The 115,343-nt window shown below is 40.0% G+C and carries 75 protein-coding genes and 2 pseudogenes (2 of these 77 running past the window's edge); 34 read left to right on the forward strand and 43 right to left on the reverse strand.

Translation table 11 applies throughout. The features are described 5' to 3' along the window. Positions 1-807, reverse strand: the 5' portion of a protein-coding gene (gene dnaB / locus HW279_RS00845; protein WP_178957603.1) for a replicative DNA helicase. 771 nt of this gene lie to the left of the window's left edge; the window shows 807 of its 1,578 coding nt (coding positions 1-807); it begins with the start codon at positions 805-807; its stop codon lies beyond the left edge, outside the window. Positions 808-991: 184 nt separating this feature from the next. Then, positions 992-1,948, reverse strand: coding sequence for an acetyl-CoA carboxylase carboxyltransferase subunit alpha (locus tag HW279_RS00850; RefSeq protein WP_002673067.1), 957 nt, complete (start codon positions 1,946-1,948; stop codon positions 992-994). A gap of 1,037 nt (positions 1,949-2,985) precedes the next feature. Here HW279_RS00850 and aspA point away from each other — a divergent pair. The 10 genes from aspA to HW279_RS00895 all read left to right on the forward strand — a co-directional run bounded on the left by aspA (position 2,986) and on the right by HW279_RS00895 (position 23,039). Continuing rightward, the gene (aspA, locus tag HW279_RS00855) at positions 2,986-4,377 is read left to right on the forward strand and encodes an aspartate ammonia-lyase (protein ID WP_178957604.1); all 1,392 of its coding nucleotides are present in this window, start codon (positions 2,986-2,988) and stop codon (positions 4,375-4,377) included. 100 nt (positions 4,378-4,477) lie between these two features. After that, on the forward strand, positions 4,478-5,158 hold the full coding sequence (locus HW279_RS00860) for a DUF4328 domain-containing protein (protein ID WP_178957605.1): 681 nt from the start codon (positions 4,478-4,480) through the stop codon (positions 5,156-5,158). After that, complete coding sequence (locus HW279_RS00865; protein WP_178957606.1) at positions 5,155-9,144, forward strand: glycoside hydrolase family 2 TIM barrel-domain containing protein; 3,990 nt, start codon at positions 5,155-5,157, stop codon at positions 9,142-9,144. The genes HW279_RS00860 and HW279_RS00865 overlap by 4 nt, the downstream gene beginning before the upstream one ends. 598 nt (positions 9,145-9,742) lie before the next feature. Continuing rightward, on the forward strand, positions 9,743-10,018 hold the full coding sequence (locus HW279_RS10930; protein WP_002673073.1) for a carboxypeptidase-like regulatory domain-containing protein: 276 nt from the start codon (positions 9,743-9,745) through the stop codon (positions 10,016-10,018). Further along, positions 10,015-12,846, forward strand: a complete 2,832-nt coding sequence (locus tag HW279_RS00870) for a SusC/RagA family TonB-linked outer membrane protein (protein WP_255495748.1) — start codon at positions 10,015-10,017, stop codon at positions 12,844-12,846. The genes HW279_RS10930 and HW279_RS00870 overlap by 4 nt, the downstream gene beginning before the upstream one ends. 29 nt (positions 12,847-12,875) lie before the next feature. Further along, entirely contained in the window at positions 12,876-14,663 is a 1,788-nt protein-coding gene (locus HW279_RS00875) for a RagB/SusD family nutrient uptake outer membrane protein (RefSeq protein ID WP_178957607.1), read from the forward strand. Positions 14,664-14,845: 182 nt separating this feature from the next. Beyond that, positions 14,846-18,010, forward strand: a complete 3,165-nt coding sequence (locus HW279_RS00880) for a SusC/RagA family TonB-linked outer membrane protein (RefSeq protein WP_178957608.1) — start codon at positions 14,846-14,848, stop codon at positions 18,008-18,010. 23 nt (positions 18,011-18,033) lie between these two features. Next, the gene (locus tag HW279_RS00885; RefSeq protein ID WP_178957609.1) at positions 18,034-19,728 is read left to right on the forward strand and encodes a RagB/SusD family nutrient uptake outer membrane protein; all 1,695 of its coding nucleotides are present in this window, start codon (positions 18,034-18,036) and stop codon (positions 19,726-19,728) included. Between the two features lie 115 nt (positions 19,729-19,843). Next, entirely contained in the window at positions 19,844-21,538 is a 1,695-nt protein-coding gene (locus tag HW279_RS00890; RefSeq protein ID WP_178957610.1) for a right-handed parallel beta-helix repeat-containing protein, read from the forward strand. Positions 21,539-21,593: 55 nt separating this feature from the next. Continuing rightward, complete coding sequence (locus HW279_RS00895) at positions 21,594-23,039, forward strand: beta-N-acetylhexosaminidase (protein ID WP_178957611.1); 1,446 nt, start codon at positions 21,594-21,596, stop codon at positions 23,037-23,039. Between the two features lie 653 nt (positions 23,040-23,692). Here the strand turns inward: HW279_RS00895 and HW279_RS10935 are convergent. Further along, a complete protein-coding gene (locus HW279_RS10935) occupies positions 23,693-23,872 on the reverse strand; it encodes a hypothetical protein (protein ID WP_255495749.1) in 180 nt (59 codons plus the stop codon). Between the two features lie 207 nt (positions 23,873-24,079). Here HW279_RS10935 and HW279_RS00900 point away from each other — a divergent pair, with 207 nt between their 5' ends. Next, positions 24,080-24,841 (forward strand): acyl-[acyl-carrier-protein] thioesterase, encoded by a 762-nt coding sequence (locus HW279_RS00900; protein ID WP_009410646.1) that lies wholly within the window; start codon positions 24,080-24,082, stop codon positions 24,839-24,841. 76 nt (positions 24,842-24,917) lie between these two features. On the opposite strand, the gene HW279_RS00905 is transcribed toward HW279_RS00900, so the two are convergent. Further along, positions 24,918-40,811 carry a T9SS type B sorting domain-containing protein gene (locus tag HW279_RS00905; RefSeq protein ID WP_178957612.1) on the reverse strand — a complete coding sequence of 5,298 codons (15,894 nt, stop codon included), beginning with the start codon at positions 40,809-40,811 and terminating at the stop codon, positions 24,918-24,920. Positions 40,812-41,443: 632 nt separating this feature from the next. On the opposite strand from HW279_RS00905, the gene def reads away from it, so the two are divergent. Next, positions 41,444-42,034 carry a peptide deformylase gene (gene def / locus HW279_RS00910; protein WP_009417946.1) on the forward strand — a complete coding sequence of 197 codons (591 nt, stop codon included), beginning with the start codon at positions 41,444-41,446 and terminating at the stop codon, positions 42,032-42,034. Positions 42,035-42,109: 75 nt separating this feature from the next. Beyond that, positions 42,110-42,523 carry a DUF5606 domain-containing protein gene (locus HW279_RS00915; protein ID WP_178957613.1) on the forward strand — a complete coding sequence of 138 codons (414 nt, stop codon included), beginning with the start codon at positions 42,110-42,112 and terminating at the stop codon, positions 42,521-42,523. Positions 42,524-42,739: 216 nt separating this feature from the next. Here HW279_RS00915 and rpmF read toward each other — a convergent pair whose 3' ends face one another. From rpmF to HW279_RS00930, 4 genes are all read right to left on the reverse strand, one after another. Then, positions 42,740-42,934: a 50S ribosomal protein L32 gene (rpmF, locus tag HW279_RS00920; protein WP_002673108.1), complete on the reverse strand. Its 195-nt coding sequence runs from the start codon at positions 42,932-42,934 to the stop codon at positions 42,740-42,742. Positions 42,935-42,950: 16 nt separating this feature from the next. Beyond that, positions 42,951-43,481, reverse strand: a complete 531-nt coding sequence (locus HW279_RS00925; protein WP_178957614.1) for a YceD family protein — start codon at positions 43,479-43,481, stop codon at positions 42,951-42,953. Positions 43,482-43,727: 246 nt separating this feature from the next. Further along, positions 43,728-43,859 (reverse strand): hypothetical protein, encoded by a 132-nt coding sequence (locus HW279_RS10940; protein ID WP_255495750.1) that lies wholly within the window; start codon positions 43,857-43,859, stop codon positions 43,728-43,730. Positions 43,860-44,116: 257 nt separating this feature from the next. Beyond that, positions 44,117-44,293: a glycine cleavage system protein T gene (locus HW279_RS00930; protein ID WP_410493742.1), complete on the reverse strand. Its 177-nt coding sequence runs from the start codon at positions 44,291-44,293 to the stop codon at positions 44,117-44,119. 208 nt (positions 44,294-44,501) lie between these two features. Between HW279_RS00930 and HW279_RS00935 the strand changes: the two genes are divergently transcribed. The 7 genes from HW279_RS00935 (at position 44,502) to HW279_RS00965 (ending at position 50,961) form a co-directional block, all read left to right on the forward strand. Beyond that, positions 44,502-46,100: a sensor histidine kinase gene (locus HW279_RS00935; RefSeq protein ID WP_178957615.1), complete on the forward strand. Its 1,599-nt coding sequence runs from the start codon at positions 44,502-44,504 to the stop codon at positions 46,098-46,100. Between the two features lie 48 nt (positions 46,101-46,148). After that, on the forward strand, positions 46,149-46,904 hold the full coding sequence (locus HW279_RS00940; protein WP_178957616.1) for a response regulator transcription factor: 756 nt from the start codon (positions 46,149-46,151) through the stop codon (positions 46,902-46,904). Positions 46,905-47,486: 582 nt separating this feature from the next. Continuing rightward, entirely contained in the window at positions 47,487-47,924 is a 438-nt protein-coding gene (locus tag HW279_RS00945) for a DUF6452 family protein (protein WP_016479154.1), read from the forward strand. Beyond that, the gene (locus tag HW279_RS00950; RefSeq protein WP_178957617.1) at positions 47,890-48,720 is read left to right on the forward strand and encodes a DUF6048 family protein; all 831 of its coding nucleotides are present in this window, start codon (positions 47,890-47,892) and stop codon (positions 48,718-48,720) included. Before HW279_RS00945 ends, HW279_RS00950 begins: the two co-directional genes overlap by 35 nt. Positions 48,721-48,737: 17 nt before the next feature. Beyond that, complete coding sequence (locus tag HW279_RS00955; RefSeq protein ID WP_178957618.1) at positions 48,738-49,358, forward strand: hypothetical protein; 621 nt, start codon at positions 48,738-48,740, stop codon at positions 49,356-49,358. 10 nt (positions 49,359-49,368) lie between these two features. Then, on the forward strand, positions 49,369-50,250 hold the full coding sequence (era, locus tag HW279_RS00960) for a GTPase Era (protein ID WP_178957619.1): 882 nt from the start codon (positions 49,369-49,371) through the stop codon (positions 50,248-50,250). A 6-nt stretch (positions 50,251-50,256) separates the two neighbouring features. Then, positions 50,257-50,961 (forward strand): cell division protein FtsQ/DivIB, encoded by a 705-nt coding sequence (locus HW279_RS00965; RefSeq protein ID WP_178957620.1) that lies wholly within the window; start codon positions 50,257-50,259, stop codon positions 50,959-50,961. Positions 50,962-51,056: 95 nt separating this feature from the next. On the opposite strand, the gene rfbB is transcribed toward HW279_RS00965, so the two are convergent. The 12 genes and pseudogenes from rfbB to HW279_RS01025 all read right to left on the reverse strand — a co-directional run bounded on the left by rfbB (position 51,057) and on the right by HW279_RS01025 (position 72,102). Beyond that, on the reverse strand, positions 51,057-52,049 hold the full coding sequence (rfbB, locus tag HW279_RS00970) for a dTDP-glucose 4,6-dehydratase (protein ID WP_178957621.1): 993 nt from the start codon (positions 52,047-52,049) through the stop codon (positions 51,057-51,059). Then, positions 52,046-54,310: a GH92 family glycosyl hydrolase gene (locus HW279_RS00975; RefSeq protein WP_178959013.1), complete on the reverse strand. Its 2,265-nt coding sequence runs from the start codon at positions 54,308-54,310 to the stop codon at positions 52,046-52,048. The genes rfbB and HW279_RS00975 overlap by 4 nt, the downstream gene beginning before the upstream one ends. 90 nt (positions 54,311-54,400) lie before the next feature. After that, positions 54,401-54,863 (reverse strand): annotated as a pseudogene (locus HW279_RS11225) (YetF domain-containing protein); the annotation flags it as partial. 40 nt (positions 54,864-54,903) lie between these two features. After that, positions 54,904-55,686, reverse strand: a complete 783-nt coding sequence (locus tag HW279_RS00985; protein ID WP_178957622.1) for a DUF481 domain-containing protein — start codon at positions 55,684-55,686, stop codon at positions 54,904-54,906. Positions 55,687-56,654: 968 nt separating this feature from the next. Further along, positions 56,655-59,459: an ABC transporter substrate binding protein gene (locus HW279_RS00990; protein WP_178957623.1), complete on the reverse strand. Its 2,805-nt coding sequence runs from the start codon at positions 59,457-59,459 to the stop codon at positions 56,655-56,657. Continuing rightward, complete coding sequence (locus HW279_RS00995) at positions 59,434-60,312, reverse strand: carbohydrate kinase family protein (protein WP_002673142.1); 879 nt, start codon at positions 60,310-60,312, stop codon at positions 59,434-59,436. Before HW279_RS00995 ends, HW279_RS00990 begins: the two co-directional genes overlap by 26 nt. A 191-nt stretch (positions 60,313-60,503) precedes the next feature. Beyond that, the gene (locus HW279_RS01000; RefSeq protein WP_178957624.1) at positions 60,504-61,670 is read right to left on the reverse strand and encodes an MFS transporter; all 1,167 of its coding nucleotides are present in this window, start codon (positions 61,668-61,670) and stop codon (positions 60,504-60,506) included. A 67-nt stretch (positions 61,671-61,737) separates the two neighbouring features. Beyond that, positions 61,738-63,954, reverse strand: a complete 2,217-nt coding sequence (locus HW279_RS01005) for a GH32 C-terminal domain-containing protein (RefSeq protein WP_178957625.1) — start codon at positions 63,952-63,954, stop codon at positions 61,738-61,740. Between the two features lie 350 nt (positions 63,955-64,304). After that, positions 64,305-65,762 (reverse strand): glycoside hydrolase family 32 protein, encoded by a 1,458-nt coding sequence (locus tag HW279_RS01010; RefSeq protein WP_178957626.1) that lies wholly within the window; start codon positions 65,760-65,762, stop codon positions 64,305-64,307. A gap of 125 nt (positions 65,763-65,887) precedes the next feature. Further along, positions 65,888-67,264, reverse strand: a complete 1,377-nt coding sequence (locus HW279_RS01015) for a DUF4960 domain-containing protein (RefSeq protein ID WP_178957627.1) — start codon at positions 67,262-67,264, stop codon at positions 65,888-65,890. Beyond that, entirely contained in the window at positions 67,251-68,921 is a 1,671-nt protein-coding gene (locus tag HW279_RS01020; protein WP_178957628.1) for a RagB/SusD family nutrient uptake outer membrane protein, read from the reverse strand. The genes HW279_RS01015 and HW279_RS01020 overlap by 14 nt, the downstream gene beginning before the upstream one ends. 37 nt (positions 68,922-68,958) lie before the next feature. Next, positions 68,959-72,102 carry a SusC/RagA family TonB-linked outer membrane protein gene (locus HW279_RS01025; RefSeq protein ID WP_178957629.1) on the reverse strand — a complete coding sequence of 1,048 codons (3,144 nt, stop codon included), beginning with the start codon at positions 72,100-72,102 and terminating at the stop codon, positions 68,959-68,961. 1,009 nt (positions 72,103-73,111) lie between these two features. On the opposite strand from HW279_RS01025, the gene HW279_RS01030 reads away from it, so the two are divergent. Beyond that, positions 73,112-74,200: a bifunctional 3-deoxy-7-phosphoheptulonate synthase/chorismate mutase type II gene (locus HW279_RS01030; RefSeq protein WP_178957630.1), complete on the forward strand. Its 1,089-nt coding sequence runs from the start codon at positions 73,112-73,114 to the stop codon at positions 74,198-74,200. Positions 74,201-74,428: 228 nt separating this feature from the next. Continuing rightward, the gene (locus HW279_RS01035; protein WP_178959014.1) at positions 74,429-75,787 is read left to right on the forward strand and encodes a suppressor of fused domain protein; all 1,359 of its coding nucleotides are present in this window, start codon (positions 74,429-74,431) and stop codon (positions 75,785-75,787) included. A 35-nt stretch (positions 75,788-75,822) separates the two neighbouring features. Here the strand turns inward: HW279_RS01035 and HW279_RS01040 are convergent, their stop codons facing one another. Genes HW279_RS01040 through HW279_RS01080 form a run of 9 tightly spaced genes read right to left on the reverse strand, consistent with a single transcriptional unit; the run spans position 75,823 to position 82,047 of the window. Beyond that, a complete protein-coding gene (locus HW279_RS01040) occupies positions 75,823-76,374 on the reverse strand; it encodes an RNA polymerase sigma factor (RefSeq protein WP_002673201.1) in 552 nt (183 codons plus the stop codon). Beyond that, complete coding sequence (locus HW279_RS01045) at positions 76,374-76,565, reverse strand: hypothetical protein (RefSeq protein ID WP_002673203.1); 192 nt, start codon at positions 76,563-76,565, stop codon at positions 76,374-76,376. Before HW279_RS01045 ends, HW279_RS01040 begins: the two co-directional genes overlap by 1 nt. A gap of 7 nt (positions 76,566-76,572) precedes the next feature. Next, the gene (gene bshB1 / locus HW279_RS01050; RefSeq protein ID WP_178957631.1) at positions 76,573-77,289 is read right to left on the reverse strand and encodes a bacillithiol biosynthesis deacetylase BshB1; all 717 of its coding nucleotides are present in this window, start codon (positions 77,287-77,289) and stop codon (positions 76,573-76,575) included. Between the two features lie 4 nt (positions 77,290-77,293). Continuing rightward, the gene (locus tag HW279_RS01055) at positions 77,294-78,214 is read right to left on the reverse strand and encodes a VirK/YbjX family protein (protein ID WP_178957632.1); all 921 of its coding nucleotides are present in this window, start codon (positions 78,212-78,214) and stop codon (positions 77,294-77,296) included. Continuing rightward, positions 78,214-78,981 carry a polysaccharide deacetylase family protein gene (locus tag HW279_RS01060; protein ID WP_178957633.1) on the reverse strand — a complete coding sequence of 256 codons (768 nt, stop codon included), beginning with the start codon at positions 78,979-78,981 and terminating at the stop codon, positions 78,214-78,216. Before HW279_RS01060 ends, HW279_RS01055 begins: the two co-directional genes overlap by 1 nt. An 11-nt stretch (positions 78,982-78,992) precedes the next feature. Further along, on the reverse strand, positions 78,993-79,397 hold the full coding sequence (uraH, locus tag HW279_RS01065; protein WP_002677529.1) for a hydroxyisourate hydrolase: 405 nt from the start codon (positions 79,395-79,397) through the stop codon (positions 78,993-78,995). Positions 79,398-79,413: 16 nt separating this feature from the next. Then, on the reverse strand, positions 79,414-80,340 hold the full coding sequence (locus tag HW279_RS01070; protein WP_178957634.1) for a glycosyltransferase family 2 protein: 927 nt from the start codon (positions 80,338-80,340) through the stop codon (positions 79,414-79,416). Next, on the reverse strand, positions 80,306-81,481 hold the full coding sequence (locus HW279_RS01075; RefSeq protein WP_178957635.1) for a glycosyltransferase family 87 protein: 1,176 nt from the start codon (positions 81,479-81,481) through the stop codon (positions 80,306-80,308). The genes HW279_RS01070 and HW279_RS01075 overlap by 35 nt, the downstream gene beginning before the upstream one ends. A gap of 11 nt (positions 81,482-81,492) precedes the next feature. Next, positions 81,493-82,047 (reverse strand): glutathione peroxidase, encoded by a 555-nt coding sequence (locus HW279_RS01080; RefSeq protein WP_178957636.1) that lies wholly within the window; start codon positions 82,045-82,047, stop codon positions 81,493-81,495. A gap of 85 nt (positions 82,048-82,132) precedes the next feature. Here HW279_RS01080 and HW279_RS01085 point away from each other — a divergent pair, with 85 nt between their 5' ends. Next, positions 82,133-82,735 (forward strand): DUF4254 domain-containing protein, encoded by a 603-nt coding sequence (locus HW279_RS01085; RefSeq protein ID WP_178957637.1) that lies wholly within the window; start codon positions 82,133-82,135, stop codon positions 82,733-82,735. 278 nt (positions 82,736-83,013) lie between these two features. Beyond that, complete coding sequence (locus HW279_RS01090; RefSeq protein WP_317165726.1) at positions 83,014-83,265, forward strand: transposase; 252 nt, start codon at positions 83,014-83,016, stop codon at positions 83,263-83,265. A 120-nt stretch (positions 83,266-83,385) separates the two neighbouring features. Here HW279_RS01090 and HW279_RS01095 read toward each other — a convergent pair whose 3' ends face one another. The 8 genes from HW279_RS01095 to HW279_RS01130 all read right to left on the reverse strand — a co-directional run bounded on the left by HW279_RS01095 (position 83,386) and on the right by HW279_RS01130 (position 96,475). Then, positions 83,386-87,441 carry an ATP-binding protein gene (locus tag HW279_RS01095; protein ID WP_178957639.1) on the reverse strand — a complete coding sequence of 1,352 codons (4,056 nt, stop codon included), beginning with the start codon at positions 87,439-87,441 and terminating at the stop codon, positions 83,386-83,388. Positions 87,442-87,766: 325 nt separating this feature from the next. Beyond that, positions 87,767-88,519 (reverse strand): succinate dehydrogenase/fumarate reductase iron-sulfur subunit, encoded by a 753-nt coding sequence (locus HW279_RS01100; protein ID WP_002673219.1) that lies wholly within the window; start codon positions 88,517-88,519, stop codon positions 87,767-87,769. A gap of 6 nt (positions 88,520-88,525) precedes the next feature. Next, positions 88,526-90,553, reverse strand: a complete 2,028-nt coding sequence (locus HW279_RS01105) for a fumarate reductase/succinate dehydrogenase flavoprotein subunit (RefSeq protein ID WP_178957640.1) — start codon at positions 90,551-90,553, stop codon at positions 88,526-88,528. Positions 90,554-90,557: 4 nt separating this feature from the next. Then, the gene (locus HW279_RS01110; RefSeq protein ID WP_178957641.1) at positions 90,558-91,232 is read right to left on the reverse strand and encodes a succinate dehydrogenase cytochrome b subunit; all 675 of its coding nucleotides are present in this window, start codon (positions 91,230-91,232) and stop codon (positions 90,558-90,560) included. A 195-nt stretch (positions 91,233-91,427) separates the two neighbouring features. After that, positions 91,428-93,929, reverse strand: a complete 2,502-nt coding sequence (locus HW279_RS01115; protein ID WP_178957642.1) for a heavy metal translocating P-type ATPase — start codon at positions 93,927-93,929, stop codon at positions 91,428-91,430. A 98-nt stretch (positions 93,930-94,027) separates the two neighbouring features. Continuing rightward, positions 94,028-94,591, reverse strand: a complete 564-nt coding sequence (locus tag HW279_RS01120; RefSeq protein WP_009418824.1) for a helix-turn-helix domain-containing protein — start codon at positions 94,589-94,591, stop codon at positions 94,028-94,030. Positions 94,592-94,626: 35 nt separating this feature from the next. After that, complete coding sequence (locus HW279_RS01125) at positions 94,627-95,409, reverse strand: porin family protein (RefSeq protein WP_178957643.1); 783 nt, start codon at positions 95,407-95,409, stop codon at positions 94,627-94,629. Next, complete coding sequence (locus HW279_RS01130) at positions 95,402-96,475, reverse strand: PCMD domain-containing protein (RefSeq protein WP_178957644.1); 1,074 nt, start codon at positions 96,473-96,475, stop codon at positions 95,402-95,404. Before HW279_RS01130 ends, HW279_RS01125 begins: the two co-directional genes overlap by 8 nt. A 616-nt stretch (positions 96,476-97,091) precedes the next feature. Here HW279_RS01130 and HW279_RS01135 point away from each other — a divergent pair. The 7 genes from HW279_RS01135 (at position 97,092) to HW279_RS01165 (ending at position 105,904) form a co-directional block, all read left to right on the forward strand. Beyond that, a complete protein-coding gene (locus tag HW279_RS01135; RefSeq protein ID WP_002673241.1) occupies positions 97,092-97,589 on the forward strand; it encodes a Fur family transcriptional regulator in 498 nt (165 codons plus the stop codon). A gap of 11 nt (positions 97,590-97,600) precedes the next feature. Next, on the forward strand, positions 97,601-98,872 hold the full coding sequence (locus HW279_RS01140; RefSeq protein WP_178957645.1) for an adenylosuccinate synthase: 1,272 nt from the start codon (positions 97,601-97,603) through the stop codon (positions 98,870-98,872). 271 nt (positions 98,873-99,143) lie between these two features. After that, the gene (locus HW279_RS01145) at positions 99,144-100,070 is read left to right on the forward strand and encodes a Dyp-type peroxidase (RefSeq protein ID WP_178957646.1); all 927 of its coding nucleotides are present in this window, start codon (positions 99,144-99,146) and stop codon (positions 100,068-100,070) included. Positions 100,071-100,116: 46 nt separating this feature from the next. After that, positions 100,117-100,332, forward strand: coding sequence for a hypothetical protein (locus HW279_RS01150; RefSeq protein WP_016479107.1), 216 nt, complete (start codon positions 100,117-100,119; stop codon positions 100,330-100,332). Then, entirely contained in the window at positions 100,320-100,631 is a 312-nt protein-coding gene (locus tag HW279_RS01155) for a type II toxin-antitoxin system RelE/ParE family toxin (protein WP_009418832.1), read from the forward strand. The genes HW279_RS01150 and HW279_RS01155 overlap by 13 nt, the downstream gene beginning before the upstream one ends. Further along, positions 100,628-102,706 carry an outer membrane beta-barrel protein gene (locus tag HW279_RS01160; RefSeq protein ID WP_178957647.1) on the forward strand — a complete coding sequence of 693 codons (2,079 nt, stop codon included), beginning with the start codon at positions 100,628-100,630 and terminating at the stop codon, positions 102,704-102,706. The genes HW279_RS01155 and HW279_RS01160 overlap by 4 nt, the downstream gene beginning before the upstream one ends. A gap of 15 nt (positions 102,707-102,721) precedes the next feature. Further along, positions 102,722-105,904, forward strand: coding sequence for a UvrD-helicase domain-containing protein (locus HW279_RS01165; RefSeq protein WP_178957648.1), 3,183 nt, complete (start codon positions 102,722-102,724; stop codon positions 105,902-105,904). Here the strand turns inward: HW279_RS01165 and HW279_RS01170 are convergent. Continuing rightward, positions 105,901-106,623: an AAA family ATPase gene (locus HW279_RS01170; protein ID WP_178957649.1), complete on the reverse strand. Its 723-nt coding sequence runs from the start codon at positions 106,621-106,623 to the stop codon at positions 105,901-105,903. The genes HW279_RS01165 and HW279_RS01170 overlap by 4 nt on opposite strands. A 131-nt stretch (positions 106,624-106,754) precedes the next feature. Here HW279_RS01170 and HW279_RS01175 point away from each other — a divergent pair, with 131 nt between their 5' ends. Both HW279_RS01175 and HW279_RS01180 read left to right on the forward strand, forming a co-directional pair. Next, positions 106,755-107,801: a WD40/YVTN/BNR-like repeat-containing protein gene (locus HW279_RS01175; protein WP_178957650.1), complete on the forward strand. Its 1,047-nt coding sequence runs from the start codon at positions 106,755-106,757 to the stop codon at positions 107,799-107,801. Further along, entirely contained in the window at positions 107,798-108,466 is a 669-nt protein-coding gene (locus tag HW279_RS01180) for a hypothetical protein (protein ID WP_178957651.1), read from the forward strand. The genes HW279_RS01175 and HW279_RS01180 overlap by 4 nt, the downstream gene beginning before the upstream one ends. A gap of 6 nt (positions 108,467-108,472) precedes the next feature. Here the strand turns inward: HW279_RS01180 and HW279_RS01185 are convergent, their stop codons facing one another. After that, positions 108,473-109,558, reverse strand: a complete 1,086-nt coding sequence (locus HW279_RS01185) for an ATP-binding protein (RefSeq protein ID WP_178957652.1) — start codon at positions 109,556-109,558, stop codon at positions 108,473-108,475. A gap of 114 nt (positions 109,559-109,672) precedes the next feature. Then, positions 109,673-111,097, reverse strand: coding sequence for a Gfo/Idh/MocA family protein (locus HW279_RS01190; RefSeq protein ID WP_178957653.1), 1,425 nt, complete (start codon positions 111,095-111,097; stop codon positions 109,673-109,675). Positions 111,098-111,448: 351 nt separating this feature from the next. Between HW279_RS01190 and HW279_RS01195 the strand changes: the two are divergent. Then, positions 111,449-113,695 (forward strand): annotated as a pseudogene (locus HW279_RS01195) (helix-turn-helix domain-containing protein); the annotation flags it as partial. A gap of 47 nt (positions 113,696-113,742) precedes the next feature. On the opposite strand, the gene HW279_RS01200 reads toward HW279_RS01195, so the two are convergent. From HW279_RS01200 to HW279_RS01210, 3 genes are all read right to left on the reverse strand, one after another. Beyond that, positions 113,743-114,249, reverse strand: coding sequence for an outer membrane beta-barrel protein (locus HW279_RS01200; RefSeq protein ID WP_009418842.1), 507 nt, complete (start codon positions 114,247-114,249; stop codon positions 113,743-113,745). A gap of 118 nt (positions 114,250-114,367) precedes the next feature. After that, positions 114,368-114,847 (reverse strand): ExbD/TolR family protein, encoded by a 480-nt coding sequence (locus HW279_RS01205; RefSeq protein ID WP_002673265.1) that lies wholly within the window; start codon positions 114,845-114,847, stop codon positions 114,368-114,370. 12 nt (positions 114,848-114,859) lie between these two features. Beyond that, positions 114,860-115,343, reverse strand: the 3' portion of a protein-coding gene (locus HW279_RS01210) for an ExbD/TolR family protein (RefSeq protein WP_002673266.1). It continues 131 nt past the right edge of the window; only the last 484 of its 615 coding nucleotides appear in the window; its start codon lies off the right edge, out of view — the gene reads right to left on this strand; its stop codon occupies positions 114,860-114,862.

A 115,343-nucleotide genomic window follows, 5' to 3' on the forward strand; every position in this document is an offset into this window, starting at 1 on the left:
AAGCTGTACCGACGACATTTCCAACGAGAAAAACGCTACAGGTATCCCCTGCCCTACTGCTATATTTCTTGCCATAGAAAGCGTGAGGGCTGTTTTCCCCATACCTGGGCGTGCCGCTACGATAATAAGGTCGCTCGCTTGCCAACCTGAGGTGAGTTGGTCGAGTTTGGTAAAGCCCGAAGGTACTCCACTAAACCCATCAGTTTTATTAGAGAGGTCTTGTATTTTCTTGAGTGCTTTTATCACCAAATCTCCCGCTACTTCACTGGAACGCTTTAAGTTACCTTGTGTTACTTCATAGAGTTTCTGCTCAGCACTGTCCAACGAATCAAACACATCGCGAGTATCGTCGTAAGCGTCTTCTATAATTTCCGAAGAAATTTCAATGAGCTTGCGCTTGATGAACTTCTGTAAAATAATACGCGCGTGAAATTCCACGTTAGCAGATGATGATACTCGTTGGGTGAGATTAATAAGGTAAAACTCTCCTCCCACCGCCTCCAAATTACCATTTTTGCGAAGTTGTTCTGCCACCGTAAGCAGGTCGATAGCTTCCGATTCGTTGAAAAGTTCAAAGATAGCTTGATAGATAAGTTGATGTTGCTTTTTATAAAAAACTTCAGGGTTGAGTATGTCTATCACATCATCAACGCCTTTCTTGTCAATGAGCATAGCTCCCAAGATAGCTTCTTCAAGATTGAGGTCTTGTGGAGGGAGCTTTCCTCGCTCTAAACTCACTTGTGTTCGAGAGAATGGTTGTATTGCAGGAACAATTTCTGGTACTGATGTGTTTTCTGTTTCGTTCATACGGCAAAGATACGAAATAGTTTAATTTGGGGAAGATGATTTTACCCACAAACACTGTTAATAGTCTGTTGATAACTTCTGAAAAGTTTTCTTTACTCTTCTATTTAGCAACCGTTTACTATCTTCACTTTATAAAAAAGGCGCTTAAATAGCGCCTTTATAAGTTGTTGATATTATCATTTTCTTACTTCTCACTGAACACTCCCATCGCGAGGTACTTGTTCATTCGTTTTTCAACCAATTTATCGGTGGGAAGCTTCTTCAAATCCTTATAAGTGTCCAATATCACTTTGCGAACAGTAGCAAACATCATTTCGCGATCGCGATGTGCCCCCCCGAGTGGTTCTTTAATAATCTCATCTATCAGTTTTAACTTCTTCATATCAGGAGCGGTGAGTTTTAGTGCTTCAGCAGCTTCTTTTTTGTACTCCCAGCTACGCCATAATATAGAGGAACAAGACTCTGGCGATATTACCGAATACCAAGTATTTTCAAGCATATACACTTTATCACCTACACCGATACCTAGCGCTCCTCCCGAAGCTCCTTCGCCTATGATAAACACTATTACAGGCACTTTCAAACGTGACATCTCCAAGATATTGCGAGCAATAGCTTCTCCTTGTCCGCGTTCTTCAGCTTCAATACCAGGGAAAGCTCCTGGCGTATCTACAAAACTCACTATAGGAATGTTAAACTTTTCAGCTTGTTTCATCAATCGCAAGGCTTTGCGATACCCTTCGGGGTTTGCCATACCAAAATTGCGATATTGTCGCATCTTAGTATTTACTCCTTTTTGCTGACCAATGAACAAAAAACTCTGGTCATCTATCTTTCCAAAACCTCCTATCATCGCCTTATCGTCTTTCACTGTACGGTCGCCGTGAAGTTCCAAAAAAGTGTTTCCTGCAAGTGAGTTGATATAGTCAAGAGTATAAGGTCTCTCCAAGTGACGAGAGATTTGCACTCGTTGCCACGCCGTAAGATTACCATAAACTTCCTTCTTTACTTGGTTGAGTTTCTTTTCTATCTTCTTGCAAGCATCAGTCATATCCACATCACTTTCATTACCGATGACCTGACACTTTTCCATCTGTTCTTCAAGCTCTTTAATAGGTTGTTCAAAATCTAAATATTCCATAAACTAAGCGTTATTTGATTTTTTAGAATGCAAAGATATAAAATAATTTTGAATTACGAACTAATATTTTTTGTTTATAAGCTTATCTCCCTTTTTTTGTCCGGCAATTCTCCCAAGCAATTAAATGATTATCAACGTTTGTTCAATATAACTCCAACCCATTTGCTAATTTAATCTCCCGTCTCTTCTATCCCACCCATCTTACCTCGTCCCTATCGTCCTCATTTGCTAATTTCCAAATTTGCTAATTCTCTAATTTCTCAATCTGCCTATCCACTTTCCGTCATAACCCTATTGCCTATGCCCTAAGACCTCACACCTCCCCATTTTACTAATTTTCTAATTTGCTAATTCTCTAATTTTTCTTCCCTTTTTCCGTCGCTACATTCCCTCTTTTCCGTCGCTACATTCCCCCTCTCCTTGGGAGAGGGCAGGGGGTGAGGATTCCTTTTCTTTCGTCTCGAAACCCCGTTTTTAGCATTTTTAGCACTGTTGTATTGTGTTATGAATCAACCACTTATATACCCTTTCTATACCAATCGTCCAAGATTCGTATAAGCTTCCTATAAGCTCTCTATAAGCTACCCCCACCCTTCTCACAGCCTTTTTACACCAATTTTTCTCTCAACCCTCTTCCGATTTCCTTCATTTTCTTCCGATACCTCCTTAGTGTCTCTGTTTCCTCTTCAACCCTCCCCGAAAACTGAGAGTTTTTCGGAGTTTTTTCGACAATTCCCAAATGTCTGACTCGTCCGGTCTGTCCTACAAGTTCGACCTGCCAAATAACTATTTTCATCTCTTTCATTTACTAATTTGCTAATTTCTAAATTTACTAATCTACCAATTTTTGTTTAATTTCTAAGACATAACCTCACTCCTTTAAATCGAAGTTACGTTGTCTTAAAAAATATTTTTCTTTTTTCTTTTCTATTAAAAAAAACTTCCGTACTTTTACCGAAATTTTTTAAACCAATACAATCTCATTATATAACGTAAGTATCATATATAAAGTTACTAAAAATATAAAATTTAAAATTATGACAAAATTTAGAATAGAATCCGACCTTATCGGCGACTTGCAAGTGCCCGCCGATGCTTACTATGGCGTACAAACACAACGCGCCATCGAAAACTTCCGCATTACAGGAACTAAAATGGGTGATTACCCTGAATTTGTGAAAGCTATTGGTTATGTAAAACTCGCCGCAGCTCAAACAAACCACGCTTTGGGATTACTCCCCGACGAACTGCTCAAACCTATTTCTGAGGCTTGCAAAGAAGTAATCGAAGGGAAGTTTAACCATCAGTTCCTCGTAGATATGATTCAAGGAGGGGCTGGTACTTCGGTGAATATGAACGCTAATGAAGTAATAGCCAATCGCGCCTTGGAAATTATGGGGTATCCTCGCGGTGATTACCAACACTGCTCTCCTAACGACCACGTGAATCAATCACAATCTACAAACGACGCTTACCCTACTACTGTAAAGTTAGCTGTTATCAAGATGAACGAAACGCTCATCAAGCGCCTATCATTGCTCATTGAGGCTTTTCGTAAGAAAGGTAAAGAGTTCGCTGATGTAATAAAAATGGGTCGTACCCAGTTGCAAGATGCTGTACCTATGACGCTTGGTCAAGAATTTGAAGCTTTTGCAGCCAACCTCGAAGAAGAAATCGCTCGCTTGCAAAGCAACGCCAAGCTCTTCTTAGAAATCAATATGGGAGGTACCGCCATTGGTACAGGACTCAACGCTCCTAAGGGATATGCAAAACTATGTGCCGAAAACTTAGCTAAACTCACAGGCGAAGCCTTCGTTACTGCTTCTAACTTGGTGGAAGCTACTCCTGATACCGGTTCATATGTAATTTATTCCTCTGCGCTAAAACGTATGGCAGTAAAACTCTCTAAGATTTGTAACGACTTGCGTTTGCTCTCCTCAGGACCTCGTGCAGGACTCAACGAAATCAACCTTCCTGCTATGCAACCTGGTTCGTCTATTATGCCCGGGAAAGTAAACCCTGTTATCCCCGAAGTAGTGAACCAAGTATGCTTCAAAGTAATTGGTAATGACCTTACTGTTACCTTCGCCGCTGAGGCAGGTCAGTTGCAACTCAACGTAATGGAACCCGTGCTCTGCCAGTGCATTATCGAGTCTATCGTATTCTTAGAACGCGCTATCGACACCTTGCGCACCAAGTGTATCGAAGGTATTACCGCCAATCGCGAAGTATGCCTCAATATGGTAAAACACAGTATCGGTATCGTTACAGCGCTCAACCCACATATAGGGTATAAGAACAGCACCAAGATAGCCAAAGAAGCCCTTGAAACAGGTAAGTCAGTGTACAATTTAGTATTAGAACACGGCTTGCTTTCTAAGGATAAGCTCGATGAGATTTTAGACCCCAAAAATATGTTGGGCGTTTAATAATTTATAAATTTAGAGATTTCAATATTCAACAAGAAAAGGCGTAACCTTTTTTAATATCAACTTCCAGTTACGCCTTTTCTTATAAAAACCAACAAAAATGTTAAGAGATAATACTACCCGTGCTAAGAATGCCATAATAATGTTGTGGATATCCTTTGCTTTTTTATTCATATTTCTGATTTCAGATATTTTTGAACTATATGTTATTAGAGAGTTCCTTGTAGGTGAAATAGATGACGAATTGTTTGCAAGAGCTGAACTGAGTGATGTTTTCTCAGGTATAGTAGGTATTTTGTGGCTTGTGATATTCATTATAATGAGTATTCTTTTTTTGATGTGGTTCAGGCGCGCTTATTACAACTTGCACCAACTGAAAAATAACCTCTCATATACCGATGGTTGGGCAGTAGGGAGTTGGTTCATTCCTTTTGCTAACTGGGTACTCCCATATCGCATAATGAAAGAAATATACGATAGTACTCGCAATCTTTTCATACAAAGAGGAGACATACAACCCAAACTACCTACTAATTTTGTAACCATTTGGTGGACGTTTTCAATTATTTCTTCTGTAGTAAATTACTTTGTTTTTAGAGCCTCTATGCTTGATGACCCTACTATCGAGATGTCATATACAACTTCAATTATAAATGTGATTGGTACCCTTTTGTTAATCATTTCCTTTTTTTTATGTATCAAAGTCGTAAAAGATTACGCCAAGGTAGAGCCCTTATTATCCAATCTTCAAAAAGTCGAAACTAATACTAATAATTTATGAAACACTATTTTAGAACAGTAAGTACCCTGCTAAGTTTACTACTCTCTCCTTATTTATTAGCCCAACACAAGCCTTTGGGTGGTTTTGCTTATGGCACTCTCTCAGCCCCTACAGGTAAAGAATGGGAGTCAGTAGAGGAACTCTCGCTTAACAAAGAGTACCCTCGTGCTTATTTCTTCTCGTTTAAAGATGAAAAGACGGCTACCCAAGTATTGCCTGAACATTCTCCCTATTGGAAATCTCTCAATGGACAATGGCAATTCCACTGGTGCAAAACTCCCGAAGAGCGTCCCAAAGATTTCTATAAACCCGATTTCGACGCTTCTGCTTGGGAGACGATTCCTGTGCCTTCCAATTGGAATATCTACGGTATACAGAAAAACGGTACGCTCAAATATGGAGTGCCTATCTATGTAAACCAACCTGTGATTTTCTATCACGAGCGCAAGGTAGACGATTGGCGTAAAGGAGTTATGCGCACCCCTCCTAAAACGTGGACAACCTATGAGTACCGCAATGAGGTGGGCTCTTATATCCGCGATTTTGAAGTACCTACCGATTGGGACAGTCGCGAAATCTTCATCGATTTCGATGGAGTAGACTCTTTCTTCTACCTCTGGATTAATGGGCAATATGTAGGCTTTTCTAAAAACTCACGCAATGTGGCTTCTTTTGATATTACCAAATATCTACACAAAGGCAAGAATAAAGTAGCCGTAGAAGTATACCGCAATTCCGATGGTTCTTTTCTCGAATCACAAGATATGTTCCGCCTACCTGGTATATTCAGAACAGTAGCCTTGCGCAGTACTCCTAAGGTGCAAATCTTTAACCTCAACATTCTTACAGATACCCAAAACCTTACCGATTGGCAGTTAAAAGTCAATGCCGAAGTGCGCAACCTCAGCCCAAAAGCAGTCAAAGATTATCAAGTGCGCTATAACGTATACGAAGTCTCATTGTATAAAGACGACGTTACCTCCACTGCTACCAAAGGAAGCATTCCTCTAAAAACAGTAGCCTCTAACGCTATCGATAAGGTGAGCGGTACAATAGTCGTAAAGAATCCTAAACTATGGTCGGCTGAGGAGCCTCATCGTTATGTGCTCGTAGCTCAACTTTTGGATAAAAAAGGTAAGGTGGTAGAAACAGTATCGTCTTACTTTGGTTTTAGAAAAGTAGAAATCAAAGATACTAAGGCTGAAGACGATGCTTTTGGAAAGGCAGGAAGGTATTATTATCTCAATGGTAAGACTATCAAATTTAAAGGCGTAAACCGTCACGAAAGTCACCCCGCACAAGGGCACGTGCTCACACATCAACAAATGGAAGAAGAGGTGATGATGATGAAGCGAGCCAATATCAACCACGTGCGCAACTCTCACTATCCACCCGACCCTTATTTCTTCTACCTCTGCGATAAGTATGGTATTTATTTAGAAAACGAAGCTAATATAGAGTCTCACGAGTATTACTACGGCAAAGAATCTCTTTCTCACCCTAAAGAATGGGAAAAGGCTCACACAGCCCGCGTAACCGAAATGGTAGAGGCTACCTATAATTCGCCTGCCATTGTGATATGGTCACTTGGTAATGAAGCAGGCCCTGGTCAAAACTTTGTAACGGCTTATAATCACCTCAAAACACTCGATACTTCTCGCCCTGTACAATACGAGCGCAATAACGACATCGTAGATATGGGATCTAACCAGTACCCTTCCGTAGCGTGGGTACAGGGTGCTGCTACAGGTAAGTACGACATCAAATATCCGTTTCACATCTCGGAATACGCGCATTCTATGGGCAATGCAGTAGGGAATCTCGCCGATTATTGGGAGGCTATCGAAAGTTCCAACTTTCTATGCGGAGGTGCTATCTGGGATTGGGTAGACCAAGCGATGTACAACTATACCAAAGACGGCATTCGCTATCAAGCCTATGGAGGTGATTTTGGAGACTTCCCTAACGATGGTCAGTTTGTGATGAACGGCATTATCTTTGCCGATAGAACAGTGAAACCACAGTACTACGAAGTGCAGAAAGTGTATCAGAATATAGGCGTGAAAAAACTCAATAGTTTTACTTTTGAAATTTTCAATAAAGGCTATTTTACTGATCTTTCAAACTATGAGGGTATATGGAAACTCTATAAGAACGGTGTGCTTGTAGAAGAGCGTCCTTTTGAAGTGCCTTCTATGATGCCACAGCAAAAATCAAGTGTGACCATTACCCCTGTAACCTTAGATAGCAATGAAGAATATTACAGTATTGTAGAATTCCGCCTTAAAGCAGATACCCCTTGGGCTAAAAAAGGATTTGTGCAAGCTCGCGAACAATTCTTAATGCAACCTGCTACCCAAAAGCCTTCTCTTTCCTCTGTAGCCAAAGGAGAAAAGCTCACCCTTAGCAAAGACAAAAAGACCATTACCGGAAAAGACTTTTCAGTAACTTTTGATTTCGATAAAGGTACGATAGGCACACTCCGCTATGGTGAGCATACTATTATTGCCAACAGCGACCTAAGTCTCAACGCTTTTCGCGCCTTCACCAATAACGACAACTGGATATACGAACAATGGTTTGAAAAAGGATTGCATAACCTGCATCATAAAGTCATTGCTTCCTCAGTGAAACCTAATAAAGAAGGTGGTTATACCTTCTATTTCACGGTGGAATCACAAGCTCCTAATGCAGCTAAAATAACAGGGGGTGCGAGCTCAGGGCGCAATAAGATAGAGGAACTTACCCACCAGAAGTTTGGTGCAAACGACTTTAAGTTCACTACCAACCAAATTTTCACCGTCTATCCCGATGGCTCTATCGAACTACAAGCCAGCGTTGTGTCTAACGATGCCTCTTTGGTATTGCCAGAATTGGGCTATTTACTCAAACTGCCTAAACAATACGAGAATTTCACCTATTACGGTCGCGGTAAACAAGATAATTATCCCGACCGCAAATCGGGGGCTTTTGTAGGTCTCTACAGCGGTAAGGTAGCCGATGAATTTGTGCCTTTCCCTAAACCACAAGATATGGGACAACACCAAGAAACCCGCTGGGCAGCTCTTACCAACGCTCAGGGCGCCGGCGCAGTGTTTGTAGGCGCAGAGCCGCTATCAGTAGCAGCTTTGCCTTATAAAGCTATCGATATGACTTTGGCAGGACACCCCTACCAATTACCAGAACCTGATGGCGTGTACTTGCAACTGAACATAGGCAACACAGGTTTGGGCGGACATAGTTGCGGTCCTCGTCCGTTGTTGCGTGACCGTTTGTTAGCAACCCCTCATAATTTCGGTTTCATCATTCGTCCAGCCAAAGAAGATTTGCAAACAATAACCAATGTAAGTGCAAGCGGTGAGCAACCTCTTTCTATTACTCGTAGCAAAGTAGGGAAAGTATCTATCAGTACAGCCAATGCCCTTGCAACTATCTATTACAGTATCAATAATAGCAAAGCACAGAAATACACCCTTCCTTTCGATTTGCCTAACGGAGGTACTGTAAAAGCGTGGTTTGCAGGTAATGAAACTCAAAAGTACACCCTTACTTTCGGTAAAGCCGAAAGCACGGCAATGGAAGTAATTTTTGCCAGCAGTGAAGAAGCAGGCGTAGGTGACGCCAAACATTTAGTAGATGGCGACCCCAATACCATTTGGCACTCCGCCTATTCAGTTACTGTAGCTAAACACCCACATTGGGTAGATTTTGATATGGGCAAGGTAGTTAATGTAAAAGGCTTTAGCTTTACCCAGCGCACTGATAGCTGGAGCGGAAAGGTAAAAGATTACCAAATACAACTGAGCAACGACGGTAAGAACTGGGGCGAACCGGTGAAAGTAGGAGCTTTTAAAGATGTGAGTAGCGCCCAACAAGTGTTACTCGACAAAGTTACAAAAGCACGCTATGTGCGTTTCACCGCCCTAAGTGATTTCTATGGCGAAGATTTCGCCACAGGTGCCGAGTTTATGGTGATATTAGAATAGAAATTTAATTTGTTGTCATTGTAAGTTAAATTAAATTTAATTGAGGGGAGGCTGGCTCTTAAAGAGCCAGCCTCTTCTGTTATTCGTTATTCACCATTCATTAATACTTCCCTTTTCTTTCGCCTCGAAACCCCGTTTTTAACATTTTTAGCGTTGTTGTATTATATTATGAGTCAATCACTTATATACCTCTTCTATACCAATCGTCCATCATTCGTTCATCATTCCTATATCCTTTCTATATCCTAACCCCACCCATCTCATAGCCTTTTTTCATCAAAAACCCTCTCTCCCCTCTTCCGAACTCCTCCGTTTCCTTCCGAATTCTCCAACCTATCCGATTTGTCCGACAAGTCTCACCTATCAATAAACAATTTTTATCACTACTCATTTACTAATTTTCTAATTCTCTCATTTTCTCATTTCTGGTATTATCGGCATTTTTGGTATTTCTGGTATTATTATTATTTTCTTATTTTTCCTTATATATTTTACATCGTAATAAAAAATAATTAAAAAGTTACGAAAATATTTGCTTTATATTCCTTTTTATTAATATATTTGCACCATTAAATAACCAATAAAAAGTTTTGGAAGTATGAAACGAAAAATCTTCTTATTGCTAATAGCTCTATGGAGTACTACCTCTCTGCTATGGGCACAAAACAAACAAATTTCCGGTACTGTTACCGATGAGAAAGGCACTCCTCTTCCCGGAGTGAGTGTGCAAATCAAATCAACTACCCGTGGGGTAGCTACTGATTTTGATGGTAAATATAGCATTGAAGCCTCTCAAGGCAACGTGCTATTGTTCAGTTCTATGGGCTATGCCTCCCAAGAAAAAACCATTGGCAAGGGGGGGGTAATAGCTTGATTATCAACGTTCAACTGAAAGAAGACACCCAAGAACTGGGTGAAGTAGTAGTCGTAGGCTATGGTACCCAAAAGAAAGAAAACCTTACGGGAGCCGTAGCTACAGTAGACACTAAGAAATTAGCAACTCGCCCTTCCTCAAACATTGCTAAAGCATTACAAGGAACGGTAGCAGGGGTAACCATTATCTCTCGTCCTGGAGGTACCACTCTTAACATTCGTGGGCGCGGTAACTTAGGTAATTCCGATCCTCTTTATATTGTAGATGGGATAGAGGTAACCACTAATTTTTTCAATTCTATAGACCCTAATAGTATTGAAAGTATCTCTTTCTTAAAAGATGCTTCATCAGCAGCTATCTATGGCGCAAAAGCTGCTTATGGGGTTGTATTGGTTACTACCAAATCAGCAAGATCAGGAGTGATGCAAATTAGCTACGATGGGTCTACAAGTATGCAAATGCCTACTTACTTGCCTGATATGGTAAATTCAGCTGAATATGCTGAGATGTTTACCAAAGCAGAACGCAATTCAGGAATAGCCGAAGCAAACCTCACTTTCACCCCTGAAATGATACAAAAGTATCGTGATGGCTCCGACCCCGACCGTTATCCCAATACCAATTGGTTCAACTTAATTCTAAGAAAAAGAGCTTTCTTAAACAAACATAATGTACAGTTTTCAGGAGGTTCTGATAAGTTTAAGTACATATTAGGTACAGGTTTTCTTCGAGAAGAAGGTATTACAAGAGGAGAATCAACTAATCGGTATAACATCAACTCCAAAACTTCTTCTGAAATTAAAAAATGGCTCACAATCACCTCTAATTTAAATCTTATTTACACCAAATACGATCTCCCTAACGGGGGTGCAACAATGATTGAGTCTCTTCGTACTCCTCCTACTCAAGTAGCCAAACATTCTAATGGTGAATGGGGGTCTGTACGCAATGGTCGTACAACAACAGGGGAAGAAGCTTCCTTAAACCCTTTGCGTATGTGGGCTGAAAACGGACGAAAAAACTCTACTACTCGTCGTATATTAGGCTCTGTCTCTGCTGAAATATGCCCTATAAACGATTTAAAAATAACCAATCTCTTCAGTTATAATTATTTCGATTACCAATATTTCAATTTTACAAATAAGCGTAAAGGAGTCCCTAATTTTCTAAATCCTGCCGCAGGCATTATTCCTGCTTCTGGTTCTGATGTAAACCAAATGGAATTAGATTGGCAATATTCCGATAAATTTACCTATAATGGTTGGTTAAACTACGATACTGTGTTCAATGAAAAGCATTCAGTAAGTATAATGCTTGGAACACAAGCTGACATATATAATTATCGCCGTTTAACTGTAGGTCGAAAAAACTTTGCAAGTAACAGTATGAACGATTTTACAGGAGGTTCATCAAAAGAGTCTGACCAACTTAAAACCAACGGACAAGAAAATACTAATTTTTATGAAGAAGAAAGTATCAATTCTTATTTTGGTAGGATAGGTTACACTTACGACCAAAGATACCTTTTCGAAGCCAATTTCCGTGCCGATGCCTCTTCTCGTTTCGCTAAAGGCGGTCGTTGGGGTTACTTCCCTTCTTTCTCCGTAGGTTGGCGTATAGACCAAGAAAAATTTATGGAAAACATCTCTTGGATTAATGGGCTTAAACTGCGTGCCAATTGGGGGAAGAATGGTAATATAAAAAATGTAGGTCTGTACGATACTTATTCTACATACGAAAATACAGGTACTGTAGTAATAGGAGGTGAAAGTAAAACAGTGCTTACCGAAGGGCGTATTGGTAACCCAAATCTTACTTGGGAAACTACAACCACTACTGACTTAGGTCTTGATGTAAATATTGCCAAAGGACTTTTCGGTCTCACCTTTGATTACTACAACCGTTTGACTGATGGTATTTTAGTTCGTGCTAATGACATAATGGAAGAAACAGGATTGTCAAAAAATCAAATCCCTGCACGTAATGTAGGAAAAGTACGCAACAAAGGTGTAGAATTTGTAGTTTCACACCGAAAAGAGTTTGGAGATTTCTCTTATAATATTGCTGTCAATGCCACTTATAACAAAAATATCATTGAAGACTTAGGAGATAAAGTAGATGAATTACCCCCTGATAGTTACTGGATATTCCGCAGAGGTGGCTCAGTAGGTGATTTCTATATGTATCAAGTAAATGGTATCTATACTCCTGAAGATATTAAAAAAGGAAGATTTATACCTCTTGGTGACCAAAAACCTGAAGAAGGTATGTTGCGTTATGTAGATATCAATGGTGATGGTGTTATTAATGATAAAGACCGTACAGTAGTAGCTAATGATGTCCCAAAATGTACTTATGGTATTAACTTAGATTTGAATTATAAAAACTTTTCTCTTTCCATAATGGGACAAGGAGTAACTGATGTGAAGGTATATATGGATAATGAAGCTTCACAGGCTTTCTTTAATTACTCAGTACCAAGAAAATGGCAAACTAATAACTGGAGCCCCGATAATCAAGACACTTCTTATGTTAAGCTGTTTTCTCCCTCCGACAAACGCTATGAATATAACAACAAAATGTCATCTTATTGGTTATTTGATGCTTCTTATTTTAGAATCAAAAATATAACTCTTAGTTATACTTTACCTGATGAGGTACAAAAGCTATTAGGGGTAACCAATGCTCGTGTATATCTTTCGGGAGATAACCTATTTACTTTTAGAGGCGATAAACGTATGAAAGATTTCGACCCCGAAGTAGCCAGCGGTCGCGGTTATTCAATAGGTATGAAATCTTATACTGCAGGTTTATCTTTTTCTTTCTAACCTTATCATAACTATTAAATTTAAAAACAATGAAAAATATCATACAAAAATCATTCATTGTACTTGCATTATTAGGTGCAATGGGTTGTGGTGACGATTTTTTCGATAAATCACCTCAAGGCTCTATAGACTCTTCTAAGATAAATGCTGAGCTTTTTGTACAATTACGTAACAATATCTATCGTCAGATACCCGATGGATATGGCGAAATATTTTTAGATGGATATGCTGATAATGGATATTCACGTAATGCTTGGGACAGCAATGGGTCTGCTGTACAAAACAATACCTTAGATGGAGGATTAAATTTTGGATATGCAGGTTACTTCCAAAGTATACGTGCGTGTAACCAAGTAATAAAAAAAGCTGACGATTATCCAGAGATTCCCGTTAATGATAGAGAAAAATACAAAGCTGAAGCTCGCGTAATGCGTGCTTGGCTATATGGAATAGCATCTCTCTATTTTGGTGATATAGCCCTTTCAACAGACGTTAGTAATGATTTTCCCGATGGGCTTCCTCGTAATCCTGCCTCTGAAGTTAGGACTTGGGTACTCAAAGAGTTAGACGAAGCCATTGCTATATTGCCACAAACCAATGATAAGGGCTATTTTAACAAGGCTATGGCAACCGCTATTAAAGCACGTATGGCTTATTACTTTGGTAAATATGACCAAGCCGAAGTGGCTGCCCGCTATGTAATTGACAACGGTGGATATCGCTTGCATCAAGTAGCCTCTCTTTCTGCTGATATGATAAAAGACGGTGAATACTTTAAAAAGTTTGTTGACTTCTCTGCTTATGGTATTAATGAAGATACTTTTATCAAAGGACTTTTTAATTACCAAGATATTTGGAAAGCTGATAATAGTCCGGAAACTATAATAGCCAAAGAATACATCGCCAATCCACAAAATAATAGTTGGGTACGTGTAACTTGCTTGCTCACTCCTAATCTCGTAGAAAAACAAGCGTGGGCTACTATTGTACCTACTCAAGAATTAGTAGATGCTTATTGGACAACCGATGGTAAAACCAAGCCCACTCTCTCTACTATGGATCAACGCATTAAAGACTATAAAGCATTGGCTGATGAGATTAAAGGAATTGAAAATACCAATAAGAAAACTTTTAATGAAGCAGTAAACAGTATAGAAAATTCTTTACCTAATAAAGCCTATCTAAGTCAGTTTAAGAATAGGGATAGTCGTTTATATGCTTCTATTATTTTTCCATATTCAGCGGTAAACAAATATCGTCCTAATGAATATCAACACTATGTACCCGAAGTAAATAATTATGGTGAAAGTGGCTACGCTTTCAGAAAAATGAGTGGTGCTGATGATGTTATTCCTATATCAGGGGGTGCTTATTATGGAACAGGAGTTGATTTCCCTGTAATTCGCTTAGCCGAAATGTTACTTATTTACGCCGAAGCTCATACCCAAAATACGGGTTATGATGGTACAGTAGTTACTGAGCTCAACAAATTGCGCACTCGTGCAGGTATGCCCGAAGTACCTACCGGTCTTTCTAAAAATGATGCTCTCGACTTTATTCGTAAAGAACGCCGTATAGAGTTGGCTGGTGAGGGCTTGCGCTTTTTCGACATTCGTTTGTATGAAGACGATACTCGCAACGGAGGCTTTAAAGGCACTGAAGCGGCAAGTGTAGTAATGAGAGGACAAATAAAAGATGTTGTAGGGAAATTAGGTGCTGAGAAAATATGGGCACCTCGCTTAATGTATATGCCCCTCCCCACTACTGCTTTAGACAAAAACAAAAACGCTGGTATGAAACAAAACCCAGGATATTAATCAGATTCTAATAACACAAAAAGGCTATCTTGAAAAATTATTTTCTTAGGATAGCCTTTTATTATTGAATTGTTAAACTTTTAACAAAATATTTTAATAAAAAGTTACGAAAATATTTGCTTTATATTCTTTTTTATTAGTATATTTGCACCATTAAATAACCAATAAAAAGTTTTGGAAGTATGAAACGAAAAATCTTCTTATTGCTAATAGCTCTATGGAGTACTACCTCTCTGCTATGGGCACAAAACAAACAAATTTCCGGTACTGTTACCGATGAGAAAGGCACTCCTCTTCCCGGAGTGAGTGTGCAAATCAAATCAACTACCCGTGGGGTAGCTACTGATTTCGATGGTAAATATAGCATTGAAGCCTCTCCAGGCAACGTGCTATTGTTCAGTTTTATGGGCTATGCCTCCCAAGAAAAAACCGTTGGTAAGGGGGGGGGTAATAGCTTGATTATCAATGTAAAACTAAAAGAAGACACCCAAGAATTGGGTGAAGTAGTAGTCGTAGGTTATGGTTCTCAAAAGAAAGAAAACCTTACGGGAGCTATCGCTACTGTCGATGCTAAGGTATTAGAAAGTCGCCCTCTTACTACTATCGGACAAGGGTTGCAAGGTGTTATCCCTAACCTCAACATCACTACTAGCAACGGTCGTCCTGGTTCTGGTTCTTCTTTCAATATCCGCGGGTATACTTCTCTCAACGGTGGTTCTCCATTAGTACTTGTCGATGGCGTTCAGATGGACCCTAACCAAATCAATCCTAACGATGTAGAGAACGTTACTGTGTTAAAAGATGCCGCTTCAGCAGCTATATATGGAGGTCGTGCTGCATTTGGGGTAGTTTTGATTACCACCAAAAAAGGTAAGAAAGAAACCCCTATGCAAATAAACATCTCCTCCGACTACTCTATTACACGTCCTACTCGTTTGCCTGACTTGGTAAATTCAGTAGAATACTTGCAAATGTATATGGAAGCTGACCGTACTGGTCGTGCTACCGGCAGTGGAGTTGGTTCACAAAACTTCACTGATACTGACCTTCAAAAAGCGAAAGAGTACTTAGCCAATCCTACGCCTGCCAATTCAGTATATATCGACCCTAACGATGCTCGAAAATACCGATATGTAGGTAATACCAACTGGATAAAAGAAATGTATCCTGGTTGGGCTTCTCAAACTCAGAATAATATATCACTTTCAGGAGGTACAAATAAAACTACTTATTTGGCTTCAGTGGGTATGTTTTCTGAAGATGGCTTGTTCAAAAAAGCCAAACAAAAATTTGAACGCTATAACATTACGCTAAACATCAATACCGATATTACAAAGTGGTTATCTCTCCATTTGAAATCAACAGTCAATCACAAAGATAACGACCAGCCTGCTAATGTAGGTCGTGGATTTTCAGCTGAGCGTTTCGCTACCGATGTGAAACCGTTAATGCCTGTATATCACCCTGACGGACACTTCTCTGGACAAGGTAACTTTACGAATCCTCTTGCTGTAATTGCTACTGGCGCACGTGATACTTATAAATCAGATGATATATGGATAACCTCTGGTTTCACTCTCACCCCTATAAAAAACATTAAAATAGTTGGTGATTACACTTGGAATCCTTATCATATGAATAGCAAAAATAACGTAAAGATGTTCAAAGAATACGGTGCCCCCACTGATGGTACTAGTATTTATGACCCCGATAAGGCTACTGATTTGGGTTATTACCCTCATAACAACCCTGCTACTGTGTATGAAGCTAATAGCCACGACCTCTATAAGGCTGCTAATATTTATGCACAATACGAAAATACTTTTGCTGAAAAACACTACTTTAAAGCAATGGTAGGTTATAACCAAGAGTCTAAACATAATGAATCTTTCAGTGTACAAGTGAAAAACTTAGTGAATCAAGACTATCCTTTCCTCAAACTTAATAATGATGATAAACCGAGTGTAGGTAGTGGTATTTCTGATTGGGCACTGATAGGATCTTTCTTTCGCTTAAACTATGTATACAATCAAAAATACTTAGTAGAAGTAAATGGTAGATATGATGGTTCTTCACGTTTCAGTCGTGAAAATCGCTATGTATTTAGTCCATCAGCTTCTTTAGGTTGGCGTATCGCCAAAGAGAAGTTCTTTGAGCCTATTAACAGTGTAGTGAGTGATTTGAAATTCCGTGTCTCATACGGTAAATTGCCTAACCAACAAGTGAATGCTCTTTATCCTTATTTACCTACTATGCCTTATGGTAACCAAACAGGTTATATCTTCGGTACCCAACAGTTGCCTTATGTATCAGCTCCTGGTTTAGTAAGCAATAATTTTACTTGGGAAGAAGTAGCTACTCGTAACTTTGGTGTTGACTTTGGCTTCTTGAACAATCGCTTAACTGGTTCTTTTGATTACTACATCCGCAACACTACGGGTATGCTTGTAAATGGATTAGCACTACCTGCTGTTTTAGGCGTAGGGGCTCCACAACGCAATGCTGCGGACCTTGAAACCAAAGGATTTGAACTCACTCTCGGATGGCGTGATGCTATAGGTGAAGATTTTAAATACGGTGTATCGTTTAATTTAGCGGATAGTCGATCTTTCATTACTAAATACGATTTGAACCCTACAGGTAGCTTAGGAGATTACTACGTAGGTAGAGAAATAGGTGAAATTTGGGGATATACTACAGAAGGTCTCTATCAAACTGATGAAGATGCTGCTAAACTTGACAAAACCAAATTAGCAGGCTATAAGTGGTTGGCAGGAGATGTGAAGTATAAAGACCTAAACGGCGATGGAAAAATCGACTACGGTAAAAACACTTTAGATGACCACGGCGACTTATCAGTTATTGGTAATAACCAAGCGCGCTATACCTTTGGTTTGAACTTAAATACCGAATATAAAGGCTTTGATTTTACTGTTTTCTTCCAGGGAGTTGGCAAACGCGATTATATGTTAAACGATGTGTATTTCTGGGGATTTAGTAATGCCGACGAATGGTCTGTACCTGCAACTAACCAATTAGACCACTGGACACCCGAAAACCCTAACGCTTACTACCCACGTTTGCGCTTCGGTGGTTGGGGAAATACACGAACTCAAACTCGCTATATGCAAGATGCTTCTTACATACGTCTAAAACAAATAACCTTAGGTTACACCTTGCCTAAAGAAGTTTTAACTAATATAGGTTTGCAAAACTTGCGTTTGTTCATCACAGGGCAAAACCTCTGCGAATGGACAAAACTCATCAAATCATACGACCCTGAGCTACTTAGTCAAAATTATCCTATCAACCGTGTAATTACGATTGGAGTTCAAGCTCGTTTCTAATTGATAATTTAAATAGTAATACAATGAAAAGAATATATAAACATATCACATTTATAGGCCTTTTAGGTGCTTTGCTAAGTCAAATAAGCTGTAAAAATGATGACTTCTTAGATAAATATCCTCCTGATGCTTTTAATGAAAAAGGATATTTTAATAGCGATGAAGACTTAAAGATCTTTGCTAACCGTTTTTATGGTGGTTTGCCTGTACAGTTCTTCTATAATGATAACGACTCTGATAATATGGCTCCTAAGAATATGAACAGTTTCTTGGCAGGAACTTACACCATACCTGCTACAGGAGGTGGCTGGAGTATTAACGATTGGAACGGTATTTACAATTGCAATTTCTTCTTGGATAATTACAACCGCTCTACTGGTTCAAAAAAAGAACAATATGCTGCCGAGGTACGCTTTTTCCGCGCTTTGTACTATTGGAATAAGGTAAAGACTTTTGGCGATGTTCCTTTGATTCTTACCAAAGTAAACGATGCCTCTCCTATTATTTTCGGACCTCGTGTAGCTCACAAACAAGTGATGGACAAAGTTATGGAAGATATGAATTTTGCTATCCAAAACTTACCTGAGAAAGCCCAAGCCGAAGCAGGACGCTTACACAAAGATGCTGCTTTAGCTTTAAAATCACGTGTTGCCTTATGGGAAGGTACTTATCGCAAATACCATACATTGGGTGATGAAAGTTCTTGGTTGCAAGCAGCTGTCGAAGCCTCAGAAAGCCTTATTAATTCAGGTAGATATAGTGTTTATACTACAGGTAACCCTGATAAAGATTACCGTAATTTGTTTATTCAGCAAGATTTATCTCGCAACTCCGAAGCTATTTTCTACCGTACCTATATCAAAGGAACAGGCACTCACGGTTATACCCGTACAGCAGGTGAAAATAGCACTGGTTGTAGTAAGGATTTTATGGAATCTTACCTCTTTACTGATGGATTGCCTATTGGCACTACTACCTTCACTTATGACGATAGTACCCCAGCAGGCGAAGCTGCCAACCGAGATCCTCGCTATGCTCAAACAGTCGCTACTCCAGGTTTTGTATGGACTGAAAACTCTGACCCTGCTAAACGCCAAGTAGTAACATTACCGGCTGTAGGTACAGGGCAAACAAGTACTGGTTATTGGCTTATAAAAGGACGTTCTAGTGACCCTGAACAGTGGATTGCTAATCAAAGTGATTTAGACCTTTTTATATTCCGCTATGCCGAAATATTACTTAATTTTGCCGAAGCTAAATATGAATTAGGTTCTCTCTCTCAAGCTGACTTAGATAAAACTATCAACAAACTGCGCGATCGTGTAGCAATGCCACATCTTACCACTGCTGTAACCGCTGATACTCACGCTATAAACTACGGTTATACCGTCACCCCTTTGTTGTACGAAATACGTCGTGAACGCCGTGTTGAACTCATTGGTGAAGGTTTTCGTATCGATGATATCAAACGCTGGAAAGCTGGAAAGCTGATTGAAAATCCTAAAATCATACGTGGAATGAAGCTCAATGCTACCTTAAAAGCACAATATCCTGCGAACTCAGGTGTTAGTAATTTACCTGTAGACAGTAATAATTACCTCATTATCTACCCTTCCATTACGGCAGGACACCACACTTGGAACGATAAACTATATCTATATCCATTGCCTATCGACCAGATACAATTAGTAAAATACACACAAAACCCTGGTTGGTAATTTGTACATTTTTTATAATACAAGAGGGCATTTAAAAACTCTCTTTTACATCAAAAACTTTGTCAAAGCCTTAGGGCTTTGACAAAGTTTGTTATAAATTTACTTACCAAAAACAATGAAAAATTTCAACTTTATATTACTCTTTACGATACTAATTTTAGTCGCTTGCAAAACAGCCGTTACTACCCCTGCTACACCCGCTCAAATGGAAGTAAGTAGCCATAAACATATCGTCCTTAACAAGGATACCTATCATTTTTATCTCAACCAAACTACCGAGAAAGAACTCTACATCTCCAACCACGACCAAACCAATCCCAAAAAAGTAGGACTTTATCTCGAAAACTTAAATAATGTAGTGATTGACGGCAGTAACAGCGAATGGCTCTTTCACGGCACTATCTTGCCTATTGTAGTGAAAAACTGTACCAATATCACTCTTAAAAACTTTTCGATAGACTTTGCAACCCCTCATTTGCGTCAGTTGCACATTACCGAAGTAGATGCAAAAAATAACACCGTAAAAGCCCAACTCTACCCCGAAGGAAACTATAAAATCAAGGACGGGAAACTCTTCTTCACTGGCGAAGATTATGAAGAAACTCCCTTTGGAGGTATGATATTCAGAGCTGACAAACGTTTGGCTTATAAGCGAGCTGACGTAAATTTTAACCCTACTAAAATTACCGAAATAGCCCCTAATGAGTTCCGCATCGAAGGCATAGGTGCTAAACCTTATTTGGAAAAAGGAGAGCGTTTTGTATTGCGCACCTACACACGTCCTACACCTGCCATTTTCGTTACTGAAAGCAAGAACGTGAAGTTAGAGAACATAACCGTACATAACACCCAAGGTATGGGACTCTTAGCACAACTCACCGAAAATATAACCCTCAACCGCTTTCGCGTAGCTTTAAAAGAAGGCACCGAACGCTATTTCACTACTCAAGCCGATGCAACTCACTTTTCAGCCTGCAAAGGGCTCATACGCTCTGAAAACGGAGTCTATGAAGGTATGGCGGATGATGCTATTAACGTACACGGCACTTACCTAAAAGTAATAGCTCGTGAAGACAATCACACTATCAAAGCGCAGTATATGCACCCCCAATCGTGGGGATTCCTTTGGGGCAATGTAGGTGATAAAGTGCAGTTCATTGCCTCCAAGACAATGGACGTTATCGGTGATAAAACCTATCGCATTCAAGCCATTAAAGCCGTTGATAAAACTACCGAAGTAGGCGCTAAAATATTTAAAATCACTTTCGATGAAATACTACCTGCCGAAGTAAATCCCGATACACCTTGTGGGGTAGAAAACCTTACTTGGACACCTGAGGTGATTTTCAAAAACAATATAGTGCGCAACAATCGGGCTCGTGGGGCTCTGTTTAGCACTCCTAAAAAGGTCGTTTGTGCCAATAACACCTTCGACCATACTCACGGCACTGCTATCTTACTCTGTGGCGATTGTAATGGCTGGTATGAAACAGGTGCTTGCCACAATGTAATCATCAAAAACAACCACTTCATCAATGCACTTACCGCTAATTATCAATTTACGAACGCTATTATTTCCATCTATCCCGAAATCCCCAACTTAGAAGCACAACAAAAGTATTTCCATTCTAATATTACTATTGAAAACAATGTGTTTGAAACTTTTGATGAGCCTATTCTCTATGCCAAATCAGTAGAGAATCTCATTTATCGCAATAATAAGATTATCAAAAATCAAGAGTTCAAACCTTTTCATTGGAATAAAGAACGTTTTAAGTTAGAACGCACTAAGAATGTAAAGATTGATTAATGCACCCTAATAGAATATTCAAAAAGTCTCTTTTGCACATTCATTTTCTTATATTATGCCTAAACTATTTTACATCTTACTATTTTTAGCCTTACCACTTTCCGCACAAATCAATGTGGTACCACAGCCTAATGAGATAACTTATCATAAGGGTACTTGTCCGATAAGTACCAAAATTAGCTATATACAGGATAAATCCATCAATAATCCCGAAGGCTATCAGCTTATCATCAAACCTAACCAAATTATCATCAAGTTTGCCACCGAAGCAGGAAAGTTCTATGCCCAGCAAACCTTCAATCAACTCGTTTTTGAGGCAGAGGTAACACACAAAAAATCTTTGCCTTGTCTTACCATTACCGATGCGCCTCGTTTTGCTTATCGCGCCTTAATGATTGACCCCGCTCGGCATTACTGGAAGATAGACGATATTAAAAAATACATTGATGTAATGGCTCATTACAAGTTCAATTACTTACATTTGCATCTCACCGACGACCAAGGGTGGCGTATAGAAATCAAGAAATATCCTAAACTCACCGAAATAGGGAGCAAACGTTCCGATTTCGAAGGTTCTAAACGCAATAACGAAGGCTTTTATACCCAAGAGCAAATAAAAGATCTCGTACTATACGCTCTTCAGCGCAATGTACAGTTAGTGCCTGAGTTCGATGTACCAGGTCATAGCGATGCTGCCATAGCTGCTTATCCTTTCCTCAGTTGCAACGATACCCTCATTGGGGTACGCACTACCGCGGGTGTTTCTAAGAATTTGTTGTGTGTAGGCAAAGAAGAGGTCTTTACTTTCATCGATGATGTCATTGCAGAATTATCAGCTATTTTCCCCTGCCCTTATTTTCATATCGGGGGTGATGAAGCCCCTATGGACAAGTGGCTTGAGCACTCCCCTACCCTCAAACTCAAACAGAGTCTTCACACTACCAATAACCAACAACTGATGAGTGAGTTTTTCAAAAGGGTAAATCAATCATTAGAGAAAAACCACAAGCGCCCTCTTATTTGGTTAGAGTTAGAAGTCCCCTCCTATCCCAAAAATAGTGTGATGTATCTATGGCGAATGCGTACTACTCCGCAAGTATTGGAGCGCGCTAAAAAAGATAATTTCAAACTGATTTGTTCCCCCGGCGAATACGCCTACTTCGATTATCCACAAGCCAAAAACGATTTGCCTAATGTAGATTGGATGCCTACCCTCACCCTACAACGCGTATATGAATTTAATCCCGCCTTTTCACTCACAGCCGAAGAAGAAAAGCAATATATTTTAGGAGTTGAAGCTACTTTGTGGGGCGAAAGTGTGAAAGATGTATTCCGCGCTTTTTATATGACCTATCCTCGCGCTTTAGCCTTATCCGAAGCAGGGTGGACAGAGATGCCTAAGCGTGATTGGCAACAATTCACCCAAAAGTTAGACCTCCAATTGCAATATTTGCTACACAAAGGCATTAATTATCGTCCCCCAGTAGAATTACATCAGTAACCATCTATTAGTAAATGTCAGTCCGATATATATAATACTGATTTACAGTTGTGTTTACATTGTAATCTGTGAAATCCAGCAACGCAGTTGCTAATCCGTGCCCATCATATTTGTCAATTATCAATTGTCAATTGGGCTATCCGTGCAATCCGTGTAATCTGTGCGAGACTTTCAGGCAACTTGTTGCCTTTTTCTTTGATTTGTAAAGATTTGTAGGATTTTTATAGCGTAAGCTACACTTTTCTTACCTCAACATATAATATTATTTTTAAATTGCCTGTCGCACTACGACGACCTAGCTCCTCTGACCTTCTCCTAAAACTCCTACGAACCTCCGCCAGTGTACCTCTCACTTTTCCGTCATTATATTCCCCTTTGAAGGTAGCCAGACACAGCTGAGTATGTGCCTTGCAAGAGCGGAGTATGTGTAAGGGGGGAGGTTTCCTCCGCTTTTCCGTCACACTCCCTCCTAGTGCCTATGGTCTAAGGGCTATCACCTATTCCCTTTTCTTTCGTCTCGAAACCCTGTTTTTAACATTTTTAGCACTGTTTTATTATATTATGAATCAACTATTTATATACCCTTTCTATACCAATCGTCCAAGATTCGTATAAGCTTCCTATAAGCTCTCTATAAGCTAACCCCACCCTCATTACACCCTTTTTCCATCAAAAACCCTCCCTCCCCTCTTCTGAACTTCTCCGTTTCCTTTCGAAAGCTCATCTGTGTCACTTTTAGGGGTATACACTTTGCCAAAATTTTTGCCCGTGTGGCTCACACTGCCTGTGCGGCTCGCACCTTTGGCAAAGTTAATTATCAGTATTTTTAGCATTATTGGTATTTCCTCATTTCCTCATTTTTCCCCGCTCATATGGCTCACACACCTATCTTATTTTAATTTCTCTGTACCGTCAGGTACACTTCTTTTTTAAAGAAAATTTTGTGCGTTTGCTCTATTCTGTCCCATAAAAAGTAAGTAAATAGAAAATAGTTTTATATCTTTGCATATTCAAAAATAAATTATCATTAAAAGTATATTATGGAAGATAAAACAATTTTCACCGAAACTTATAAAGTGCGTAGCACACAAGTAAACCTCAACAATCAACTCGGGTTATATGGCGTATTAGGTATGTTGCAAGATATCGCTGCCGAACACGCTTCACTTTTAGGGTTCGGTTATGAAGAGTTAGTAAAAAAAGGATTCTTTTGGGCACTCATACAGCAAAAACTAAAAATGCACTATTGGCCTCAATGGAATGAACGTATCACCGTCAAAACGTGGTCTCTCCCTGTAAAAGGAGTGTATGCTTTTCGCGAATTCGAACTTTTTTGCAACGACCAAAAAATAGGTGAATGTGCTAGTACTTGGATTACCTTAGATATTCAAACACGTCGCCCCATTGAGCTTACTGACCGCCAAGAAATCTTCTCTCCTCGTACCGAAGGCGGACTCTCTTTCCATACCGACCGTATCAATCTCCCCGAAGGTATGTATCAGGTCAACGATTTTAAAGTGCGTGTAAGCGATTTAGATGTCAATTCACACGTAAATAATGTAAAATACACTCAGTGGGCACTCGATATGATGACAGAGCGCAACCATCGCGAGTTTGTTATTAAAGAATATGATATCAATTTCTTATCCGAAACTTTTATGGGAGACGAAATGCAAGGATTTAAAAGCAAAGGTAAATACATCGACGATGCCCATAACTTGGTAGAAACTTATCTCTATGCACAAAAAATAGGAGCTCCTAAACCTGCGTTCATATCTCGCTGGATTGCTGAACGAATTTAAACTATTTATTACTTTTAATAAAAAACCCCTGCGAAGTTTCCTTCGCAGGGGTTTTATTTATTATAGATATTACTTACTATCTATACAATGTGAAGTGGCCCATATATTCTCGTGCATCTTCACCGTCTTCGTGAGTCTTCAAGATGTACCAGTAGTCACCCGCTGGTAATTCTTTACCGTCATAACGTCCATCCCATTTTTGTCCTGAACGCAACGTTGTGATATAACGTCCGTAGCGGTCGTAAATATCTACGGTCAAGTTTGGATAAGTGCGGAATCTATCAGGATCCCAACCGTCGTTGCTACCATCATCATTCGGTGTAAAGAAGTTAGGTGGTACTGACTTCATAAACTCTTTCTCGATGCGCAAGTCGGCTTCACAACCATTTGCATCTTGTACGGTAGCGGTTACCACTTTGTATACTCTTCCGTTTACTACACGGCTGGTTGGGTCGGTAGGTTTAAGAGTGTACTCGTTGCTTCCATTTTCGTAACTTCCGTTAAAGTAGTAAGTGTATGGAGGATTACCTCCTCTTGCTTCTACTTTTATAAGGTTCAATTCACGTGGGTCGCTCTTGTCTTTCAATTCCAATCCTGGGTAACGTTCTATATCAAAACGTTGTGCAATAGTTTCCTGACAAGTAGATGCCACACCTGCTCCACGATAGAATACAGTTATATATTGGTTCGTTCCTGGTTCAATAGGTGCTGTCTTAGCTCTATTACCATCAAACGATTCAAATGGTCTCGCATCACGCGCATCAGTACTATTGATAGCATAGCTTGTATTGCTTCGTGTGAGTGCACCGTCCAAATTGTTGAACGTTAGCATCAAGTAGCCTGTCGTCCAAGTAGTAGAAACAGTAGAACAGTTAAAGCCTTTTTCAAAAGTAGCATTGATGCTTGGTGCAACGGCTACTGTTATTTCTAAGGTTTGTGAACAAATACCAGAGTCACCATATTCTAATTGGTATCTACCTGGTGCTATTCCTGTTCTAGATACTACTGTACCTGTTGCTACACTGCTTGAAGTTCCTATCACATTACCCGATGGGTCTTTCAACGTATAGTTGTATGGTGCACGTCCACCTGTGAATCGGAAGCTTAGAGCTCCGTCATTAGTGCCGTAGCAAGTTTCTGTTACGGTGCTTGCGTGAGCTACCAACTGTTCAGGTTCTACAATGGTAAAGGTGCGTTCTACTTCACAGCCTATCACATTGTCTTTCACCTTCACAATATACTGTCCTTTTGGCAAGTTAGTGAACTTATTAGTTCCATCAAAAGTTCCTGCCTCTGGTGAGATAGTAAATGTATAGCTTCCTGTACCACCTGTGGTCGCATAAGTAATCGTACCATCATTCACACCATAACAACTCATATCAGTCTTAGTAGACGATACTGTAAGATTTGTATAAGCTTCTACATCTACCGTTATAGTACGTTTACAACCGTTATTATGTGCTATGGTAACAGTGTGAGTACCTGGTGTTACTACAAAGCGTCCTGAGGCTTGTGGTGCCCCTCCATCTATGCTATATGATACATATCCTGCATATTTTGGATTAGAAGAAGCTACAATAGTATTCACTACGGTATTATTACCACAACTGTACTCTACGGTAGCAGTAGCTTGTAAGTCTACTCCTTCCTTGATTGTTACCGATACTTCGGTAGTACAGCTTCGAGCGTCTTTCACGTAGATAGTGTAAGTACCAGAAGCTAATCCCGTATAGAGGGTCTTGCCTACTGTCCAAGTTACATTATCTATTGAAGTACTGTAAGAAGCAGTTCCTCCTTTGATAGTGATAGATACTGTACCATCATTACCACCTTTACATACCTCATCGGTTATCTTGTCTATTGAAGCCTCTAATAAAGTAGGTTCTTTGATTTCAAAGGTAGTATCAGTATAGCAACCATTTTCATCTTGAGCTCTTACAATATAGTTACCTCTTGCTAATTTAGTGAAGTAACCACTATCTACAAATCGGTCTAATCGTGGACTAATAGCGTAGAGGATTCTTCCTGTACCTCCTGTTACGGTTACCGAAATAGTACCATCGGCTTCACCATTACAGCTAATATCAGTACTTGCAGTAGCTACTGAAAGTGGTCCTGCCTCTCCAATATTTATAACTGTACTGGTTTGTACACAGTCTACACTAATTACTTCCACTTGGTAAGTACCAGATGTCAAACCTCCAAATGCCCAATCAGTAGCATTTTCTTGGGTAGCAGTAGCAGTTTGTGCTACACCTCCTTTATATAATTTGTATTGGTAGTTACCCAAAGCACCAGTGGCTGAGAAAGTAATCTTAGCTGTACTATCTCCATTACATTTTACATATGCCTCAGAAGTATCTACGTGTAATTGTAATGGTTGTAATGCTTCTATCGTTATCTTGTTAGACAACTTCGATTGACAACCGTGACTATCTATCACATAGAACTCGTACTCTCCTACTCCTGCTTGAGTGCTATTTCCTGTAAGTGTTGTAGTAGTTGTACCGTTGGCTACCATATAGTAAGTATAACCTGGAGTACCACCTGTTACAGTAATTGAAATAGTAGCTTGTTGCAAGCAAGTAAGCGGTTTAGCAATTGAGGCAGTTACCTTCATTTCACGAGGTTCATCGATGGTTACTGGAATAGTAACATCACAACCCCAACCATCTATAATCTTCACGTTATATGAACCTGCATATAGGTTAGTGAAAGTAGTGCTAGTTTGTGCACCTCCTATTTGTGCACCTCCCACATTCCACAATTCGTAAGCGTAATTACCACTTCCTCCTGTTGGGCTCACCACTGTTATTACCCCTGTTCTATCGTTGAAGCAATTCAAAACAGTAGTTGCTGATGATATGCTTGCCGAAATAGGTGCTGGTGGTGCCATTACTACATTAGTAGTAGTTGAACAACCTCCGCGGTCAGTTACTTCTACCGTATAGGTATTGGCAGTCAATCCTTCAAATAAGGTAGTGGTGGTATAGGTACCATAAGTAGCGTGAGGAGCTCCTCCCACTAACAAGCGGTATTGATAATCACCCCAACCTCCTGTTACATCTATACTGAAGGCACCTTTATTATCATTAGGTTCACAAGTGATGCGATTTGTAATAGTAGGACTCACTGTCAAAGCTTGTGTAGGAGCCGATACCATCACCGAAGTAGTGGTTACTGTACAGTATGGTGATTGTGTTTCCACTACTCTTATCACATATGTTCCTGCCGATAAACCTGCAATTACCTCTCTTCTCTCAGTAGCCGCATTTGCTTGTACAGTTCCTGTTATTCCTGTTGGAGCTAAGGTAGTCGCATCAAGCACTTGATAGTTATAAATACCTTGATAACCTTTTACAGTAAGGGTAATCTCACCATCATTGCCTCCTACGCACGATACTGGTTTGGTTTGTGCAGCAATTACTTCTATATCGCTGAAATCTATAACCGTATGCGATGCAGTAGCATAACAACCTGTTTCAAGGTCTATTACTTTCATTTCATAGTAACCAGGTGTATTGAAGCCTATATTAGCTGTGTTCACTCCTGCGGTAAGCGTTTGTGTACTTGGAATAGCCACTCCAGCTCCTGTAGAGGTTACTTCTATACGATATCCTTTGTTATTACCTCCATTAATAGTTAAGGTAATACTTTCGGTAGCGTTACAGCTTATTTGGCTTGTTCGGTTCACATCAATACTAGTAATGCGTTTTAATGGCGGTATTACTAATGGGTTCGCACTGTTATCAGCTTGACAACCGTTCGCATCGCGTATATACACTATTACTGTTTGAGTGTGAGTGCCATTGCTAGTTACACTGTATACTCCTGTATGGTTAACCCAACCTGAGGTAGTAGTAGAGGTACCGTCAAACACTTCAAAGTTGAAAGTATAAGTACCTGTTCCACCGCGACCTGTTGCTTGAATGATAGCTTGTTGTGCATTATTATTGGCGTCACACTTAAAGTGTGTAGTCACCGTTGTACTGCTTACTACCAATTCATCTGGTTTACCAATAGTGATTACCTGAGTCGCAGGACAGTTACGTGAAGAGGTAAGCGTTACTGTATATACACCTGCTGGCATTGCATCAAATTCAATATCTTTAGGTGTTACGTTCACCGTTTCACTGCGGAGAGTTCCTCCTGCTCCTGCAATATTAATTTGGTAATCAGTTTGTATTTGTGTGCCTGGTATGGTAATCACAAGTCGTCCGTTGCTTGCACCGTGACAAGTTACCGCCGTAGTGGTATAAGTAAAGTTCACAGGCATAGCGTCAGTTACATCTATATCAGCACCTGTTACGGTAGCACAACCTGTAGTAAGGTCAGCAATTGATACTTTATAAACACCTGCACCTACATTTGTAAATATACCTGTATTATTTACTTGTGGAGTACCTCCAGCATTATTAGTTAAAGTATAACGCAAGTTTGTTGAACCTCCTTGGTGAGTTACTGATAAAGTAGCTCCTGTTGCAGGATTACAAGTAATTTGCTTGATAAATACTACTCCTATACTTGCACTATCAATTGGGTCATACAAGGTCACCGATTGAGTAAGGGTAGCGGTACAACCCCAAGTATCACTGATAGCTACTTGGTAAGTGCCTGCTCCTAAACCTGTAAATACAGTACTTGTTTGAGCGGCTCCCTGTAACACTCCATTTCTAATGAGTTGGAAAGTATAATTGCGTCCTTCACCTCCTGTTACATTTTGTACAGTTATTTCTCCTGAGTTAGGTGTACAGTTTTGTGCTGTAATAGATAGAGTACCTGTAATGTTATTAGGATTAGTAAGTACCACTGTCGAGCTAAGCGTTACCATACAACCTCCTCTATCGCGTATAGCTACGTGATAAGTGCCCGCTGTTAAGCCTGTAAACACATTAGTGTCTGACCATACAGCACTTGTTGGAGTAGGTGGTGTAGTACTTACATAGTACTGATATCCACCCCAACCGCCTGTAGCATTGGTAATCTCTATTTCACCATTATCATAATTTGGTGCACTTAAACAAGTGATAGACTGAACACTAATACTTGCTGTAAGAGCAACGTCAGCTTCTGATATATTAAAGGTATAAGTTTGTACGCAACCTGTACCACTACTTGTTACTGTCATTGTATAAGTAGCTGATTTCAAACCTGTAATTGTAAAGGTAGGATTAGCTCCTGATACAGCTGGTACTGTAGGTGGTGTTACTCCTCCTGAAGCTATCAAGTTCACAGTATAGTTATGTGTGCTTACTGTATTACTCAATGTGAAGGTAGCTATACCATCGTTATTGCCTTTACAAGTAACATTCTTGATTTGTGGATTCACAATGCGGAACGTATTTGGATCTGGTGCTACATACAATGCTTTCACTACACAATCTGTACCTGCGTGACCTATCCAGAACGTATAAGTTTGCTTAGGATTTACAGAGAACACATTATTTGTTGTCCAAGGTGCTCCTGCACTTGGTGGTACGGTAGGCTGATTAACTCCCATATAGTAACGCAATTCACTTTGTGTAAGTGGAGGCATACCTGGTGCAGCTACTATATCCACTTTCACTTGTATTGGAGCGTTACAAGTTGGTGTTCCTTGTACGGTTACACTCACTTGTTCTGGGTCTAATGCTTCAAAAGGTTTAATCATTTGGGTAGTAGTAGTAGCACAGCCATTCATATCGGTAGCCGTAATGGTTACTATTCCACCGCGAATATCTCCCACCGTGAAAGTATTGCCTGTACTAGTGATAGTACCTGCAGGGCTTGTATATACAAATTCTACTGTATATGGTGGGGTACCTCCACTGATAGCTCCATTAGGTACACTAATAGTAGCTTGCTGTGCTGTACCACTCGCTGTACAAGCAAACTGTTGTGTCACAATTTGTGTACTGCTAATAGTTACTGGTTTAGGTTCTGCAACTGTTACTGTATAAACTGCTTGACAGCCATTAGCGTCTACTGTAATTGTGTACACGCCTGCTTTCAAATTACTGTAAGTTCTTGTAGCAGCTGTCCAAAGAGGTGTAGAACCAGCAGGACCTACAATAGGTACATTCGTATAGTTAAATGTTCCTATAGTAGCGTTCTTCTCAGTGATGTAAATCTCACCATCATTACCTCCACTACAAGTTACTGATTTCACTGCAGTTTCTATTTGTGGTAACTCTGCTGGCAACACGGTTATAGTCTTAGTAAAGGTGTTGCAACCTGCTGAGGCATTAACATCAGTTACTGTTACGGTATAAACACCTGCTGTAGTGATATTATTTACCTTAGCCTCATATTTACCACTCACTTGTGAGATAGCTGTAGAAGGTACTGTATAACCTGCGGGACCTGTAATAGCATAAGTGTAGTTACCAGTTCCTCTGTCTACTTTTATAGTAATTTCAGCATTTCCTGTCGCACCACAACCTAAGGCTTTAGTAAGTGATGCTTCAGCTTCTAAGTTGGCAGTAACGGTATAGGTAAGTGTTGCTATACAGCCTGTCGCCTTATCGCGGATTTGCAAGTCGTAAGCACCTGCTACCAAGTTGCCAAAAGTAGGACTTGCTTGGTAATCCAAACCACCATCTATTGAGTATTCATAACCGTTGAGTTCTGCTCCTGTAGCCGAAGTACCAGAGCCTGCTGGTGCTTTCGCTTGTGGCTCAATAGTCAAACTGATAGAACCATTCACACAACCCATTAGTTTAACTTTATTAATCTTAGGTGCTGGCTGTACTGTAAGGGTATGAGTACCGAGATCTGCACTACAACCAAATTGGTCTTCCATTGTTAACTTCACAGCGAACGAATATGGTAAAGCTGGGTTAACAGGCATTGGTGGAGTTGCTATATTATCCTTAATAATCTGTACTCTTGAGTTTCCTGTTGCTATTGGCACCGTAAAGCTTACACCTGGAGTTACAGGAGCTACTTTATATGTATAAGTACCTCCACCTCCTGATGGATTCAACACCTCTAATACACCGTTCTTATCACAAGTAATTTGCGTACTTGCTGATACGGTAGCAGTAAGAGTACCTAACTCTCTAATATGAGCATCACGACTACCCCATACGCAAGTACCTTCTGTTACTACCACATAGTAAGTCTTGTTAGGTGCTAAGCTATGAGGTCCTGCTGGGGTAACGTTCGTAGCATCATTACCTGGTGCTGGCATTACAGCAGTACCACTCACAATTGGATTACCTAAACCTGCTCCTGGTGTTTTTTCATATAACACCCAAGTAAGTGGTGTACCCGCTGGAGAACCTCCTGTGTATTGTGACTCACGGTGGATTCTAAAGGTAGCTTGTCCTTGACCTCCGTGGCAAGCAGGTTGTGGCGAAACAATCACTGTCATTGCCGGTGTAGCTACATTAGCATAAATATCACCAGTAAATTCAGTTTCACAATTATTTGCATCTATCACTCCAAAAGTATAAGTCCTACCTACTATCAAGTTAGTAAATACATAGGTGCCTGATGGAGTAGGTGCTGACCAAGCTCCTCCATTTACATTATATCGAAAAGGAGGATTACCTGTACTCACAGTTACTGTAGCAGTAAAGTAAGTCTTACCTGCTGTAATACAACCTAAGCGGAAATCTCCTATATCAGTAGTTACACTCACTGTTCCTAACGGACGTGGCACTACATAATCTATTGCACTTGTACTACAAATATCGGAACCTCCTAATGCTGGACGAGTAGCAAAACGCACCCGTACTGTTTTACCCGGCTCAGTCACCCCTGATATAGGTGCTGAAGTATATGGGTTGGTTGGCATTGGATGCCAAGTACCTCCATTATAGTTATAATATATTTGGTTACCTCCTGCTCTATAAGCATTCCACGCCTCGTTAGACATTGTAAGGGTAAGTGATACTGCTTGACCTGCAGTAATACAATCTCCTGGGCTAGATGGTACCGTAATGCTAGCAGTAAGTGCTGGCATATCTTGTAAGGTAACATTTTTGCTTGCACTACAACCGTAACGGTCAGTTACAGTAATAGAGTAAGCTCCTGCTACCAAGTTGTCAATTGTATAAGTATTAGTTGCAATACCTGTGAAAGTAGCAATTACTGGAGTACCTGTATTACCGTAACGTACGGTAAAGTTAGCATCTCCTGCGATATTCTTCACTACTATCTTACCGTTACCTGACCCTTGACAAGTAGGTGTTATCGTTTCGGTATCGAAGGTAAGAGCTGGTGCTTTGCGTACCCCTACTTCGTGACGTTTCACACAACGATCAGACTTCACAAACACGGTATAAGTCTGTACTGAACCTGTGATAGTAGGTACATTGTAAGTATTGGTAGTTCCAAAAGTTCCTGCTGTAACAGTAGTTACCGAACCTTGTGCAAAAGCATAGGTATAATTACCATCTCCTCCTGTTGCAGTTACTTCTATCTTACCTGGCACACAACTTTCATTGGTTACCTTCACACTGGTGTTCAAGGTAGGACGAATGACTATATTCTGTACCGCACTACAACCGTATTGGTCAGTAACGGTTACTCTATAGTTTCCTTGAGTAAGTCCTGTAAAAGTGTGAGCAGTAACTCCCGTTGCTAAAGTTACAGGAGTACCATTGTTCAATTTTACTTTATAGCCACCATTACCTCCATTTATTTTCACGGTTACCTCACCTGTATTACCTCCTTCGTAGCAATCAGTAGCCGAAAGGGTAAAGTTTACAGTTTGTGGGGTAGGTATATTCAAGTTGCTTGCTAAAGTAGCCTCACAACCATTCTTATCAATTACCTTAAAGTTTACACTTCCTGCAGGTATATTGCTAAAAATAGGTGTAGTTTGTGTCCTGCCTGCTCCACCTCCTACTGTATACTGATAACGATAAGGTGGTACACCTCCATTTGCTATAAGGGTTACACGTGCTTGTTGTCCGTTAGAACACATTGCAGGTTCAGTAATAGTAGCACTAAGAGTAAGCTGAGTAGGTTGTGTGATAGTAACTGTACGAGTTACTTTACAGTTACCACTGTGATTAAATTCTATGATGTGATTACCTACTGATAGGTTAGGGATTACTATAGTACCCGCTGTTTGGTTTGAGAAAATAGGAGCTCCTCCATCTACTACTACATTATAATTACCAGCGCCTATGTTTTGTACCTTAAAGGTCACTTTTGCTGTTCCCGTTCCATAACAAGTTACATCTGTCTTAGCAGTCATTTCTGCTTTAAATTCTCTATCACCTGGTATGGTAATAACCTTAGTCATTTCTTGCCAGCACACATCTGGTCTTTGGTATACAAATATATCATCCACCAAAAAGTCACAGCCCCAATCTGCCCAGCTATTAGTACGTATTTCTACTCTTATAGAAGTAGCTCCTTTAGGATCTAACTCTCCTTCAAATTTCACCCAGTTATTAGGATTATTATGTGGTGGTAGTTTACCTGAATTCTTAAAGTCTAACACTTGACCATTAGCCTTATTTACTAAACGTATTTGTACGTCTGGTTCTTGAGCTCCTTTATGAGGTTTAAACAAGTTGTACAAGTACATCTCGTATTGTACTTTCCTATGAGGGTCTACATCATTTACATCTTTCCAATACAATACGTCTTGGTTTCTTACATTTCCTATATCCACTATCAAGAAACGATCTTCAGGATTTCCTGAACGTGGGTTAGGATGTGTCCATATACCTGATACACCCGCACGGTCTACGTCTCCTATTGATATAAATCGAGAGTTCTTATTACCTACTACATAGTGTCCTGGACCTGCTGGAAAAGTAATAGATGGGGCACAGGTCAAGAAGGGTGATATATTAGAAATACAATAATCTTTACCAGTACCAAAATCTTCTTTTATAATAGCATTACTTGGCGATTGGTTCAAATCTCTATAACGTACCGTTACGGTATAAGTTCCCGGTGCTAAGCCTGTAATATTGGCAATTCTACCTTTTGCCTTTTTACCATTTACTTCATACTCATAGTCGTAAGAGGTAGGTGATGAAGTCCTAAACTGTACAGTAGCTTTACCGTTACAATCAAAGTCAGTAGCTGTATAGGTAAATCCTGCTGGTTCTGGAATAACGGGGTCTACGGTTACTTGCAATGGCAATTCACAACCTCTTGCATCTTTTATATATACGGTGTGTCTACCTGTTGGCAACCAACCTTCTGATGAAGAAGTATAGTTACCATCATATTTATACGAATATGGAGGCTGACCACCCGATACGTTAGTAAACTTAATCTTTGCTTTACCTGCTGTAGGTCCTGTTTTACCACAACCTATAAGCTCTGCTACACCTACAAATCCTTTAAGTTCAGAGGGCGCATCACTAATATTTCGTGTTGTCTCATACGTACAGTTATTTGCATCTACTACTTTTATAGTATAAGAACCTGGTCGCAAGTTTCTAAATTCTTTTGAAGTACCTCCTCCTAGGTTACTACCATTTACGTAGAAAGTAAATGGTGCTTTACCTCCTGTTACAACTACAGATATAGAACCATTATTAGTACCCTTACACAATACGTCTGTAGAGGTTACATTAGCAGTTACAGCTACTGGTGCTCTAAGTGTAGCCGAAGATTCTACCCTACAATTATTGCTGTCAAGTACTACTATCTTATAAGTACCTACCTGAGCAGTTTCATATACTACGGTATTATTAGCTGGCACAGCAGTTTTTCCTACTACGATGCCTCCACCTACTTTTTCTATAGTATAAGTATAAGGGGTTGTACCTCCTTTTACTTTCAAGGTAATTCTTCCCTTGCGTTCATTTTCATTTCTTCCACAGGCAATATCCTTGGCTACTTGTGCTCCTGAGCCATCTATCACTACAGGAGTTGTTAAAGCCTTACTATAGGTAGCGGTACAACCATATTTATCAATAACAGTAAAAGTATGGTTACCCACTCCTAAACCTGTGAATGTATATTTAGTACCATTTTGGGTTGCCTTAGTCACTCCGTTGAGTTGGAATGTATAAGGCGCATTATTTCCTCCTCCTGCTACTGTCACTTCTACCTCTACTTTTGCTTGTGAAGTAGCAGCTGTACAGAAGTCGTTAGCTGTACCCGAAGTACCTCTCAAACTAATAGTATTCGGACTCACCACATTGAAAGTAGCGTCTTTAGTACAGTTATTAGCATCTTTCACTACCACCCTGTAAGTACCTGCTTGTGTAATTACAAACTTAGGATTGTTAGAGCCCGTTATTCTTGTAGCACCTCTATATAGTTCATAACTATAAGGAGCACTACCACCATTGGCAGTAACAGTTACCTCTACACGTGATGGGTTACAACCTATCAATACATTGTTAGGTACTGAAACAGTAATAGCTACAGGGTTAGCAATATTAAAAGTACGTGTTGCCTCACAATTAGGATTGTTTTGTTCTGCACGTATTTTCACGGTATGAGCACCTGCAGGTATGTTATCCCATCTGAAAGGATTACCTGTGGTAGCTACAAAACTACCTGTTCCATCTTTTTGTACGTAATAAGTAGAAGGTGCATTTTTCAAGCCTATTTGGTAACTACCTTGCTCTCCATTACATTTAGGTTGCGTAATCTTTTCAGTAGCAGGATCTACGTCGAAAGCCTTGTCGTTAGCAATCGTTACAGTAGTAGTATAGGTAAAGCCACAAGCCTTTGGCTCTTGGTAGAGGTAGATATCGTCTACAACCAAGTCATTACCGCTTTCTATCAAACTATAAGAACGTACAACTGCTATAAGTTTAGTATGATTTCCTGGGTTTAATGGTCTTGGCGTTACTGTCCAATCATCTGCATTACGAGCTCCTCTAATAGGTGGTGTAATGCGATAGCTATCCAAAGGTGTTCGGGCATCTATAGCTGCTTGGTCAGTATAAAGTTCTATCGCAATATCCGGAGCTCCCACAGGATAACGAGGGTCATTAAATCTCAACATATTCATCAAAGCTATTGAGAAAATAACCTCTTTACCTGGAATCAAATCCTCTATGGGTCTCTGATAAAGTATTGCCCCCTCTTGTCCTAAGATTTTACCAATATTTACAAAGAGCATACGTCCATTAGCCAATTCTGTGTGGTCATTAGGTTGCATCCAAGCAGGATTATTAGGATTTAGTCTTTGTGATACTACGTATTCACCATCAGCAACGTATGGGCCTTCATAGTTTATACCACTAGGCCAAGGTTGCCCATAACCGTTTCTAGGCATTGAACCATCTTGCAATTCAAGATAGTATTTCTTGTTAATATATTCATTACCACCATTGCGCCCTGTACCGAAGTCCTCAAAAAAGAGTACGTTTTTGGTAAGAGGATTCGTATCGGCATACTCAATAGTAATAGTATGTACGCCTGGTGCAAGATTCTTAAAGTTATTATCAGTTGTAGGCTGACCGTCTACGTAATATTTATATTTGTAATCATTTTTGTTATTAGTAATCGTAAGAGAACCGCGTCCTTGGCAGTCGTAAGTTATTTGCGAAGGAGTAAAGGTTGGTTCTGGAATTCTTGGGGCTACAGTTACCTTTATGTTTTCACGAGTACAACCTATCGCATCGCGTACTGCCATATTATAGGTGCCTGGTAACATCCATTTTTTCATATCGGTAGTCCAGTTACCATCTCCAAAGTTAAATTCATAAGGTTTTTGCCCACCTTGTACGTTCGAGAAACGAACGAGAGCTTTACCGGCATTAACTCCTGTGTCACAACCTACCAATTCTTCTACCCCTGCTGAGGCAATAAGGTTACCTCCCACAAAAGAAGGAATAGTAATAGTGGCTCCTGTAACTGTACACAAAGCTCCTGCTCCTCCGTTACCATAGCGTAATACAGGGGTATAGCTTCTTCCCGTTTGTAAGTTCGGAAACTCACGCCCTGATTGGAAGTTCACTCCGTCTATACTGTATTGTAATACGTTATAGCTGGAAGCATTAGTAGGTTCATTAATAGTTATCTTTGCCCTATCACCACAGTTTTGTACGGTATAGTTGGCTGTGATAGCAGGTGTAGGCAAGGTATTTACAGTAGCCGAAGCTTCAGCAATACAGCCGTTGTCGTCTATCACCTTAAAGTTTTTCACCCCTGCAGTAGTAAAGGTAAAGTCGTAATAACTATTTGCGAAGTTATTTTGGTAGGAAGCTCCTCCATCGTTACTATAGCCATAGCCATTAGGTCTGTTAGTCTTTCCTCCCTCAGCAGTTACACGCACTATAGCACTGCCACAGCTCAAGTGTCGCAATACCGAAGCCGTAGCTTTAAGGTCTGGCACTTTATCAATACGCACACTAGTAGTAAATTTACAACCATCTGGGCTCGTTACCTCTATATAGTAATTACCAGCAGTAAACTGGTTAGTAATATTTAAGTCGGTAGTATTGGTAACCGTAGTATAAGCCACTCCACCTGTAGCGTTGTTATTGCGAATAGTATAAGTAAAAGGTGGATAAGGGTTACCGCTAAGTTGTACGCGTATACCTCCCTTGCTGGTACTGCAAGCCATAGGTGTAACGCTGGCAGTCATCGCAGGAGTTCGTTTGTTTATTTGTATTGATTTCTCAAAAATACAAGGTTGTGTAGTAATGGTAGTAGTAAGTACTTGGCGTACGTACACGGTATAGTTGTCTGGAGTTACTATATCAAATACATTACTGCTTTGATAGGTTTTCACCCAGCCAGTAGAACCTGTTTTCTTCAAACCGTATTCATATCCTGCTGGCACCCCATTTACAGTAATACTACCGTTTTTATTACAAATAAGGTCTCGACCTACCAATTGTGGGTCTACATTGTTTTTGGTAATACGGAAATAGTAATAAGGCGACACACAGTTGCCATAAGTAACTACCAAACGGTATACTCCTTCATCTCGCAAAGTAATGTCTCCACTATTCCCTATATCTGTCCAGTTACAGTTATAGTTGTCGTTAGAAGGTGGACACTCTTTGCTTAGGGTAGGTGGCAAAGCTCCACAAGAGCCTAATTTTTGCCACTGATAAGCAGTAGCCCCCGTAATTCTAAGACTTACAGGCACTGTAGTACTACCTCCGCACAAATACACTTGTGGATACTCAGTACCCCCTGTATCTGCACAGATGTACACCTCACCATTTAGTTTCCCTTTCGAAAGCAGATCTTTAATAGGGTGTACTGCATTTGCATAAGCATTAGGGTTCACAGTGTGCTCTTCGTACATTGTAGCACAACCTGCTTTACTCTTCGTTACTTTATACACACCTGGTTCACTTACTACTAAGGTGCGTGAATTACCTCCTATAGTACCTCCGCCTACTTTTTCCCATTTGTAAGAGTCAAAGTTAGCTCCTGCCTCCAAGGTAACCGTGCGCTCACACAATACCGTAGTGGCTTTAAACATACAGTTGGTAAAATCAAGGTTTACAATAAAGTTAGACGGTCCTTCTACCCCACCGTTACAAGCTGTAAATTGTGTATTGAAGCTACCTGCTGTTAAGGGTGTCGATGGGTTAGACACTCCATTATAGCTTGCTGAGGCTCTATTCTCTACTACATTAGAACACGCATCACGCCATTTGTTACAGTCGTTCACTACTTTTATACCAAAAGAAAGTTCCTGTACGGTACTTCCTTTCTTCACTAAGCTCTCAGGAATATTAAATGTAAGTTTACGAGAGGCTGGTATATAAGTATAGCTTACCCCTAATGGCATCGAAATATTTGCTGTTGTAGCATCGAAATCTTGTAAGTTTACAGGAAGTATATCTGTTATCTGTACATCTTTAGCATCGTCATTCCCTATGTTTCGGAAACGTATTTTATAACGTAACGCATCTCCCATTTGCACATTTTGCCCTGTAATATCGGCTCCTGCGCTACTGAGCACGCGTTTCTCCATTACAATATGGGGCGCTATCACTTCCACGTTAAAAGCAAACATAAAAGGATAGTAAGCATCTTGGTCTGAATAAGGTCTAAAAGATGTGGAAGTACTATTATTATTTAAAAAAGTTTTACCACTATTGGCTAACTCAAAAATTCCTGCATCAAACCCCAATAAGTTAGTAGAAGCGGGTCTACGATGAGGATTAATACCGTTTTCATTAGTAAGAGTACTATTAAAGAAGTTATTAGCAGGTCGACCGGGTGCTGTAAGAGCTTCGTAAGAACCATTTATTTTTTTCATTTTGAGCTGGTCTCCTTTAATTCCCAACTCACCTTCCAAAGCAGCAAAGCCTATCTTAGCATTTACAGGTCCGGTAGGTACCGTTTTAAACCCTGAAATATTAATGATAGGATTATTGTCTCTATTTACTACTGAAAAACCGTCAAACACAGTTATATTACGCGCTTCACGGGTTAAGTCCTCATATACTATTACAAGTGTCCATCCAGCGGCATAACCTACACCTGTATTTTCTGTACCATTAGGTGCTTGTATATTCCCTACAGTATAGGTATTAGCAATAGTACCATTGAGGTAATTGGTCACCTCAGCACGGTATACATAGGCACGTTGAGCTCTATAATTATCTCCAAAGGTACTTACTACATCATTACCATCATATACACGCTCCCCTACCAAATCACGATAAGCTCCCGAACCTACTTTAAATTTTACGTTCGCAAACTCACTTCTCTCTAAGCGAGGATTCGTTTGGTTGGCAAGTCTCTCTTCGGTATAAGTAGCTGCCCAATAGAGGTATGCCCTCACCACTTTTTTACAAGTAGAGGCAGGATTAGGGTCGAGTACAGTTGCCGAACTCGAGTTAAACACCCCCGACTCAGGCTCCACATTGATAAACTTCATCTCAATGCCTGAATTATCACCGTGATTACCTGTATAGTCATTATTAGGATTGGCTTGAGGACTAAGAATAGTATTCCCCACCACAATCATATCCCCCTTTACAGTACCTTGGTAACGAATACCAAAAGGAATATAATTCTGCCCAAAGGCAACTGAGAGAGTCGCCCAAAAGAAACATTGTAATAGTAATAACTTTTTCATATGGAAGTTATGTTTGTATTTATGCTATTGCAGTATAGCAATAGTGAAATTATTAATATTGTTGCTTGAAATCCTAAATATGTAAATCAAATACCCAAAAGTAAACCTCCTACTGCTCGTGTATAGTAACCACCACTACAATTCCCCCTCTGTGAGGGGGCAAGGGGGAGGTTTCTCCTAACCTTGATTTATTTTTATATAATATATAAAGGTGTCTCATATATCTTTTTGTATAATAGTTACACCTCTCTCTTCAAACGCAAAAGTAAGATATTTATTTTATATAATACACACTACACAAATATTTAACATTATTTAACATAGTGCTACACAACATAAATTACCTTTTTACACATTAAACATACTGCAAATCAACAGATAGCGCCTTTTACACTCTCTCGTTGTGCATTTTGTATTCTGTTAAATAAAAAGGCGTTTTATTAAGAGTTTTTCTCTCCATTCTTCCCTAAAAAAAGGAAAAACACTACACGGTATAACTGTGTAGCTTTTCTTTCTGGTGCAAAGATACAACAAACTTTTCTCATTTCCACATTTACTCATTCTCTCATTTCCTCATTTGCTAATTTCCAAATTATTCTTACCTTTGCGCCCGATAAACAAATTAAAACACAATGGTTTTACCTATTATTGCTTATGGCGACCCAGTGCTCAGAAAGGTAGGAACTGAAATCCCCCCCGATTATCCTCAACTCAAAACACTGATTGCTAATATGTACGACACTATGAATGCCGCTTATGGCGTGGGGCTCGCTGCTCCTCAGGTAGGTCTCTCTATACGCTTGTTCGTAGTAGATGCCTCTCCTTTCGCCGATGACGATGAGCTTTCAGAAGAAGAGCAAACTTTCTTAAAAGGCTTCAAAAAAACTTTTATCAATGCCAAAATAGTAGAAGAAACAGGCGATACTTGGAACTTCAACGAAGGGTGCCTCAGTATTCCTGGCGTACGAGAAGATGTTAGCAGGCACAAGCAAATCACCATCGAGTACTTTGATGAAGACTTTAATAAGCAAACGCTTACCATTGGCGGACTCGCGGCTCGTATCATTCAGCACGAATACGACCATATCGAAGGCATTCTGTTCACCGATAAACTCTCTTCTTTTAAACGTCAACTCATCAAAAGTAAGCTGGCTAATATCAGTAAAGGAAAGGTAAAAGTAGACTACCGAATGAAATTCTTTGATGCCAAAAACAAAAGATAGTACACTAATTTACAATTATAATTAGTAACACTCATAACTTTTAACTCTTAACTTTTTAACTCTTAAATAAATACAATGAATCTAACAAAAGTATTAGCCATTTCTGGCAAACCTGGTTTATATCACTTAGAAACTCAAACGCGCTCTGGTTTCTTAGCCACTTCGTTAGCCGATGGTAAGCGTATATCGGTAGGCATTCGCAACAACGTGAGCCTATTGTCTGAAATCGCAATTTATACACTCGAAAAAGAAGTGCCTCTCACCGAAGTTTTTACTAATATGAAGAACTTTGAAGAAGGAAAAGAAGCGCGTATCTCTCCAAAATCCGATGGAGCTACTCTCGAAGAGTATTTCTCTCAAGTGCTCCCTAATTACGACCGCGACCGTGTGTATGCCAGCGATATTAAGAAAATAATTCAATGGTACAACCTTCTATTAGCCAAAGGTTTCTTAGAAGAAGACACTCAAGAAGACACCCAAAAAAGCTAATTCACAGTACAATCATTTTACAATCAGTATTATTTTGCTAAAATTTTAATCACTTGTCTTGCTATGACCTTTGTCAGAGTAGACTATCTTGATAATCAATTTCCTTTAGTTATATTGTAGGGGCGATTTGCAAATCGCCCTCACAAAGCAAAAAAAGAGAACAATATTAATATTGTTCTCTTTTTTTATAATCTTATAAAATCAAATGAAGCAAATCTATTTTGCTTCTTCTGTACTATCCACAAGCACCTGCCCACGATAGTACAATTTACCTTCGTGCCAGTGTGCGCGGTGATACAAATGGTTTTCACCAGTTGTTGGATCTTTTGCTATTTGAGGAACTACCGCTACGTCGTGGGTTCTTCTCTTATCTCTTCTTGTTTTTGATTGTCGTCTCTTAGGATGTGCCATTACTTAATTCTTTATATTATTTATCTGTTATTAAATTCTTTAAACTTTCCCAACGCGGGTCTATAGTCATTGTATTGTGGTGCTCTCTTGGAGCAAGTGCTTCCAATTTATCTAATACTGCCGAGTGCATCGTCCCATTTAAAACATCAGGGTGTACGCGCTTAGCAGGGATTGACAACACAATAAGCTCATATATATATTGTGCCACATTCAGTTGGTATTCTCCGTGAGGAAGTATCAAGATTTCTTCATCGTCATCATTATACTCTTCACCAAACTTCACCACCAAAAAAAGTGTTCCTTCTACTGCCAAGTCAAAAGGCTCATTAGAAACATCACAATTCACATTCACAGTACCCCTGTTGTGAAAATGCAGTTCCAACAAGTTGCTCTTCTTGTCTAAATCAACGATTACTTGCTGATGAATATCATTCACCTCGTCAAAATTAAACAGTTGCAAAAACGCTTTGTCAATCTCATAAACAAATTGATGTCTCGCCTGTTTTAAGCCTGCAAAAGAAATATCGTATTCTTTTAACTTTCTCATTTTCTACAAGTTTAGTAATCAATTGTTCATTTTTCAAGGTGCAAAGATACAACTTTATTTTTATATACAAACTTTTTACCTCACTTTTTTATCATAACCACATCATATCCCCTCAAAAACCCCATCTTTCATTGAGCAATCCTCTCTTCTCAAACATTCTTATCTTTATCTTGTCTTCGTCTTATCTCTACCTTATCTTCGTTCATTCTTCGTTCATTCTTCGTTCATTCTTCGTTCATTCTTCGTTCATTCTTCGTTCATTCTTCGTCCATTCTTCGTCCATTCTTCGTCCATTCTTCGTCCATTCTTCGTCCATTCTTCGTCCATTCTTCGTCCATTCTTCGTCCATTCTTCGTCCATTCTTCGTCCATTCTTCATCGACCGTGTGACTTTCTCCTACCCGTGAGACTCGCACCTGCCTGTGTGGCTCACACTTTTCCGTCACTACATTCCCCCTCTCCTTGGGAGAAGTCTCCGAATAGGAGAGTATGTGATCGGGAGAGGATTCTCTTTCTTTCGCCTCGAAACCCTATTTTTAACATTTTTAGCCTTGTTGTATTATGGTATAAATCAATTACTTATATACCCTTTCTATACCAATCTTCCAAGATTCGTATAAGCTTCCTATAAGCTCCCTATAAGCTAACCCCACCCTTCTCATAGCCTTTTTTCATCAAAAACTCTCCTAACTCACTTTTTATATTTTTCGTTTTTCTCCGATAACTCAGACCAGTCCAATTTGTCCGACAAGTCAGACCCGTCAAAAAACCTTTTTTATCACTACCCATTTTCTCATTTCCTAATTTTCTCATTTCCTAATTTTCTCATCGGTATTTTTGGCATTATTGGCATTTTTGGTATTATATTAACATTGTCGCTTCTCTTCCTTATTAAAAACAAGGGTTTATAAAAGAAAAACCACAGTATTTTAGCCTTCTTAAAAAGGGTACTCCTTAATCTTTTGTTAAATTTTTAAGAGAATTTGTTTTTTATATGAAATATTTGTTTTAACTTTGCCCGGTGAATAAGCGATTATACATACTCGCAGTAGTGCTCATAAGCCTTTCTCTTGTAGGAATTATTGCCATACAAGGGTATTGGATTAAATCAGCTATCGACAATAAAGAAGAAGCTTTTACTTATTCTATTCAGCAGACACTCAACTATGTAGCTAAACAAATAGAACAAGATGAAATCGATAAATACGTAGCTCAAATTATCTATTTGCGTGAGAATGATAGCACCTTAAAGCTCAAAGACAGTCATCTGCGAGAGTTTATCTATGTGCAAGAAAACAAACTAAGCAAAGAGACCTTTATTTATAAACACGGTATTTTAGAGGAAGATTACGCTTTGGCTACCAATCTGCGCAACCCTGTACTCATCGATGATTTGAAACTCTCCGATTCTTTTACCTTAAAGAACTATACAAACAGAGAAAGTTTTCAGCACATCAACAGAGGTAATAATATAGATAACAAACAGTTGCCTATCATAAAAGCCTACGAAAAGCTAAGTGAATTACCCGAGATTGAACGCTTAATGATAGAAGAATCTTTTAAGAGTATCATAAGGCAACAAACCCTTAGCGAACGAGTGTCTGTAAGCCAAATAAACACACTCTTAGAGCAAAAACTCAAAAAAAGAGGCTTGAATTTACCTTTCGAGTTTGCCGTGTATAACCGCAATATCTTATCGAAGATACACTCTAAGTACTTTGACCCTAATGAAACTAAGGAATATCGCACCTTGCTTTTTGGAGGCAATAGCTCCGATGATTCAGTATATGAATTAGCAGTAGTATTCCCTCAGCGCGAGCGCTATGTACTATCATCAGTAATAGGGGTAGCAACCCTATCAGTAGTCTTTTTACTAATAGTTATAGGTGTGTTTGTGGTTACCTTCCACCAGCTCATCACTCAGCGTCGTATTTCCGAAATCAAAACTGATTTCATCAATAATATGACGCACGAGTTCAAAACACCTATTGCCACTATGAACTTAGTGCTCGACAGTCTCAAAACACCTGTTGCCCTGCACGACCCCGAGAAAATAAAAGGATATGTAAAAATACTCAAACAGGAAAACAAGCGAATGCTGGCTCAGGTAGAAAACATTTTGCAAATATCGCGTCTCGAAAAAGGAAACTTGCATTTAGAGAGAGAGCCCTTGGACGTGCACGAACTTATAAGCAATGCCATAGGGCACCTACAAGTAATGCTCGACGAACGTGGAGGCGTATTGCGCACTCACTTTTTGGCAGAAAATGGCGATGTATCAGCAAACAAATCACACCTTACTAATGTATTTGTAAATGTGATTGAAAATGCTATCAAATACTCACCTAATGCCCCCGAAATAGACATTTATACTGAAAATATAAAGAATAAAATACTAATACGTGTAAAAGACAGAGGACAAGGAATGAGCAGGCAGGCTATGAAACACGTATTTACCAAGTTTTATAGAGAACATACTGGCGATTTACACAACGTAAAAGGACACGGGTTAGGGCTTGCTTACGTGAAAAGTATCGTAGAATACCATCAAGGAAGCATCGATGTAGAAAGCGACAAAGGAAAAGGGAGTACCTTCTTTATCAAATTGCCGGTAATATAATTTAAGAACTTAACAATTTAATTCATAATTGCCTAAAACAATAAAAAAATGAATACAGACGGAAACTATTACAGTTCAAATGCTTCTACGGACAATAAACACATTCTCTTAGTAGAAGATGACCCCAACTTCGGCACTGTACTAAAAGACTATTTGGTAATGAGTGGCTTCGATGTTACCTTAGCTAAAAACGGTATGGAAGGCTTCGAAAAGTTTAAGAAAGAAACATACGATATGTGTATCTTAGACGTGATGATGCCTTATAAAGACGGTTTTACTTTAGCCAAAGAAATTCGTGAGAAAGATGAGAAAATACCTATTATCTTCCTTACAGCTCGTACAATGCGCGAAGATGTGATAAAAGGCTATCGCTCAGGAGCTGATGACTACCTAAACAAACCCTTCGACTCCGAAATCCTATTGATGAAAATACGTTCAATTTTGCAACGTAAAAGCATCGAAACAATGGTAGACGACAATAAGTTTGAGTTCGAAATAGGAAGATTCTTCCTCAATACCAAATTGCGTATTCTCAAATATAAGGACGAAGAACCTGTAAAACTCTCCCCTAAGGAAAATGAACTTTTGCGTTTGCTCGCCTTACACACCGATGATTTTATGTCACGTGAGTTAGCTCTTTCTAAAATATGGAAAGACGACAACTATTTCACCTCTCGCAGTATGGACGTATATATCGCAAAACTGCGCAAACTCTTGAAAAAGGACGACAAAGTGGAAATTCTAAACATTCACGGCGAAGGCTTCCGTTTGGTCGCCAATAAAGATGCCGATGAATTCATTTAGGTAAAATAATAGCCTATTTCTTGCATATTCAAAAAATAGTCACACCTCTGTCCACGATTTCAAGAACATTCATTTAACTAAATAAAGATATACACGAAGAAAGATGACCTATGTCAAGTTACATATCCCATCAGTTCTACCTTTTTGCAAGGTAATGTTTCGTGGCGTGTCTACTTGATTAGAAGAATAGTATAATATATCGAAGAGCCCGAAGCGTCGCGTTTCGGGCTTTTTGTTTTTTGAGTGAAAAATGAATGAGACAACCACCTCAGCAATTGAACAAATTACAACAAATTAAATATTTTTTAGCTACTTGTTTGAAAATCGTTTGCAAAGAAGATTTCTCTCCTTGGTAATTTACGATTCTTTTGCAATACATATTTTATTTCTTAAACAAATTCACTAACCAAAGAATAGGTATCCCTACTACCATTACAACGATTGCCACTTTATAAGTATCAATGCTAAGTTGCTCTGTGAAGTTTTTTTTGTCATTTGTAATTATTTCGTATCTTTGCACCAACTTTATTTTTGATAATGAAAAGAACTATCTTTATATCATTTTTAATACTCTCGCTTTCAATGTTGATAAGTTGTGAGTCCGATGACCTTTGCGACCACAGCGTGAACACGCCTCGCTTGGTGGTGCGTTTCTACAACCAAAATAACACCCGTACGCCTTTTAGCGTGACTAACCTTACAGTTTATGGCGAAGGAAATACTACTCCTCTGGTAAGCAGTGCAACTTTAGATTCACTTGCACTACCTTTGCGCTTGGAGTCGCCTACTACCTACTTATTTCAAACCGTAGTTTCAGGTACTACCACTAGCACCGCAACTCTCACGCTCACTTATACTCCCGAACAGTCGTTCGTAAGCAAGGCTTGTGGAGTGAAAATTACTTACAACACCCTTTCAGCTACCATTCAAGATACAAATACCTCTTGGCTAAAAGGTCTTAACATCAAGAACACTACCGTAGATAATGAAAAAAGAGCTCATATACATTTGTATCATTAGTATTTGGTGGGGCTTAGGTGCAATGGCTCAAACGGCTACCCGCACGACCTCACAAACTACTATCGCCCTACCCGAAAAACAAGAAGCCCCTGTGTACAAACAGCGGTATGGCTTGCGCGTAGGTGCCGACCTGAGCAAACTGGTACGCCCTTTCTTTGATAAGGATTACTACGGACTCGAATTGGTAGGCGATTACCGCCTAACAACCAACTACTACTTCGCTGCTGAACTCGGTATGGAAAAAAGAACTAAGGACGAAGATTTCTTTACTTACTCTACCGAAGGTCAATTTTTACGTGCTGGTTTCGATTATAACACCTATGGCAATTGGTACGGTATGGAGAATATGATTTACGTGGGGGCTCGCTATGGCATTTCGCTCTTCTCTCAAGACCTTACCTCGTATATTATCCATAAAGATAACCAATATTGGAACGAACCTATCACAGGCTCCGACCCTTCTTTCTTAAAGAAGTACGACGGACGTACTGCTCATTGGTTGGAACTCGTTTTGGGCATCAAAGCGGAACTCTTGCACAATCTTTACGCAGGAGCAAGCGTACGCGTAGGTCTTTTGGTGGCTCAAACGGGCAGTAGTGGTTTCCCTAACTACTATATTCCTGCTTTTGGGCGGGTATACGAAGGAAGCAGATTTGGAGTAGGATTCAACTACACTCTCAGCTATCTCATTCCTCTTTATAAAAAAGAGAAAAAGAAAGAAGAGGCTGATACCCAAAAAACTACCTCCTCTCCTACCCCTTTAGCTCCTGCTAAAAAACCAAAAGGAAGAAGATAATAATTGACAATGTTGTTATGAACAGATATATTACACTTTTTTTGCTCCTTTTTTGTAGTGTTGCTTATGCTCAAGATGTGGAGGCTATGCTTACCGAAAAAGTAAAACTCTTAGACAAAAGCTATAATCTTAAAGAACTGCAAACTTTGGCAAACGACTTTGAACACCTTACCACTGTTGCGCCTACTAATTGGTTAGTTAATTACTACGTAGCTTACACAAATATCCGCCTTGCCGACCAATCATCGGGAGGGTCTATTGATAGTTATTGCAATCAGGCAGAAAAGTACATAAAGATAGCTGAAAAACAACCCGATGCCGATGCATCAGAAATCAACGCCTTATACGCCTATCTGTATAGTGCCAAAGTGAAGGTAAACCCAATGTTTCGCGGAGCTAAATACGGTAAACTGAGTCGTGAGTATTCCGAGAAATCTATTAAGGAAAACCCCAAAAACCCAAGACCCTATCTCATTCGTGCTATTGGCATTTACTTTACACCCAAGATATTTGGTGGGGGCGTAGCGAAAGCTAAACCAATGCTCAATAAAGCCTTAGAGAAGTTCAAACATTTTACTCCAAAAACGCCTAATCATCCTCATTGGGGCAAAGGAATGGCTGAATCAATTAACAAATAACAATTAACAAGTGCACAAAGCTGGATTTGTAAATATTATCGGGAACCCCAACGTAGGAAAATCTACTCTTATGAACGCTTTTGTGGGCGAAAAACTCTCTATTATCACCTCCAAGGCACAAACCACGCGACACCGTATTTTTGGTATCGTAAGTGGTGATGATTTTCAGGTAGTTTTTTCGGATACCCCCGGTATTATCAAGCCATCGTACGCCTTACAAGCCTCGATGATGGATTTTGTAAAGAGTGCTTTCGAAGACGCCGACATTCTCATTTATATGGTAGAAATAGGCGAAAAAGAGCTGAAAGACGAGGCTTTCTTTAAGCGCATCAATCAGTTGGACGTGCCTGTATTGTTGCTCATCAACAAAGTGGATACTTCCGACCAAAGTGTATTAGAGGAACAAGTCGCCTACTGGAAAGAAAAAGTGCCTCGTGCCGAAATATACCCTATTTCGGCTTTGCGCAACTTTCAAACCGAAGTGGTGTTCAACCGCATTATAGAACTCTTACCCGAGTCACCTGCATTTTTTCCAAAAGACCAACTCACCGATAAACCGGAGCGTTTCTTTGTAAACGAGATTATACGCGAAAAGATACTATTGCACTACAAAAAGGAAATTCCCTATTCGGTAGAAGTAGAGACCGAAAGTTTTGCCGATAGCGAGACAATTATTCACATTCGCTCAGTGATAATGGTAGAACGCGAAAGCCAAAAGGGGATTATCATAGGTCATAAAGGGGAAGCCTTAAAGCGAGTAGGTATTGAGGCACGAACTGATTTAGAAAAGTTTTTCGGCAAACAAATACACTTAGAACTTTTCGTAAAAGTAAACAAAGATTGGCGTAACAATGTGCGACAATTGCGCAGGTTTGGTTACGATATCAAATAAAGAAAAATGTACATAAAAAAAATCATAAAAATATTCGTTATCGTATTTTTGCCCTTTTGTATACAGTTGTTTGCTTCAGGGCGTAATAAAACACGTACCGTAAAAGAGGTGGTGGTAGACCATCAGGACGAGAATATGTACGTTACCGATGATGCCATACGGCGCACTATCTTCAAAGACCCACAAGCAAAACACCCTATGGGACTCCTTCGTTTAAGCGAAATCGAAAAGCTCTTAGACAACAATGTGATGATTGAGAAATCGGAAGTATTTTGCACCATCGACGGTACTCTGAATGCTAAAATCAAACAGCGAGAGCCTATCGCACGCGTATACGACGGCAATGGAGTGTATTATATGGATACACAAGGAAAGAAGATGCCTCTTTCAAGTTCTTACTCAGCACGTGTGCCTATCCTCAGAGGTAATACCGAGCGCTATTGGCAAGCCTCCTATGCACTGATGCAGTTTATCCAAAACGACCAATGGCTAGCTGAGAACATCACCGAAGTATTGGTAAAGCCTAACGGAGAATACGAGTTTTTAATGCGTGTACCTCACTTTAAGGTCGTTTTCGGCAAGTTTGAAGACGAAGCGCTCAAGAAAGCAAACCTCAAAGCCTTTTACAAGCAATTGGAGAAGACTGATAAACTGAATGAATATAACACCGTAAACCTAAAATACACCAACCAAGTGGTATGTAGAAGATGAGATAATTAGCAAATGAGATAATTAACAAATTATAGAATAGAAAAAACAGAGGTTACTATATAGTAGCCTCTGTTTTACCTTTTATCTTTTACCTTTTACCTATTCGCTAGGTACCATTTTACGGTTTTCTGTATACCTTCTTCAAACTGTAAGGAAGGTTCCCAACCGAGTTCATTTTTTAATTTAGTAGCATCAATAGCGTAACGGAGGTCGTGACCAGCACGGTCAGTTACGAAAGTGATGAGCTTTTCGGAAGTACCTTCGGGGCGACCTAACTGCTTATCCACCTCTTTGATGATTACCTTCACCAAATCGATATTACGCCATTCGTTAAAGCCCCCAATGTTGTAGGTATCACCATCTTTTCCTTGGTGGAAAATAGTATCGATAGCACGAGCGTGGTCTTCCACAAAAAGCCAATCGCGGATATTTTCGCCCTTGCCATAGATAGGTAGTGGCTTATTATCTACAATATTATAGATACACACTGGTATTAACTTTTCAGGGTACTGGTGAGAACCGTAATTGTTGGAACAGTTTGAAATCACCACAGGCAATTTGTAAGTGTTATGGTAAGCTCTCACAAAATGGTCAGAGGAAGCTTTAGAAGCCGAATACGGTGATTGGGGGTCGTAAGGCGTTTGCTCAGTAAAGAGTGCTTCGCCTATTTCTAAGGCTCCATATACCTCGTCGGTAGAGACGTGATAAAAGCGTTTGCCTTGCATATTATCTTTCCACGCTTCACGAGCTGCTTGCAAGAGGCTCAAAGTACCCATCACATTCGTTTTTGCGAAGATAAAAGGGTCTTCAATACTTCTATCCACGTGACTTTCGGCAGCGAGGTGAATGATTCCATCAATGTGATTTTCAGCGAAGAGGGCTTTCATACGCTCGTAGTCGCAAATATCCGCTTGTATAAAAGTATAGTTAGGGGCATTGGCTACGTCGGCAACATTCTCTAAGTTGCCAGCGTAAGTAAGCTTGTCTAAGTTAAAAATGTGATAGTCGGGGTATTTGTTTACAAATAGCCTCACGACGTGAGAGCCGATAAAGCCAGCTCCTCCTGTGATTAAGATGTTTCTTTTCATTTGTTTGTCATTTCAAAAACTAATTCACCGCCTTTTAGAAGGTCTTGGTGAGAAATATGCCATTGAGTGTATTCTTTACCGTTGAGTTTTACAGATTGGATATACTTATTGTCCTTAGACACATTCTTGGCTATAATGGTAAAAGTCTTTCCGTTAGGCAAGTGTATGGTTACTTTATCAAAGAGTGGACGACCAAATTGATACTCGGTAGAAGCTGGATTCATAGGGTATAAGCCCATAGCGCTCCAAATGTACCAAGCCGACATCTGTCCGCAATCCTCATTACCACTGAGTCCGTTAGGGGTAGTGTTGTACTGAGTTTGCAAAATGCGATCTATCCAATATTGGGTTTTCTTAGGTTGTCCTGCTACGTTGAACATATAGGCAATATGGTGGCTAGGCTCATTGCCGTGGGCATACTGACCTATGAGTCCTGAAATATCAGGAGAGGTGTTATCACCGGTGATTTCAGAACTTTCGGTAAAGAGTTTTTCTAAGTGTGTTACAAAAGGTTCATTACCTCCAAATAGGCTGATAAGTCCTTGTACGTTGTGAGGCACAAACCAACTGTGTTGCCAAGCGTTACCTTCGGTATAGTCGGTGTTTTCACGGTGGTCGGAGCGTTTAGGGTCAAAAGGTGTGCGCCATTTACCATCAGTGCTTTTACCGCGCATAAAGCCCGTTTCTTTATCGAATAAGTGAGCATAGGCTTCAGAGCGTTTGGTAAAGAAGTCGGCATCTTCGGTTTTGCCTAAGGCTTTCGCCATTTGCGCCACACACCAGTCGTCGTAAGCGTATTCAAGGGTAATGGTAACCGACTCGTCTACCCCTGCGTTATAAGGTATGTAACCATATTTTTTGTAGGCTTTGAGTCCTCGTGCGTCTTGCATCATTGTAGTTTTCATTGCCTCGTACGCCTTTTCAGCATCAAAACCACGTACGCCTTTAAGGTAGGCTTCAGCAATCACTGCTACCGAGTGATAGCCAGTCATTGTATTGGTTTCGTTACCATATAGCGTCCAAACGGGCAATATTTTATGCACTTGATAGTAGGCTAACATTGAGTTGATGATATCGGCAGTTACTTTGGGTTGCAAAAGGGTAAGCAGTGGGTGCTCGGCGCGGAAAGTATCCCACAGAGAAAGGGTAGAATAAGCCGTGCCTTCGGTTTTTGCATTCTCATTGTTTTGTAGGCGGAACTGACCATTTTTATCGGAGAAAGTTACAGGGGCTACTTGTGCGTGATAGAGGGCAGTATAGAAAATTGTTTTGAGAGAATCAACGGGGGTTTCTACTACTATACTGCTGAGGGTCTTCTCCCATTGTTGTTGTGCTAATGATTTGGTTTTATCAAAATTAGGAGCGTTGTATAACTCCAAGTTATCTAAAGCATTTTCTTCACTTACTGACGAAACGGCTACTTTTACCTCTAACTTCTCATCAGTATTATCAAAGAAGATTTGCCCTGAAGTAACATCATCTTTGTGTTTTTGATAGGTAATATTTTTTATAGGCTTAGAAAACTGAACCGCAAAGAACACTTTTTGGTTTTCAGCCCAGCCAGTACTATAACGATAACCTGTGATAATATTGTCGTTGTTATTAGCGTCTAACTTCTTATCCGATTTGCTAAAAGAAGTTTTGATAGGGCTATCCCAGTTGATAGCAAATCCTAAATTCAAAATTACAGACTGTTCTGCTCCTTTTTCAAAGGTATAACGATGTACAGCATAACGTTGTGCCGCAGTGAGCTCTACATTCACTTTTGGGTCTTCTAAATACACTTGGTAATAGCCAGGTTCTGCTTTTTCGTTCTTGTGGCTGTACTTCGATTTATAAGGCACCATATCACGAAACTTTTGGGCATTCACAGGGTATTGCTCTTTGCGACCGTATTTCAGTACACTGAGGTCGTATTCTTTAATAGTAGGCATTAGCAAGATGTCGTTTAGGTCGCCTATCCCCGTACCACTGAGACTCAAATGTCCAAAACCAACCATAAGGCTATCGGAATAGTGATAACCTGAGCACCAATCCCAGTTGCTGAGACCATTCACTGGGCTCACTTGTATCATACCGAAAGGCGTAGTTGCTCCAGGGTAGGTATGTCCGTGTCCGTCTGTACCAATAAACGGGTCTACATAGCTGATAAGCGGTTTTTGAGGAGTTTGCGCTTCTTGTTCAGAAGCTGTTTTAGATTGATTACAAGCCCCTAGTACAAAAGTAGAGGCTACCAAAAGAGTAATATGTTTTAACTTCATTGTTATAGCAATTAAGTATTTTGGGCAAAGATAATAAAATAACAACGAATAGCAAAATGTTTTTGAGGGCTTTTCTTTCTCATTGTTACAAATATAGAGTATAACTTTTATCTGAGCATTTTCGTATTCTGCTAAAAATACCTCAGAAGGATTGCTGTATCCTGCCTTTTGTAGCTCTCCAAGTAGCCATTCTTCGCTTTTATCCACATCACATCTTCCAGTACGCTTTTTTGAATAATCCCATCAGTAATAACAGGATATTTGGGGTTTTCTTCTCCTGCCAACACGATAATGAGTTTGCCATTCTGTTCAAGTACCGCTCTTTTTACCTCTCTGATATAGTATACCCCTTCTTTGCGCAGTTTGAAAGCGAGTTCGTGTGCATACCCCCAAGTACGTAATTTTGCACCTGATCCATTGCCGAACTCGGTGCCAAATTACCCTTGCCCGATTTGTTGATAATTAAAGCAAGAGCCAACAATCCTAAAAGCAATTTTAGGAATACATCCAAATAAAAAAACTCCTCGGATTCAATATAAGGAATTGTATACATAATGTTAATCAGAAAATTAGTAAATTAGCAAATGGGGAAATTAGAAAGAAATATTAAGCCCTACTTCAAGCGAATGATAGTCTTTTTTTATAGGTACAATAGGGGCGGTGTCGTAGATAAGTCGGTAGGTACCAAGTATACCTATGGTAGACGTAATATTGTATTTAAGGTCGATAGCCCCACCATAGCGCGCTTCCTTAAAAGTACTATCAGGTCTAGTTTGATGAATGGCAGTAGTGGTAAGCTCCCATTTTTCACCTATTCGAAGTTTATAACTGAGCGACAAATGACTTTTGATACTGCGACTGTAAGCATAAGTAGCCTCAACGTTATCGGGAGCAGGATATTCCCATTTTTCGTATTCAAAGAAGAAGCCCACCGCAGCAAACATCAGCGAGGATTGAGTATTCAGCAACCGATAACGCGATTGTAAACCGGTAGAAATCTTGTGGTTCATTCCCCTGCTCTCTGCCCATTGCGACTCAGCATAAGGATACACCTCAAAAGCGTGGTCTAACAGATAGCGGTACTCCATATGCACATAGCCACCACTTAATATTACTTGACTACCATAAGTAGATAACTCAAACTTGTTAATTACATTAATAACCCTATTGCAATTGATAAGCAAGTTGAGATTAGCCGTATTTTTAAAAGTGAAGACATCTTCTTTTTCGGTTTTAAAATCCAAGATAGGCATTAGGCTCCCTTGCAGAGTTTTGGTGCTGTCTATCGTCATAGTAAGGTTTTCCGAAAAAAGCATTTGTGAATAGACAGAAGTCGAAGACAATAGCGCCAATAACATATAAAGTAATCGTTTCATCGTTTTTAAGCATATATTTAATAAGGCGCAAAAGTAGAAAATCAATCGCGAATACACAAAAAAATCTCACTTAAAACCAATGCTTCATACCTTTTTTATAACAATTTTCCAAAAGAAGTTTTTCACCACATTACCCTCATCATTCGTCATTCGCTACTCGTCATCTCTTCCCTTTTCCGTCATCACATTCCCCCTTTAAACGGAAGTCCGCGAGAGCGGAGTATGTGAATAGGGGGAGGTTTCTTTTGATTTTCCGTCATACTTCCCCCTAGTGCCTATGGCCTAAGGCCTAGTGTCTATTCCCTTTTCTTTCGCCTCGAAACCCTGCTTTTAACATTTTTTTCACTGTTGTATTACAGTAAAAATCAACTACTTATATACCCTTTATATACCAATCGTCCAAGATTCGTATAAGCTTCCTATAAGCTCTCTATAAGCTAACCATACCCTCCTTACACCCTTTTTTCATCAAAAACTCTCTTAACCTCCTTCTGAAAATCTCCGTTTTCTTCCGAATACTCCTAACAGTCCCAACCCATCGCTTTTTCATCTCAAAGTTTTTGCCCGTGCAACACACACCTCTCCATTAGCTAATTTCCAAATTTGCTAATTTTCTAATTTGCTAATTCTCTCATTTGCTAATTAATCTCAGTTATATATAATACTGATTTACAGCTATGTTTACATTGTAATCTGTGAAATCCAGCAACGCAATTACTAATTCGTACCCACCACATTTGTCAATTATCAATTGTCAATTGAAAGACTATCCGTGTAATCTGTGTGTAGTCTGCGAGCTGGCATAGCAGAGTATGTGTTTAAAGGCAACTTGTTGCCTATTTGTTTGATTTTTTCAAATATTTGTAAAATTTCTGTAGCGTAAGCTACACTTTTCTTACATCAAACTCGCGTTAATTAAAAAATTATCTGGGAAAAATCAGTGCAAGATTTTAAAGCGGTCTATAACACTACCTAATCCGTTCCAAGTACTCTGTCGGACTTTCGTTGTAAAAATCTTTAAAGCATTTCGCAAAGTAGGAAGGAGAAGAAAATCCTACTTCATAAGCGACTTCCGAGATGCTCTTAGCTTTGCTGTTGAGCAACTGCTTAGCGTATTTTACTCGTATGGTGCGAATAAGCTCATTAGGCGAATAGTCGGTGAGAGATTTGATTTTGCGATATAGGTTAGAGCGCGACAAACCTAAGGCGTCGGCTATTTCGTCTATATTCATTTCAGGATTAGCGATAGAGTTCTCTACGTAATGCGTAAAATCAGTGATAAACTGCTGTTCTACCTTACCTAAAGTCTCTTGTTTAGTTTCGTTCAAGAGGAAATTACTAAAACTCTCACGTATCTTCTTACGGTTTTCTATGAGCTTGCGCACCCGTGTTTTCAGTAATTTTATGTTGAAAGGTTTCGCAATATAGGCATCGGCACCACTCTCGAAGCCCACTTGTTTCTGTTCGTCTAAAGCATAAGCGGTGAGCAAAATCACGGGAATATGATTAGTAGCCACGTTAGTTTTTATTAACTGACATAAATCGAAGCCATCAGTTTTGGGCATCATCACATCGCTGATTACTACATCGGGGAGGTGTTTTTTGGCTACTTCAAAGCCTTCTTCACCGTTTTCAGCTTCGATAAGGTTATAGTCATCACTGAGGATATATCGAATAAACTGACGCATATCCTCATTGTCTTCCACAATCAGTACAGTAGGTTTCTCCGAAGCCGTTGGAGAAGCTGTAGGTAGTTTGAGTTTCTCGGTAGGTGCGGGCAACGAAGGCAATAAGTCGAGATGGGTTTCTATGTAATTGCTGTCGTATACCGCTTTTACCGATACTTGTTCTTGAGTGAAAGGCAGGCGAATGACGAAGGTTGTCCCCTCCCCTTCTGTACTCTCTACGCTGATGGTACCGTTGTGTGAGGCGACTAAGGCTTGTACCAAAGCCAAACCAATACCCGAACCTTCGCTATCGGGGTTTATTTTGTAGAAGTGCTCAAACACCTCACTTTGTTTGTCTTTCGGAATATATGAACCGCTGTTGAACACACGCAGCACAGCTACTCCTCCTTTGGAGGGGGTTAGGGGAAGGTCTTCTTTTTCTAACGACACGGTGATACTTCCTCCTTGAGGTGTAAATTTCAGTGCATTAGAAAGCAGGTTGAAGTAGATTTTCTCCACTTTTTCCTTATCGAAAGCCATTTCAAAAGAAGTATCTTCGGCAAGAAACTGAAAGTTGAGTTTCTTTTGTTTGATACGGTCACTAAAAAAAGAATTGAGTTCAGTAAGAAACCGTTTTAGGTTGCCCTTAGTGAAGTACATTTGCATCTTGCCATTCTCATAACTGCGGAACTCAATTACTTCGGAAATGAGATGCAAAAGTCGGTTGCTGTTCTTTTTGATGAGGAATAACAAGTCTTGTTCTTCTTTGGGAAGTGAATTGTGAGCCAAAAGCGTCTGCACAGGACCTAAGATAAGCGACAGCGGTGTTTTAAATTCGTGAGAAATATTGGTAAAGAAAAGTAATTTGGCTTGGGTCGCCTCTTCTAATTGCGCCGAGATTTCCTCCAAGCGTTCTTTCTGTTGTTGCAATTCGGTAGCCTGACGTTTGATTTCTTCGTTTTGTTTTTCTAACAGATTATTAGCACGACTCTTAGTGCGATATGCTCTGATAGCTATTGCCAAAAATATAGTAATCAAACCAATAGCAATAATAGAAATATAGAAGAGTGTACGCTGAGTAGTATGCTGAATAAGGCTCTCACTCAGCTGCTGATTGATATCCTCTATCTTAGCTTGTTTTTGAGCAATTTGCTCTGTTTGCAACTGTAAAATACGCACGTTACTCTTGTCCACCACAGCGGTATTGAGGATATTCTCGCGCTCAAAAGGTTGTTTATGGAGTATTTTCATTGCAAGGTCAATAACCTTTTCTCCTCCCGTAGGATAGATAAACGACGCGTCTTGCACGTTATTCTCTATATTGCTAATTCCTTCTTGTTGTAGCGCATCTACCCCTATGATAAAGGGTATCTTACCGTTGAATTGCATCGCTGCTTCGTGAGTACCCGCTGCCATTGGGTCATTCATTGCAAACACAAGGTCGATATTGGGGTGTTGCTGAAAAAGTTTTTGCATTTGCACTTTGGCATCTGCTTTGAGGAAGTTGCCCCAGGTCTCGGCTACTATTCGCACCTCAGGAGCGTTCTTAAGGGCATCTACAAAGCCTTTATGGCGTTCTGCATCGGAGGTAGAGCCTTTGGTACCACGCACTTCGGCAATATTGCCTTTGCCTTTGAGAATACCTATTGCATAGTGCCCCGCTTCTTTTCCTATTTGGTAATTGTTAGCTCCCACATAGGCAGTATAACTCTCAGTAGCGATTTTCCTATCTACCAAAATCACGGGAATACCCTGCTGGTAAGCCTTTTCAATAACTGGTGTACACGCTTCCGACTCGTTAGGCGAAACGACAAGCACATCTACCTTTTGTTCTATAAACCACTCTATATCAGCGATTTGTTTGGGAGTATCGTCTTTCACACTGCGAATGAGCAACTCAGTATTGGCTTGGTAAAGGGCTACTTCGCGTTTTAGCTCCTCGTTCATCGTTTGTCGCCAAAGGTCTTCACTGCACTGCGACACCCCTATCACATAACGGGGGTTTCGCTCCCTTTGGCAAGCTAAGCAAGCAAAGAGAGCGAAATATAAAAAAAGTATATGATACTTCCTAAAAGTCATTTTATCTAAACAACTCCAAATGAGCATCGGCAAGGCGAGGCATCGCACCGTGTTGCTGACATACGTAAGCCGATACTTCTACCGCCAATTGATGCGATTGGGCAATACTGCGACCATTGAGGTAAGAGGCTACAAAGGCAGCCGTGAACGAGTCGCCAGCTCCTACCGTATCGGCGATGGTAACCTTAGGTGTCCCTAAGAACGATTTTTCATTAGGCGTAAACACATAGCTACCTCTTGTACCTTGTGTTAGGATAAGGAATTTAAGGTTGTATTTCTCCAATAGGCGCTTACATACCTCTTCATCAGTTCCTTGCAAATTGAACATTTCAGCTACTTTCACTATCTCCTCATCGTTGATTTTTAATGCGGTTGCCTTGTCTAACGAATCGGCAATTACCTCTTTGCTGAAGTATTTCAAGCGGAGATTGATATCGAATACTTTTAAACTCTCGGCAGGCATTAAATCTAAGAACTTGTGGATAGTGGCACGCGATATTTCACTGCGCTGTGCCAACGACCCGAAGCACACGGTATTAGTGTTCTTTGCTAAGTTCTCAATACGCGAAGAGAATGGAATATTGTCCCACGCTACATTTTCGCTAATCTCATAGGTAGGCACCCCGCGACCGTCTAACTGTACTTTTACTGTACCTGTGGGGAAATCAGTCTTCTCAATGATGTAGTTGAGTTCTTTTTCTTCTAAACTTTTTAGTATTTCCTTACCGAGGAGGTCGCCCCCAATGGCACTCACGGCATAACCGTTGAAACCAAATTGCGACACGTGGTAAGCAAAATTAGCAGGCGCACCACCTAATACTTTTCTTTCAGGGAAAACATCCCAAAGGATTTCTCCCAATCCTACTACTGTATTTTTCATTGTATGTTATGTTATCCTCTCCCCTGCCCTTCCCTTGGGGGGAAGGAGGCAAGAGTGTTGTTGTTAATTCTTTTTCAGCGTACAAAGTTATAAATTCTTTTTGAGATTTCCTACTAATAGTAATAAATACTATCAGTCATCAAACCTTTTTGACTAATCCGACTTATACAATTTATAGGGCTCTCTAACGACTAAGTGTTAGCATTTGCTTTGAGTCGAGTGCTCATTAGCAATAGATATAAAACTCCTATGCTGAGGACAATAAGGGCTCCTATCTGTGAACCGTTCATCGCATCGGAGGCTAAGCCCATTGCGAAGGGGAAGATAGTACCGCCAAAGAGTCCCATAATCATTAAGCCTGATACTTCGTTTTTCTTAGTAGGATTCTGCAAGAGGGCTTGCGAGAAGATGATTGAGAATACATTGGAATTGCCAAAACCTACCAAAGCAATAGCGGTGTAGAGCATTGTCTTATCACTGAAAAAGAACAGTATCGCCATTGAGGCTACCATACAAAGCACACTGAGAGTAAAGAAACTCTTAGGTGATACTTTGGTGAGAATATAAGCTCCTGACAAACATCCTATGGTACGGAATAAGAAATACCAGCTGGTGGCAAAAGAGGCTTGGGTAGTGGTAAGCCCTAAACGTTCCATAAAGATTGTAGGTGCTGAGGCATTAACTCCTACGTCTATTCCTACGTGGCACATAATGCCAATGAAACACAAGAGTACATAAGGGTTAGCAAGCAGTGCAAAACACTCGGCAAAGGTGGCGTTTTTACTGTCGTTTTTCTCTTCTTCAATATGGGTAGCACCCAGCCACAAGAGGGTTACTACTGAAATAGCTACAAAGAGCAGGAAGAAGAGTCGCCAATCATTGAATTTATCAAAGCAGAAGCTCATCAGCAAGGGGGCAGAAAACGAGGCTATTGCCTTGATAAACTGACCAAAAGTGAGTGAACTCGCTAGTTTGTCGCCTTTTACGATGACTGACATCAGAGGGTTTAGCGATACTTGCATTAGAGTGTTACCAATACCAAGCAAGGAGAAAGCTACCAGCATAGTGGTATAATTGTAGCTGATAAAGGGCACTACCATTGCTAAGATGGTAATCACCAAGCTGAGGAGTACAGTTTTGCGACGACCTATTTTGCTCATTAGTACGCCTGTGGGCACTGAGAAAAGCAGAAACCAAAAGAATACCATTGCGGGGAGTGCTTTGGCAGTAGTTTCGGTCAAGCCAAAATCGTCTTTTACAAAGTTAGAGGCGGCGCCTACAAGGTCTACGAAGCCCATACAGAAGAATGATAGGAGTACGGGCAATAAATACTTTAAATAGTTATTATTTTGTTGCATACTATGAATATATTATTAGTCTCACACACTCCCCTCTCCTTGTGAGAGGGGCAGGAGGAGAGGTTTATTATTTCAATTTATAGACAGTTACATTGTTAAGGGTGAGGGTACCTTTGCTAGTATTGAAGCGGAGGGTATTATACACTTCGGTAGGGAATATGGCATTGGTTTGTACTACTTCACCGTTGTTCACAAAGAGCTCGGTTGAAGCTTTGTCTACTAACAAACGTACGGTATAGCTTTTCTTAGCTACCATTGGTGCTTTGATAAGCGTTTCGGCGAAGTTAGCATTGAAGGCTACACTGCTCTTACTGCGGTCTACCGATAGGGTTTTATTAGCGCCGTCAAATAGGTATTTGATAGTTTCACCTTTGGCGTTCTCAAGGGCGAATGAGAAAGCATCAGTTTCGTTAGGGGTTACCGTGAAAGTGAGTTCGTAAGCTCCTTGATTATTGGGCAAGAAGTTTTCGAAAGTTATGGCATCGGAGGTGTTGGTACGTGTTTTATCACCTAAAAGTACCGCTTCACGACGCAAACTCTCCAACTCTTTTACGGGCTCACTGGCTACTACCAAATGCTCGCCATTATGCACCAAACGCAAAGCGCGGGCAACAGTCATCGCGCTACGGAAATTTTGAGTAGGGGTTTCATTGGCGTAATCCCAGTTGCTCATCCAGCCTATGAAGAGACGACGACCATCGGTGGCGGGGACATTACTCCACGTTACTCCTGCATAGTTGTCGCGTCCGTAGTCTAACCAAAGCGGATAGTTCATAGTATCGGGGGTGAAGGTTTTGCCATCAAAATTACCGATGAAGTACTGAGTAGCACTTCCGCCATTAGGTCCGCCTGGGTTGATACTCACGAAGAGCACCCATTTGGTTTTTCCTTCGTAAGTAAGCGGGAAGAGATCGGGGCATTCCCACACACCGCCGTGTCCTCCTAAGCCTTCGCCAAACTCACTGAGGCGTGTCCATTCTTTGAGGTTCTTAGAACCGTAGAAGGTAATCGTTTGGGTAGTAGCAAGGCTCATCACCCATTGTTTAGAGGGTGCGTGCCAGAATACTTTCGGGTCACGGAAGTCGATGATATTAGCATCGGTGAGAACAGGGTTGCCTTCGTACTTGGTGAAGGTCTTTCCGCCATCGAGGCTATAAGCGATGGACTGTGTTTGGCGGTCGCCTGCTGAGGTGAAAATAGCTACCATAGCACCTTTGCCAAAGCCGGCAGTGTTATCGTGGTCAATCACGGCACTGCCTGAGAAAATCGCTCCTAACTTATCGGGGGCTAATACATAGGGCTTGTATTCCCAATTCACCAAGTCTTTGGAAACAGTATGACCCCAGTGCATATTGCCCCAGCGCGCTCCGTAAGGATTATATTGGTAGAAGAGGTGAAACACTCCATCGAGGTATACCATTCCGTTAGGGTCGTTCATCCAGCCGTATTGAGGAGTGAAGTGATATAGCGGGCGGTATTTTTCGTTGTAGTTGAAGTTATATTCAGCCGACTGTTTAATTTCGGCTAATCCCATATCGGTAGTTTTGGCTACTGCGAAAGTAAGGGTCACTTTCTTGCCTTTGTACGCCTCGATAGCGATAGGCACCCAGTAGTCTATTTTGTTTTGGGCGATGCGTATCGTCATTGGCTCGCCTATGGGAGTACCTTCTACCGATAGTTGAACTTTGTTTTCGGTTGCTTGGTCTTCAACAGGAATGAGCAAGTATTTGTCTTTGGCTTCAAAGGTGCGGGTGTAATCAGTCATAAAAACGCTTTTTTGTTTGTTACCTTGTTCAATTTGGTCGATGAGGATATGCCCCCAGCCACCGCGTTGGTTATCGACAATTCGGATAGTGGCTTTCTTGTTTTTATAGGGTTTTACGTCCCAAGTGAGCCATTGTAGGGTTTCGGTTTCGTAGAGAGAACGCGATTGTAGCACACTCTTTCCGTCTACCAAAAGCTCGATGTAGGTATCGGCGTGAGTGCCTCCCCCTATGAGGAAGTTGATATAATCGCGCTCGATGGTGAACTCTTTGGAGGTTAGTGCTCCACGAGAGTCGTCGCCGTTGTTGAAGCTATTGGCAAGGTGCTTGCCTTCAAAGCCTGTTACGGGCTGCTGACCGGTATAGCTACCCGTGGCGGGAGTCGCACCAAAGGCGTCGCCTTCTACCGTCCAATTGGCATAAGTGCCCGACTCGAAGTCCTCGATGATGAGGTCATCAGTGTTTTGCTGGCAGGCAGTGAGCGTTAAGACTCCTAATCCTGCTATTAGTTTGTTATTCATATACTTTTTTATATCTCTTTTAATTAAAAGATGGTACAAATATACATTATTTTTATTTGAATTAGCAAATAAGTAAACTAATTCCTCATCTTCATTCCCTCTCACTAAGGAGAGGGAGGAAGCTGAGACTTATAAAGTAATGAAAGTATCTGTTTTTGAGGTAAAAGATAAGATGTTTATACCCGTCCTTCGCCTTAGGTTCGCTTTAGCTTCGCCTTAGACTCATCTTTTCTTCGTCTTTCCTTCGTCCTTTGTTCGTCTTTCCTTCGTCTTTTGTTCGTCTTTTGTTCGTCTTTCCTTCGTCTTAGGTTCACTCTTCCTCTTTTTACCTTTTACCTTTTACCTTTTACCTAAAAAGTAAAGTTCGCTGTACCGTTAGCAAAGATGCCCCAAGGGTTTTGGTTCATCTTATAGCAACGGATAGAAAGGGCTACTGCATCGTTTACATAGATTGCTGCTACCGAGCCTTCTTGCACTATTTTCACGGTGTATTCCTTGTTGGCGTTCACGGGGAGTTTTATGCTATTAATGGTAGCAGTGCCTCCATCTCTAATCACGCGATTGAGTTGTAACTCTCCTTTGTTGAGGTTAAGCGTTACGCGGTAGGTTTCATAAAGGTTACCACAAGCGCCAAACATCACCCCAAACTCGGTAGCGGTATTGGCTTTTATTTTGGCAACTATCTTGTTGAAACCACTGCTGAGACGGTCGAATACACGAGTATTATTATCTAACGAAATGCTACCCAAAGAAGCAGATACCGCTTGTTTGCTATCGAACGCGGTAGGCATTTTCACGTTAAGGGTACCGTCGGCGTTTTGAGTGAGCTCGTGCACAGCCAAAGAACCTCCCCAGTGGTAGGCGGAATTATCTTCGTAGTTGATACGCGACGGATTCCACCCCCATATATAGCGGTGAGTGCCGTCGGTAGCGGTTTTTCCGGCATAGAACACACGGTCGTCTAAATCTTGTTGTGCAGGGGTAATCCAATTCTTGTCACCCACACGACGGTATCTGTATTGCACACGGCGCACGCTTTCTTCGATGTTAGAGAATATTAAATACTGATAATTTCCTTGTGTAAACACATCGGGACACTCTACCATAAAAGCACTGGGGTCAGTATAGAAGAAGGGAGTGTTCGGGTCTTTCGTCCAGTTCTTAAGGTCGGTAGAAGTGAATTGTGCTACGACACCTTTCCATACACCGCTTCCTATATCGGCACGGGTGCTGACGAGCATCTTATATGCATTTCCTTCTTTAAATACAATAGGGTCGCGGAACTCATTGGCATCGTACTTATCAGGAGCTCGAAAGGAATGTTGTGTATCCTTTGTCCACGTTTTCAAATCGGTAGAAGTAGCCCAATAGATGATTTCTTTGGGGTCTAAATCGCCGTTATGCCCTGTGTAGAAAGCGTAATAGGTATTCCCGTCTTTGAATACTGAACCTGTACCGAGGGCATCTTCGTGCGAACCGTCGGCACCACAAGCAATTGCTTCACCGTTATCAGTATAATTCACCAAATCAGTAGTGGTAGCACTATACCAAGGGTGGAAAGTTGCAGGTGCCGGACGTTGGTCGTAGAGGTAGAAGATATGAAACTTACCATTGTCGTAGAACGGCATAGGGTCGCCTACCCAAGCGTTCTTTGGTTGGAAGAAATGCTTATAGGTACGACCGTAATCTTGTACTGCATAACAAGTAGAAGCATCGGGAGCCGCATTAGGGTCGTTACTACAATATTCTTTTTTTTCACAAGCTATTAAAGCGGTAGCACAAAGTGCCAATGTAAGTGTCTTTTTCATTGTTTATTAATTTAATTTTAACCTCTTTTTTATTATTTAACCTCCTCCTATTCCCCTTAAAAGGGGAAAGAAAGGACGGTTACACATACACATATACATATGAAAAGAGATATTTTATGTTTCTATTAATTTGCTAAATATTCTAAGGCGTTGGCAGTGAGCAATTCGATATTGCCCTTATAAGCATTGGCAGGTGAATTGTTTTCGTTATACCAGTCGTATCCTTCAATGCCTATACAAATGGTGCGACCTGCATTACCTCGTTTGGTATATTCAAAGATCGCTGCGCGGTTCATAGCGTCGTTCCAATGGAAACTTGCTAATAGCTTAGCACCACTGGCAGTTTGCCAACCCGCTACATTATTAGCATAATCACCCCACTCAAAGTTCCATAAGGCGTTATGTGCTTTGGCTTTTACCCCTTTAGAGAGTAAGAAAGCGACATCATTAGTTCCTGTTTTCTTATTTAATCCTTTGAAAAGGGGATGACTTTCGTTGCCTTTATAGCAAATACCCCAGTCATCACCAATTGCAAATGGAGTGTTGCCTTCTCCCCACATATTGTTTACTACCTTGCCGTCTAAGGCGATACCTAAATCGACTACGTATTGTACTGCCCAAGAAGACAATAAGAACGAACCGCCGGCAGCATAGAATTGTTTCATCTTGTTTACGACAGCATCTGCTTTGGCTTCAGCAGGCAACTCTTTGTTGTTATCCCAATGCCACCAAATCACTTTGTAGTCGTTGAGATTAACTTTGCCGTCCTTGATGTCGCTAAACGAAATGTATTTAGCAGTGTCGTAATTTTCGGCAAGCCAAGTGTAAGCTGCTTTCTCGTCTTCATCGGCTATAGCAGATGCACTGTTAGCTGTACCTACAAAGGCAATAGGTGCAAAGTTAGTAGGGATAATCTCTACGCTATACACAAAGCTTTTCCCACGATAACTCATAGTATAAGTAACGCTTTGAGTAAAGTTTTGGGTAACTCCCGAAGCAGGGCTCACAGTAGCATTAGGTGTTGTACTGAAGGTGGGGGTAAGCGCAGTAAGGCTTTCTCCCTTAGGGTATTTCACACTTATCTTACCCGTACTGTGGTCAATCGTAGCTTTGTATTTGCCAATAGCAAAATTCTCTAACTGTGGATATTGAGCGGTAACAGTGTAATCCCAATAAAGGTTACCGTTGAAAATACGGTATTTGGCACCTTTGCTCAAATCGACATTCGTTCCTGCAGTAGGCACTGAGGTAGCTCCCTCGGGCAATGAGAGGGAAGTGGTCATTTTGGTAAGATCGGTATTCCAAGGAGCGTACACCGTGATAGTTTGTTTCTCCTCATCTATAATCCCATCGATACCATCGGCTTGAAAGGCATTAATTTTTGCCTCTTTGTCGTTAATAAGTTCGCCTTCGTGCTTTTCGTCACAGCTGAGTAAGCCAAGCAAAGCTACTACACTGAGGGCGAGTTTGTGTACTATTGTTTTCATATTAGAATCCTGCATTTTGTTTGTAAATACCTTTTACATACCCTATTTGGTTTTGTGGAATAGGGATATACTCATTTTTATTTTTAGTGAAATAAGCACTGCTGAATATCGCTGGACGACGTGTTTTCTCTTTAGTGAAATAGTCGTTGAGTACTTGGTCGGCGATACCCCAGCGTACAAGGTCGAAGAAACGAGAGCCTTCCATAGCAAACTCTAAACGGCGTTCCCAACGGAGTGCTTTGCGAGCAAATTCTTGATTCCAAGTACAGTTTACACCATTTTGATATACAGCTATATCAGTATTGGTAGCGTAAGGAATCATAGAAGTACTTTGTTTAGCACGTTGGCGCACTTGGTTAATAAGTGACAAGGCTTCGTTGCTACGGTTGAGCTCGATAAGAGCTTCGGCACGCATTAGGAGTACATCGGCATAGCGCAACACGATACGGTTCTTAGAGTTACCTCGGAAAGGGTTGATATTGCGGAAGCAAGAGCAAGAGGGATCTACGTTCTCTTTGAGTGAAGCATAGAAGCCATACACATTGCTATTGCGGTTCCAGTCGTTCTTGTAAATCAACTCGGTGTTGTACTTATAAGGCAAGCCAGGTAAGGCAACAGTGTGGAACAAACGAGGGTCGGCTTTATCACTAGCAGCGTTGTAATCGTTGTTATTGAAGTTATCAAAATCGGGTAAGCCATTCACTGTTTTGAAAGCATTTACCAAATTCTGACTTGGTTTATGGAAATCACAGCAACCTAACTTTTGTGGAGCAGAGAGCTGGTCACCCCAATTGAGGCGTCCGTACTGAGTACCATCGTCCACTGAGTATTGTACCGCAAACATAGATTCTTTACCATTTTCATAGCCACCGGGGAGGAAGTTAAACGCAAAGTCATCTTCCAAACCATAAGAAGAACCTAAGGCAAAACTTGTATAAGTAAGTACCTCTTGCAAATCTTGGCTATTGATACCTGTTACACTATTGTTTTCTGATTGGCGATACGCTTTGTACAAATAGGCTTTAGCTAAATAAGCTGCTGCTGCATATTTATTAGCTCTACCTTTTTGAGGTTGGGTATTAGGCAATAAGTCGTAAGCTTTTTTGAAATCGGCTACTATTTTTTGCCATTGTTCATCATTAGGCAAAGTGTTAGGGGTGGTTTCGTAAGCACTATCAGGTGTATTCTCATCTACAAAAGGAATATGCCCAAAAATAGTTTTCAACACGAAATAGAAATGACCTCGTAAGAAATACATTTCGCCCATACGCGATTGACGATTTGCTACTTCAGCATCGGAAGCCTGTTGCAAGGCTTTCAGAGCGGTATTGGTACGCGAAATAGCCATATAACACATAAACCAAAAGCGGTCAGCTTCACCAAAAGTAGGGTCGATATTCTGAGCGATTTCATAGAAATGGAAATGCTGGATATCGCTCACGTCTTGACCTCCTTTATAAGCGTCATCGGCACGTACGTTGCCATAAATCCAAAGACTAAAAGGTGCATCGTAGTGGTCGTTACCCAAAGACGAATAAGCGGTAGTTACCAACTCATCGGCTTTAGAGATAGCTTCTTTCTCGGTCATAATCCCTTGTGGATTATCGTCTAAGAAGTTGCAACCTGTAAGTAGAGTTGCAAATATTGTGGTGGTATATATTATCTTTTTCATTTTATTATTATTTATCAGACGTCAGACTATTGATAATTTAAAAGCTAGCATTCAATCCCATAGTGAATGTTATTGGGATAGGATAACCATAATTAGGGTTTTCAGGGTCTTTACCTGTAAACGATTTGCTCTTGATAGTAAAGAGATTCTGACCGCTTACATACAAGCGCAACTTGCTGAGCTTAATTCTTTCGGATACTTCTTTAGGTAAAGTATAGCCTAACTGTACATTACGAAGTTTTAGGTAAGAGCCATTCTCTACATAGTAAGTAGACATACGCCCTTCGTTATTATCATCGGTATAAGCTACACTTGGAATATCGGAATCAGGATTGGTAACGGGGTCGAAAGCATCGAGCAAACGGCGACCTTTATTGGAGTAGGTATCTACCACACTCCAAAAGTCAGTATGCTTTTTCACATCGTTGATAATATCGACATTCTGTACGCCTTGCAAGAAGAGGGTAAAATCGAAGTTTTTGTACTCTAAGTTGAGATTGAGACCGTAGATAAAATCAGGGTAAGGAGTCCCAATCCAAGTGCGGTCGTCTTCGTTTACTACTCCATCGTTATTCAAATCGCGGTAGCGGATACGACCAATACCTTTACCGTTTTGTATAGGGTGCTGATCGAGTTCTTCTTGGGTTTTGAAGATACCATCAGCTACATAACCGTAATAAGATTGATAAGGGCGACCTAAAATATTATCCCATTTACCATTTCCACCGTAAGCATTGACTACAGATTCTGGTAATTCAGTAACTTTATTTTTATTGGTTGAAACGTTGGCATTGATATCGTATTTGAGTCCGCCTTTGGTCTCGTTACGATAACCTACTGATACTTCCCAACCTTTGTTTTCCATACCAGCACCATTTACCCATTGGGTAGCACCTTCACCCTTGATACCTGCATAAGGAGGTTCTACCAAGATGTCTTTGGTCTTTTTGATATAGTATTCTACTGAACCGTAGAGATTGTTATTAAAGAAACCGAAGTCTAACCCGAAGTTGGTTTGTGTGGTAGTTTCCCATTTGAGATCTTTGTTACCGAGACGACTGCGACGGAAACCAGAAGCTAACTGACCAGAGCCTTTTCCTTCGATATCGTAAGAGGTATTCCAAATACCTGTTCCAGACCAAATATAGTCGCCTGTTACCCCATAGTAAGGGTCGTAAATATCGTAAATAGAGTAGTTACCGATTTCTTGGTTACCGTTTTGTCCCCAACCGAAGCGCAATTTGATTTCAGATACTGTATTGCGAATATTCTCCATAAAGGCTTCTTGAGAAAGGCGCCAACCCAAGTTGAAGGCAGGAAAAGTACCCCAGCGGTTCTCTTTGGCAAAGCGAGAAGAGCCATCGTGACGAAGGGTAGCTGAAGCGAGGTATTTGTTATCAAAAGCATAGTTGATTTTTCCGAAGAAAGAAAGCAACTTATAACCGGTAGCTCCACCACCTCCTGTAATACCTCCTGTAGCGAGATTAGGCCACATATATTCAGGAGTTTCTAAGGCAAGAGTAGTACCTTTTACAGAGAAGTTTATATCATCTTGTGAGAACATTTCCATACCTGCTAAGGTTTCAAAGCGGCTCTTGCCAAGCTCGAAGTCGTAGGTAGCTGTATTTGCCCAGTTCCATTTCGTCCAGTGAGATTGTTCGAGTTGAGAGAAGGTTTTTTCTTTGCCTTCTTCCATAAAACCGGAAATATACGAATGGTTGAGTGTACGTTTATAGAAATTACCGTAATCTACCCCAAAGTTAGAACGGATATTAAGCTTATCAATAGGTTTAATGTTTACAAAAGCATTCCCGAACATACGCCAGTAGTTATAACGATTATTCTTATTGTCGTTTACTAAGCGAGCAGGGTTCTGACGGTCGGGCAAGCCATTTACAGGACCTCCCCAATGCTTACCGTCTTGAGTGCGCACTGGAATAAAAGGTACAGCTATCATCGCAGCTTCGGTAATTTGGTAAGGTTGTTCTACCTCACTGGTACGGTTTACAGTGAAGTTTTCGCCTATGGTTACTACATCGCCAAAGAGTTTGTAATCGGTATTGATACGCGCAGAGAGGCGAGAGAAATCGGTATTCTTTACCAAACCATCGTTGTTATAATAGCCTAACGAAAGGAAGTAGTTACCTTTTTCAGTACCATTGGTAACCGAAAGGTTATAAGATTCAGTTACCCCCATACGGGTAATTTCCTTGAACCAATCGGTATTAGAAGGGAGCATAGGGCTTCCTGTTTTATCGAAATACTGACGTGGATAATACAAATTATTAAGGGTGCTGTGACCATTGGCATCAGTAGTATAATCGTAGTGAATACCTAAAGCGTTTTGATTAGGGTCATTACCACGGTTTACCGCTGCTTTCCAAAGCACTTGTGCATATTCATTAGCATTGAGCATCTTCATACGAGAGTGAAACATCGAAACGGTAGTATAATGGTCGAAATCTACCTTTAACACTCCGTTTCTACCTTTTTTGGTAGTAATAACGATGACCCCATTGGCAGCACGTGACCCATAGATACTTGCTGCGGAAGCGTCGCGCAACACTTGTATACTCTCGATATCGTTAGAGTTCAACTCGTGCATACCGCCCTGAGTAGGTACTCCATCGATAATATAAAGAGGGTCGTTGTTATTAAGCGTACCGATACCGCGAATACGAATGGTAGCTTTACCAGCAGGACCACCATTATCGGTTACTTGCATACCTGCTACACGACCTTGGAGGGCTTTCATAGGGTTGTTTTCGGCAGTAGACATCATTTCGTTTACCTTTACTACTGATACTGCACCGGTAAGGTCGGTTTTACGTTCAGTACGATACCCTACAGAAACGGTAACTCCTTCGAGAGTCGTCACCTCTTCTTCTAAACTTACGTTTATTTCCTTGCGTCCTTTCACGGCTACGGTTTGGGATTTGTAGCCTATATAAGAAAAGACCAAACTATCGGTGGCTGCAACAGGTTGAAGGGTATAATTCCCGTCGAAATCAGTAGAAGCACCTACTGTTTTGTGCTTTACCACCACACTTACACCCATCATAGGGCTGTTGTCGGATTTTGCTTTCACCACTCCCTTTACTTGTTGGGCGAAAAGAGCGCCCGAACAGTTGCAGAGCAAAAGCGATAGTAAAATGCGCTTGTTTATCTTTCTACTCATCATATTGGTATTTGTTTTTTAACAATTGGTTTAATTTTCTTCGCATTGATGAAAATGCGATGTTTTTTCGGAGGCAAAGGTAAGGCAAAAGAAAGTATAGCACTATCAAAAATCGGTCAAACACTATCAAAATTGTGGCTAATTTTTGATAATGAAGAAAAATATAAAAAAGTTAATTGGCTAACTATTAAACATTTAAATATTTTTGATAGCAGATAAACAAAAAGTGATAGGAGGAAATTTCTATTATTTTCGTTTGTGCATTTAAAAATTATAGTAATCTTAAAGAAAATAATTAATAAACAAAGGGAACCTACCCTCCTTATCCCCTCTCGCTGAGGAGAAACTACAACGACGGTAATACGAACAAAGGGTGGCTCTACAGTGGGTCTACAGTGGCTCTACAGTGGGTCTACAGTGGCTCTACAACGAACAAAAGACGAACGATGAACGAAGGAATAACGAACCTAAGTAGAAGGAAAGTTGAAGCTAAGGCAGAGATAAAAAGAAGGTTATTAGTGGATTTCAACTTTGCCAAAGGTGTGAGCCACACGGGCAAATAGGGAAAAGATGAGTGAGAAGCCCCCGAACCCCCGAAGGGGGACAAGCCTTAAAGAGAAATTGGTGAAGGCTATCGGTCTGAAAAACAAGACTTATTTGAAAATAGAAGAAAGCTGAATCAAGCCTAAGAGAAACAAAAGAGGGTGCGAGCCGCACGGGCGGGTGGTGTGAGCCACACAGACAAATGAAAAAATTAGCAAATTAGCGAATTTGGGAATTAGTAAATGAGAGTACGAGCTACACAGACAAATCAAGAGTGAACGAAGGTAAGAGAAAACTAAGGTAAAGGTAAGAGATTATAAAGATAATTGTTAAAAATTTGAAAATGGGTATATTTTACTTTTTCGCTGATTTATCAGTTGATAATGTAGAGTTTTTTGGTTTTTCATTACTTATTCTTTAGTTTTTTGTATCTTTGCCCTTTGACAACTAAAAGAATAAGAACCATAGAATGGAAATAACCAAAGAAAATAGACAGTGGCTTGATGACTTACAGCTTAACCACCCGGTAGTAATTGCTGGACCTTGCAGTGCTGAGACTGAAGAACAAGTGCTGAAAATAGCACATAGCCTAAAAGATACTGATGTATCTTTCTTCCGTGCAGGTATTTGGAAACCTCGTACCCGTCCTGGTATGTTTGAAGGTGTAGGAGCGTTAGGTCTCAAATGGCTACAACGGGTAAAAGAAGAAACGGGACTCAAAACAGCTACCGAAGTAGCCAATAAAGACCACGTGAAGCTTGCCTTGGAGCACGATATTGATATGTTGTGGATAGGGGCGCGCTCTACTGTGAGTCCGTTTATCATTCAAGAAATAGCCGATGAGCTAAAAGACACTGATAAGATTATCTTGGTAAAAAATCCTGTAAACCCCGATCTTCCTTTATGGATAGGAGCTTTGGAACGATTACAACGCGCAGGCATCAGAAACTTGGGAGTGATACATCGCGGGTTTTCTACTTACGAAAAGACCAAATACCGCAATATTCCTGAATGGCAATTGGTAATTGAACTGCAAAACAAGTTCCCTGACTTGCCACTTATTTGCGACCCTTCGCATATCACCGGTAAACGCGATATGATTTTTGATGTATCGCAAACGGCTCTCGATTTGAACTTCGACGGCTTGATGATTGAAACGCACTGTACCCCTGATGCTGCGTGGAGCGATGCAGCACAACAGATTACCCCTGAACGCCTCATACAAATAATGAGAGATTTGCGCATTCGCGAGGCTTCGGTAGCTGAGGAAGACTATGTGAGTAAGTTAAGTAATTTGCGTTCGCGCATTGATATACTGGACAATAAATTATTGGATTTACTGAAAAGACGTATGGAGGTAGCCGATGAGATAGGAATGCTGAAAAAAGCGAACAATGTAGCGATTTTGCAAAACCAACGTTGGCACGAAATTCTTGGCAAAATGATATCAGAAGGCGAACAACGCAACCTAAGTGAGGATTTAGTGATTCAGGTTTTTAAGGCTATTCACCAGGAATCTATCAACCGCCAGGAGAGAGTGGTAAAGAGTGAAAAGTGATTGATAGACTTTTCTGACCTTTCTTACCGGAAAAAAGACAGTAAGCCAAAATAGCTCAAAACTGATGTAATTCCAGTGTCCATACGTCTTTTGTTTAATTAAAATATGACATAAAGATATGCCATATTTTTAATATTCAGAAAGAGAAACGAAAAAATATAAAATGATATTTGTTTTTTAATAGAAAAGTCGTACATTTGTTGCGAAAAACTATTGTATAAAATGACTATGGAAAAAACTGTCAAACGTTTTTTAGACGTAATACTTGAACAAGCAACTCCTCTTATTGCAAGTCTCAACAAAGGTGTTTCGGATACCCAAATAGCAGTATTTGAGGGGGAAATGGGTATTACTTTGCCTTCTGAGGTGAGAAAGCTATACCAGACTTTCAACGGACAAAAAGAAGGCGAAAACGATGTATTCTTCCTTAACGGTTTGCGCTTTATCCCTCTAGAAGAAATCAAACGCACCCAAGAACACTGGCTTGAGCAATTGGAGGGTATGCCTAATTGGCAGTCACTCCGCTTTGATGAAGAAGAGGCGATTGATATGTGCTGGGATAAGGTAATAAAAAACCAATTTTATAATCCTAAATGGATTCCGTTCCTCTCCAATGGGGCGCGCTTTATATTTATAGACCTCGACCCCGATGAAGAAGGTGTAATAGGTCAGATAGGAGAAATAGATCTGGTGTTGGATTCTATAGAAGACTCTTTTATGGATTTGCACCACGACTCTATGGAAGATTGGCTGGAATTCCTTACTGATGATATTGAAAAGGGAATCGTATACTACGATAACGAGATGCACTCGCTCATTGAAGCCGTTTCTTATGATGAAGAAAACGATTTGCCTAATATCTTCGCTCCTACCCCCGATTATGTATCGGAAGGAGGCTCTAACGTTTATAACTATTCCGAAAAAGACAGAAGCGATTTTGTATTGCCTGACCGCACTTGTGTGTATATGGACGAAATTTGCGACCATTTTGAAAAATATATCGGCAAAATAGACAGCGTATTCCACGAAATCGTCTCAGAATATGTGCATATAGATGTACATTGGATTAAACCTACCCCCGAAACGCCTTACAATGTACTCTTTACTACCGGTATGAGCGATTACCCTATGTACTTACCCGAAGGCTTAGATGACCCGAACGACTACAGCCACGCTGAGCTAATGGTCTACCTCCCCGCCGATTGGCCTATCAGCGATGAGGCTTTTAAAGACGACGATAACTATTGGCCTGTGTACTTCCTGAAGATGATAGCGCGTTTCCCGCATCAGTACAAAACGTGGATGGCTGAAGGGCACACTATTCCCAACGGTCCTGATGCTGAACCTATTGCCAATACCGATTTCGGTTGTATCCTGCTGATGCCCCCTTACTTATCGGCACCACAGGACTTCTTAAAGTTACACACTAAAGACGGTACAATTATCAATTTCTATTGTATTTTGCCTATTTATCCAGAAGAAATGGATTTAAAATTAGAAGAAGGGGTTGACGAGCTTCTCAGTCTTTTTGATGAATACCAAATCTCCGAAGTCATAGATATCCACCGCAAGAACGTAGCTTTATAAAACAAGCATAAAAAAACAGATGAAACATAAAGGTTTTATCTGTTTTTCTTTAATATCTCTGCCAGCATTTTCTTGGCTCTTAGCAGAGTAATCTTCACACTGCTCATCGGTGATTGCATCTCTTCGGCAATCTCTTTATAGCTTTTTTCGTGCAAATAGCGCAGTTGTATTGCCGTTCGGTAAGGCTCTTTTAGTTGTTTTATGCTCTTTAACAAGTAGTCGAACTGCTGTTCCATAATGAGGCTATCCTCTATGATAGGAGTCTCATCTATCAGTGTTTTAGATTGCTTTTCCTCTCGATCTAAGTGCAATAGCGACTCATTTTGCTTTCTCAGGTTATCTATGTGAATATTTTTAGAAATAGCAATTAACCAAGTGCGGAAAGAGTATCGCTCGTCGTAAGTATGGAGTTTGTCGAATGCTTTAGCAAATGTTTGTATGCTAATATCCTCTGCTTCAACTTCATCATTCACACGCTTGAGCTGAAAGTTGTACACATCAGTCCAAAACTCGTCCAACAACCAACTAAAAGCTCGTTGTTTACCTGCTTTTGCAGCGACTATATTTTCAGCAAGTGCTTCTGCCATTATTTATTTCTGCACTCTTGTTCGTCGGGTAAGCGACCGCAGAAACTACAAGGTTCCCCTTCAGGGTTTAAATGTGGATTTTGGCTCGCACAAGTACCAGCAAATTTACCGCCTTTTTTACCCCAAATCTTAATTGCCATACCTGCTACACATAGCAGTAATATACCAATAGTTAATAATATTAATTTCATTTTTCAGTTATTTAAGATTAAAAAGAGATTCCACGGCGGGAACTCTCTCACACGTAAAACCTTCCGCAAAATCTGTACCAATTAGCCTACCCAAATCGCGTGCTCTGTAAGTAACGCTATCTAAAAAGTTCTTGTCAGAAATTGGAGTAGTGGGCTCATTGCTATTGCTGTCATAAAACTGAGAGCTGTACGCCAACACAGCATTCACTTTGGTTTCCATAAAGCCTGTGATATCTACCACAAAATCAGGGGCTATATTCTTCCACTGAATGTAGTGATACACTACTTTAGGACGCCAAGCCGCTTGTTCTACACCGTCGAGAGTAGTTTCGATGCGTCGCAAACCGCTGAGAAAACAAGCATCGCTCACGAGTTTGCTACCTTTACCGTGGTCGATATGGCGGTCGTCTACAGCATTGCAAAGCACTATCTCGGGCTGATATTGACGTATTTTTTTAATAATCTCCATTTGGTGAGCTTCGTTATTTATGAAAAAACCATCACGGAACTTCAAATTCTCGCGTATGGTTACCCCTAATAGCTCTTTGGCTTTGGTTGCCTCTTGGTGGCGTATTTCAGCACTGCCACGTGTGCCCAATTCCCCTTGAGTCAGGTCGATAATGCCCACACTTCTGCCTAAGCTAATCTCTTTGGCAATGGTGCCTGCAGCCCCTAATTCTACATCATCGGGGTGTGCCCCAAAAGCTAATATATCTAATTTCATCTCGTTATTTCTTAATTGTCTCTTTTATTTCTGTTGCAATTTTGTCTAACATCTCATACCTATAGCGGTAGAGCGACCGCTTGCTCGATTTGATTTCTTCCATTGGTTTGCGGTGCATTTCAATAGGGAGCTTGAACCAGCCATCTTTATCGGGAGTGCCATCGGCTTCTTTCCATAAAGTATCATAGCTAAAACTGAGTTTGTGCAACCATTCTATATGGATAAAGTGCTTTTTATTATGCGCCTGGATCTTACTGCCTACCCCATACAAAGCGGTGCAACCTAATTGCCTGCTAAGTTCCTGAATGATAAATATCATCAAGGCTTTAGGACGAAGAGCATACATCTGTTTTTGTAGTTCCTTGATAGCATTCTCAGTTTCGGCACTTTTATTGCCTTGCACACAGCCTATACGGCATACCCACTCCTCATTTTCTTTGTCAATCACAAAGGAAGCTTCACAGATGGCCTCTTGATAACTATCACAATGCAACGAGACCACTAATTCCCCCTCTTTGCGGAAACGCTCATTATACCCGAGGTATATTTGTCCCTTTTCGCCGTTGTATTTCATTGTGAACTCTGCCAATTTGATAGGCTTTTCTTCTTGGATAACACGCATCAAAAAAGGCTGTTGCTTGATAAAAGCGTAACAACTCAGCAAGGCTTTAGTTCGTTCTTTCTTGCCCCATTTGGTAGACATATACACCCTAAAAGGCTTAAAATAAATACGAGGACGGTGTGAAAGCACCCATTTATACTCTTCTGATTGTATCAAACTGAACCATTTTTTAGCAAATGGGATGTTTAACAAGGTGTGAAAGAGTATCTTGTTCTTTTGTTTTTTGATGTATTTAAGATTTTCGTTGGCAAAACTATGTTCTGTCAAAGCTAAAGCATCGTGTAGTAGTTCTCTTGTCGTCATTAATTCTCGATTGTTAATTGTTTATAGAGGCTCGTTTTCCAGCCTTTTTTATCAATATATTGCAACAACTGCTCAAAGCGTGCTATCATCTGTTCCCCACTATTACGCATTACGTACGCTGGAAAATTGAATTCTTTTTGGTGTAAATTGGTAAATTCCCAAGGGTGGAAGTACAAAGTAGCATAACCTGTAGAGGCTACACATCTATTCAGCAGAAACTTATAAATCCACAAAGGAAAATTGTGAAATGATAACCAAAATAGAGGAATTCTAAACCAACTTACCGCTGTAGGGATTTGCCATAAGCCTTTTTCGTTGAAAAATCGTTTTGGCACGTGTAATTTGTTATATCTTCCTGGTAAAAATGTAGGATTTACCGATGAATTGTAGTGATATCCAGCTTTTTTTATCTCCTCAGCACTTACTTCAAGCATTCTTGGCATACGCAATCCTTCAATAGTTACTCCAAATTGTTGTTCTAAAGCTTCTTTAGAGCGTTTGAGGTGTGCATTCTCAAATTCGGAATGGTAATAAGTGTGTGAGGCTAATTCGTGCCCTTCACTGAGAAGTCGCTCTATAAGGTCGGGGACTTGCTGGGCAAAGACTACTGTTGAAAAGAAAGTAGCCTTGGCGTTGTGTTTTTTGAGCAGATCTAATATAGCGGTAAGCCCTTCGCGTGAAATGGCTATTTGTCGCTCGAAAGCAATGTCGTAGCCGTATTCTTTGGGCATATCAAACTCTTCTATGTCGAAACTTAAATAAATCATTTTTATAGTTATTAGTTTCCTCTGTAAGTAGAATAACCATATGGAGATAATGTAATCGGAATGTGATAATGTTGATTATCTTTTATCTCAAAAACTACTTCTATAAAGGGATAAAATGTTTTTTGTTTCAACTTTTCAAAATAAGGAGTAATATAAAAAGTGAGTTTATAAACCCCATTATTATTTTTATTAGATTCTTCTTTCAAAAAATCTTTAATTCTCCCATTGTTATCTGTGTATTTCTCATCTATCAATACCCAGTTTTGATTTTTATCTTGCTTAGATAGAGCTATCTTTACATTTGGAGCAGGTTTGCCTTGTGAAATATCTAAAATATGACTTGATAATTGATATTTCTCTTGTGCTTGGATAAATGTGCTAAAAAGTATTAGCAATATTAGAATTGGATTTCTCATTTTTATGTGTTTTTATTTACAATTTTTCTTCTTGAATAATATAACAAGGTCGGTCTTTAGTTTGTTTAAAGATTTTTCCTATATAAATACCTATGATACCTAAAATGATGAGTTGTAACCCGCCAAAGAAAACAATTGTCATAATCAGTGAAGCCCAGCCCGATATTTCAGTACCACTTGCAAAGGCGTATATCACGTAAGGAATGTACAATAGTGATAGGGCAGAGAATGCAAAGCCTAAAAATACAGCGAAATATAAGGGTTTGATGCTGAAAGCAGTAACACCTGTAATCGCTAATTGTAGCATCTTCTTAACCGTGTATTTACTTTCACCTGCAAAACGAGAAGCTGCAGTGTAAGGGATATAAGTTTGGCGAAATCCTACCCAAGGCACGATACCTCGCAAGAAAGGTTCGTTCTCTTTCATAGAGCGAATGACCTCTACCACCGATTGGTCTAAAAGTCTAAAATCAGCTGAACCTTCTTTGATTTCTATATCCGAAAGCAAATTGAGAAGTTTGTAAAATTGTTGAGAGCTCTTTTGTTTCTTTTTAGGGGTATCTGCGGGATAGGTACGCAAAGTTGCGACTACTTGATAGCCTTCTTCCCATTTGGCAATGAGTTCGGGTAAAAGGGCAGGAGGGTGTTGCAAATCGCAATCCATAGAGATAACAGCATCAGCAAACGAGTGGTCTAATCCTGCTTTTACTGCTAATTGATGACCAAAGTTACGCGAAAACGATAGATATTTCACGCGTACATCACTTTCAACTAAAGATTTGAGCACCTCAAGAGAATTATCGCTACTGCCGTCGTTCACAAAAAGCAAAGTATAGCTATAATCAGAGAGTTTTTCAGTAAAAACACTCTTTATAGCCTCATATAACGGACGTATATTTTCACTTTCGTTATAACACGGTACTATTATTTCTATTGTTTTCATCTTTCTTATCTCTTACCTGAATAAATAACATTTCATACACTATTGCAAGCCAAACCAAGGTTACAGGTACAGCTCTTAGTGAATATCGGATAATGTAAGGTTCTTTCAGTGGTTTGAATAAATCAGTAGGGGAGAGTGAGCCTAACATAGCCAATACCAGTAAGGTTATTTTGAGTTTAGGATCGACCTCACTTACCATAAACCATATCCCAACCCCCACATAAGCCACTATATAAGTGCTATTTTCAGTGCCTGTACTAAACAAACAAAGGAAAATACTCACTGAAGCTAATAATAGCAATCTAAAATTGAGATTTTTATACTGCTGAATGCGCAAATAAGGCAGAGCAAATAGCCCTAACCCAATGAGAATGACTATACTGTTGTTATTATAAATGCCTGTGCGTTGCAAAAAACCTAAAAGTGATAGGTTTTGCAAGTTGTATGTAGTGGTATTTAGGTTGGATACATTCTTTTCAGCCAAAGAAGCATACCAGTCAAAATACTGAGAAACTACATAATCGGGTAAAGAGTAGAGCATTGGTAAACAAAATAAAGCGATGAGCCAAAATAACCCTGACCAAATAAATCGCCATTTGTCCTTAGCAAAGAAGAAAAATGCTAAGCCTACAATGCCGTAGAGTTTAGTGAGTGCGCCTATTACAATGAACAAGGTTGCCCAATGACTCTGCCGACGTTCTATGAATACAAAAGCACCTACTAATAGTGCTATCACGCTGATATTGAACTGTTGCATAGCAGCAGCGGTATACATATCGTGAGTAGCAATAAGCAGTACCGCAATAATTGCCTTTTTAGAGAGAGGCAATTGCCTAATTGCCCAATATAAGAAAGCTGCATTTGCCATTATCCACAAAGTACAACCTATCCACTTGGGTAACAAGGCAAAAGGAGCAATAACTGCACTGAACAAGATGCCGTAATGGTTTGTATCGAAATACTCATCGGGGTAAGGAAGGTAGAGGGGCAATTGCTTGAGAGTATGCCAAAACACCCCATCAAAAATTAGGTAGTTGTTGAACTTGCCTGCTATCCATACGTTCTGCACTACAGTCGCCAGCGCAAGAGCAAACCATAGTATTGTTATAAAGCGGTAATTTTCAAATAGTTTTTTTAGCATTGTTATCAGTGTTATTTTTCAATCCATTGTGTTACTTCATCGCTAGAAGGTAAGGTTTTAGGGTCGATTACCTTTTCTAATTTGCCGTTTCGCCCGATGAGGTATTTTTGAAAATTCCATTTTACTTTAGAATCTTCTACACCGTTTTTCGCTTTCTGGGTAAGAAACTGATATAGAGGGTGCATATTCTTTCCTTTTACCGATATTTTGCTCATCATCGGGAAACTTACTCCATAGTTTATACTGCAAAATGAAGCAATTTGTTCATTACTGCCAGGTTCTTGTCCTAAGAAATTATTAGCGGGGAATCCTATAATGACAAAATCTTTGTCCTTATACTGCTTGTAGAGGGCTTCAAGCTCTTTGTATTGGGGGGTGAGACCGCATTTTGAGGCAGTGTTTACAATCATTACTTTCTTGCCTTTGAGGTCGGCAAGAGCAAAGGGTTTACCGTTGATATCTTCTACAGTAAACTGATAAATAGTTTGATTATCAGCGTTGTTTTGTGCTTGTAGGTTTTCCATAGTGAGGGTTAATAAAGTGATAATAAAAATGAAGTGTTTCATAGAAAAATTAAAATTTGTTGCAAAGTTACGCAAAAGGTTTGATTTATTAAAGAAAAACTTTATTTTTGCCAAAAAATTAATGACTATGTTTTCAGAAAAAGCCTTTAAAATATTTGAAGAAAGTATCGAGCAATACCACATTGCCGACGATGTATATCAGTCTTTTACAAACCCTTATCCATCAACTGACTTGCTCAATCACTTGCTCTATCGCAAGAATTGGATTGACACCGTGCAATGGCATTATGAGGATATTATTCGCGACCCGAACATCGACCCAGTGGTAGCCCTCGACCTCAAACGCAAAATCGATGCTTCTAACCAGGAACGTACCGATATGGTAGAGTATATAGATAGCTACTTTTTAGACTTGTATAAGGAGGTGAAACCACTTCCTGAGGCTACTATCAACACCGAGAGTCCTGCGTGGGCAGTGGATAGGCTTTCAATTTTAGCACTGAAAATCTATCATATGCAGGAAGAAGTAAACCGCCCCGATGCCACCCCTGAGCATCGCGCTAAATGTCAAGAAAAACTGAATGTACTCCTCGAACAGAAAAAAGATCTCTCAACGGCTCTCAACCAGCTTTTAGACGATATTGCTGCAGGCAGAAAGTATATGAAGGTCTATAAACAAATGAAGATGTACAATGATGAAGAACTAAATCCTGTTTTGAGAAAAAAATAACCAATTTTTGAAGTAAAAAAGAGCCTGCCTAAAAAGTCTTAGAACATTTTGGTTAAGCTAAAAAATAATGAGGCTATTTTTCGGATAGCCTCATTTTATCCACTATATCACAATTTTTGTATTTTTGTAGCTCCAAAAAACACTATGACAAAAGTATCATTTAAAACTGAAACAGGTAAAATTTTAACACTTTTCCCTGAAAATATGTTTGACAGGATAGATAATAACATACTGCTAAATTAGTATAGATATTTATTAATCAGTTAAATATAACTGATATTCTCAAGAAATATAAGAGGGGCTGTTCTGCTTACCACCCTCGTACAATGATAAAAGTACTCTTCTATGGCTATCTTTCTAATATTTATTCTTGCGATAAAATAACCCAAACCTTAAATGAAAACATCTGTTTTATGTACCTTTTGGACTATACTACCGCTGATTTCAAAATAATAAATAATTTAAGCAAAATACTCAAAGAGTCTGTAAAAACTCTTTTTAGCAAAATAATTAAACTCTTCGTAGAATAAGGTTATCTAAGTCTTGATATATAGTATATTGATGGTCGAATTGACCTATCTATTTTGGAACTTCTTAAATACATAGTAGTCTATGCCATAATATAACTCCGCCTTCTTATTTTTTGATGACTAAATAAAATGGTGTTTGTGGAGCCAAAATAAAACAATATTAGTTTTCTTGTTAATAAGACTTTTAAACTTTAAATATTTCTTTTCTATATTTGAAGACTCATAACATCTAATTTTTTGATGTATAATACCTTTTTCATCCATATAGGCATACCCCCCATTTTGAGCATAATTAGCATAACCCATCTTTTTTGAACGAATCATTCTCTCTGTTAATATAGGCCAAAACATTGCTTTTCCATTAGTATTAAGATAATTAAGAAGATAGTCCTTACGGACTAATAATGCACTATGACCACTTGAGAACATATAGTTATCCAATACAACAATCTCATTTTTATCATTTATCCAGACTCCAGTATCATTAGAATATTTTAATTGAAGTCCTTTGAATAACCATTCATTAGGCATAAGCAAATTTATGGAAGATCCAAAAGAGACATCATCTTCTTCTGAAAGTGAATATTTCAAATAGGTAGGTTCAATCATAATATTATCAAATTTTTCATGTCCAATAAAAAATGAAAATCTCTTGTAATACTCATCTTTTACAGTTTCTGTGTAAATAGAAGACCAATAGAATTCTCGAAAAAATACTTTATAAATATCACTATTCTCATGAAAAGAACGTCCTTCAATTCCCCTATAGTATAAATTGTTGCATACAACACTTAAATCATCCTTTTTGACAATATATGCCTGAATAAAAGTCCACAAATCTCTAATTAGAGATTTATCATCATCAGGCTCATATATAATGTTATTGTACGAAAATAAATTCACCCATCCAAATCCTTTTTCATCAGTCACAAGAATATACTCTTTAATCTTCGGCATATTCTTCCATGCTTTCAACCATTTAAGATCTCTTTTCGGTTTTGATATATCAAAATCAGGAAGTTTATATTTGCTCTGATGATTCAATGACTTGTTCCCAGGATATATAGTAGGATCAATTGTTCTGGCTCCTAGTATCGGATGAAACCATTCATTACTCCTACCTTTGTCTGGGTATTTATCCATCATTCGAGCCATAATACGATACATAGCTATCCACTGATACTTTTTCCCAATACGCTCTATCTTACTATGAGAACGATCACGGCTAGTATTTTTTCTATCAAAAAAAGCGAAAACCTTTGGATCGTATCCATACTCTTCAAATATCATATGTATAGCCCAATTTGACAACATTTCTACATTCTCTCCAAATTCTCTGAGATTAGATTCAAAAATATATCTTCCAAAGTCTCCATACATCCTCACCCCTTGATTGGGAGCCATAGACAATAAGATTGAGAGTTGAGCCCTATATATGTCTTGTTCATTGTCTGGAACTGTTTTCCAATCTCTTTCATACTTTGCAGTAATTTCATCGTTTGAAGGAATGGGAGGTAAAGTCCCGTCTGTAAAGGGAACTTTTATCAGTTCTTGTTCTATCCCTATATCCAAACCTCTACTAATACCAAACTCTACAATATTACAAGCATAGTCACGTACCAAAATGTGCTCAGGTACATGTTTTTTGATGAAGACGTTACTATATACCCACTGTGCAACTGTACAGCTATTTTTATCATCTTCCATTAGGAGTAATGCTCCATAGACAGCACACCACAACCGTTCTTGGATGTAAGGGTCATTAACAAAATAGTATTTCTCTAGTAATGGCAGGAGAAGATTCTTATGCTGAACTAAAATATTCACAATGGCATGTGTAGCACAATCTCTCAGTTCTCGCCAAGTAGTGGATAGTGCCCACACTAAAGTCTCAAGACATGCCTTAGCTATCTGATTATCTATTGAATTTAGGGTATTTTCCGAAGCTTCGCACCCCCATCGTGCCAAATCCATAAGTTGGCTACTTTGATGTGAAGAAGGAGAGGAAATTAAAATAGTCCATATAGCGTCTCGTTGCGCCATACTTAAATTCCATAACATATCATACAAGGCAAATCCATTTGAAGCTACATCTGCTCTGTAAGGGCGAGATAATATGATTTCAAACATCAAACCATATTCGTTTACTTCCTTTATTCTGCATATCAACTCATCTCCTTTCACAGTGAAAAGATCTCGCCACATTGCGCTATCAATAAATGATTGAAGTGCTTTTTCTTTATCATTTTTCTCAACTAGTTCTATCAGTTCTTTATCTTTAATTGAGGGAACGAGAATTGCTAAAGCTTCAGAAAGATTTCCCCAATTATATTTGAACCATTTTTTGGCCGGAGCATTTGAAATCAGATGTTCTGCGATAAAATAATCGCCTATCCTTTCAAAACCAAAATTTACATATGTAACACCATTATAGACATCCGTTCTTAATAATCCCTCATCTATCAGCAATTCAAAAAAATCGTTGGGTGTTCTTGTATATTGAGCTTCCTGAGCCAATCTCTTTATTACGACTTGATATTCAAGTTTCCAACGACTACCAGTTTTAACCATTAGTTCTGCAACAGAGCGCAAGGATTTAATCACAAGATTTTGGGCTTCGTTATACTTAAAACTTATCGCTATTTCATGATTGGTATCATCACAATATTCTAGAATAGTTGTCCAAAAATTTGTAAAAACCAATGGACGCTGACTTCTTTCATGATTGCGACAATACTTGATTAAGAAAAGAGGATTTGAAAATTCCTCTCCATATACAGGCCAAGTTGGTTGCTCTATACCAAAAGATGAGAACATGTATTCACAAGCTTCTCGCTCATATCCTTTGAATCCGTGATGCTGATATACTGCGTATGCTGGATCGTGAGCAATATCATAAAACCAATTTTTACGATCAGATATGCGAAAACTTATAACAAGACGCAGGTACTCGCATGAATCTATTTCTTGCAAAAAGTCCAAGAGGAATTTGCTCCATAACTCATCACCAGCTCCTTCGTTAATAGCATCAATAAATATCACCACAGGTTCTCCTATTTTCCTACCATAATTATTGAGTTGCGTCAACAATTTTTCCTTCTTACATTTAATATCCAATAATTCTCGAATCTGGGAGAGCGGATCAGATGATAATGTGAAATGTTGCCCTAAAAGTAATATTGATGGTTCATGGGCACGTTTACGTTGAGTAACCATGTCACCTATAAGATGTGACTTTCCCGTACCAGCAAAACCCGTAACCATAATTGTATGATATTTCCTGAACTCAATCCAACTATTGGAAAGCACTTTCTGTAGGGCATATCCATATTCACGAATAGAGTATCCTTTTGTTCGAATTTCATCTCTATTGTTATTTTCAGAATCGTAGTAGAAGTCGTTAAATATAGAAAGGAATCCATTCACTGATTCTCTTAATTCAATATAAGAAGTTGCTGTTCCACTTAAGCTCTCTATCTTTTCAACAAGCTCTCTACATTGAACTAAGATTTTAGAGTAAGAAGGCTCTTTTTCTTTATTTATTATAAATGATCTCAATGTATCTCTAAATTCTCCTATTTTCTCTTTCAGTAATGGCTTGAACCTATCAGTAATGTGCAATGAAGCCAACGCAAAATCCATATCCTCAAATGGGAAATTGCGATTTTCTGAATAACGCTTATCTAAATTCTTAATTTGCTTGGTATTTTGATTCTCAAACCACTTCTGAGTAGGGATGAAGTTAAATTCTTCATCTATCAAACTACATGCCTCAACTATTCTTTGCCACTCTTCAGGTTTCTTTTTATTAGACTGCCAAAGATAGATAAAATAACCAAAAGCAATTAGCACTGCTACCCCAAAACTCAACCATTCAGAGTTTTGAGATAATTCAAACCATAAGTTTGCTTCTGTATCAGCATGTCTAAACTTAAATACAATTTTAGGTATTTCCGGTATTACTCCTCCTGCAAGAGTAAGTTCTGTTGCCATAAAGCTATAAAAAACCTTACGTTCAGCTCTTGTTTTTATAAATGCTATAATTATATTATTCCATTCCTTACTATTAGCTTTTCGCACCTTTTTTATAACAAGAATGAGCGAAGCTGTTTGTATGATACTCCATAAGAGTAGTAAGAGTAGTAAAGCTAAAAATATATTGAGTATGATTATCATTTTGTTGTTTTATTTGTATTTAAAGTAGTATTCATTACTCTATGATAGTATGTTTGTTGCTTATAGATTTAGTATTTTTAAATATTACGTCTTAAAAATGGGTTAGGTTATTTTTTCAGTCTGACTGATATTTTTTATCTTTAAAATTAAACTTTCTATAAAAGCAGTTACTTTTGTGATTTGTCACGTTCTAAAATTGGAAAGAGTTTTATCAGTTGTTTCCATTGCTGTTATAAGTTTAGGTTTAGGGTACAAATATACAATAAAAAACTGCCCCAAACAATTTGAGGCAGTTTTTTATTTGTTTAATTTTCAAATTTGCTAATTAACGAATACTTGCTTTGAGGTATTCACGGTTGAGGCGTGCAATATTTTCAAGTGAAATACCTTTAGGGCATTCTACTTCGCAGGCTCCTGTGTTGGTACAGTTACCAAAACCTTCGTGCTCCATTTGGTTTACCATATTGAGTACACGCTCAGTAGCCTCTACACGACCTTGAGGAAGGAGGGCAAATTGCGATACTTTGGCAGCCACAAATAACATAGCCGAAGAGTTTTTACAAGTAGCCACACAAGCTCCACAACCTATACAAGCCGCAGCGTCCATAGAGCGGTCGGCATCGCGTTTAGGGATAGGAATAGCGTTGGCATCTTGGGTATTACCAGAAGTGTTCACAGAGATATATCCCCCTGCTTGTTGAATGCGTTCAAAAGCAGTTCTATCTACCATCAAGTCTTTAATAACAGGGAAAGCAGTAGCCCGCCAAGGTTCAATAGTGATGGTATCACCATCTTTGAACATACGCATATGCAACTGACAAGTAGTTACCCCACGGTCGGGTCCGTGAGCTTCCCCATTGATGAAGAGAGAGCACATACCACAAATACCTTCACGGCAATCGTGGTCGAATGCTACAGGTTCTTCTCCTTTTTCAATGAGTTGTTCGTTGAGTACATCCAACATTTCCAAAAAAGACATATGGTCTGAAATGTTGGTTACTTTATAATCTACCATACGACCTTTCTCTTGCGAGTTTTTTTGTCGCCACACTTTGAGTGTTAGGTTCATCGTTGCCATATCTTTCTATTTATAACTACGTTGTTTAAGTTCAATATCTTTAAATACGAGAGGTTCTTTATGCATTACCTCTTCACTAGGGTTGTAGGTATTCACTACTTCTTTAGGATTACCAGTGTATTGCCAAGCGGCTACATAAGCATAGTTTTTGTCGTCGCGGAGGGCTTCACCATCAGGAGTTTGATACTCTTCGCGGAAGTGTCCACCACAAGACTCGTTACGCTCTAAGGCATCTTTGGCAAAAAGCTCACCGAGTTCAAGGAAGTCGGCTACACGACCCGCTTTTTCAAGCTCTACATTCATACCAGTGAGTTCACCAGGCACTTTTACATTTTTCCAGAAATCTTCGCGTATTTCGCGTATTTCTTTGATAGCTTCTTTCAAGCCTTCGGCATTACGTGCCATACCTACTTTATCCCACATCACTTTACCAAGTTTCTTGTGGAAGTAATCTACAGAGTGCGTACCCTTATTGTTGATGAAATAAGCTAAACGTTCTTTTACAATGCGTTCTGCTTCGTCAAACTCAGGGGTATCAGTAGGGATTTTACCAGTACGGATATCAGCGGCTAAGTAATCGCCGATAGTGTAAGGCAATACAAAGTAACCATCGGCTAAACCTTGCATCAGGGCAGAAGCTCCTAAGCGGTTAGCTCCGTGGTCGGAGAAGTTAGCCTCACCGATAGCATAACAACCAGGGATAGTGGTCATCAAGTTGTAATCTACCCAAATACCACCCATAGTGTAGTGAGTAGCAGGATAAATCATCATTGGTGTTTTATAAGGGTTTTCGGCTACGATTTTTTCGTACATTTGGAAAAGGTTACCGTATTTGGCTTCTACGATTTTTTCACCGCGTTTAATAACTTCTTCCTTAGTAGGTTCTACGCCGTGAATTTTACATTGTTCTTTACCGTAACGCTCAATAGCTGAAGCAAAATCCAAATAAACAGCTTCACCTGTTTCGTTTACTCCATAACCTGCATCGCAACGCTCTTTAGCAGCACGTGAAGCTACGTCACGAGGCACAAGGTTACCGAAAGCAGGATAACGGCGTTCCAAGTAGTAATCGCGGTCTTCTTCGGGAATTTCAGTAGGTTTTTTGCGTTTTTCGCGTATCGCTACTGCATCTTCCATTTTCTTAGGTACCCAAATACGTCCGTCGTTACGCAAAGATTCGGACATCAAAGTTAACTTAGACTGATAGTCGCCTGAACGAGGGATACAAGTAGGGTGGATTTGAGTGAAACAAGGGTTAGCAAAGTAAGCACCTTTTTTGTGGATTTTCCAAGCTGCGGTAGCGTTAGAGCCCATCGCATTGGTTGAAAGAAAGTATACATTACCATAACCACCAGAGGCGATAACTACAGCGTGAGCAGAGTGGCGTTCAATTTCACCAGTAACAAGGTTACGAGCGATGATACCACGAGCTTTGCCGTCTACTATTACCACATCGAGCATTTCGTGGCGGTTGTACATATCAATTTTACCACGAGCGATTTGGCGGTTCATCGCAGCATAGCAACCGAGCAAGAGCTGTTGTCCTGTTTGACCTTTGGCATAGAAAGTACGAGAAACCAATACTCCACCGAAAGAACGGTTGTCTAAGAGTCCGCCGTAATCACGTGCAAAAGGAACTCCTTGCGCCACACATTGGTCGATAATATTGCCAGATACTTCAGCAAGACGGTATACGTTAGCCTCACGAGCGCGGTAGTCGCCCCCTTTTACAGTATCGTAGAACAAGCGATAGATAGAGTCGCCATCGCCCATATAGTTTTTAGCGGCATTGATACCCCCTTGAGCGGCGATAGAGTGTGCACGACGAGGAGAATCTTGGTAAGCAAATGCTTTCACGTTGTAGCCTAATTCAGCGAGGGTAGCTGCAGCCGAACCTCCTGCCAAGCCAGTACCTACCACAATCACATCGATATTACGCTTGTTAGCAGGGTTTACGAGGTTGATATGGTCTTTATATTTCGTCCATTTGTCCGCTATAGGACCTTCAGGAATTTTAGAATCTAATGTACTCATAAGATTAAGCTGTTAAAAATTTAATGTAATGGAAGAGGGCGATGAAGATAAAGCCTCCACAGATAATGTAAGAATACCAATTGCCAACGCAACTGATAAACTTTTTGCGCTCATCGTCTTTCCAGCCCATAGATTGGAAAGATGATTGAAAGCCGTGTAGCAAGTGCAAAGCCAAAGCGATAAAGGCTAACACATAAATACCCACACGCACAGGGTTGTGGAATTTCTCTACTAATTCTTCGTAGTAGCGGTCGGGGTTTGGAGGTAATTGCTCGATGTACTTGTAGTTCATTTCACTTACCCAAAAATCATAGAGGTGCAACCCTAAGAAGAGAAGAATCACCACTCCTGTGATAATCATATTACGAGACATCCAAGTGGAGTTAGCCCCCCCATTATAGCTGTAATATGCCTCACTACCACGAGCTTTTTTGTTTTGGATTTCCAAGACAAATCCCATAATGAAGTGGAACAACACCCCAGCGAGCAATACAGGTTGCAAAGCAAACTGAATAAGAGGATTGGTGCCCATAAAATGAGATAGCTCGTTGAAAGTACTCTCGCTAATCACAGAGGTGAAGTTTACCGCAAAGTGAATGATTAGAAAGAGAATGAGAAAGAGTGCCGAAAGAGCCATCGTCACCTTTCTTGCAACAGATGTTTTAAATAATCCTGCCATTCGTTTTATAGTTTTATATATGTATATATTACGTTAAACAATTTCGCTACAAAAGTACGGCATTTTTATCAGTTGTACAATAAAAAATGTACAAAAACCTTAATTTATATTCGGTTTAAAGAAGAAGAAAAGAGTTAGTAGCCGAAATTGATTTATTAAGAGGAGATTAACATTCTGTATCGCTTTTTTTATTCTTTATAATTTCGTTCTTCTCAATCTTAAAGCATTACTTATAACACTTACAGAACTAAAGCTCATTGCTAAGGCACCCAACATAGGAGAAAGCAAGATACCAAAGATAGGGTATAGCACCCCTGCTGCTACAGGTATACCTACGCTGTTATACACTAACGCAAAGAAAAGGTTTTCGCGTATGTTTTTCACCACCGCTTTGCTGAGTTTTTTGGCTTTTACAATTCCGCTCAAGTCGCCTTTTACCAAAGTGATTTTAGCACTTTCTATCGCAATATCAGTTCCGTTACCCATTGCGATACCCACATTGGCTTGTGCTAAAGCAGGAGCATCGTTGATACCATCGCCTGCCATTGCTACGATTTTACCTTCCGCTTGCAAACGCGCTACTTCCTCTTGCTTGTTTTGAGGAAGCATTCCCGCTTTGTATTGAGTGATACCTATTTCTTTGGCTACTGCCTCAGCTGTAAGCGGATTATCGCCGGTGAGCATCACAATTTCTACCCCTAAGTCTTGCAACTCTTGTATCGCTTCAGCAGTAGAAGTTTTTACTTTATCGGTTATGGCAACTGCCCCTATTACTTGGTTTCCTACGACTACAAGTGAAACGGTCTTCCCTTGCGCTTGCTCCGCTTTTACAGCAGTGCTTACTTCTTCAGGCAAAGCAATATCGAGTTCTTTTATTAGGCGTTCGTTGCCAAAGAAATAATCTTTTCCTTCAAAAGTAGCTTTTACTCCTCTGCCCGCTAAGGCTTCAAAGTGGGTAAAAGATAAGGGAGTAATGCCTTGTGCTTGAGCATATGTATTGGTAGCTTTGGCAAGCGGGTGTTCGCTATGCTTGTTAAGACTGTAAAGCGTTTGTAGCAAGTCTTTTTCGGTAGTATTTCCAAAGGTAAGTACACGACTCACACTGGGTTTACCTTCGGTGAGGGTACCCGTTTTATCTACAACCAAAGTATTAACGCGGTTCATCACTTCTAAGGCTTCGGCATTGCGTATCAAGATACCGTTTTGAGCCCCTTTGCCTACGCCTACCATTACCGACATAGGGGTGGCTAAACCGAGTGCACAAGGACAAGCGATAATCAATACTGCTACGGCATTGAGCAGGGCGTATACGTAAGCATTTTCAACTCCAACAACTGACCATATCACAAAGGTAAGCACTGAAATACCTATCACAATAGGTACAAAGTAAGAGGCTATCTTGTCGGCTAAATTTTGAATAGGAGCTCTACTACTGCTGGCTTGTTGTACCAACTGTACGATTTGAGAGAGCAGAGTATCGCTACCTACCTTTTCGGCTTGCATCACAAAGGACTGCATACCGTTGAGCGTACCTGCCGATACCTTATTGCCCACTTCTTTTTCTGCAGGAATAGGTTCGCCCGTAATCATACTCTCGTCTATGCTCGCACTACCTTCGGTAATTACACCATCAACAGGGATTTTCTCCCCAGGTTTTACCCGAAGCAAATCGCCTTTTTTCACTTCTTCTATAGAGACGGTTACTTCTTTGCCGTGAATAATTTTAGTAGCTTCATTAGGCGCTAAGTTCAATAGTTTTTTGATAGCGCTTTGGGTACGACTGTGGGCATCGGCTTCGAGCACTTGCCCTAAGAGTACCAAAGTGAGAATGACGGTAGCAGCTTCGAAATACAAGTGTACTGAGCCGTGTTCTTTGAATTGTTCAGGGAACATATCAGGAACTAACAGTCCTACTACACTGAAAAGCCAAGCTACACCAGCGCCTATCCCTATAAGGGTAAACATATTGAAGCGCAAGGAGCGGATACTGCGCCAAGCTCTTTCAAAAAATACCCAACAGAAATAGAACACCACAGGCAAGGAGAGTGCAAACTGCACCCAATTCCACGCACTTATAGGCATTAACTCATACAGCGGATTGTTGTGCCACATTCCGATCATTGCGATGATAAAGATAGGGAGCGTAAAGGCTACAGCACCCCAAAAGTGACGGCGTAACTTTTTGCGCTTTTGCTCTTCCGCACTTTCACCTTCAGGAGCCTCTGTGCTTACTTGTTCAACCAAATCCATACCACATACGGGGCAATCACCGGGGTGGTCGTAGGTTTTGTTGCCCTCGCAGTGCATAGGACAATAGAAAACACCAGAGCCTTTGGCTTTTTTTGGGGTTTCTTCGTGGTGATGATGTTGTTGTTGAGCTCCTCCTACTTTTTCTACCAAGTGCATACCACATATAGGGCAATCACCAGGGTGATCGTAGGTTTTATCGCCTTCGCAGTGCATAGGACAATAGAAAACACCAGAGCCTTCAGAATTTGAAGCCTGATGAATGCTATAATGAGTACCCTCTAAGGCTTTTTCAAGAGCTTCAAAAGGGATTTCTCTATCAGTTTCGACAGTAGCTTTTTTAGTAGCGAAATCTACGGTAACAGCTGTTACGCCTGCTACTTCAGAGAGCTTTTTTTGTACGGTATTGGCACAACCTCTGCACCCCATACCTTCTATATTGTATTCCATAAATTGTAAATGTTAAAAAGTTATTTGTTTTACGCTGCAAAGATACAGCAAAACATCTACTTGGATATTACACAATTTTGTATTTAATTTGTAAGATTTTAAACCTCATCTAAAGACTTACGTTTGTTATCTTTTATCTGCTTGAAAAAGCTAGGGGTGAGTCCTGTAACTTTTTTAAACTGATTGCTTAAGTGCGCTACACTTGAATAGTTGAGTTGATAAGCTATTTCACTAAGCGTCAGTTCGTCATATACTAAGAGTTCCTTTACTCTCTCAATCTTTTGAGCAATAAAGAATTTTTCAATAGTTCTGCCTTCTACCTCAGAAAACAAACGCGATAAAGCCCCGTAATCTCGACCTAATTCACTGCTGAGTATTTCAGAAAGGTTAAACGATAGTTTGTTGTCTTGGTTATGTATCAAATTGATAATGATAGATTTAATTTTTTCAACAAGAACACTTTTCTTATCGTTCATCACCTCAAATCCTAAGGGTAAGAGAGCTTGTTTAATAGCTTGTATCTCATCAGACGAAAGTTCCTGTGTAAAAGTAATTTCACCCAAATTGATGCTTTGTGGTGTTAAGCCTAATGCTTTTAACTGTTCATCGAGTACTATTATACAACGATGGCAGACCATATTTTTTACAAATAACTTTGTCATATATTTCCTTTAAGGATTAAGATATTATAAAGTGCTTAAAAGTGATACCCAAAACCTATATTCATATAGATGGGATACATATCAAAAGTAATTGTTTTAAAGTCCTTTTTAAAGATATTATTTATTCCGTAGGTGAATTCAGCATTGATATTGAAATGCTTGAACGCCTGCCAAGAGCCTCCTATCAGTGTGCCCCAATGCCAATGGCGGAGATAATTGCTAAAATCATAAGAGGCTATCTGTCCGTTAGTGAAACTTACTTTCTCACCGATAGGACTACCTTCTCGTAAATAACCTTCGGTTACATAGCCTGAGAAATTACCGTCCATACGGTAAGAAACGAATGTACCTAAGCGCAATTTCCAACGATTGGCAAGGTGATAGTTCAGTGATATAGGCAAGGTAACGAATGAACTTTTGTAGGTAGTATGTACATCACCCGTCCAATAGCCCGCCACGTGGTTACCTTGTTCTATAATTTCCATTCCGTAGTTCTTTACATTCGCATCGGTTTCCATACCCTTTTCTTCCAATCGTAAGCTAGCTGAGATACCCCATTTAGGAGTAAGCCATTTGGTTACAGTCCCTTCGAATGAGCCATTAAACTTTGGGCTATATCCCTTTATCTTCCTTATTTCTTTAGGGAGTGGTATTGGGCTTGCACCTCCTATATTTACGCCGGCTTTTAGCTCGTATTCCCAACCTTTAGCCTCTGATTGTACAAGCGTTTCAGTACGTTCGTTTTGCGCATATGAAAAACAGCTCAATAGCATTAAGCATACAATAACGATATTCTTTTTCATAACTTCATTATTCATAAGACAATTGCATTTCATCTACATAAAGAGTACTACCTACGGCTGCTGTAAAATCAGCGCCTTTTTCACTGGAACTAAGTACTATAGCGAGGCTATACTTTCCTTCTTTTAGTTTTTTAGTATCGATAGAGCGACCTTTTATTGTTTTAAAAGGAATAGAGAATTGTACCCAATTATCGGTTTCTCTCTTGTCGGTTAGTTGTGCCATTAACACTATATTATTGTGCGTTTTAATGTTAGTGCCATCTAAATGAGGCACTTGAGAAGTTACCTCGTAGAACACTGCATAAATATCACATTTGTCTTTTTGGTTAGGTATTACATTGCCGTTTTTATCGGTAAGTTTTTCACCAGCTTTGTATTTGTAATATCCTGAGAGATGACTAGGTTTTCTTTTGAAAGGAATCCCGAAATGAGTAGATTTTGCAGGGGTGAACAAATCTATTTCAAAACTTCCTGTGAAGAGATTACCAGCTGCGATAGGAGCACCAAAAGTTTTTCCTAAGACCCCTGTGCTTTGCGTTACGAGTTTCACGCATTTCCCTCTGTATCCACTCTCACTCTGACTTGTAGGGAACTCATCGGGTTTAGCACTACTGTTGGTAAATTTAAACCCTGCATTTCCGCTACTCCAAGCGATTTCTTGTCCGCTTACTGAGGTATCGTAAAAAGTGTAGTAGCCATCGGTAACACGAGCGTTTTCGAAGTGATAGTGAGCGATAATTTCGTTAGTAAGACAACTCACTTTATAAGTTTTCTGCCAATTACCGTCCTCAGAGGTTACTACATAGAATTGAGGGGTAGAAAAATTGCGTGCTGTACCACTGGTAGGACTAATGGTTGCCCCTTGTGTAAGGGTGAAGCGAGGGGCGAGGTTTTTTACTTTATCTAAATCGGTTACGTAGAGTTTTACCTCAGTGTTTTGGATTATGGGCTCACGAATGAGCAGATTGCCGTCGACCTCACAGGTTAGGATATCGGCTTCGGCATTTGGGGCTTCGCTTTTGATACAGCTTTGCAATGTGAATAGCAAGGCTATGGTAATGATGATATTTTGAAGTTTCATATATGCTGTTCAGTGAATTTAGACTGCAAAGGTAGGAAATATTTTTTTAATATCAATAATACCAGAAATTAGAAAATGAGGAAATTAGAAAATTAGAGAATGAGGAAATGAGAAAATGAGAAAATGAGAAAATGGGGAGGGGTTAAGGAATTCGAAGGGAAACGGAGAAGTTCGGAAGAGGATTGGGAGAGATTTTGGTGAAAAAAGGCTATGAGGAGGGTGGGGTTAGCTTATAGAGAGCTTATAGGAAGCTTATACGAATCTTGGACGATTGGTATAGAAAGGGTGTGTAAAAAGTTGATTCATAATATAATACAACAAGGTTAAAAATGTTAAAATAAGGGTTTCGAGGCGAAAGAAAAGAGAACAGGCACTAGGCCTTAGGCCATAGGCAATAGGAGGGAGTATGATGGAAAAAGGGAAGAAATGGCGAATGACGAGGGGCGAATGACGAGGGTAATGTGGTAAAAATATCTTCAAAAGGGAAATTGAAACAATGCAAAGAGGGCGAATATAACCACGCTGAAATATGTTTGCTTTGAAAAATAATAATAGTGTTTTGTTTTCTGAAAAATAAATAGTACTTTTGCCCTTTATTGAAAAACATATTTAATATATGAAAAATATAGCTGAGAAAGATAAAAAAAACACCTCCGAAGAGAACTTGGAGATTGTAAAAAAGGTTCTTACCAAATATTTGGAAGACAACGGACACCGTAAGACCCCTGAGCGCTATGCGATTGTGAAGGAGATTTACGAATACAACGACCATTTTGACATAGAGACGCTCTATGAAAATATGAAAAAGAAAAAGTATCGGGTGAGTAGAGCGACCCTCTACAACACGATTGAGCTCTTGCTGGAATGTGGTTTAGTGCGCAAACATCAGTTTGGACAAAACCAAGCGTATTACGAGAAATCGTATTTTGACCGTCAGCACGACCACGTAATCCTTACCGATACGGGTGAGATTGTGGAGTTTTGCGACCCTCGTATTCAAGCAATACAGAAAACCATAGAAGAAGTTTTTAACATTAATATTAGCAATCACTCTCTTTATTTTTACGGTACACGCAAAGCAGATGCCCCAAAAGAAGAGAGAGCAACTAAATAAAAGAAACAAAAATGGCAGTAGATTTATTATTAGGTCTTCAGTGGGGAGACGAAGGAAAAGGGAAAATAGTAGATGTCCTTACGCAAAACTACGACATTATCGCACGCTTTCAAGGAGGCCCTAACGCAGGGCATACTCTTGAATTTAACGGTATTAAACACGTGTTACACACTATTCCGTCGGGAATCTTCCACAAAGGTGCTGTAAATATCATCGGTAATGGGGTGGTGATAGACCCTATCATTTTCAAAAAAGAAATAAAGGCACTCGCTCCTTACGAGGTAAACCTGAAACAGAATTTGCTTATCTCGCGCAAAGCACACCTTATCTTACCTACCCACCGCCTCTTAGATGCTGCTTCGGAAGCTTCCAAAGGTAAAGCTAAAATAGGTTCTACTCTTAAAGGCATAGGGCCTACTTATATGGATAAGACAGGTCGTAACGGCTTGCGCGTGGGCGATATAGAGCTCAGTGACTTTAACGAGCGTTACCGTAACCTCACCGATAAACACGAAGAAATGCTCGCTAACTACAAGGTGGATATCCAGTATAACCTACAAGAGTTGGAAACCGAGTTTTTTGAAGCGATAAAAGTGCTGAAAGAGTTTCAACTTATCGACAGTGAAGAATACCTATACCAAGCCCTCAAAAAGGGTAAGAAAATACTTGCCGAAGGAGCACAAGGTTCTATGTTGGACATTGATTTTGGTACCTATCCGTTTGTAACCTCGTCGAACACAACGGCTGCTGGAGCTTGTACGGGCTTAGGTGTAGCTCCTCGCAGTATTGGTGAGGTAATAGGTATCTTTAAGGCTTATACAACCCGTGTGGGCAGTGGGCCTTTCCCTACCGAACTGTTTGACAAAGTGGGCGAAACAATGACCCAAGTAGGTCGCGAATTTGGAGCCACTACCGGTAGGCGTCGCCGTTGTGGTTGGCTTGATTTGGTAGCCCTTAAATACGCTGTACAGGTAAACGGAGTTACCGAACTTACAATGATGAAAGCCGATGTGCTCAGCGGTTTTGAGACTTTAAAAGTATGTACGTCATATCTTTATAAAGGAAAAGAAATCAAGCACTTGCCTTACAATATAGAAGAACAGAACGTAACGCCCATATATACGGAACTCAAAGGCTGGCAACAAGACCTTACCAAACTCACCAATTACCAGCAACTACCCAAAGAACTTTTGGATTATATCAGTTTCTTAGAGAAAGAACTCGAAGTGCCCATCAAAGTAGTATCGGTGGGGCCTGATAGAACTCAAACGATTATTCGGTAGAACATTAGATGATTTAGGAAGTTATAAAATGAATGAGCTATGAACATCATAGTACACAACCTTTACATACCGAAGAGCAATTATTAGTAGAAGAATGACTCAAGGAAAAACAGATTTCTTTTAACAGAAGAAAAACTTATTTTACAAAAGGGCAATTAGCTTCCACAGAAAGAGGTATTGAGCAAGCTAATAACGGATTGTTGAGACCTTATACTGAAGTTAAGAAAAGAGCGCGTGAAATATTCCTAAAAAATTAAAAATACTTAATATAATGAATTATCAGAATGTAACAGACTTGCCTAATAACAATACCATATTTTTGGTATGGGCATTTAAAAAAGATATAGACAAGACATTGCTTAATAATACTTTTGCAAAAGTATGTGGTTTGGTAGGAAACCTCAACAACTCGGTAGCCGACCGCTTTCCTGAAGGTTGTGCCAGTGTAACCATAGGCATTAGCCATAGGGCGTGGCTTACTTTAGGGTTACCCAAACCACTCCCCAAAGAACTCAAAGATTTTGAGCCCATCAGAGGTAGTAAACACACTGCTGTATCCACCGAAGGCGACTTACACTTTCATATCCGCGCTCATAACCCCAGCTTGGCTTACGATATGGCAGCTGCCATTAGCGAGGTAATGCAACCCATTGCCAATGGTATTGTAAACGTACAAGGTTTTAGATATTGGGACGGACGCGCTATCATCGGTTTTGTAGACGGTACCGAAAACCCGCGTGGCGCAGAACGCGAACAGTTTGCCGTAGTAGGTGATGAAGACCCCGATTACCAAGGAGGAAGCTACCTATTCGTACAAAAATACGTACACGATATGAACGCTTGGCGTGCGCTCCCCGTTAGCGAACAAGAAAAAGTAATAGGGCGTAGCAAAGAAATGGACATAGAAATGGACGAGGATACCAAGCCTACCAATGCGCACTCGGCACTTGCCAATGTAGGTGATGATTTGAAAGTAGTGAGAGACAATATGCCTTTCCACGACCCCGTAAGTCACCAAATGGGCACTTACTTCATCTGCTATGCCAATACGTTCAGTACGGTAGAAAAGATGCTTACTAATATGTTTATAGGCAATCCCGCTGGCAATTACGACCGTCTATTAGATTTCAGCACTGCCAAAACAGGAACACTTTTCTTTGTACCATCTTTGGATATGTTAGATGAATTTGCAGGATAAAAGGAGCTATACAACTAATTATCCTTAACAATATACCTAAAAAACTATGAATATATTAGTACAACCTTTAAACACAGAAGAGCAACTTTTAGTGGAAGAATGGCTCAAGGAACAACAAATCTCTTTTGAAAGGAGTGAAACACATTTCACTGAAGCACAATTAACTTCCATAGAAAGAGGTATTGAACAAGCTAATAATGGATTGTTAAAACCTTATACTGAAGTTAGAAAAAAAGCACGTGAAATAGTATGTGGGAATTAGAATGGACACTAGAAGCAGAAATGCAGTATTATGATATTTTGTCTTATTGGACAAACCATAATAAATCAAACTCTTATTCTATAAAAATTATGAATGAAGTGGAGAAAAGTGAGGATTTGCTTATATATAATCCCTTTATTGGACAAGAGCATTATTTGAGCACTCCATATTTCAAGATAAGGAGTCTATTAGTTCTTAAAAACTTCTCTATTATTTACCGCATAACCGACAGAATTGAAATACTTTCTTTTTGGGATAATAGAAATGACCCTACAAAATTAGAAAGATTAACACTATGAAACTCCTTTTAACCAGCTTACTATTAGTTTATTTTATGACCACTACAGCGCAAGAAGTAGTGCCTGAAACACCTTTGGATACGATTGTGCTCAATGAGATAATTGTAAAAGCACAGCGCAAAACACAGTATACCGATAAGGCGAGTTTTACCTTTGAAAAGAAAGCTGTGGAACAAGCACGCTATGCCAAAGACCTCTTGCGCAGTTTGCCTAACCTGCACCTCAACCCTGTAACCAACCAGATTGCTACCCTTAAAAGGGGTACGCTCTTGGTATTGGTAAACGGTGTAGAGGCAACTGACTTGCAAATACGCGGTATCGCCCCTCAAAACGTAGCACGCATAGACTATTACGATATTCCGCCTGCGCGTTGGAGCAATAGGGCTGATACAGTGGTGGATATCATCACACGTTCGGCTGAAGAGGGGTATTCGGTAGGGGTAGATGCGCTTTCGGCTCTTACTACAGGTTTTGTAGATGCTTCGGCTTATAGCAACTACACCAAAGGCAAACATACGTTGGGAGTGGAATACAAATTGGAGTTTCGCAATTACAACGATAGATACTATGAAAAACACTCCGATTACGAACTATCGGGTGTCCGTTATGCAAACGACCAACAATCAAAATCAGGGTTTAGCTATAATGCGCACAACGCTTCGGTGCGTTATAGCGCAGTAGTACCACAAAACTACAATTTTCAAGTTAAAGCAGGAATGGAGCTTTTGAATCGCTCTGTACATAGCAATGGCATAAACCTATTTACACAAGGTACAACGGTTAGCCATCACACATTATCAGGTAAAAGTCACGACCACTGGTTGCGCCCCAAAGTAGACCTATACTTCTCTAAAAAATTAGGCAAACGCGATGAATTGAGCGTAAACGCCGTGGGGAGCCATTATAACACTACCAAAGAGAACCTCTCAAAGGAATGGGAGACCGCAACCCAGCAGAATGTGTACGACGATGATATGGATTTGAAAGTAAAGCAACGCGGTTGGGTAGGTGAAGTAGCACATACTCATCAGTTTACTATAGGCAAACTCAATTCGGGCTACCGTATTAGCAGTACTTTTATCGACAATGATTTACGTAACTTGGCAGGTACTTCGGCTTACGATGTTACCTATACCAATCAGTATTTGTACACCGAGTTTGTAGGCAAAAAAGCTAATTTTATGTACAGAGCCAGTGCTGGGCTTACCCACACCCACAATCGTAGTGCCGAAAACACTTTTACCGAATGGGTGTTTACCCCAAAAGTAGTGTTGGGTTATGAATTAGCTAATAACCAGAGTTTGCGCCTCACAAGTTACTATGTACCCCGCAGTCCGCGTAGTGCAGAACTCAGTAGCAATATAGCACAACAAGCACCAAACATCTTGGAGACAGGAAATCCTTACCTAAAATCACAACATATATTTTGGACTGGACTCTCTTATACTTTCAACAATGAGTACACCGATTTTAACCTTCAACCCTTCTACAAAAACACCCAACGAGTAATTACTGATATTTATATCAAAGACCCCGTACGCAATGGAATACTCAGCACTTATGAAAACAGTAAATATCACGAGGAGTTTGGTTTTTCATTAGATGGTACTTTTAAACCATTAAGGAATGATTTATTTGTATTTTCAGCTAATATAGCCCCTACACATGAGACTTTGGTTACTGATGCTGGACTACGCGCTCGCAATAATTATATCGATAACAACCTATCACTTACTTTTACCTATAAAGATTTAAGGGTAGATTACAGTTTCAACTTTCCTATTTATTACATAGACGGCAACACTATGAGCACTTATGAAAATAACAATGATATTTTTATAGAATACCAGTTAGGTAGTTGGACACTTAAAGGTGGTGTGTTTTGGTTAGGAATGCCTTCGGAATACAAGATGAAGAGTAGTTACGAAGGTTTGGTAAACCAGCATAGCTATACCTACATAGAAAACAACCGCAATATGTTTGTATTAGGGGTTAGCTACGATTTCTCCAAAGGAAAGAACAATTCGGTAGACAAGAAGCTCAACAACGATACCGCTCCTGCAGCGCAGTTTTAAGGTAAGAGGTAAAAAATGAATACACCTTCAGCAAATTATACTATATACAACGCTTCGGCTGGGTCTGGAAAGACCTACAGTTTGGTGAAAGCCTATCTGAGAATTATTCTCGGCAGTAAGCAACCTGATTTGTTTAGGCAGTTACTCGCTATTACCTTTACCAACAAGGCGGTTTTTGAAATGAAGAACCGCATCATAGAGTTATTGGGGGTATTCAGTGAGGACAAAATGCTCACTAAACCTCACGCTATGTTTAGTGAATTAGCAAAGGAATTGAATCTCCCCGATGAGGAACTGAGAACGCGTTCGGCTAAGGCTTTGGAGCATATACTGCACAACTACGCGGCTTTTAATATCAGTACTATCGATGGGTTTAACCACCAACTGATACGCCACTTCTCACAGGATTTGCACCTCAATCCTTTCTTTGAAGTACAGTTGGACAGCAACGCTTTACTAGAGCGCGCAGTTGATAATTTGATGAATCAGGCAGGAAACGACCCCGAGCTTACCCAATTGCTCATCGATTTTGCCAATGAAAAGATAGACGACGACAAGAGTTGGGATACTACTAAAGAATTATTAGGCGTAGCCGAAATGCTCACCAATGAGAACCATTACGAGCAATTACAATCGCTGAAAGACAAGGAAATACCCGATTTTCTAACCCTTAAAAATACCTTACTCAAACAACGCAACAATGCCCTGAAAAGCATTAAAACTTCTGCCCAAGACTTTATGCAACTGATGTGTGAGCACGGTTTGGATAAAGGTGCTTTTAATGGAGGACATTTATACAAATTCTTTGATAACCTCACTGCCGACAACTCTAAGGAGCCTTCGTGGGGCAGTGGTTGGCAAAACAATCTATTAGAAGGCGAACCTCTTTATTCTGGTTCAGCGACTAAGAAGTACGACACTGCCCTGATAGACAGTTTGCAAGAGATGATTGCCAACTTGTTTTTGACAATCAAAAAGGCTTTTGGTGCCCTTGCCTTTGCGAACAACGCGCTGAGATATGTTGTGCCTTTGGCTTTGCTCAACCGCATACAAAAAGAAATAGAGACCATTAAAGAAGAAGAAAACATCTTGCCTATATGGGAGTTCAACGGAGTGATTTCCTCAGAGCTCAGCAACCAGCCTGCACCTTTTATCTACGAGCGTATAGGCGAGAAATTCCGCCACTATTTCATCGATGAGTTTCAAGACACCTCAGTGCTGCAATGGCAGAACTTTATACCGCTTATCCTCAATGCGGTGCAAAGTGAGGTGAACAAACAACGCGGGTCGGTATTGCTTGTAGGTGATGCCAAACAATCGATTTATCGTTGGCGAGGAGGAAAAGCGGAACAGTTTATGAGTCTGTATAACAATGAAGTAAACCCTTTCCGCATCAAAGGAGAAGTGAAAGACCTTGATAAGAACTTCCGCAGTTTAGAAGCTATTATTGATTTTAACAACCATTTTTTTAAGTTTGCAGCAGACCTTTTCCAAAGTGATACATACAAAAAACTTTATGAGAACTCCATACAGGATTATCCCAAAAACAAAAGAGACCAATCTTTACCCGAAGGCTATTTCAATCTTTCGTTTATAGCAGTGGGAGAAGAAGAAGTAAATACAGAAGAAGACAACAGCAATGTTGTAGCACTTTCACCGCGCGAACGGAGTTATTGTGAAGTAATTTTAGAAAAAATAGAGCACGCTAACCGAGCAGGGGCTGCCGATAAGGATATTACTATATTGGTGCGCACTAACCGCGAAGGGGCTGCCGTAGCTTCTTTCCTTTCAGAACAACAAAGAAATGTAATTTCTCCCGATTCGCTATTGCTGAAAAACGTGGCATCGGTACAGTTTCTCGTCACCCTGTTGCGTTTGCTATACCACCCTGATAGTAAGGAAATCAAACTGCAATTACTCTTTGATTATCTGCGTTTTAAAGAAACTAAAGACCCTCACCTATTCCTCAGCAAATATGTAGAAGAACCCATAAATACTTTCCTTGCCGATTTTCAGTTCTCTATAGAGCTGTTCAACCAATATTCTCTATACGAAGGAGTAGCTTTGGCGGTGAATTGTTTTAACCTCGCTCACCCTTCCGATGCTTATCTCACACACTTTATGGATATTGTATTCGATTTTAAGAATGCGCGCAAAGGAGGCTTGTCCGATTTTTTAGAGTTCTGGGACGACCAGCAAGAAAAACTCAGCATCAGTTCACCCGAAGGTTTGAATGCTATTACCGTGATGACGGTACACAAGAGCAAAGGGCTTTCTGCCCCCGTGATTATCTACGCCTTTGCCGATAGCAAACTCATCGATACACATACTGAAAAACTTTGGTTTCCCGTAGATCACGAGCAGTTTAACGGTTTTGACTATCTACTGGTGAACAGCAATAAAAGTTTAGTGAACTACGACCCGCAAGCCGAAGAGCTGATGATGCAACTACACGAACAAAACCTCCTCGACCAGCTAAATGTGCTATATGTAGCGATGACGCGTCCCGAATCATTTCTTTATGTAATCACCTCATTATCCAAAGGCCGTGCCGAGACTTATGGTACACTCTTTAAAAAGTTTTTAGTAGAAAACGGACAGTGGAATGAGGATGTAGTGGAATATACCTTTGGAAGTGCTGTATTTCCTAAGAAGAAAGAGAAAGGAGCTACAGAAGAAGCAACTATTCCTTTTCAAAAAGGTTGGCAACAACCGAACTACAAGATTGCGATGGGGGCTTCCTTGCTATGGGACACTCACCAAAAAGAAGCCTTGGAGCGTGGCAACCTCATTCACGAGTTATTCTCGAAAATCACTTATACCACCGACCTCGACACTGTGCTCAACGATGCACTACAAGAGGGCACTATTACTACCGAACAATACGAGCTATTGCAACCCCAAATGGCGCGATTGCTTAGCGACAGCACTTTAGCACCTTTCTTTAGCAAGGACTACGAATATTTTACCGAACGTGAATTTATAGATGCTAATGGCTACTATTTCCGTCCCGACCGACTTGCCTACAACCCCACCACTCGCGAAGTCTATATCATAGATTACAAAACCGGACAACCCAACGACCAATACCGCACCCAACTACAGCATTACCAACAAAACCTAACAGCCATAGGATGGCAAGTAAAAGGAAAATATTTAGTGTATTTGGACTTAGGAGAAGTGATAAAGATTCTCTAATCCTCTCTAAAATACGCCTTAGGATTGTTCAAAAAAGTTTTAGTAATGATATAATGTTCTACTTCTTGCAAAGGGGTAGCTTGCATTCCATTTTTGGTAACTTCATAGATTAGTGCATCGGGCATTGCTATTAGGATTGGAGAATGGGTGGCGATGATAAACTGTGAACGTTCTTTCTTGAGATGTTCGCGTATGAAGTAGATGAGTGATAGTTGGTGTAAGGGCGAAAGAGCACTTTCTGGCTCATCAAAGATATAGATTCCTTGTCGTTTTACACGTTGGGTAATGATATGCAAAAAGGCTTCTCCGTGAGAAAAAGACGCTAAATTTTGTCCGTAGTTAAACATCATATTCTGATAGGTAGGATTCTGACTTTTAAACGAATCAAAAATATTACCTTTAATTACGTAATCGCCAAAGTCCTCTGAACGAAAGAAAAAACCACGACCATCACGTATCATATCGAGTTCTAAATCTTCTGCGAGCTCAGCAATAGGCTCAAACGATTCTTCTTGAAAACCTAACGTATTGTTAATACGAGCCAAGCGTAGTTTGTAAGCAATAGCTTCAATAAGAGATGATTTGCCCACCCCATTATCACCTACAATGAAAGTTACCGGCTGGTCAAGATTGATATGTTTAGCATAGCGCACAGCTTCAGTATTATAAGGGAATCCTTGTTTTCTATCAGTGGTAATATTTAAGGAGCGGATATACATAAGTAATTAGAAAATGAGAAATTATTTGAATGTGTGATGCGACAAAGATACAACATTTTGGAGGAAAAATATATCCTTTCTTTGTTATTCGAACCAAAAACACTACCTTTGCCTTTGTTTATCACCGAGATATGAAACATATTGCTATTATTTTTATATTGCTTTGCCTTGGAGCGTGTAAGCACTCTAATCCTTATAAGGACTCTACTATCGAATTGGTAGAGTTAAAGTCTTTCCCTTTAGAGAAGATAAGCGTGCGGGCAATGGTGCTCTTAGAGAAAAACGTGGCTTTTGCAGGCTCCGATGCTACCTTTGGCTTTATCAACACGCAAAACCAAACCATTGCGACTTCTAACTTGAAGAATCGTGGGGTCATTTCGGATTTCCGCGCAGTGGGGGCAACGACTCAGAACTTTTTTATGCTCTCTATTGGCAACCCTGCATTGCTTTACAAAGCGGAACAAAGTGGTATGGAGGAAGTGTATCGTGAGGAACACCTCGATGTATTCTACGATGTATTACGCTTTACGGACGACCAATTTGGCATCGCTATAGGCGACCCTATCGACAATCGTCTATCGGTAGTAACAACGCTCAACGGCGGACAGCAATGGACGAAACTCACGTGGTCGCAATCGCCAAAACTCGAAGAGGGTGAAAGTGTATTCGCTGCTAGCAACTCGGCTTTGGCGAACTATGGCAACAAACTATGGGTAGTAACAGGCGGCAGTAAGAGCAGGGTGTTATTCTCGGACAACAAGGGTTATAAATGGCAAGACCTCGCTACCCTACCTATCGCCCAAGGTTCGGCTACTCAAGGGGCTTTCACCGTAGCTTTCTATAACGACAAGCAAGGCATTGCTCTCGGCGGTGATTATGAACAACCTACAGAGCGAAAAGGCTCTGGCGCACTCACTTTCGATGGGGGTAAAACTTGGCAGCCTATCGCAACCGACAAGGCTATTGGCTATGCGAGTTGTGTGCAATACATTCCTAATAGTGAGGGAAATGCTTTGGTGGCAACTTCGCCTAATGGTCTTTTCTTCTCTAACGACCAAGGTAGGAGCTGGCAACAACTTTCGGATAAAGTCTACCACGCGCTACTCTTTGTTAATGAGCAAACTATGGTTGCTTCGGGCAATGAAAAAATCACCCTTTTTAGAGTTGTAAAGAAATGATGGTAAGTGAAGTAACAGCTTTGCGCAAAGCAGGTGACTTGGACGAGGCGTTGCGCATCGCTCTTGAGGAATTTAAGGAAAACGATAGTAATATCAACAAATATTCGTTGGGCTGGGTGTATTACGATTTTTGCAAGAGGGCAGTAGCGGAAAACGACTTAGACATTTTTCTGCAATATGTGCAAGCACTCAAAGACCTGCGTTTTAGCATTGAAGAAGTGCTCATCACCGACCAACTGCTTTGGCAATACGTGAAGTTCTTCGCACAGTTGCGCAAAACAGGAAAAATAGCGCTTATTGATGTGCTGTACGAGAATTTGAAAGGTATGTATTTCACGATGCCTTCAAAAGCGTTTTCTGCCTTAGCAGAGCAGTTACACAAAGCCTATAAAGACCGTGAGGAATATTTGGAAGTAATTACTGACGTGATGCCGTTTCTGCGCGCTGAGGATTTTGCACCTAAGTCATACCAAGGTATGCTTATAATGCCTTTGGCAGAGCAAATCTATATTGCTTATAGCAAACGTATATTAGAAAGTGGCGACAAAGAGATTATCGCCACCTTTATACCTATCTTGCATCAGTGGATGCAGGCACATCCTGAATACAATTCGCTTATTTACTACTATGTAGAGATGTGCAATTTTACTAATATACCAATGTAATAATTATCAATTGTTCATTGCTGAACATTGGTTATAGAGTTCACGCCAAGACGCTCCGCGTTTCTTCATTACGTTTTCGAGGTATTCCTTCCACACCATTTTATCTTTGTCTTCGTCTTTTACTACAGCTCCTTGCAATCCTGATGCTAAATCTTCATCGGTAACAGTGCCGTTGCCAAAACTGCCTGCTAATGCCATACTATTGGTGATAAGCGAAATAGCTTCTGCCGTAGAAATAACCCCGCTAGGCGATTTGAGTTTTTGTTTTTCGTCTAAAGTAGCTCCTTTGCGCAATTCGCGGAAAATAGTTACAATCTTCTCTATAGCTTCATTGCTTGGCAAGGCGGCTTTCAGTTTGTAGTTGTTAGAAATCTCAGCTACGCGCTTGGTTACGATAGACACTTCGGTTTCTAAAGTAGCAGGGGCAGGTAGCACGATGATGTTGAAACGTCTTTTAAGTGCTGACGACATCTCGTTTACACCACGGTCGCGGGTATTAGCTGTGGCAATAATAGAGAAACCGCGCTGAGCAGGTAATTCTTCACTGAGTTCTGGAATGGCAATATTCTTCTCCGATAGAATAGAAATCAGTGCGTCTTGCACTTCGGAGGCGCAACGCGAAATCTCCTCAAAACGAGCGACAGTTCCTGTTTCCATCGCACGATAGATAGGTGATTTAAGTAGAGCTTCGTGCGATGGCCCGTTAGCCAAGATCATTGCGTAGTTCCACGAATAGCGAATGTGTTCTTCGCTGGTGCCCGCTGTACCTTGAATCACTTTGCCCGAATCACCGCAAATGGCTGCTGTAAGGTTCTCGGAAAGCCACGATTTGGCGGTTCCTGGCTCACCTATGAGCAACAGAGAGCGGTCGGTAAGGAGTGTAGCAATAGCTATCTCCACCAAGCGATTATGACCGATGTACTTAGGGGTAATCTCTACCCCGCTGGCAGTACCTCCAGTTACAAATTTCAACACTGCTTTAGGCGACAATTGCCAGCCTATGGGCTTTTCTTGTTTTTTATCCTCTTCTTTTAGAGCCTCTAATTCTTTTGCATATAGTTGTTCCGCAGGAAGACGTAATACGTTTGACATAGGTTCTATAATCCTCCCCCACCCCCTCCCAAGGAAGGGAGAATGCAATATAAATAGTTAGAAAAATATATTATCCTACCCCCTCCCCTTGGGGGAGGGAAAGGGGTGGGGATTCTAATTAGCAAACGCGTGTTTGTAACCTTTTTGTTTATTCCAAGCTCCGCGAGTAAAATCGGGTATTTCTACAGGAGCACTGCCGTTTTCTAATGATAGTTTAGAAAGAGGTGCTAAGCAACACCATTCAGCGAGGTCATACACGTCCATATCCAAAGGCAAACCATTGCGCAAACAGTAGATGAGACGATAGTCCATAATGAAATCCATACCACCGTGACCGCCCACTTCTTTTGCTTTAGTTTCCAATTCTCTAAGAATACGTGGTTTGTATTTTTCCATCATTGCTTTTTTAGCCTCTTCGGGCATAAAGCTGTGTGCCGAAAGATTTTCGTGATTAGGCACTTCGTCTTTTGCTATACTTTCTGGCTGAATAAGATAACCTTCTATCGGATATTTATTCGCAAATCCATTTGTTCCAGTAAGCTGATACATACGTGAATATGGACGTGGTGTTACCACATCATGTTGTATTTGTATGGTTTTCCCTTTTTCAGTTTTAATCATTGTAATAGTAAGGTCGCCGTTTTGGAAGTTAGGTTCTTCTTTGCCCATTACGCGTTTGTACACTTCTTTGCCTCTAAAAGCGTGCGTATCAAATGAAACCAAATAGTTCATCTTATCTCCTCGGTGAATATTAAGCGCTTGGCATACAGGGCCTATACCATGCGTAGGGTATATATCTCCGCGATTTTTAGCATTGTAGTCTAAACGCCAGTTGTTCCAATACTCAGTCCAAAAGTCGTCTAAGTTATGAATATAAGAGCCTTCACCGTGAATCACTTCACCCAAGAGCCCTTGTTGTGCCATATTAAGAGTAGTAATTTCAAAGTAGTCATACACGCAGTTCTCAAGCATCATACAGTGTAAGCGTTTCTTCTCACTCATATTAATCAATGCCCAAATCTGTTCCATATCAAGAGCTGCGGGCACTTCTATCGCCACGTGTTTACCGTGTTCCATAGCATAAAGCGCCATAGGTACGTGATGTTTCCAGTCAGTTACAATGTACACAAGGTCTACATCTTTGCGCTCACATAGCGCTTTCCAAGCATTTTCATCACCTGTGTACTGAGCTACACGCTTATGCCCTGCTTTTTCAATTACTTGTTGCGCTTTTTCTACCATTTCAGGACGTATATCGCAGATAGCTGTAACTTTCGCTCCGGGCACGTGCATATAACGCTCTACCGCACTATGTCCGCGCATTCCAAGACCAATGATTCCCACATGCACGGTATCCATTTTAGGAGTAGTAAGGTTTAGTACATCTGTTTGCCCAGCTGGACGAGGGGGGGTAGTTACTTTAATTTGATAAGAACTTCTACTCTTATTCTCATTAGAAGTAGCTTGATTGCAGTTACAAGCCACAAAGCCAAGACATACAGCAATGCCTATGGCTACTTGATAGATTTTTTTAATCATAGCTGTGAATATTTTTAAAGGTTGATTATTAATGTGACAAAAGTAGCAAAAAAAATTAATAGTAACAAAAGAAAAGTAAAAAAGATTTATTTATCCACTCCTTTACAATTACTTTTCAGTACCTTTTTTACAAAAAAACGTTCACTCTTAACCATTCACTTTCAACTATTTATATACCCTTTCTATACCAATCGTCCAAGATTCGTATAAGCTTCCTATAAGCTTTCTATAAGCTAAACCTACCCTCCTTCCTACCAAAATTTGGCTGTGTAGCTCACACCTAATTTGTTAATTTGCTAATTAAAATAAGTTTCGTATCTTTGCGTTTTAAATGATAACAACCAAACAAATGGTATGGAAGAGTACATACTTACACTTGTAAATCAAACAAATAGAAATATTTTTCTCACAGGGAAAGCAGGAACAGGTAAAACTACTCTGCTACACAAAATCATCAATACTTGTTATAAAAATACGGTGGTAGTTGCCCCTACGGGTATTGCTGCTCTCAATGCTGGTGGCGTAACCATTCATTCGATGTTCCAACTCCCTTTTGCTTCTTTTTTACCAACACTCAGCAATCCCCCTATTGTGAATGAATTCTTGCGCTTTGAAAACCGATTTTCTTTGCGAAAACACTTCCAAATGCACAAAAATAAACAGCAGGTTATCCGCAATATGGAATTGCTAATTGTAGATGAAGTGAGTATGCTCCGTGCCGATTTGCTCGATTCTATGGACTATATGTTGCAGTTTATCCGAAAAGACAAACGACCCTTCGGAGGCGTACAAGTGCTCTTCATCGGCGATTTGTTACAGTTGCCCCCCGTAGTAAAACAAGAGGAATGGGAAGTGCTCAAACATTATTATAAAGGAATGTATTTCTTTCAGTCCGAAGTCGTAACTCAAAATCCTTTGCTATATGTAGAACTCGAAACCATTTACCGACAAACCGATAAGCTGTTTATCTCCATTTTAAATCACTTGCGTGAAAACCAACTTACCTCTGAGGATATCAAACAGTTAGAAAACTATGTACAACCCGATTTTCCTAAAAAACACCTAAAAGATTATATCACCCTCACCACTCACAACGCCAAAGCCGATGCAATGAACCAACGCGAAATGAGTAAACTCTCTTCTCCCCTATTCTCTTACGAGGCTGATATTGTTGATGATTTTCCCGAATACCTCTACCCTATCGAAAAAGTCATTCAGCTAAAAGAAGGTGCAAGAGTAATGTTTATCAAAAATGACATTTCAGGAGAACACCTGTTTTTCAACGGAAAAATGGGTACAGTAGTCTCTCTTTCCGAAGGTGAAATTACCGTGAAATTAGACGGTGGAAGGGTCATAAACGTCGAACGCTACGAATGGGAAAACGTGCGATATAAACTGAATGAAACAACCAAAGATATAGAAGAAGAGCGCCTGGGCTCGTTTACCCAATACCCATTGCGTTTGGCGTGGGCAATTACCATACACAAAAGTCAAGGGCTCACTTTCGAGAAAGCCATCTTAGATTTGGCAAGTGTATTTGCCTCAGGTCAAGCCTATGTAGCATTTTCGCGCCTGCGCTCGTTAGACGGCTTGATTTTGCTTTCCTCAGTAAGTGCTAATGGTATCAACAACAATGGCGAAGTGATAGGTTATGCCGAGAACAAAGCCTCCGAAAAAGAAGTACAAACCGCTTGTTATACAGGAAAAACCGAATTTTTGCAGGAGAATATTTTAAACACTTTCCAATGGAATACTCTTTTAGAAGAATGGGTGCTACACCGCAATAGTTATTCAGGTGAAATTGGCAATAAAAACCTATATAAAGATTGGGCATCAGAGCAGTTAGTAAGAGTGCAAGAACTCGTTACCGTCTCCGAAAAATTCATCAAGCAACTCAGAACACTTTTCAATAATGCAACCGATGTTCAGCATATTTTCGAACGCGTAGCCAAAGGTATCACTTATTTTACACCGCTCTTAGAACAATTGTGGTATGAAGTGCTATTAGTTGAAGGAAAGATAGCTAATCAGAAAAAAGTTAAACAATTTTTCATCGAACTAAAAGAGTTAGACAATAGCCTTTCCGATACGCTAAAGAAACTCTTCCGCTTAGAGCAAATGGTACAATTAGCACAATCCGACCAACCTTTTAATAAAGAAAAGATACATTCAGCCAAATTAGAAACTTTGTATACTGAACTCACCGGAAAAATTAATAATATTTTAAAGAACGAAAAACTCTTTATAGGCGAATATCCTCTCTCCAAAGATGATAAACCCAAGAAGGAAAAACGCTCTACTTATGATATCACGCTTCAGCTTTGGAAAGAAGGCAAAACAGTAGCCGAAATAGCCAAAGAGCGTACTCTATCACAGGCTACTATCTATTCTCACATAGCCAAATGCATAGAACAAGATAAAATTGCTATTACTGAAGTACTCCCTGAGGAAACCATCAATGAACTGAATACAATTTTCAAAGAAAACGAAGAACTTACTACCCTGAAAAGTCTTTATGAAAAGACAGAAGAAAGATACAGTTGGGACGAACTGCGTTTATTCAGAGCCTACTTACTAAAAGAAGCTAAAAAAGCATAATAAAAAAGGGACTTCCTCAGAAGTCCCTTTTTTCATTTTTTAAGTTATTAAAATCTATAAGTAACACCTGCTTTAAAACCTCCTGTTGCAAAAGAGTTGTGTTCTACAAACAACTCAGCATTCACACCGAAGTTTTCTGTAAAGAAGTAACGCCCCCCTGTTTGAAGACGCACTGCAAATCCTGAGTCATAATAAGGATCCCAATTGTCATATTTATAATCATTACTCCAATTGTAATATCCCAAACTTAAACCACCGTACAAATCTACGTTTGAAGGAAGTCTTTTTATAAGTTTATTGAAGTGGTAATTACTTGTAGCTAAAATACCTATATTATTGTATTTTACGCTATTGTAGTTTCTACCACGGTAAAATAACTCACCTCCTACGGTTATTTGGTCATTAATTCCAACGTCCACTGAACCATATACCATAACCCCTGGAGTTGAAACACCTAAACCTCCGTTAATTTGTACATCACCAGCCCCGAAAGACTGTGCTGAAGCTACTCCTGCACTGAGGAGTAATCCAAAAAGTAAAACGATTTTTCTCATAAATAATTACTATTAACTTGTTTTAATAATGCAAAGGTAATATTTTTATTCATAATAACAAAAAAAGACTACCCTAATTTTTAAGGTAGTCTTTTTAACACAGAAATATGTTTCTTATTTATTTTTGATTCAAAGGAGAACCTTCACGAGCAATATAAGTCAATTTCAAGGCATTAACATCTTGCAATTTCTCACGAATATCACTCACTAATCCCATATTGGTATCAGCATCTACTTTCAAAGCGGTCATAAATACATCTTTTAGTGCATCGCGCAAACCTTCTCTATAATTCAATATATAGTGGCTTACCTCCGAAACATCAATGAATTTATCGTTCACTTGAATTTTAGCGTTTACACCAAACTTAGCCTGATACTTAGGAAGTGGTTTCCCTGCATAAATGTACACAACTGGGTCTTTCTTGTCCAATTTTTGTACTTGGTCTGCCACTGGCAACTTATTCTGTACCATCAAATCACTGTCCTTAGATTCTGTTACTGTCATAAAGAAGAACAAAAGCATAAAGATGATATCTGGCAAAGAAGCCGTAGAAACAGCGGGCGTTTCGCCACTTTTCTTTTTTGTAAATTTTGACATATCCTTCTAATTTTAGTGTTTCTTAGGTGCTGTTTCAAGCAATTTTCTTGGGAATAGCTCCTGTAATTTCACGATTTTAGGTTCTAACGCATCTTTTCTGTCTTTAGGAGTACGAGCTGCGTTAAATTCTTCCTCTATCTGAACATAAGGTACTTCGTTAGGGAACAAACGTCTGCGTTCACGCTCACGTAACTCATTATATGCCTTAATCAATTCATTTTGTACAGCTATATAAGTGTGATACGAAGTTTCACGGTCGTTGCGCAAAGAAATAACTGCTTTATCTGGGTTGTCTGATGATAGAGGGTCTCTTTTACCTTTACAGTAAGTACAAGAACCATCTCCATTGTTATCCAAGAAATTAAGCGCTGTTTCTTTTACGTCTTTAAGTTCCTTAACTTCGTTGTTTATTAACAACTGGTTGTACTTGTTCACTACCACTACCAATACGTTTTTCTCTTTTACTGGTGGAGGTGGTGGCGTATTTTCTTGTGGT

Source organism: Capnocytophaga sp. oral taxon 903, assembly GCF_013394785.1.
GTDB classification, from domain to species: domain Bacteria; phylum Bacteroidota; class Bacteroidia; order Flavobacteriales; family Flavobacteriaceae; genus Capnocytophaga; species Capnocytophaga ochracea.

Coding starts and splice junctions, on each gene's coding strand:
- HW279_RS00850 (WP_002673067.1), bottom strand. CDS start 1,948: ATGGAATATTTAGATTTTGAACAACCTATTAAAGAGCTTGAAGAACAG.
- aspA (WP_178957604.1), top strand. CDS start 2,986: ATGACAAAATTTAGAATAGAATCCGACCTTATCGGCGACTTGCAAGTG.
- HW279_RS00860 (WP_178957605.1), top strand. CDS start 4,478: ATGTTAAGAGATAATACTACCCGTGCTAAGAATGCCATAATAATGTTG.
- HW279_RS00865 (WP_178957606.1), top strand. CDS start 5,155: ATGAAACACTATTTTAGAACAGTAAGTACCCTGCTAAGTTTACTACTC.
- HW279_RS10930 (WP_002673073.1), top strand. CDS start 9,743: ATGAAACGAAAAATCTTCTTATTGCTAATAGCTCTATGGAGTACTACC.
- HW279_RS00875 (WP_178957607.1), top strand. CDS start 12,876: ATGAAAAATATCATACAAAAATCATTCATTGTACTTGCATTATTAGGT.
- HW279_RS00880 (WP_178957608.1), top strand. CDS start 14,846: ATGAAACGAAAAATCTTCTTATTGCTAATAGCTCTATGGAGTACTACC.
- HW279_RS00885 (WP_178957609.1), top strand. CDS start 18,034: ATGAAAAGAATATATAAACATATCACATTTATAGGCCTTTTAGGTGCT.
- HW279_RS00890 (WP_178957610.1), top strand. CDS start 19,844: ATGAAAAATTTCAACTTTATATTACTCTTTACGATACTAATTTTAGTC.
- HW279_RS00895 (WP_178957611.1), top strand. CDS start 21,594: ATGCCTAAACTATTTTACATCTTACTATTTTTAGCCTTACCACTTTCC.
- HW279_RS10935 (WP_255495749.1), bottom strand. CDS start 23,872: ATGCTAAAAATACTGATAATTAACTTTGCCAAAGGTGCGAGCCGCACA.
- HW279_RS00900 (WP_009410646.1), top strand. CDS start 24,080: ATGGAAGATAAAACAATTTTCACCGAAACTTATAAAGTGCGTAGCACA.
- HW279_RS00905 (WP_178957612.1), bottom strand. CDS start 40,811: ATGAAAAAGTTATTACTATTACAATGTTTCTTTTGGGCGACTCTCTCA.
- def (WP_009417946.1), top strand. CDS start 41,444: ATGGTTTTACCTATTATTGCTTATGGCGACCCAGTGCTCAGAAAGGTA.
- HW279_RS00915 (WP_178957613.1), top strand. CDS start 42,110: ATGAATCTAACAAAAGTATTAGCCATTTCTGGCAAACCTGGTTTATAT.
- rpmF (WP_002673108.1), bottom strand. CDS start 42,934: ATGGCACATCCTAAGAGACGACAATCAAAAACAAGAAGAGATAAGAGA.
- HW279_RS00925 (WP_178957614.1), bottom strand. CDS start 43,481: ATGAGAAAGTTAAAAGAATACGATATTTCTTTTGCAGGCTTAAAACAG.
- HW279_RS10940 (WP_255495750.1), bottom strand. CDS start 43,859: ATGAAGAATGGACGAAGAATGGACGAAGAATGGACGAAGAATGGACGA.
- HW279_RS00930 (WP_410493742.1), bottom strand. CDS start 44,293: ATGAGAAAATTAGGAAATGAGAAAATGGGTAGTGATAAAAAAGGTTTT.
- HW279_RS00940 (WP_178957616.1), top strand. CDS start 46,149: ATGAATACAGACGGAAACTATTACAGTTCAAATGCTTCTACGGACAAT.
- HW279_RS00945 (WP_016479154.1), top strand. CDS start 47,487: ATGTTGATAAGTTGTGAGTCCGATGACCTTTGCGACCACAGCGTGAAC.
- HW279_RS00950 (WP_178957617.1), top strand. CDS start 47,890: ATGAAAAAAGAGCTCATATACATTTGTATCATTAGTATTTGGTGGGGC.
- HW279_RS00955 (WP_178957618.1), top strand. CDS start 48,738: ATGAACAGATATATTACACTTTTTTTGCTCCTTTTTTGTAGTGTTGCT.
- HW279_RS00965 (WP_178957620.1), top strand. CDS start 50,257: ATGTACATAAAAAAAATCATAAAAATATTCGTTATCGTATTTTTGCCC.
- rfbB (WP_178957621.1), bottom strand. CDS start 52,049: ATGAAAAGAAACATCTTAATCACAGGAGGAGCTGGCTTTATCGGCTCT.
- HW279_RS00975 (WP_178959013.1), bottom strand. CDS start 54,310: ATGAAGTTAAAACATATTACTCTTTTGGTAGCCTCTACTTTTGTACTA.
- HW279_RS00985 (WP_178957622.1), bottom strand. CDS start 55,686: ATGAAACGATTACTTTATATGTTATTGGCGCTATTGTCTTCGACTTCT.
- HW279_RS00990 (WP_178957623.1), bottom strand. CDS start 59,459: ATGCTCATTTGGAGTTGTTTAGATAAAATGACTTTTAGGAAGTATCAT.
- HW279_RS00995 (WP_002673142.1), bottom strand. CDS start 60,312: ATGAAAAATACAGTAGTAGGATTGGGAGAAATCCTTTGGGATGTTTTC.
- HW279_RS01000 (WP_178957624.1), bottom strand. CDS start 61,670: ATGCAACAAAATAATAACTATTTAAAGTATTTATTGCCCGTACTCCTA.
- HW279_RS01005 (WP_178957625.1), bottom strand. CDS start 63,954: ATGAATAACAAACTAATAGCAGGATTAGGAGTCTTAACGCTCACTGCC.
- HW279_RS01010 (WP_178957626.1), bottom strand. CDS start 65,762: ATGAAAAAGACACTTACATTGGCACTTTGTGCTACCGCTTTAATAGCT.
- HW279_RS01015 (WP_178957627.1), bottom strand. CDS start 67,264: ATGCAGGATTCTAATATGAAAACAATAGTACACAAACTCGCCCTCAGT.
- HW279_RS01020 (WP_178957628.1), bottom strand. CDS start 68,921: ATGAAAAAGATAATATATACCACCACAATATTTGCAACTCTACTTACA.
- HW279_RS01025 (WP_178957629.1), bottom strand. CDS start 72,102: ATGATGAGTAGAAAGATAAACAAGCGCATTTTACTATCGCTTTTGCTC.
- HW279_RS01030 (WP_178957630.1), top strand. CDS start 73,112: ATGGAAATAACCAAAGAAAATAGACAGTGGCTTGATGACTTACAGCTT.
- HW279_RS01035 (WP_178959014.1), top strand. CDS start 74,429: ATGGAAAAAACTGTCAAACGTTTTTTAGACGTAATACTTGAACAAGCA.
- HW279_RS01040 (WP_002673201.1), bottom strand. CDS start 76,374: ATGGCAGAAGCACTTGCTGAAAATATAGTCGCTGCAAAAGCAGGTAAA.
- HW279_RS01045 (WP_002673203.1), bottom strand. CDS start 76,565: ATGAAATTAATATTATTAACTATTGGTATATTACTGCTATGTGTAGCA.
- bshB1 (WP_178957631.1), bottom strand. CDS start 77,289: ATGAAATTAGATATATTAGCTTTTGGGGCACACCCCGATGATGTAGAA.
- HW279_RS01055 (WP_178957632.1), bottom strand. CDS start 78,214: ATGACGACAAGAGAACTACTACACGATGCTTTAGCTTTGACAGAACAT.
- HW279_RS01060 (WP_178957633.1), bottom strand. CDS start 78,981: ATGATTTATTTAAGTTTCGACATAGAAGAGTTTGATATGCCCAAAGAA.
- uraH (WP_002677529.1), bottom strand. CDS start 79,397: ATGAGAAATCCAATTCTAATATTGCTAATACTTTTTAGCACATTTATC.
- HW279_RS01070 (WP_178957634.1), bottom strand. CDS start 80,340: ATGAAAACAATAGAAATAATAGTACCGTGTTATAACGAAAGTGAAAAT.
- HW279_RS01075 (WP_178957635.1), bottom strand. CDS start 81,481: ATGCTAAAAAAACTATTTGAAAATTACCGCTTTATAACAATACTATGG.
- HW279_RS01080 (WP_178957636.1), bottom strand. CDS start 82,047: ATGAAACACTTCATTTTTATTATCACTTTATTAACCCTCACTATGGAA.
- HW279_RS01085 (WP_178957637.1), top strand. CDS start 82,133: ATGTTTTCAGAAAAAGCCTTTAAAATATTTGAAGAAAGTATCGAGCAA.
- HW279_RS01095 (WP_178957639.1), bottom strand. CDS start 87,441: ATGATAATCATACTCAATATATTTTTAGCTTTACTACTCTTACTACTC.
- HW279_RS01100 (WP_002673219.1), bottom strand. CDS start 88,519: ATGGCAACGATGAACCTAACACTCAAAGTGTGGCGACAAAAAAACTCG.
- HW279_RS01105 (WP_178957640.1), bottom strand. CDS start 90,553: ATGAGTACATTAGATTCTAAAATTCCTGAAGGTCCTATAGCGGACAAA.
- HW279_RS01110 (WP_178957641.1), bottom strand. CDS start 91,232: ATGGCAGGATTATTTAAAACATCTGTTGCAAGAAAGGTGACGATGGCT.
- HW279_RS01115 (WP_178957642.1), bottom strand. CDS start 93,929: ATGGAATACAATATAGAAGGTATGGGGTGCAGAGGTTGTGCCAATACC.
- HW279_RS01120 (WP_009418824.1), bottom strand. CDS start 94,591: ATGACAAAGTTATTTGTAAAAAATATGGTCTGCCATCGTTGTATAATA.
- HW279_RS01125 (WP_178957643.1), bottom strand. CDS start 95,409: ATGAATAATGAAGTTATGAAAAAGAATATCGTTATTGTATGCTTAATG.
- HW279_RS01130 (WP_178957644.1), bottom strand. CDS start 96,475: ATGAAACTTCAAAATATCATCATTACCATAGCCTTGCTATTCACATTG.
- HW279_RS01135 (WP_002673241.1), top strand. CDS start 97,092: ATGAAAAATATAGCTGAGAAAGATAAAAAAAACACCTCCGAAGAGAAC.
- HW279_RS01140 (WP_178957645.1), top strand. CDS start 97,601: ATGGCAGTAGATTTATTATTAGGTCTTCAGTGGGGAGACGAAGGAAAA.
- HW279_RS01145 (WP_178957646.1), top strand. CDS start 99,144: ATGAATTATCAGAATGTAACAGACTTGCCTAATAACAATACCATATTT.
- HW279_RS01150 (WP_016479107.1), top strand. CDS start 100,117: ATGAATATATTAGTACAACCTTTAAACACAGAAGAGCAACTTTTAGTG.
- HW279_RS01155 (WP_009418832.1), top strand. CDS start 100,320: ATGTGGGAATTAGAATGGACACTAGAAGCAGAAATGCAGTATTATGAT.
- HW279_RS01160 (WP_178957647.1), top strand. CDS start 100,628: ATGAAACTCCTTTTAACCAGCTTACTATTAGTTTATTTTATGACCACT.
- HW279_RS01165 (WP_178957648.1), top strand. CDS start 102,722: ATGAATACACCTTCAGCAAATTATACTATATACAACGCTTCGGCTGGG.
- HW279_RS01170 (WP_178957649.1), bottom strand. CDS start 106,623: ATGTATATCCGCTCCTTAAATATTACCACTGATAGAAAACAAGGATTC.
- HW279_RS01175 (WP_178957650.1), top strand. CDS start 106,755: ATGAAACATATTGCTATTATTTTTATATTGCTTTGCCTTGGAGCGTGT.
- HW279_RS01180 (WP_178957651.1), top strand. CDS start 107,798: ATGATGGTAAGTGAAGTAACAGCTTTGCGCAAAGCAGGTGACTTGGAC.
- HW279_RS01185 (WP_178957652.1), bottom strand. CDS start 109,558: ATGTCAAACGTATTACGTCTTCCTGCGGAACAACTATATGCAAAAGAA.
- HW279_RS01190 (WP_178957653.1), bottom strand. CDS start 111,097: ATGATTAAAAAAATCTATCAAGTAGCCATAGGCATTGCTGTATGTCTT.
- HW279_RS01200 (WP_009418842.1), bottom strand. CDS start 114,249: ATGAGAAAAATCGTTTTACTTTTTGGATTACTCCTCAGTGCAGGAGTA.
- HW279_RS01205 (WP_002673265.1), bottom strand. CDS start 114,847: ATGTCAAAATTTACAAAAAAGAAAAGTGGCGAAACGCCCGCTGTTTCT.